The sequence below is a fragment of the Pseudomonas sp. AC211 genome (genome assembly GCF_979258055.1).
Map to the genome: position 1 here is coordinate 2,230,222 of NZ_OZ409830.1, position 115,343 is coordinate 2,345,564.

At 61.7% G+C, this 115,343-nt stretch carries 91 protein-coding genes and 9 pseudogenes (2 of these 100 only partly in view); 66 read left to right on the forward strand and 34 right to left on the reverse strand.

Annotation, left to right across the window (positions count from 1 at the left end; genetic code table 11):
• Positions 1 to 691, reverse strand: the 5' portion of a protein-coding gene (locus tag ACZZZP_RS10605) for an LLM class flavin-dependent oxidoreductase (protein ID WP_463382672.1). The gene continues 476 nt to the left of window position 1, outside the view; the window shows 691 of its 1,167 coding nt (coding positions 1-691); its start codon is at positions 689 to 691; the stop codon falls past the left edge of the window.
• A 300-nt stretch (positions 692 to 991) separates the two neighbouring features.
• Here ACZZZP_RS10605 and ACZZZP_RS10610 point away from each other — a divergent pair, with 300 nt between their 5' ends.
• On the forward strand, positions 992 to 1,729 hold the full coding sequence (locus ACZZZP_RS10610; RefSeq protein ID WP_463382673.1) for a class II aldolase/adducin family protein: 738 nt from the start codon (positions 992 to 994) through the stop codon (positions 1,727 to 1,729).
• Between the two features lie 596 nt (positions 1,730 to 2,325).
• On the opposite strand, the gene ACZZZP_RS10615 is transcribed toward ACZZZP_RS10610, so the two are convergent.
• Positions 2,326 to 3,567 carry an acyl-CoA dehydrogenase family protein gene (locus tag ACZZZP_RS10615; RefSeq protein ID WP_463382674.1) on the reverse strand — a complete coding sequence of 414 codons (1,242 nt, stop codon included), beginning with the start codon at positions 3,565 to 3,567 and terminating at the stop codon, positions 2,326 to 2,328.
• 274 nt (positions 3,568 to 3,841) lie between these two features.
• Between ACZZZP_RS10615 and ACZZZP_RS10620 the strand changes: the two genes are divergently transcribed.
• A complete protein-coding gene (locus tag ACZZZP_RS10620) occupies positions 3,842 to 4,882 on the forward strand; it encodes an ABC transporter substrate-binding protein (protein ID WP_463382675.1) in 1,041 nt (346 codons plus the stop codon).
• 132 nt (positions 4,883 to 5,014) lie between these two features.
• Here ACZZZP_RS10620 and ACZZZP_RS10625 read toward each other — a convergent pair whose 3' ends face one another.
• The 4 genes from ACZZZP_RS10625 to ACZZZP_RS10640 all read right to left on the reverse strand — a co-directional run bounded on the left by ACZZZP_RS10625 (position 5,015) and on the right by ACZZZP_RS10640 (position 10,421).
• Complete coding sequence (locus ACZZZP_RS10625) at positions 5,015 to 6,103, reverse strand: LLM class flavin-dependent oxidoreductase (RefSeq protein ID WP_463536509.1); 1,089 nt, start codon at positions 6,101 to 6,103, stop codon at positions 5,015 to 5,017.
• A 27-nt stretch (positions 6,104 to 6,130) separates the two neighbouring features.
• Positions 6,131 to 7,330, reverse strand: coding sequence for an LLM class flavin-dependent oxidoreductase (locus ACZZZP_RS10630; RefSeq protein ID WP_463382677.1), 1,200 nt, complete (start codon positions 7,328 to 7,330; stop codon positions 6,131 to 6,133).
• Between the two features lie 692 nt (positions 7,331 to 8,022).
• Positions 8,023 to 9,210 carry an alpha/beta hydrolase family protein gene (locus ACZZZP_RS10635; protein ID WP_463536510.1) on the reverse strand — a complete coding sequence of 396 codons (1,188 nt, stop codon included), beginning with the start codon at positions 9,208 to 9,210 and terminating at the stop codon, positions 8,023 to 8,025.
• Between the two features lie 137 nt (positions 9,211 to 9,347).
• A complete protein-coding gene (locus tag ACZZZP_RS10640; RefSeq protein WP_463382679.1) occupies positions 9,348 to 10,421 on the reverse strand; it encodes an ABC transporter substrate-binding protein in 1,074 nt (357 codons plus the stop codon).
• Positions 10,422 to 10,705: 284 nt separating this feature from the next.
• Between ACZZZP_RS10640 and ACZZZP_RS10645 the strand changes: the two genes are divergently transcribed.
• A complete protein-coding gene (locus ACZZZP_RS10645; RefSeq protein ID WP_463382680.1) occupies positions 10,706 to 11,806 on the forward strand; it encodes a sigma-54 interaction domain-containing protein in 1,101 nt (366 codons plus the stop codon).
• On the opposite strand, the gene ACZZZP_RS10650 is transcribed toward ACZZZP_RS10645, so the two are convergent.
• Positions 11,803 to 12,063 (reverse strand): hypothetical protein, encoded by a 261-nt coding sequence (locus ACZZZP_RS10650; protein WP_463382681.1) that lies wholly within the window; start codon positions 12,061 to 12,063, stop codon positions 11,803 to 11,805. The genes ACZZZP_RS10645 and ACZZZP_RS10650 overlap by 4 nt on opposite strands.
• Positions 12,064 to 12,232: 169 nt before the next feature.
• Here ACZZZP_RS10650 and ACZZZP_RS10655 point away from each other — a divergent pair, with 169 nt between their 5' ends.
• The 10 genes from ACZZZP_RS10655 (at position 12,233) to ACZZZP_RS10700 (ending at position 22,330) form a co-directional block, all read left to right on the forward strand.
• On the forward strand, positions 12,233 to 13,159 hold the full coding sequence (locus ACZZZP_RS10655) for a pyridoxal-phosphate dependent enzyme (RefSeq protein WP_463382682.1): 927 nt from the start codon (positions 12,233 to 12,235) through the stop codon (positions 13,157 to 13,159).
• Between the two features lie 186 nt (positions 13,160 to 13,345).
• Entirely contained in the window at positions 13,346 to 15,046 is a 1,701-nt protein-coding gene (gene kaiC / locus ACZZZP_RS10660; RefSeq protein WP_463382683.1) for a circadian clock protein KaiC, read from the forward strand.
• Entirely contained in the window at positions 15,043 to 15,417 is a 375-nt protein-coding gene (locus ACZZZP_RS10665; protein WP_463382684.1) for a circadian clock KaiB family protein, read from the forward strand. Before kaiC ends, ACZZZP_RS10665 begins: the two co-directional genes overlap by 4 nt.
• Positions 15,414 to 15,761 (forward strand): circadian clock KaiB family protein, encoded by a 348-nt coding sequence (locus ACZZZP_RS10670; protein WP_463382685.1) that lies wholly within the window; start codon positions 15,414 to 15,416, stop codon positions 15,759 to 15,761. The genes ACZZZP_RS10665 and ACZZZP_RS10670 overlap by 4 nt, the downstream gene beginning before the upstream one ends.
• A 10-nt stretch (positions 15,762 to 15,771) precedes the next feature.
• Positions 15,772 to 17,418: a response regulator gene (locus tag ACZZZP_RS10675; RefSeq protein ID WP_463382686.1), complete on the forward strand. Its 1,647-nt coding sequence runs from the start codon at positions 15,772 to 15,774 to the stop codon at positions 17,416 to 17,418.
• A gap of 51 nt (positions 17,419 to 17,469) precedes the next feature.
• Positions 17,470 to 17,598, forward strand: coding sequence for a hypothetical protein (locus ACZZZP_RS10680; RefSeq protein WP_463536511.1), 129 nt, complete (start codon positions 17,470 to 17,472; stop codon positions 17,596 to 17,598).
• A 296-nt stretch (positions 17,599 to 17,894) separates the two neighbouring features.
• On the forward strand, positions 17,895 to 19,256 hold the full coding sequence (locus ACZZZP_RS10685; protein WP_463382688.1) for a UDP-glucose dehydrogenase family protein: 1,362 nt from the start codon (positions 17,895 to 17,897) through the stop codon (positions 19,254 to 19,256).
• Positions 19,257 to 19,303: 47 nt separating this feature from the next.
• On the forward strand, positions 19,304 to 20,143 hold the full coding sequence (gene galU, locus ACZZZP_RS10690; RefSeq protein ID WP_122496359.1) for a UTP--glucose-1-phosphate uridylyltransferase GalU: 840 nt from the start codon (positions 19,304 to 19,306) through the stop codon (positions 20,141 to 20,143).
• A gap of 193 nt (positions 20,144 to 20,336) precedes the next feature.
• The gene (gorA, locus tag ACZZZP_RS10695) at positions 20,337 to 21,692 is read left to right on the forward strand and encodes a glutathione-disulfide reductase (RefSeq protein WP_122496357.1); all 1,356 of its coding nucleotides are present in this window, start codon (positions 20,337 to 20,339) and stop codon (positions 21,690 to 21,692) included.
• Positions 21,693 to 21,694: 2 nt separating this feature from the next.
• Positions 21,695 to 22,330 carry a trimeric intracellular cation channel family protein gene (locus ACZZZP_RS10700; RefSeq protein ID WP_463384693.1) on the forward strand — a complete coding sequence of 212 codons (636 nt, stop codon included), beginning with the start codon at positions 21,695 to 21,697 and terminating at the stop codon, positions 22,328 to 22,330.
• Between the two features lie 50 nt (positions 22,331 to 22,380).
• On the opposite strand, the gene ACZZZP_RS10705 is transcribed toward ACZZZP_RS10700, so the two are convergent.
• On the reverse strand, positions 22,381 to 24,741 hold the full coding sequence (locus tag ACZZZP_RS10705) for a tetratricopeptide repeat protein (protein ID WP_463536512.1): 2,361 nt from the start codon (positions 24,739 to 24,741) through the stop codon (positions 22,381 to 22,383).
• Positions 24,742 to 24,907: 166 nt separating this feature from the next.
• Here ACZZZP_RS10705 and ACZZZP_RS10710 point away from each other — a divergent pair, with 166 nt between their 5' ends.
• On the forward strand, positions 24,908 to 26,083 hold the full coding sequence (locus ACZZZP_RS10710) for an MFS transporter (protein ID WP_463382689.1): 1,176 nt from the start codon (positions 24,908 to 24,910) through the stop codon (positions 26,081 to 26,083).
• A 79-nt stretch (positions 26,084 to 26,162) separates the two neighbouring features.
• Here the strand turns inward: ACZZZP_RS10710 and ACZZZP_RS10715 are convergent, their stop codons facing one another.
• The 6 genes from ACZZZP_RS10715 to lipA form a co-directional block, all read right to left on the reverse strand.
• Positions 26,163 to 28,118, reverse strand: coding sequence for an acetoacetate--CoA ligase (locus ACZZZP_RS10715; protein WP_463382690.1), 1,956 nt, complete (start codon positions 28,116 to 28,118; stop codon positions 26,163 to 26,165).
• 123 nt (positions 28,119 to 28,241) lie between these two features.
• Complete coding sequence (locus ACZZZP_RS10720; protein ID WP_463382691.1) at positions 28,242 to 29,012, reverse strand: 3-hydroxybutyrate dehydrogenase; 771 nt, start codon at positions 29,010 to 29,012, stop codon at positions 28,242 to 28,244.
• Positions 29,013 to 29,061: 49 nt separating this feature from the next.
• Positions 29,062 to 30,453, reverse strand: coding sequence for a GntP family permease (locus ACZZZP_RS10725; RefSeq protein ID WP_122496347.1), 1,392 nt, complete (start codon positions 30,451 to 30,453; stop codon positions 29,062 to 29,064).
• Positions 30,454 to 30,590: 137 nt separating this feature from the next.
• Positions 30,591 to 31,850, reverse strand: coding sequence for an OprD family porin (locus ACZZZP_RS10730; protein ID WP_463382692.1), 1,260 nt, complete (start codon positions 31,848 to 31,850; stop codon positions 30,591 to 30,593).
• A 963-nt stretch (positions 31,851 to 32,813) separates the two neighbouring features.
• On the reverse strand, positions 32,814 to 33,842 hold the full coding sequence (locus tag ACZZZP_RS10735; RefSeq protein WP_463382693.1) for a lipase secretion chaperone: 1,029 nt from the start codon (positions 33,840 to 33,842) through the stop codon (positions 32,814 to 32,816).
• Between the two features lie 60 nt (positions 33,843 to 33,902).
• Entirely contained in the window at positions 33,903 to 34,838 is a 936-nt protein-coding gene (lipA, locus tag ACZZZP_RS10740) for a triacylglycerol lipase (RefSeq protein WP_122496341.1), read from the reverse strand.
• A gap of 518 nt (positions 34,839 to 35,356) precedes the next feature.
• Here lipA and ACZZZP_RS10745 point away from each other — a divergent pair.
• From ACZZZP_RS10745 to ACZZZP_RS10780, 8 genes are all read left to right on the forward strand, one after another.
• Positions 35,357 to 35,731 (forward strand): class I SAM-dependent methyltransferase, encoded by a 375-nt coding sequence (locus ACZZZP_RS10745; RefSeq protein WP_463382694.1) that lies wholly within the window; start codon positions 35,357 to 35,359, stop codon positions 35,729 to 35,731.
• Positions 35,732 to 35,843: 112 nt separating this feature from the next.
• Positions 35,844 to 36,983 carry an acyl-CoA dehydrogenase family protein gene (locus tag ACZZZP_RS10750; protein WP_463382695.1) on the forward strand — a complete coding sequence of 380 codons (1,140 nt, stop codon included), beginning with the start codon at positions 35,844 to 35,846 and terminating at the stop codon, positions 36,981 to 36,983.
• A gap of 55 nt (positions 36,984 to 37,038) precedes the next feature.
• A complete protein-coding gene (locus tag ACZZZP_RS10755; protein ID WP_463382696.1) occupies positions 37,039 to 38,220 on the forward strand; it encodes a CaiB/BaiF CoA transferase family protein in 1,182 nt (393 codons plus the stop codon).
• A gap of 82 nt (positions 38,221 to 38,302) precedes the next feature.
• Positions 38,303 to 38,842 (forward strand): hypothetical protein, encoded by a 540-nt coding sequence (locus ACZZZP_RS10760; protein ID WP_463382697.1) that lies wholly within the window; start codon positions 38,303 to 38,305, stop codon positions 38,840 to 38,842.
• A gap of 17 nt (positions 38,843 to 38,859) precedes the next feature.
• Entirely contained in the window at positions 38,860 to 39,165 is a 306-nt protein-coding gene (locus ACZZZP_RS10765; RefSeq protein WP_463382698.1) for an NIPSNAP family protein, read from the forward strand.
• Between the two features lie 247 nt (positions 39,166 to 39,412).
• Positions 39,413 to 39,595 (forward strand): con-10 family general stress protein, encoded by a 183-nt coding sequence (locus ACZZZP_RS10770; protein ID WP_122496331.1) that lies wholly within the window; start codon positions 39,413 to 39,415, stop codon positions 39,593 to 39,595.
• 79 nt (positions 39,596 to 39,674) lie between these two features.
• Positions 39,675 to 39,950 carry a DUF1652 domain-containing protein gene (locus ACZZZP_RS10775; protein WP_463382699.1) on the forward strand — a complete coding sequence of 92 codons (276 nt, stop codon included), beginning with the start codon at positions 39,675 to 39,677 and terminating at the stop codon, positions 39,948 to 39,950.
• 29 nt (positions 39,951 to 39,979) lie between these two features.
• Positions 39,980 to 40,201 carry a hypothetical protein gene (locus ACZZZP_RS10780; RefSeq protein ID WP_122496327.1) on the forward strand — a complete coding sequence of 74 codons (222 nt, stop codon included), beginning with the start codon at positions 39,980 to 39,982 and terminating at the stop codon, positions 40,199 to 40,201.
• Between the two features lie 26 nt (positions 40,202 to 40,227).
• Here the strand turns inward: ACZZZP_RS10780 and ACZZZP_RS10785 are convergent, their stop codons facing one another.
• Entirely contained in the window at positions 40,228 to 40,707 is a 480-nt protein-coding gene (locus ACZZZP_RS10785) for a CinA family protein (RefSeq protein ID WP_463382700.1), read from the reverse strand.
• A gap of 367 nt (positions 40,708 to 41,074) precedes the next feature.
• Between ACZZZP_RS10785 and ACZZZP_RS10790 the strand changes: the two genes are divergently transcribed.
• From ACZZZP_RS10790 to ACZZZP_RS10800, 3 genes are all read left to right on the forward strand, one after another.
• A complete protein-coding gene (locus tag ACZZZP_RS10790; protein WP_463382701.1) occupies positions 41,075 to 41,305 on the forward strand; it encodes a DUF2188 domain-containing protein in 231 nt (76 codons plus the stop codon).
• Between the two features lie 243 nt (positions 41,306 to 41,548).
• Entirely contained in the window at positions 41,549 to 45,676 is a 4,128-nt protein-coding gene (locus ACZZZP_RS10795) for a CheR family methyltransferase (protein ID WP_463536513.1), read from the forward strand.
• 114 nt (positions 45,677 to 45,790) lie between these two features.
• Positions 45,791 to 46,039 (forward strand): metallothionein, encoded by a 249-nt coding sequence (locus ACZZZP_RS10800; protein ID WP_122496319.1) that lies wholly within the window; start codon positions 45,791 to 45,793, stop codon positions 46,037 to 46,039.
• A gap of 405 nt (positions 46,040 to 46,444) precedes the next feature.
• Here the strand turns inward: ACZZZP_RS10800 and ACZZZP_RS10805 are convergent, their stop codons facing one another.
• The 4 genes and pseudogenes from ACZZZP_RS10805 to ACZZZP_RS10820 form a co-directional block, all read right to left on the reverse strand.
• Entirely contained in the window at positions 46,445 to 46,600 is a 156-nt protein-coding gene (locus tag ACZZZP_RS10805; RefSeq protein ID WP_463382702.1) for a hypothetical protein, read from the reverse strand.
• A 22-nt stretch (positions 46,601 to 46,622) separates the two neighbouring features.
• A pseudogene (locus ACZZZP_RS10810) lies at positions 46,623 to 47,604 on the reverse strand (SDR family oxidoreductase).
• Positions 47,605 to 47,701: 97 nt separating this feature from the next.
• Positions 47,702 to 48,265, reverse strand: a complete 564-nt coding sequence (locus tag ACZZZP_RS10815; RefSeq protein ID WP_122496315.1) for an ATP-dependent Clp protease proteolytic subunit — start codon at positions 48,263 to 48,265, stop codon at positions 47,702 to 47,704.
• Positions 48,266 to 48,419: 154 nt separating this feature from the next.
• Positions 48,420 to 48,593: a con-10 family general stress protein gene (locus ACZZZP_RS10820; protein WP_122496313.1), complete on the reverse strand. Its 174-nt coding sequence runs from the start codon at positions 48,591 to 48,593 to the stop codon at positions 48,420 to 48,422.
• Between the two features lie 282 nt (positions 48,594 to 48,875).
• Between ACZZZP_RS10820 and ACZZZP_RS10825 the strand changes: the two genes are divergently transcribed.
• The 3 genes from ACZZZP_RS10825 (at position 48,876) to ACZZZP_RS10835 (ending at position 52,297) form a co-directional block, all read left to right on the forward strand.
• On the forward strand, positions 48,876 to 50,642 hold the full coding sequence (locus ACZZZP_RS10825; RefSeq protein ID WP_463382704.1) for a thiamine pyrophosphate-requiring protein: 1,767 nt from the start codon (positions 48,876 to 48,878) through the stop codon (positions 50,640 to 50,642).
• Positions 50,643 to 50,729: 87 nt separating this feature from the next.
• Positions 50,730 to 50,957: a PLD nuclease N-terminal domain-containing protein gene (locus ACZZZP_RS10830; RefSeq protein WP_122496309.1), complete on the forward strand. Its 228-nt coding sequence runs from the start codon at positions 50,730 to 50,732 to the stop codon at positions 50,955 to 50,957.
• 11 nt (positions 50,958 to 50,968) lie between these two features.
• Positions 50,969 to 52,297: an erythromycin esterase family protein gene (locus ACZZZP_RS10835; RefSeq protein WP_463536514.1), complete on the forward strand. Its 1,329-nt coding sequence runs from the start codon at positions 50,969 to 50,971 to the stop codon at positions 52,295 to 52,297.
• Positions 52,298 to 52,302: 5 nt separating this feature from the next.
• Here the strand turns inward: ACZZZP_RS10835 and ACZZZP_RS10840 are convergent, their stop codons facing one another.
• From ACZZZP_RS10840 to ACZZZP_RS10850, 3 genes and pseudogenes are all read right to left on the reverse strand, one after another.
• Positions 52,303 to 52,455, reverse strand: coding sequence for a hypothetical protein (locus tag ACZZZP_RS10840; RefSeq protein ID WP_463382706.1), 153 nt, complete (start codon positions 52,453 to 52,455; stop codon positions 52,303 to 52,305).
• A 104-nt stretch (positions 52,456 to 52,559) separates the two neighbouring features.
• The gene (locus tag ACZZZP_RS10845; RefSeq protein WP_463382707.1) at positions 52,560 to 53,717 is read right to left on the reverse strand and encodes an alpha/beta hydrolase family protein; all 1,158 of its coding nucleotides are present in this window, start codon (positions 53,715 to 53,717) and stop codon (positions 52,560 to 52,562) included.
• Positions 53,718 to 54,187: 470 nt separating this feature from the next.
• A pseudogene (locus tag ACZZZP_RS10850) lies at positions 54,188 to 55,112 on the reverse strand (LysR family transcriptional regulator).
• A gap of 279 nt (positions 55,113 to 55,391) precedes the next feature.
• Between ACZZZP_RS10850 and ACZZZP_RS10855 the strand changes: the two are divergent.
• From ACZZZP_RS10855 to ACZZZP_RS10920, 14 genes and pseudogenes are all read left to right on the forward strand, one after another.
• Positions 55,392 to 56,333: a VOC family protein gene (locus tag ACZZZP_RS10855; protein WP_463382709.1), complete on the forward strand. Its 942-nt coding sequence runs from the start codon at positions 55,392 to 55,394 to the stop codon at positions 56,331 to 56,333.
• Positions 56,334 to 56,336: 3 nt separating this feature from the next.
• On the forward strand, positions 56,337 to 56,678 hold the full coding sequence (locus tag ACZZZP_RS10860; protein ID WP_463382710.1) for a Rieske (2Fe-2S) protein: 342 nt from the start codon (positions 56,337 to 56,339) through the stop codon (positions 56,676 to 56,678).
• Between the two features lie 348 nt (positions 56,679 to 57,026).
• Complete coding sequence (locus ACZZZP_RS10865; protein ID WP_463382711.1) at positions 57,027 to 58,160, forward strand: FAD-dependent oxidoreductase; 1,134 nt, start codon at positions 57,027 to 57,029, stop codon at positions 58,158 to 58,160.
• 133 nt (positions 58,161 to 58,293) lie between these two features.
• Positions 58,294 to 59,961 carry a DUF1302 domain-containing protein gene (locus ACZZZP_RS10870; protein ID WP_463382712.1) on the forward strand — a complete coding sequence of 556 codons (1,668 nt, stop codon included), beginning with the start codon at positions 58,294 to 58,296 and terminating at the stop codon, positions 59,959 to 59,961.
• 12 nt (positions 59,962 to 59,973) lie between these two features.
• A pseudogene (locus tag ACZZZP_RS10875) lies at positions 59,974 to 61,361 on the forward strand (DUF1329 domain-containing protein).
• 66 nt (positions 61,362 to 61,427) lie between these two features.
• Complete coding sequence (locus ACZZZP_RS10880) at positions 61,428 to 62,528, forward strand: WD40/YVTN/BNR-like repeat-containing protein (protein ID WP_463382714.1); 1,101 nt, start codon at positions 61,428 to 61,430, stop codon at positions 62,526 to 62,528.
• Positions 62,529 to 62,532: 4 nt separating this feature from the next.
• Positions 62,533 to 64,999, forward strand: a pseudogene (locus ACZZZP_RS10885) (efflux RND transporter permease subunit).
• A 156-nt stretch (positions 65,000 to 65,155) separates the two neighbouring features.
• A pseudogene (locus tag ACZZZP_RS10890) lies at positions 65,156 to 66,351 on the forward strand (MFS transporter).
• 17 nt (positions 66,352 to 66,368) lie between these two features.
• Entirely contained in the window at positions 66,369 to 66,941 is a 573-nt protein-coding gene (locus ACZZZP_RS10895; RefSeq protein WP_463382716.1) for a cupin domain-containing protein, read from the forward strand.
• The gene (locus tag ACZZZP_RS10900) at positions 66,938 to 67,921 is read left to right on the forward strand and encodes a fumarylacetoacetate hydrolase family protein (protein WP_463382717.1); all 984 of its coding nucleotides are present in this window, start codon (positions 66,938 to 66,940) and stop codon (positions 67,919 to 67,921) included. Before ACZZZP_RS10895 ends, ACZZZP_RS10900 begins: the two co-directional genes overlap by 4 nt.
• Positions 67,922 to 67,931: 10 nt before the next feature.
• Complete coding sequence (locus ACZZZP_RS10905; protein WP_463382718.1) at positions 67,932 to 68,906, forward strand: NAD-dependent epimerase/dehydratase family protein; 975 nt, start codon at positions 67,932 to 67,934, stop codon at positions 68,904 to 68,906.
• Positions 68,899 to 69,684, forward strand: coding sequence for a cyclase family protein (locus tag ACZZZP_RS10910; protein ID WP_463382719.1), 786 nt, complete (start codon positions 68,899 to 68,901; stop codon positions 69,682 to 69,684). Before ACZZZP_RS10905 ends, ACZZZP_RS10910 begins: the two co-directional genes overlap by 8 nt.
• 16 nt (positions 69,685 to 69,700) lie before the next feature.
• Positions 69,701 to 71,335, forward strand: coding sequence for an arylsulfatase (locus ACZZZP_RS10915; protein WP_463382720.1), 1,635 nt, complete (start codon positions 69,701 to 69,703; stop codon positions 71,333 to 71,335).
• A gap of 56 nt (positions 71,336 to 71,391) precedes the next feature.
• The gene (locus ACZZZP_RS10920; protein WP_463384694.1) at positions 71,392 to 72,237 is read left to right on the forward strand and encodes a cache domain-containing protein; all 846 of its coding nucleotides are present in this window, start codon (positions 71,392 to 71,394) and stop codon (positions 72,235 to 72,237) included.
• 3 nt (positions 72,238 to 72,240) lie between these two features.
• Here the strand turns inward: ACZZZP_RS10920 and ACZZZP_RS10925 are convergent, their stop codons facing one another.
• Positions 72,241 to 74,427, reverse strand: coding sequence for a putative bifunctional diguanylate cyclase/phosphodiesterase (locus tag ACZZZP_RS10925; RefSeq protein ID WP_463382721.1), 2,187 nt, complete (start codon positions 74,425 to 74,427; stop codon positions 72,241 to 72,243).
• Positions 74,424 to 74,969 carry a heme NO-binding domain-containing protein gene (locus ACZZZP_RS10930; RefSeq protein ID WP_463382722.1) on the reverse strand — a complete coding sequence of 182 codons (546 nt, stop codon included), beginning with the start codon at positions 74,967 to 74,969 and terminating at the stop codon, positions 74,424 to 74,426. The genes ACZZZP_RS10925 and ACZZZP_RS10930 overlap by 4 nt, the downstream gene beginning before the upstream one ends.
• Positions 74,970 to 75,232: 263 nt before the next feature.
• On the opposite strand from ACZZZP_RS10930, the gene ACZZZP_RS10935 reads away from it, so the two are divergent.
• From ACZZZP_RS10935 to ACZZZP_RS10995, 13 genes are all read left to right on the forward strand, one after another.
• Positions 75,233 to 76,570, forward strand: coding sequence for an NAD(P)/FAD-dependent oxidoreductase (locus ACZZZP_RS10935; protein WP_463382723.1), 1,338 nt, complete (start codon positions 75,233 to 75,235; stop codon positions 76,568 to 76,570).
• A 117-nt stretch (positions 76,571 to 76,687) separates the two neighbouring features.
• Complete coding sequence (locus ACZZZP_RS10940) at positions 76,688 to 77,719, forward strand: ABC transporter substrate-binding protein (protein WP_122496270.1); 1,032 nt, start codon at positions 76,688 to 76,690, stop codon at positions 77,717 to 77,719.
• A 12-nt stretch (positions 77,720 to 77,731) separates the two neighbouring features.
• Positions 77,732 to 78,766 (forward strand): ABC transporter substrate-binding protein, encoded by a 1,035-nt coding sequence (locus ACZZZP_RS10945; protein ID WP_463536515.1) that lies wholly within the window; start codon positions 77,732 to 77,734, stop codon positions 78,764 to 78,766.
• A gap of 90 nt (positions 78,767 to 78,856) precedes the next feature.
• The gene (locus ACZZZP_RS10950) at positions 78,857 to 79,939 is read left to right on the forward strand and encodes an ABC transporter ATP-binding protein (protein WP_463382724.1); all 1,083 of its coding nucleotides are present in this window, start codon (positions 78,857 to 78,859) and stop codon (positions 79,937 to 79,939) included.
• Complete coding sequence (locus ACZZZP_RS10955) at positions 79,936 to 80,814, forward strand: ABC transporter permease (RefSeq protein ID WP_122496266.1); 879 nt, start codon at positions 79,936 to 79,938, stop codon at positions 80,812 to 80,814. The genes ACZZZP_RS10950 and ACZZZP_RS10955 overlap by 4 nt, the downstream gene beginning before the upstream one ends.
• Before the next feature lie 3 nt (positions 80,815 to 80,817).
• Positions 80,818 to 81,633, forward strand: a complete 816-nt coding sequence (locus ACZZZP_RS10960) for an ABC transporter permease (protein WP_122496264.1) — start codon at positions 80,818 to 80,820, stop codon at positions 81,631 to 81,633.
• Positions 81,630 to 83,099 carry a 2Fe-2S iron-sulfur cluster-binding protein gene (locus ACZZZP_RS10965; RefSeq protein WP_463382725.1) on the forward strand — a complete coding sequence of 490 codons (1,470 nt, stop codon included), beginning with the start codon at positions 81,630 to 81,632 and terminating at the stop codon, positions 83,097 to 83,099. The genes ACZZZP_RS10960 and ACZZZP_RS10965 overlap by 4 nt, the downstream gene beginning before the upstream one ends.
• Entirely contained in the window at positions 83,096 to 84,265 is a 1,170-nt protein-coding gene (locus tag ACZZZP_RS10970) for an NAD(P)/FAD-dependent oxidoreductase (protein ID WP_463536516.1), read from the forward strand. Before ACZZZP_RS10965 ends, ACZZZP_RS10970 begins: the two co-directional genes overlap by 4 nt.
• 53 nt (positions 84,266 to 84,318) lie before the next feature.
• Positions 84,319 to 85,110: an IclR family transcriptional regulator gene (locus ACZZZP_RS10975; protein ID WP_463536517.1), complete on the forward strand. Its 792-nt coding sequence runs from the start codon at positions 84,319 to 84,321 to the stop codon at positions 85,108 to 85,110.
• A gap of 101 nt (positions 85,111 to 85,211) precedes the next feature.
• Complete coding sequence (locus ACZZZP_RS10980) at positions 85,212 to 86,246, forward strand: zinc-dependent alcohol dehydrogenase (protein ID WP_463382727.1); 1,035 nt, start codon at positions 85,212 to 85,214, stop codon at positions 86,244 to 86,246.
• Positions 86,247 to 86,270: 24 nt separating this feature from the next.
• On the forward strand, positions 86,271 to 86,630 hold the full coding sequence (locus tag ACZZZP_RS10985; RefSeq protein ID WP_463382728.1) for a RidA family protein: 360 nt from the start codon (positions 86,271 to 86,273) through the stop codon (positions 86,628 to 86,630).
• Positions 86,631 to 86,682: 52 nt separating this feature from the next.
• Complete coding sequence (locus tag ACZZZP_RS10990; RefSeq protein ID WP_463382729.1) at positions 86,683 to 88,182, forward strand: CoA-acylating methylmalonate-semialdehyde dehydrogenase; 1,500 nt, start codon at positions 86,683 to 86,685, stop codon at positions 88,180 to 88,182.
• 27 nt (positions 88,183 to 88,209) lie between these two features.
• Positions 88,210 to 89,637, forward strand: a complete 1,428-nt coding sequence (locus tag ACZZZP_RS10995; RefSeq protein ID WP_463382730.1) for an aldehyde dehydrogenase family protein — start codon at positions 88,210 to 88,212, stop codon at positions 89,635 to 89,637.
• Between the two features lie 86 nt (positions 89,638 to 89,723).
• Here ACZZZP_RS10995 and ACZZZP_RS11000 read toward each other — a convergent pair whose 3' ends face one another.
• The 4 genes and pseudogenes from ACZZZP_RS11000 to ACZZZP_RS11015 all read right to left on the reverse strand — a co-directional run bounded on the left by ACZZZP_RS11000 (position 89,724) and on the right by ACZZZP_RS11015 (position 93,314).
• Positions 89,724 to 90,491: a methyl-accepting chemotaxis protein gene (locus tag ACZZZP_RS11000; protein ID WP_463536945.1), complete on the reverse strand. Its 768-nt coding sequence runs from the start codon at positions 90,489 to 90,491 to the stop codon at positions 89,724 to 89,726.
• Positions 90,492 to 90,578: 87 nt separating this feature from the next.
• A pseudogene (locus ACZZZP_RS11005) lies at positions 90,579 to 91,664 on the reverse strand (cache domain-containing protein); the annotation flags it as partial.
• A 420-nt stretch (positions 91,665 to 92,084) separates the two neighbouring features.
• On the reverse strand, positions 92,085 to 92,849 hold the full coding sequence (locus tag ACZZZP_RS11010) for a CHAD domain-containing protein (protein WP_463382731.1): 765 nt from the start codon (positions 92,847 to 92,849) through the stop codon (positions 92,085 to 92,087).
• 45 nt (positions 92,850 to 92,894) lie between these two features.
• Positions 92,895 to 93,314, reverse strand: a complete 420-nt coding sequence (locus ACZZZP_RS11015; protein ID WP_463382732.1) for an arsenate reductase ArsC — start codon at positions 93,312 to 93,314, stop codon at positions 92,895 to 92,897.
• 182 nt (positions 93,315 to 93,496) lie between these two features.
• On the opposite strand from ACZZZP_RS11015, the gene ACZZZP_RS11020 reads away from it, so the two are divergent.
• Both ACZZZP_RS11020 and ACZZZP_RS11025 read left to right on the forward strand, forming a co-directional pair.
• Positions 93,497 to 93,982, forward strand: coding sequence for a hypothetical protein (locus tag ACZZZP_RS11020; protein ID WP_463536518.1), 486 nt, complete (start codon positions 93,497 to 93,499; stop codon positions 93,980 to 93,982).
• Entirely contained in the window at positions 93,954 to 95,375 is a 1,422-nt protein-coding gene (locus ACZZZP_RS11025) for a pyruvate kinase (RefSeq protein WP_463536946.1), read from the forward strand. Before ACZZZP_RS11020 ends, ACZZZP_RS11025 begins: the two co-directional genes overlap by 29 nt.
• 4 nt (positions 95,376 to 95,379) lie before the next feature.
• Here ACZZZP_RS11025 and ACZZZP_RS11030 read toward each other — a convergent pair whose 3' ends face one another.
• The 3 genes from ACZZZP_RS11030 to ACZZZP_RS11040 all read right to left on the reverse strand — a co-directional run bounded on the left by ACZZZP_RS11030 (position 95,380) and on the right by ACZZZP_RS11040 (position 99,235).
• Positions 95,380 to 96,249: a phosphate/phosphite/phosphonate ABC transporter substrate-binding protein gene (locus ACZZZP_RS11030; RefSeq protein ID WP_463382734.1), complete on the reverse strand. Its 870-nt coding sequence runs from the start codon at positions 96,247 to 96,249 to the stop codon at positions 95,380 to 95,382.
• Positions 96,237 to 98,498: a putative bifunctional diguanylate cyclase/phosphodiesterase gene (locus tag ACZZZP_RS11035; protein WP_463384695.1), complete on the reverse strand. Its 2,262-nt coding sequence runs from the start codon at positions 98,496 to 98,498 to the stop codon at positions 96,237 to 96,239. Before ACZZZP_RS11035 ends, ACZZZP_RS11030 begins: the two co-directional genes overlap by 13 nt.
• A gap of 149 nt (positions 98,499 to 98,647) precedes the next feature.
• Positions 98,648 to 99,235, reverse strand: coding sequence for a TetR/AcrR family transcriptional regulator (locus tag ACZZZP_RS11040; RefSeq protein WP_463382735.1), 588 nt, complete (start codon positions 99,233 to 99,235; stop codon positions 98,648 to 98,650).
• A 158-nt stretch (positions 99,236 to 99,393) separates the two neighbouring features.
• Here ACZZZP_RS11040 and ACZZZP_RS11045 point away from each other — a divergent pair, with 158 nt between their 5' ends.
• The 3 genes and pseudogenes from ACZZZP_RS11045 (at position 99,394) to ACZZZP_RS11055 (ending at position 102,245) form a co-directional block, all read left to right on the forward strand.
• Positions 99,394 to 100,476: an alkene reductase gene (locus ACZZZP_RS11045; RefSeq protein WP_463382736.1), complete on the forward strand. Its 1,083-nt coding sequence runs from the start codon at positions 99,394 to 99,396 to the stop codon at positions 100,474 to 100,476.
• A gap of 30 nt (positions 100,477 to 100,506) precedes the next feature.
• Positions 100,507 to 101,294, forward strand: a pseudogene (locus tag ACZZZP_RS11050) (SDR family NAD(P)-dependent oxidoreductase).
• 138 nt (positions 101,295 to 101,432) lie between these two features.
• The gene (locus ACZZZP_RS11055; RefSeq protein ID WP_463384696.1) at positions 101,433 to 102,245 is read left to right on the forward strand and encodes an alpha/beta fold hydrolase; all 813 of its coding nucleotides are present in this window, start codon (positions 101,433 to 101,435) and stop codon (positions 102,243 to 102,245) included.
• Between the two features lie 156 nt (positions 102,246 to 102,401).
• Here ACZZZP_RS11055 and ACZZZP_RS11060 read toward each other — a convergent pair whose 3' ends face one another.
• Both ACZZZP_RS11060 and ACZZZP_RS11065 read right to left on the reverse strand, forming a co-directional pair.
• Positions 102,402 to 103,154 (reverse strand): SGNH/GDSL hydrolase family protein, encoded by a 753-nt coding sequence (locus ACZZZP_RS11060; RefSeq protein ID WP_463382738.1) that lies wholly within the window; start codon positions 103,152 to 103,154, stop codon positions 102,402 to 102,404.
• A 5-nt stretch (positions 103,155 to 103,159) separates the two neighbouring features.
• Positions 103,160 to 103,435, reverse strand: coding sequence for a hypothetical protein (locus tag ACZZZP_RS11065; RefSeq protein WP_463382739.1), 276 nt, complete (start codon positions 103,433 to 103,435; stop codon positions 103,160 to 103,162).
• A 48-nt stretch (positions 103,436 to 103,483) separates the two neighbouring features.
• Between ACZZZP_RS11065 and ACZZZP_RS11070 the strand changes: the two genes are divergently transcribed.
• Complete coding sequence (locus ACZZZP_RS11070; RefSeq protein WP_463382740.1) at positions 103,484 to 103,663, forward strand: hypothetical protein; 180 nt, start codon at positions 103,484 to 103,486, stop codon at positions 103,661 to 103,663.
• Positions 103,664 to 103,979: 316 nt separating this feature from the next.
• Entirely contained in the window at positions 103,980 to 105,956 is a 1,977-nt protein-coding gene (locus tag ACZZZP_RS11075) for a BCCT family transporter (RefSeq protein ID WP_463536519.1), read from the forward strand.
• Positions 105,957 to 106,562: 606 nt separating this feature from the next.
• Here ACZZZP_RS11075 and ACZZZP_RS11080 read toward each other — a convergent pair.
• Positions 106,563 to 111,404 carry an NAD-glutamate dehydrogenase gene (locus ACZZZP_RS11080; RefSeq protein WP_463382741.1) on the reverse strand — a complete coding sequence of 1,614 codons (4,842 nt, stop codon included), beginning with the start codon at positions 111,402 to 111,404 and terminating at the stop codon, positions 106,563 to 106,565.
• A gap of 829 nt (positions 111,405 to 112,233) precedes the next feature.
• On the opposite strand from ACZZZP_RS11080, the gene ACZZZP_RS11085 reads away from it, so the two are divergent.
• The 4 genes and pseudogenes from ACZZZP_RS11085 to ACZZZP_RS11100 all read left to right on the forward strand — a co-directional run.
• Positions 112,234 to 113,193, forward strand: a complete 960-nt coding sequence (locus ACZZZP_RS11085) for an AAA family ATPase (RefSeq protein WP_463536520.1) — start codon at positions 112,234 to 112,236, stop codon at positions 113,191 to 113,193.
• Positions 113,194 to 113,198: 5 nt separating this feature from the next.
• A complete protein-coding gene (locus ACZZZP_RS11090; RefSeq protein WP_463382742.1) occupies positions 113,199 to 114,143 on the forward strand; it encodes a DUF58 domain-containing protein in 945 nt (314 codons plus the stop codon).
• A pseudogene (locus ACZZZP_RS11095) lies at positions 114,140 to 114,633 on the forward strand (DUF4381 domain-containing protein). Before ACZZZP_RS11090 ends, ACZZZP_RS11095 begins: the two are co-directional and overlap by 4 nt.
• Positions 114,626 to 115,343 (forward strand): annotated as a pseudogene (locus ACZZZP_RS11100) (vWA domain-containing protein) (it continues 331 nt past the right edge of the window). The pseudogenes ACZZZP_RS11095 and ACZZZP_RS11100 overlap by 8 nt, the downstream one beginning before the upstream one ends.

Genomic DNA, 115,343 nt, shown 5'->3' on the forward strand with positions numbered 1-115,343 from the left:
GCACACGCTCGATATGCGGTTTGAGTTTGTCTACCGGCTCGGCCCAGTTCAGGTACACGTCAGCGTGTTTGGCTGCCACATCCAGCGCCGCGTCGGAGAAGCCGGAAAAGTACACGCCCGGCTTGCGCTCGTTATGCAGGCCGGGCGGCAGCGAGCCGTTGTCGAGTTTGTAGATATCGCCCTCGTAGGAGAATTTGTCGTTCTCCCAGAGGCCTTGAATGATGTCCAGGAACTCGCCCGTGCGCTTGTAGCGCAGGTCATGCTCGAGGAAGTCGCCATTGGCGCGTTGGCTGGCCGGGTTGCCGCCGGTGATGATGTTCCAGTCCAGGCGGCCACGGCTGAGGTTTTGCAGAATCGCGGCCTGTTGAGCGGCGTAGGCGGGCAGCGTCCAGGTGGCCTGGAAGGCGATCAGAAACTTGATCCGGCGCGTCTCGCGGGCCAACGCGGCGGCCACGATCCATGGCTCGGGGCCGGTGGGCAGTAGCGCGCCCTCGAAGCCGGCCAGCTCGGCGGCTTTGGCCACTTGAGCGATGTAATCGATATAGGTGAAATCATCCGGCTCGCCGTTAGGCAAACGGCCGGGCGCGATATTGCCGGGGCGATGGCTGTGGGCGCCGCGGTTGTGGTTATCGGTGCTCAGCTGCGGGCCATCGGTGCCCAGTGGCAAGCGCCAGAAGAATTCAGTGCTCATGTGCTGCTCCAAGAATGTTCGCAAGGACGTCGTGCCAGCACGATTGCAACGCCCATGCCACGCCCGTCGAACAGCCGGCAGGCCCCGTGGCTCGGGCGGTGAAGGTGCGGCAAAGCGCGGCGAGGGCGGTGATTGCTGGTGGAGCAGCAGTCGAGCAGCACTGGCGTGTCTGACAGGCAACAGCGCAGCGGGGCGATGGGCTGGCAGGCCTGTAAAATCAGGGTTTTGGCCGCTGGCACAAGTTCTGCTCTGTAGGTGGTACGGCCACAGTTTGCGTGGCGTTATCGACAGGAATCGACCATGAGCCAACCTTCACTCAATGCCGGGCCGCTGGACTTCGTTGCCCAGGCCAAACGCGACTTTTCCAAAGCTTTTCGCGTGCTCCAGGAAACCCGCACGCTGACCGCCACCAACACCTTGCAAGCCTACGTGCGCTTGCCCGACACCGACCTCGTCGTCGCCTTGCGCGCGCCGAGCCCGTGGGCTGACGAACAGAAAATCGGCGTGTCGGTCGTCAGCTACGACGGTGTGGTGTATCTCGACGAATCGCTACCCGCCGGCGCGCCCCTGAGCGACAGCAAAGAAGCCGGCAGCGGCAAGCGCTACGGCCAGGTACTGCGCGAGCGCGCCGACGTAAACGTGGTGGCGCATGTACACACGCCGTACCTCGGCGGCTGGGCCGGTGCGCACCGCGTATTACCCCTGCGCTACGCCGCCTCGCAGCGCGTCACCCTGGCGCGTGAACTGCCGCTGTACCTGGACCGCACGCAGATTGAATCGGACTTTATCGTCGAAACCCTGAATCGCGACCCCAACATTCCGGCATTGCTGGAAGCCAACGGCGGGGCCACGTTCTGGGGTGAAAGCGTTATTCAGGTCGCCAAGCTGATTCTGCTGATCGAAGAGGGCGCCTACTTCCAGGCCCTGGCCGAAAACCTCGGCGGCTCGCAAGAATTCGGGCCGGGCGTGCTCGAACAACAATGGAAAATGACCGGGCTGTGGCCGCAGGGGAAAAAGCTGCTGGAGCAGGTGGCTTGAGGGGGAGGTGTGTTTGCAGGGAATCGCGCTTTTGATTTTGGGACAAGGCCATACGTAACGCGGTCGCGCTAAAAACCTCTGTCATCCTCGCGCACGCGGGGATCCGACGATTCGGGATCCAGAGTTTTGAGTCGTACGCATATGGCTCGGGCGGCGGTATTCATTACCGCGAGCGCTGAACGTTTTTGTTTCGCGCCCTACGCGCGAGTCACTTTTTCCAGTCGCCGGTATGCCGGACCATGAAAAAGTAAGCAAAAAAAGCTTGCCCCTACCTTGGCCCTCCGCTGCGCTGCGGGTCCCCTTGGACTTTTAGGGCAATGCTAAAAGTGACTCGCGCGTAAGGCGCGAAACTAAAACGTTCAGCGCGTGCGGTAATGAATACCTGCGCCGATCTATCGTGTCCGGCTTGAAATTCTGGATCCCCGCGTTCGCGAGGATGACGGATGTTTTTTTGGCGGGCTCGCGTAGGTTGGCCCTGGACCTGGCTCAATCGTTTCCAAGGAATCGCGGCTAACGCGGATCGCCGCCACGCCGTTCCCACAGGACGGCACAACCTGTGGGAGCGGCTTTAGCCGCGATGCTTTTCGAGGCAAAACCTACTTAGCCCCCTCCACCTGCTTGGCATTCAAAATCGCCGTGTATTCCCCCGGATCAACCCCGTTCAGGTAGTAATTCCCCACATGGTGCAAACGCCAGCGAATCGGGTCGTGCGTGGTGTGCACACGTGCATTGCGCCAGAAGCGGTCGAGGTTCCATTTGCTCAGCGATGAACTGGCCCCGAGCAAGGAAAAGATGTCGCTGGAAATACGCAACGAAGCGCTGTCCGAATGCGCCCGTGCGGTGGCCACCGACAGAATCAGTTCGTCTTGCAGTTCCTTGTTCTCCGGGTCCTGCTCGTGCAGGTCGAACACCCGCGCGGCGTCGCGCAGTAGCGACTCGGCTGCCCGCAGCGCCACGGCAAATTCGCCGATCTGTTTGATGATGTGCGGCTCTTCGTTGGCGCGTTCAACGCCGCTCTCCACCCACGGGCGAGCGTGGTGGTTGAGGTAGTGCACGGCCGCGTCCAGGGCGCCAGCGGCGATGCCGGTGTCGATGGCGGCGTGGAGAATTTGCGGGAAAGTCAGGCCGGTGCGTTTCATCGGGCCTTGGCGGTAGACGAGGTAGGCTTCGTCGAGCTCGATGTTGTCGAAAATCACCGTGCCGCTGACTGAGTTTTTCTGTCCGTAGGCGTCCCAGTCGTCCACCAGCGTCAGGCCCGGTGTGTTGCGGTTCAGCAGCACGCCCACGCCGCCGTCGTCGGAAGCGGCGGTGAGGGAAATCCATTCGGCCAGGTATGAGCCGGTGGAGTAGAACTTGCTGCCGTTGAGCACTAGCTTGCCGTCGGCGCGCCGTTCCACGCGGGTTTTCAACGCGAATTTATTCTTGCCGCCGACTTCTGCCAGGGCGTTGCCGAAGCGTTTGCCGGCCAGCACGTCGGCGATCAGCCGGTCGCGCACCGCGTCGCTGTAGCCGCTGAAGATGCCGCGCAGCATGACGTTATGAATTTGCAGCAATTGCCCGACGCCGCCGTCGGCAACCGAGATGATGCGCACGGTTTCGACGATGGTTTGGACCGACGCGCCCAGGCCGCCAAACTGCTTGGGCACGCCGATGGCGGTCAGGCCGCTGCTGGACAACAAGTCGGCCTGACGACGCGGTAGCTGGCCGTTCTGGCTGCTGTCCGCGGCGATGGCGGCGATTTCCTTGGCGATTTCCTTGGCCACGGCAATGGCCTGTTCCTCACTGATCAACACTGCACTCGCCTCGGGGGACGCGAACGCGCGCTCGGCCTCGCTCATAACTCACCTCATGGTTGGTCGATGCCGAATGCGGCACCGCTGTTGGCAGGGCTAGAGCAGGTTCTATGCCATGGCCCGCCGATGCAGGCGGCGGTGGTTGTGAGCAGCGCCAGGTGCTGCCCACGCAGCAGGCCGGCGCGGGCGGTTGTCTGTGCAGCAGCAGGCGCTGTTGTCGATGCAGCAGCGCCAACCGCGCATGGCCCGTGGTGCGCGGCGCACAGCGTTGGCATGGGCGCTGCACTGAAGCCTGCACAACCCATGTCAGGAGCTACCCATGTCCATTGCCGCACTGGCCGCCACACCGGCGCTTGAGAAAATCTGGTTCACCCGTTGCCCGGTGCCGACCGCATCGGGCATCGCCTACAAGCTGGGCTGGCTCAGCGAGGAATTTGCCGCTGACGGCTTGGCCGTCGATACCTTGCAGGAGGCTCGCCAGCTGGGCCGTCATCATTACGATCACGACCTGCCCGGCCTGTTTCGCGAAGGCGGCAACGTACCGGCCTTGGCGGCACGCGCCGCCGGGGCACCAAGTCGCCTGATCGGCCTGACCTGGATTGAAGAATGGCAAACCATTCTGGTCCGGCCCGACTCGGGCATTCGCAGCCCCGCCGACCTCAAGGGCAAGCGCCTGGCTTTGCCCGCTTGGGCCGACAGCCGCGCCGGCAGCATCGCGCGGGCCATGAGCCTGCACGGTTACAAAGGCGCCTTGGCATTGGCCGGCCTGGGCTTTGATGACGTGACGCTGGTGGACGTGGCGCTAACCCCGCAGGAAGGTGCGCCCACGTCGAATGAAAACCTGCAACGGCTGTGGTCGGGGCTCGATCATTTGGTACAGGGCAATGTCGACGCCGTGTATGTGAAGGGCGCTTCGGCGGCCGATGCCGCACGGCGCCTCGGGCTGGTGGTGGGCATTGATCTGGACGTGATCGCCCAGCCGCGCCAACGCATCAACAACGGCACGCCGCGGCCGATCACCGTGCACCAGGACCTGCTCGACTCGCACTTTGATGTCGTGGTGCGCTTCCTCGCGCAAACCCTGCGCGCCGCCGATTGGGCCCGCGATAACCGCGAGGCACTGTTCGACATTTTGCAGGCGGAAACCAAGGCCGGGCGCGAAGGCGTGGCGCAGGCCTATCGCGGCGACTTCCATCGCTCGCTGGCGCCGAGTCTGTCGGCTGAGCGGGTGGAGTTTCTGCGCATTCAGAAAGCCTTTCTGAACCTGCATGGATTTCTGGAAGGGGATTTTGATATTGCGCAGTGGGTGGATGAGCGGCCGCTGTTGGCGGCGCGCGAGTTGTTGAATTCGCGGGGGTAGATGGTCGTTGGGCTGGCCCTCACCCCCAGCCCCTCTCCCCGGTGGGGAGAGGGGAGCTAAACGCGATCTGCTTTTAGTCCCCTCGCCCCGCCGGGGAGAGGGTTAGGGTGAGGGGCGCTGCATCCCCAATCCTCAAGCCCGCTTTACCCGCGCCAACGCCCGCCGCTGCGCTTCTTCGCGCACGGCCGGAATAATCCAGCGGCCGTAATCCACGGTGTCGTACAACGGGTCGTAGCCGCGATTGAGAAAGGTGGTCACGCCCAGGTCCACGTAGTCGAGCAGAGCTTCGGCCACGGTTTCCGGGGTGCCGACCAGGGCCGTGGTATCGCCGTAGGCACCGACGGCGGTGGCGGTTGGCATCCACAGCGCGCGGTCGTGGCGATCACCCGCAGCGGCGGCGGCCAATAGGCGTTCGGAGCCGGTGCCTTTCAGGCGTTTGGTCCAGGGGCTGCCTTCGGCGAACTGCGGGTTCTGTTTGATCTGCGCCAGAATCTGATTGGCACGCTCCCAGGCCAGTTCTTCGGTGGCACCCAGAATCAAACGGACCGACAAACTCACCCGTGGCGAGGCCACGCCGGCGTGCTGTGCGGCGGCACGCAGCTTGGCGATTTGTTCGGCCACGCCGGTCAGCGGCTCGCCCCACAACGCGTACAAATCGGCGTGTTTCACTGCGATCTGGTAGGCGATATCGGACGAGCCGCCAAACGAAATCGGGATAACTCCGGCCGGTTTCACCGGGGAAAACGCGCCCTTGATCTGGAAGTATTTGCCGTCGAAGTCGAACGGTTCTTCGCTGGCCCAGGTGCGCCGCACAATCTCCAGGTACTCGTCGGTGCGCTGGTAGCGCTCGGTTTTATCCAGCAGAAAATCGCCTTCGCCGGGCTCGGCGGCAATACCGGTGATGGCGTGCAAACGAATGCGCCCGCCGCCGGTGGTGTGGTCGAGGGTGGCGAATGCTCGGGCCGCCACGGTGGGTGAGGTGAGGGCCGGACGGTGGGCGACCATAAAGCCCAGGCGCTCGGTTTGCGCGGCGGCGAAGGCGGCGATTTGCAAGCTGTCGGCACCGCCGGGGCCGCTGGCGATCAGCACCCGATCAAACCCCGCGTTTTCGTGGGCGCGGGCGTGGTGGCGCAGGTAGTCGAGGTCAAAGCCGGCGCTGCGCACGCCTTTGGTTTCGGACCATTGGCTGGGGAACACCATGCCGACAAATTCAATGGACATTACAAACACTCCTTGTGGGTAACAGGCTCAGGCGCCATTGACCGAATGCAGCGCGACCGGCGCGTCGGCGCCACGGCTGAGCGCGGCACGCTCGCTGCGAAAGTGCGGCAGGATGTGCTCGCCCAAGCGGTAGGTTTCTTCCAGGTGCGGGTAGCCGGCGAGAAAGAACAGGTCGATGCCAACGGCGTTGTACTCGCGAATGCGCGCCACCACGTTTTCGTAGCTGCCAACCAGCGCCACGCCCGGCGGCAGGCCGATGTAGCCAAAGCCGGACCAGACGTTGGGGTAGATAAAAAAGTCGTCGTAGGCCTGGGTTTCGCCTTTCTCGGCGTACTCATGCTCGAAGCTCAACTTGCGCGCCGAGCGCAGGCCGGAGTGGGCGGCAATGGCTTTCACCACGCCTTTGGCCAGGCCTTCGTCGAAGAAGCGTTTGGCCTCGGCGCGGGCTTCTTCTTCGGTGGGGCGGGTGATCACGTCGATAGACAGGCCAAAGCGAATGGTGTCGTTGCCGTACTGCTTGGCGCGGGCGCGCACGTCTTCGATCAGCGCGCGAATGTCTTCCGGGCGCTCGGCGCGCATCAGGTAGTAATCGGCGTGTTTGGCAGCGAGTTCACGCGCGGCTTCGGAAGAACCGGCGGTGCAAATCAACGGCAGTTCGGCCTTCTTTTGCGGGCCGCGCATGCCACCGCCTTCGGCTTGGTAGTACTTGCCCTGGTAGTGGAAGTTTTCGTTGTGCCAATAGCCTTTGACCACATCGAGAAATTCGCTGGCGCGCAGGTAACGGTCGTCGTGTTCGGTGAAGTCGCCGACCTGGCGCTGAATCACTTCCGAACCGCCATTGATGATGTTCCACACCAAGCGGTTGCGCGAAGCGCGCTGGTACGTGGCGGCCATTTGCGCCGCGGCAAAGGGCGAGAAGTGGTAGGGCTGAAAGGCGGTCACGAACTTCAGCTTGCGGGTTTCACGGACCAGCAACGAGCACACGGTCCACGGCTCTTCGCCGCCGGGCGCATTGACCATCAGCACGCCGCCGAAGCGATTGATTTCCGCCGCTTTGGCGATTTGCGCGAGGTAGTCGATGTAGGTGAAATCGTCTTCAACATCGAAGGCCGACACCGCGCCGGTGCTGGCAGGGTTGTTGGACCAATCGCCACGGTTGCGCGGGTCGCCCGGCAGGAACTGGGTTTCGCCGTGCAGCGGCAGGCGGGTGAAAAATTCGATGCTCATAGTGGGCCTCATGGAGTTGGCATCGACCTGGAATGTCGATGGCGTAAGGCGGTTGAGCAGGTTTCGCGCCAGGTGCCTGAAAGGCCCGGCTGGTCTGGGCTGGCGGGGATTGAGTGTAGAGAGGTGCTGGGCGGCGGGCAGGGGGGTGTTGCTGGAGAAGCAGTGGGGCAGCAGGTGTAGCGTGAGATCAAAAACATCGCGGCTAAAGCGGATCGCCGCCCGGCCGTTCCCACAGGACCGCACAACCTGTGGGAGCGGCTTTAGCCGCGATTTCCTGCAAACTTCGATGCCGGTTTTCACGGCGGCGAGGCCATGTTGGGCCGCAAATCCAACCGAAAACATCCGTCATCCCCGCGCACGCGGGGATCCAGAATCTAGAGTCGAACACGGTGATTGGCTCACCTTTGGCTGAAAAGCATCGCGGCTAAAGCCGCTCCCACAGGACCGCACAACCTGTGGGAGCGGCCTTAGCCGCGATTTCCTGCAAACTTCGATGCCGGTTTTCACGGCGGCGAGGCCATGTTGGGCCGCATATCTAACCAAAAACATCCGTCATCCCCGCGAAAGCGGGGATCCAGAATCTAGAGTCGAACGGTGATTGGCTCACCTCTGGCTGAAAAGCATCGCGGCTAAAGCCGCTCCCACAGGGCCAGTTTTAACCGCGAATTCCTGCAACCCTCAATGACGAGTTTTTACTGCGGCGTCGGATCACAAATCGGTGTGATTTTCTCGCCATTGAGCACCTTGCGGGCAAACGGGATGGAGTCTTTCAGCGAGGCGTTTACCGTGCCGCTGTGTTCAAGCCCGGCATACACGTGGGCCTCGATAATGCTGCCCGCTGCGCAGGCGTCTTTGGACAGTGCGCTTTGGCTGGCGGCCGTGGTGCTGGGGTCGGTTTGGCCGGCGCCGATAAAGATCGGTTGCGGCGCCTTCAGGGTGGGGAAGTCGATGGCTTGCACCCAGGGTTTCAGTTTTGCGGCCGCTTGCGGGCTTGGTTTTTTCTGGGTGTTGGCCGGCGTGCGGCCGGTGAACACGGTGTCGCCTTCCAGGGCGAACAGGCAGCTGGTACGTGCCTGTTCAACCAGCGGCAGTGCTTCGTCGGCGAAGTAGTCGGCCGGGGTGATGCTGGGGTCGTATTGTTGCTGGGCCAGCTGGGTGTAGAAGCTGTAGGCGATGGTTTCGTCGACCTTGTTAGGGTCTTTGGCGGGGCGGTTTTTGCTGTCGGTGATTTTGTAGATCACGCCGGTGGCGATGGTGCCCTTTACGCCGAGATCAGGCGTGTACGCCGGGGCGTACGTGGCGGCGGCAAACGCGCCAGCTCCGCCTTGCGATTGGCCAACAATCAGCACCTTGTTGGCCAGGCCCTGGGTGCCGTTCACCACGGCTTTGGCGGCGTCGAGAATGCCGTAGGCAGCGGCGCGGCTGTTGAGCAGCGGGTGGCCGCCCGGCACACCCAGGCCTTGGTAATCGGTGGCAACCACGGCGTAGCCTTCTTTCAACCAGGCGTTGAGGTAGTTGACGTCGCGAATCGAGCGGCCCTGCCACGAGGGTGCGCATACATCCGCTACACCCACGGTGCCGTGGCCCCACGACACCACCGGCCAACCGCCAGCCGGAGCTTTGCCTTTGGGCAGGAATAGCGCACCCGAGACCACGATCGGCGTTTTGCCGTCGATGCCGTCGGTGGAGGTGTACAGCACGCGTTGCTGGCTGGCGGCGCCAGCGAGGCTCAAGGTGGCGTCCAACGGTTCGCTGCGCAGCAGTTTGCCAGGCGTGGCCGGAATGGCTTTTTCCCAGGTGTAGAACGGCGACACACGGCCATCGCCTTGCAGCGGGTTGGGGGTCGGTGCATGGGTTTCAGCCAGGGCGGTGAACGACAAAGCGCTAAGTGCAAGGGCGAACGGGGCCCTGCGCGCGCGAGTGGGCGTGGCAGTTTCATAAGAGTTTCCTGTTTTCGAAGGGGAAAAGCGCAGCACACCACGGCAGGCACAGGTAGTGCCCGCCGTGGCCAGCCGGGTTACGGGTTGCTGCTGACTTGGGCTTTCAGGCTCGGCCAGTAGTCTTCCAGGTGCAGGTCGATGAGGGCCTGGTTGGTGAAGTGGGTGTCGAACGATTTGCTCAGGTCCACTTCCTCGCGGATCAGTCTGTTCTCGTAGGCGTAGTGCGCCAGCGCTTGGTAATGGGCGCTGAGTTGCGCGTTGCTGCGCGGCGCCCAGCGTTCCTTCCACGGCACCGGGTCGCCCTGGTCGTCGCGGCGCAGCACGCTTTCGGCGGTGCCGGCACGCGATGACAGCGCGTAGTAGGCGTCGCGGTTTTGCTCCTGGGAAATCCACCAGGCGGCTTTGATCCAGGCGGTGGCCAGCAGTTGGGTGACGTCGGGGTAGCGCTGGATAAAATCGTCGGTGCCCCACAGGTCCGAGACCAGGCGCCACGAATTGTCGCCCTGCTTGGTCGACCAAATGATTTTGCCGACGCCTTTGTCCTCCAGCGCGTAGGCCTCGCTGAGCAGAACCGCTGCATCGACCTTGCCGGCCGACACGGCGGCGGCACCTACTTGCGGGTTGAGGTTGGCGATTTTGAAGTCGTTCAGGCCGAGGTGTTTGCTGGCCAGAAAGTTGGTGAAGGCAAACTCCCAGGGCCGGCCACGGTGCAGGGCAACGCGTTTGCCTTTGAGGTCTTCGATGCTCGTTGCGGTGGAGTTGGCCGGCACCACCAGGTACACGTTATTGCCGCTGCCGCCGGGCACGATCAGTTTGCCCGGCACACCGCCTGCGCCGCCGATGACCGAGGGCAGATCGCCGCGTACCGCGAAGTCGATGCTGTTGTTGGTGAAACCTTCGTTGATTTGCGGACCGGCGCCGGCGTGGGGCAGGGCGATCCAGTCGAGTTTGATGCCCTGCTTGGCCAGTTCCTGTTCCAGCCAACCGTCTTCGATCACCCGGCCGGCGATGCCGCCGAAGGTCGGCTTGCCGCCTTGGGTAAACGCCACGATGGCGATTTTTACCGAGCTGGGTGTGTCCGCCGCCACGGCGCCCAGGCTAAACGCCAGGGTGGCCAGCGCCGCGAGGCCGTTACGCCAAAGTCTGTTCATGTCGCTCTCCTGTGGGCGGAACATCCGCGCTTTATTGGCAGAGAGCAGTTTGCATGCCAGGCGCTGCAAGCCCCGCAATACCTGGCCTGAAGCGCAAGAGCGTGGGTTGCAGCGGCGTTTGATGCTGATGCGCCCGCAACGATTGCTGCCCCGTTGCTGCTGGAGCAGCAGGGCGAAGGCATAGAAACAAAACGAATATATAAAGATGAATTAATAATTTTTTTTATCTATGCCGCCTTCGTGCATGATTGCCGCCAGCGCCCTTTGCCTGACAGGTATGTCCTATGTCGTTGCTCACCCATCCCAATGCCCGCGAACTGACCAAATCGGTCCGTGCCACCGTGCTGGTGTTCAAAGACCCGCGCTCGCAAGAACTGCTCAGCCGCATCGAACGTCTGGCGCCGAGTGAAGCCAATGCCTTGATCATTGGCGAGACCGGCACCGGCAAAGAACTGGTGGCACGGCATATCCATAACCTCAGCAACCGCAGCAAGGAACCTTTTGTGGCGGTGAACTGCGGTGCCTTCGCCGAAACCCTGGTGGAAAGCGAACTGTTCGGCCATGAAAAAGGCGCGTTCACCGGCGCCACCAGCAGCAAGGCTGGCTGGTTCGAAGCGGCGAAGGGCGGCACGCTGTTTCTCGATGAGATCGGCGACCTGCCACTGAATATGCAGGTGAAATTACTGCGCGTATTGCAGGAGCGTGAAGTGGTGCGCTTGGGCTCGCGCACCCCGATTCCCATCAACGTGCGGCTGGTGGCGGCCACCAACGTCAACCTCGCCGATGCCGTGGTGGCCGGGCATTTCCGGGAAGATTTGTTCTACCGCCTTCACGTCGCCACCATCCGCCTGCCGCCGCTGCGCGAACGCCCCGGCGACATCATGCCGTTGGCCGAATTTTTCATGGAAGAACACTGCCAACGCCTGGGCTACAAGCGCGCCAGCCTGAGCGAAGAGGCTGAACGCAAGCTGCTCAATCACAGCTGGCCGGGCAATATCCGTGAGTTGGAAAACGCCATTCACCACGCGTTGCTGGTATGCCGCAACGAGCGCGTGCAGCCCAATGATTTGCACCTAGTGGACATGCGCTCTGCCGGCATTCGCCACGAGGCAGCGCCCGCGGCTGCGCTCAACCAAAGCCCGGCACCGCTGGCCGCTGGACCGGCGGATCTGGAAGCCGCATTGATCGAACTGTTTGAGCAAAACCTGCCGGACTTGTACGAGCACATCGAAGAAACCGTGTTCCGCACCGCTTACCGCTTTTGCCATGGCAACCAGCTACAAACCGGGCGGCTGCTGAACATCAGCCGCAATATCGTGCGCGCCCGGTTGGAGAAAATCGGCGAGATCGCGCCTTCGGCACCGCGTTTGGGAAGCTTGGGTTAACTGGCGCAGCGGATTGGGGCAGGCATTGGCGACTCGGCGAGTGCCTGCTGCGCTTCTAGCTGGGCGCGTTGCGCGCCGGCTCGCCAGATTTTGAACAGGTCATGCTCGGTGAGCATCACCAGTTCGTCGCCCTTGTAGCCCAGGGTATTGATGCAGTCTTGGTCAAAGTGCTGACGTTCTGTTTCGTCTCGGTACGCGGGAAGCGGTCGAGCAGTAAAGCGTACGGCGTGACTGAGCCATTCCTTGATTCGTTTCACTTCGACGTCCTTGCTTGCCCGTATGAGATGGAGGCAAGAATATGGCATAGCGCCACTAGTGTGCACGCGCTATCTGTAGGGCGTTTGTGCCAATTGCGGGCTGAAGACTGAGGGCCGACGGAGTCGAGTAGCATGACGCGCTCTGATTTGACGCCGCTTGAGGTTCGCTATGCCGCTGCACATCCAAACGCCTTTGTTGCAATCGCGCCCATTGAGCGTGCTCACCAATAAAACCGTGTGGCTCAAGTTGGAAGCCGCGCAGCCGGTGGGCTCGTTCAAGATTCGTGGTATTGGCGCGGTGTGCGAAACCTACGCAAAGCAAGGCAAGCGTCGCTTTGTGTCGTCTTCGGGCGGCAACGCCGGCATCGCGGCGGCCTACGCTGGGCGGCAGTTGAATATTCCGGTCACCGTTGTCGTTCCTGAAACCACCACCGCACGCGCCAAAGCGCTGATCGAGCAGGAAGGCGCCGAGGTCATCGTGCACGGCGCGTCGTGGATGGAAGCCAGCGCGTTGGCGCAGTCGCTGCTGGATGAACACAGCGCGTTTATCCATCCATTCGACAACGCCGAAATGTGGGCGGGCCACGGCAGCCTGATCGACGAGGTGGTGGCAGCCGGCGTCGATTTCGACGCAGTCATCGTCGCCGTGGGCGGCGGTGGTTTGCTCTCTGGCGTGGTCGCGGGTTTGCAGCGCAACGGGCGCAGCCAGGTGCCGGTGGTGGCGGTGGAAACCCTCGGCGCGGATTCCCTGGCGCAGTCGGTCGCCGCTGGCCGGCGCGTGGAATTGCCGGCCATCACCAGCATCGCCACCTCGCTGGGCGCCAAAGCGGTGTGTGAAAACGCGTTCGCCATTACCGGACGCCACGACATCCGCTGCGCCACGGTGACCGACGCGCAAGCGTTGAGCGCCTGCGAGCAGTTTCTGCATGATCATCGCGTGTTGGTCGAACCGGCTTGCGGTGCCGCCTTGGCTACGTTGTACAACGTGCCAGGGCACGACGCGTTGGCTGATTTTCGGCGGCCATTGGTGGTCGTTTGTGGCGGGGCGACGGCCACACTCGAGCAGATTCAGCAGTGGCGGAGAACGCTCGCCTGATTGCACGGGCACGCCCAAGCGGCGGGGCTTTTACGGCGTTTAACCGGCCGCCGACGCTCCGCTGTTTGCCATCAAACTGCTATGAAATATCGATCTTTTTCGCCACACCGTAGTCTGAGTTATTAAGCCGCTTGATGCCGTGACGGGCATCCAGCACTCACTCATGACTTTAAAAGGTGACCTCAATTGGCCGAGAAGCCCCATGCCTCTTCGCACATTGCCGCACTGAAAAAATCCGCCACCGGCATTGCCGGTTTCGATGAAATTACCCTGGGCGGTCTGCCGCAGGGCCGGCCGAGCCTGGTGTGCGGTTTTGCCGGCTGCGGCAAGACGCTGTTCGCCATGAGCTTTCTGGTGAACGGCGCGCTGCAGTTCGGCGAGCCCGGTGTGTTCATGAGTTTCGAAGAACGCACGCAAGACCTGATGGAAAACGTCGGCTCGCTGGACTACGACCTGCAAGGGTTGGTGGACCAAAAGCTGATGGTCATTGATCACGTGTACGTCGACAGCAGCGAGATCGAGGAAACCGGCGAGTACGACCTCGAAGGCCTGTTTGTGCGCCTGGGCTATGCCATCGACAGCATCGGCGCCAAACGCGTGGTGCTCGACACCATCGAGGCGCTGTTTAGCAGTTTCAAAGACACCGCGGTGCTGCGCGCCGAGCTGCGCCGGTTATTTTATTGGCTCAAAGAGCGCGGCGTGACGGCGGTGGTGACCGGCGAACGCGGTGATGGCCTGCTGACCCGTTATGGCATCGAGGAATACGTGTCCGATTGCGTAATTCTGCTCGATAACCGCGTGGCCGATCAGATCACTACGCGCCGTCTGCGGGTCGTCAAATACCGCGGTTCGTCCCACGGCACCAACGAATACCCATTCTTTATCGACGCGCAGGGTCTGACGGTGATGCCCATCACCGCCGCCGGGCTGGATCACGACGCGCCGGAAGACATCGTGCCGACTGGCATCGAAGGCCTGGACCAGATGCTTGAGCGCGGTGGTTATTACCGTGGCTCCAGCGTGCTGGTGACTGGCTTGGCCGGCACGGGTAAAACCACCTTTGCTGCGAGTTTTATTCACGCCAGTTGCCTGCGCGGCGAGCGCTGCCTGCTGTTCTCCTTTGAGGAAGGGGAAAGCCAACTGCTGCGTAACCTGGGCTCGGTGAACCTGGAACTGAAGAGCTACATCGATAGCGGGCTGCTGCGCGTGGAGTCCACACGTCCGAGCCTGTTCGGCCTGGAAGTCCATTTGGCGCGCATGTACCGGGAAATCGTCGAGTTCAAACCGCACAACGTAGTAGTCGATCCGATTTCCGCGTTCCACGGGCCGCAGTCGGAAGTGCACGCGACGCTGTTGCGCCTGGTCGATCTGCTCAAGCAGCGCAACATCACCACGGTGTTCACCAGCTTGAGCGATGCGAAAACCACCCGGGCGGGCTTGGATCGCGCCATTTCCTCGCTAATGGACGCCTGGGTTTCGCTGTCCAGCGTAGAGGCCGACGGCGAGTACAACCGCTTGCTGTATGTGCTCAAGGCCCGTGGTATGGGTCACTCGAACCAAGTGCGCGAATACCACATCAACCACCGCGGCATCACGTTGGTGACGCCGTATATCAGCCCCAAAGGGGTGTTGACCGGTTCCGCGCGCATGAGTCACGAAGCCCGTGAACGCCGCGCCGTGGAGTTGCGTCAGAAACTGAACGAGCAGCGCCTGCGCGGGAAGCAGAAAAGCCGCGATGAGTTGGAACGCAAAATTGCCGAGATGCGCGCCGCCCTGGAAGCTCGAGAGGAAGAGGACTCGCTGCTAGACGACGATGAAATCAGCCAATTGCAAAGCGATGATGAGATTCGTCGGCAGTTGGCCCGAGCACGAGGAGTTCTCGAATGACCACCCCTGATTTGCACGATCCCGACTCGCACACCGTATCGGGCACCGCCACCACGCCGGCCATCGACCCCAACGCTGTCGGGCAACCGGGGCATTACGCCCTGCGCCTGTACATCGCCGGGCAAACGCCGAAGTCGGTGACCGCCTTGCGCAACTTGCAGCGCATTTGCGAGGAGTACCTGTCGGGCGTGTATTCCATTGAAGTGATCGACTTGCGCGTCACCCCACAACTGGCAGCAGGCGATCAAATTCTGGCGCTGCCGACTTTGGTGCGGCATCTGCCTACGCCGCTGGTGAAAATTATTGGTGACCTGTCCAACACCGACAAAGTGCTTGTCGGCCTGGATATCCGCCCAGAGCCAGTCAATTGAGTTTTACACCGCCACCTGAACAACCGCCGGTTGCCTCGGCGACTGCGCAACTGCCCGAAGGCTCGACGCAAGCGGGGGAGTGCTTGGAGCTGCGTTTGTATGTGTCTGGCAGCACCGCCCGTTCCACGCGAGCCATCACCAATCTGAGAGCGCTGTGCGACACCCACTTGCCTGGCGCTTATTCATTGGAGGTCGTCGATATCTACCAGAACCCGAGCGCGGCGCGCGAAGCGCAAATTATCGCGGTGCCCACGTTGCTGAAGCTCAAACCGCTGCCGGTGCGGTTGCTTATCGGCGACCTGTCCGACACCGCTACCTTGCGTAGCGCGCTCGGTATTGAGTGAGGGATTGCCGATGATCGAACGCGCCATAGGGCTGACCGACGAGCAATACATCAAGCAGCTGAGCGACAAACTGCGCGAAGCCGAGGACACCCTCGAAGCCATTCGCACCGGCGCGGTGGACGCGCTGTTTATCGACACCGGCGAAGCGGTGAGTGTGTACACCCTGGAAAGCGCCGACCGGCCGTATCGCACCCTGGTCGAGCAAATGCAGGAAGGCGCGGTGACGTTATCGCGCGACGGCTTCGTGCTGTATGGCAACGAGCGCCTCGGCGAGATGGTGCGCCGGCCGCTGGAAAAAGTAGTGGCCCACGATTTCGCTGACTTCGTCGCGCCCGCCGAGCGCGAGCGCTTCCGCCGCTTTATTGCCAACAGTGCCGAAGAAGCGGTGCGCAGCGAATTCAATTTGCTGGCCGCCGACGATCAAGTGACGCCCGCTTACCTGTCATTCCGCGCCTTGGCGCTGGACAGCAGCGAGGAGCCGATTATCTGCGGCGTGGTCACCGACCTCACCGAGCGTCGCTTGCTGGAAGCACGCCTGAGCCAAGCGCAAAAAATGGAAGCGGTGGGGCAACTCACTGGCGGCCTGGCGCATGACTTCAATAACCTGCTGCAAGGCATCAAAGGCAGCCTGGACCTGATCGCGCGCCGGCCGACTTCGGAAAAAGTCGTGCGCTGGACCGAGGCCGGACTCAAAGCCGCCGACCGTGGCGCCAAGCTCACCGCCCAGTTGCTGGCGTTCTCGCGCTCGCAAAAACTCGAACTGCAACCGCTGCGCATCAATTCGGTGATTCGCGACATGACCGACCTGCTGGTGCGCACCATCGGCACCACGGTACGCATCCGCTTGAACCTGGAACCGTGCGAGCACTACGTGCTTAGCGACCCCACGCAGCTGGAGCTGGCCATCCTCAACCTGGCGCTCAACGCCCGCGACGCCATGCCAAGCGGCGGTTCGCTGAACATCACCACCCAGCATCATCCCGAACCGGTGGAAGGCGCACCGTACGGCGTCATGCAGATTTGCGTGGCGGACACCGGCGTCGGCATGAGCGAAGACGTTCGCCTCAAAGCGTTCAACGCGTTCTTTTCCACCAAGGGCATCGGCGCCGGCACCGGGCTGGGGTTGGCGCAAGTGCAGAGCATCGTCGAGCAATCCAACGGCTGGGTGCGCCTGGTGTCGGCGCCGGGTTGTGGCACTCAGGTGTTCCTCACCTTGCCGTACACCCGCGACAGCGCGTTGATCGAAGTGCCGGCCGCTGCCGCCAACGAGCCGCTGAAACAGGGCGGCAAGCAGGTGATGCTGATCGACGATGACGACGACGTGCGTCGCGTTGTGGTCGACATGCTCGAAGCCCTCGGCCATCAGGTACGCGAAGCCAGCAGCGGCTTGGCGGGCCTGAAACTGATCGACGTGCAGATGCCTGATCTGGTGCTGCTGGACTTCGCCATGCCGCACCTTAACGGCGCGGAAGTGGCGAAACTGCTGCTGGAGAAATACCCACACTTGCCGATCATTTTCATCAGCGGCTTTTCCGACACCGCACAGCTGCAGGCGGCGGTGGGCAGCAGTGCGACCGTGTTGCGCAAACCGTTCACCATGGACCGGTTGAGCGACATGCTGGATCAGGTAGTGGGCGCAAACATCGAGCCCTCCTGACCGATGTTTTTCCGTAGGATGGACGTCCAACCCATGCGTGGAGGTTTCCACATGCACCGTTTAGTGCTCAGTGTGTTGCTGGTGGCTGGCTTGAGCGCGCAGGTGACGCTCGCTGCCGAAATCGTCGGTCAGCAGCGCACCATCACCCGCACCTACGTCAGCCCTGGCGCCAGCGGCTAGTATCAGCGAGTCCAGCCGGCAAGAGGGCAGCAGCGGCTACGGCGGTTATCAGGTGCCGGATAATCGCTACAACTCCAACAGCACCTATCAAGGCTCTGGCTCGACGCAGATTCGCGGCGATGTGCAGCAAAGCATCGAATATCCGGGAGTAGGGGAGTTCCAGCGCCAGCCCGGTAACGGTTCGGTACAGCGCGAGCGGCCGCTGAGGTTTCGCTGTCACCGGCTTGTCGCGTGATCGTCACACGCTTGCCACTGCTTTTGGTTGCAATCGCTGTAACTCATTCGGAGAAGCAGCGATGCAGCTATGTGTGATCGGCGCGGGGTATGTGGGGTTGGTGACGGCGGCGTGTTTTGCCGAAATGGGCAATCACGTGGTGTGTGTGGAAACCGATCCCACGCGCCTGGCGCAGTTGCAGGCCGGCGAAGTGCCGATTCATGAGCCCGGTTTGTCAGCGCTGTTATCCGCGCATTTGGCCAGCGGCCAGCTGAGTTTCACTCGGCGCCTGGCTGAAGGCGTAGCGCGGGCGGCGGTGGTGTTTATTGCCGTGGGCACGCCCAGCGGCGAGGACGGTTCGGCAGACCTCAGCCATGTGCTGGCCGTGGCCGAACAGCTGGGAACCACGCTGCGACAAGCCTGCCTGGTGGTGAACAAATCGACAGTGCCGGTCGGCACGGCGGAGCGGGTGCAGCACCTCATTAACCAGCGGTTGCAGCAGCGCCAGCTTGGTTTTCAGGTGAGCGTGGCGAGCAATCCGGAGTTTTTGAAAGAAGGCTCGGCCATCGACGATTTCATGCGCCCGGACCGCGTGCTGCTGGGTTGCAGCGATGCTGCCAGCGAAGCGTTGCTGCGTCGTCTGTACGCGCCCTTCGTGCGCAACAGCGAACGCGTGCTGAGCATGCCGGTGCGCGCGGCGGAGTTCAGCAAGTACGCCGCCAATGCCTTTCTGGCGACCAAGATTTCTTTTATCAACGAGATGGCCGGGTTATGCGGCCTGTTGGATGTCGACATCGAACAGGTGCGCCGTGGCATCGGCAGTGACAAGCGCATTGGCACGCACTTTATCTACGCCGGCTGCGGCTACGGCGGTTCGTGTTTCCCCAAAGATGTTAAAGCGCTGATCCACACGGCCGAGCAGAACGGTTTCGAACCGGCAATCTTGCGTGCGGTGGAGGCGCGCAACGCGGTGCAGAAAACCTTGTTGTTCGAAGCGTTGTACGACCACTTCAACGGCTATTTGCAGGGGCGGGTGGTGGCGCTGTGGGGCTTGGCATTCAAACCGGGCACCGACGATTTACGCGAGGCTCCCAGCCTGGTGTTGCTCGATGCCTTGCTGGCCGCCGGGGCGCGTGTTCAAGCCTGCGACCCGGTGGCCTGCAAAGCGGTGGCGGCGCGTTACCCGCAGGCGCTCGCCAATGGTCAGTTGCAGCTCAGCGAGTCCCCTTATTCGGCGGTGGAAGGCGCGGACGCGCTGGTGTTGGTGACGGAATGGAAGCAGTTCCGCCAGCCCGATTTCCGTCGTATTCGCGGTTTGATGCGCATGCCGGCCGTGTTCGATGGACGCAATATTTACGATTCGTTGGAACTATCTGCGCTAGGGTTTCTCTATCGTGGCATTGGCCGCCCTGTGGCGGGCCATTGTAAGGCGAGTGCCGCCTGATTAGACTGCGCGGCACTAACGGTATGACCCTTCTTTCAAGGACTCACATGATCAAGAAATGCTTGTTCCCGGCTGCTGGTTACGGTACCCGTTTCCTACCAGCAACAAAGGCCATGCCCAAGGAAATGCTGCCGGTGGTGAACAAGCCGCTGATTCAGTACGGCGTTGAAGAAGCGCTGGAAGCCGGGCTTTCGGAGATCTCCATCGTTACTGGCCGTGGCAAGCGCGCCCTGGAAGACCACTTCGACATCAGCTACGAGCTGGAACACCAGATCAAAGGCACCGACAAAGAAAAATACCTGGTCGGCATCCGCCGCCTGATCGACAACTGCAGCTTCTCTTACACCCGTCAGGTTGAAATGAAAGGCCTGGGCCACGCGATTCTGTCTGGCCGCCCGCTGATCGGTGACGAACCGTTCGCCGTGGTACTGGCAGACGACCTGTGCGTAAACGTCGATGGCGACGGCGTACTGACCCAGATGGTCAAGCTGTACAACCAGTTCCGCTGCTCGATCGTAGCGATTCAGGAAGTGCCGCAGGACGAAGTGTCCAAGTACGGCGTTATTTCCGGCGAGATGATTCGTGACGACATCTACCGTGTTAACAGCATGGTCGAGAAACCGAAACCAGAAGACGCTCCGTCGAACCTTGCCATCATCGGCCGCTACATCCTGACCCCGGACATCTTCAAGTTGATCGAAGAAACCGAGCCAGGCAAAGGCGGCGAAATCCAGATTACCGACGCGCTGATGAAGCAAGCCCAGGACGGTTGCGTTCTGGCTTACAAATTCAAAGGCCAGCGTTTCGACTGCGGCGGCGCCGAGGGTTACATCGACGCCACCAACTTCTGCTTCGAAAACTTCTACAAGACCGGCAAGGCTTATTAAGCCGAAGCTGTGTTGTAAAAAAAGGCCACCGTGAGGTGGCTTTTTTTTGTACTCGAAAATCCAGCCCGGTTTTTTGTAGGAGCGGCTTTAGCCGCGATGCTTGTGAACCCCAAAACCATCGCGGCTAAAGCCGCTCCTACAGGCGCTCGGCGGGCGCTTTGCGCTATGCTGCCCGCCAGCTAAGGAGATTTGCATGACTTACGATTTCGACCTCTTCGTGATTGGCGCCGGTTCCGGTGGCGTGCGTGCGGCGCGGTTCGCTGCAGGGTTTGGCGCGCGGGTAGCCGTCGCCGAAAGCCGTTACCTGGGCGGCACCTGTGTCAACGTCGGCTGCGTGCCGAAGAAACTGCTGGTTTACGGCGCGCATTTTTCCGATGAGTTCGAACAAGCTGATGGTTACGGCTGGACGCTCAATGGCACGCCGACCTTCGATTGGCCCACGCTGATCCGCAACAAGAACGCTGAAATCCAACGCCTCAATGGCATCTACCGCAACCTGCTGGTGAACAGCGGCGTTACGGTGCTGGAAGCCCACGCGAAAATTACCGACCCGCACCACGTCGAGGTCGACGGCAAAACCTTCAGCGCCAAACATATTCTGGTCGCCACCGGCGGCTGGCCGGTGGTTCCGCCGATTCCCGGCCACGAACATGCGATCAACTCCAACCAGGCGTTTTTCCTCAAAGAGCTGCCAAAGCGCGTGCTGGTGGTAGGCGGCGGGTATATCGCGGTCGAGTTCGCCTCGATCTTCCACGGCCTCGGCGCCGACACCTCGTTGCTGTATCGCGGTGACCTGTTCCTGCGCGGCTTCGACGGCGCGGTGCGCAAGCACCTGAAAGAGGAAATGACCAAGCACGGCGTGAATTTGCAGTTCAACGCCGACATCGATCGCATCGACAAGCAAGCCGACGGCAGCCTGCACGCCACGCTCAAAGATGGTCGCGTGCTGGAAACCGACTGCGTGTTTTACGCCACTGGCCGGAGACCGATGCTCGACAACCTCGGTCTGGAAAACACCAACGTGCAGCTCGATGAGCGCGGGTTCATCAGCGTTAACGACGAATACGAAACCGCCGAGCCGTCGATTCTCGCCCTCGGTGATGTGATCGGCCGCGTGCAGCTCACACCGGTCGCGTTGGCCGAAGGCATGGCCGTGGCGCGTCGGCTGTTCAAGCCGGAGCAGTACCGCCCCGTGGATTATCAGCAGATCGCCACGGCGGTGTTCAGCCTGCCCAATATCGGAACAGTGGGCATGACCGAGGAACAGGCGCGCGATGCCGGCCACAAGGTGGTGATTTTCCAAAGCGACTTCCGCCCGATGAAACTGGTGCTGACCTCCAACCAGGAACGCACGTTTATGAAGCTGGTGGTCGATGCCGACAGCGACAAGGTGCTGGGCTGTCACATGGTCGGCCCGGACGCCGGCGAAATCATCCAGGGCCTGGCCGTGGCGTTGAAAGCGGGCGTCACCAAGCGCCACTTCGACGACACCATGGGCGTGCACCCGACCGCCGCGGAAGAATTCGTGACCATGCGTACGCCGGCGTGAGTATCGAAACGCTGTTCTACCTCAGTGACCTGTTCGGCGTCGCCGTGTTCGCCGTCACCGGCGCGTTGATGGCCGGGCGCAATGCCATGGACCTGTTCGGCGTGCTGGTGATTGCGCTGGTGACGTCGTTAGGCGGCGGCACGCTGCGCGACCTGATCCTGGACAACCACCCGGTGAGCTGGATCGGCAACGAGCTGTACTTGCTCGTCGCCTCGCTGGGCGCCCTCGGCACGGTGCTGTGGGCGCGTTTTATCAAGCCGCTGCCGGAAAAGGCCCTGTTGATTGCCGATGCCTTTGGCTTGGCGGTGTTTACCGTGATTGGCACCGAAGTGGCCATGCGCCACGGCGTGCCGACCAGTTCGGCGGTAATCATGGGCGTGATGACCGGCGTGGCCGGCGGCGTGCTGCGCGACGTGCTGTGCAACCAGATTCCGCTGATCTTCCAAAAAGAGGTGTACGCCACCGCGTGCATCGCCGGTTCGCTGGTATTTATCGCGCTGCTGAACCTGGGCGCCGGACATTGGGCGGCAACGGGCGTGGCGATGCTCGTGGTGTTGGTGACGCGCATCGCCGCTATCTACTGGGGTTTGGCGCTACCGCGTTTCCAACTGATGGACCGGCGCAAACACCCGCGTTAATCCGCAGGCAAACCCACGACCCAGCCCAGGACCTTACGAACTCCCCACGTTCACCGATTGGGCGCCGTCTGCAGCTCCGGATCATCCGGATTCTGCTGTTCAAGCTCCGCTTGCAGCACTTGTACTTTCTGCGGCTGCCCGGCTTCGTGCCAATAACTGATCAACGCCAGACGGGCGTTGCGGTTCTCGGGCTGACGCTTGAGCAAGGCTTCGAGCTGGTTACGCGCCTGCTCCGGTTTGCCGGTGTCGTGCAGGGCGATGGCGTACACGTAGCTGAATTGCGGGTCTTGTGGGTTCAGCTCGGCGGCTTTGGCCAACGCCGCCATGGCGTTCTCACGGTCGCCTGCGCGAATCAGCGCCAGGCCAAGGCTGTGTTGCAGCAACCCGGCTTCGGGGTGCCGGGTTATGGCTTCGTTCAGCAGTAGCAACGCGGCGGCATGCTGCCCTTGAGCATCGAGCAATTGCGCCAGACTGACCACGGCGGGCAGGAAGTCCGGGTTACGTCGCAGGGCCTCGCGCAAGGCGGCTTCGGATTGCCCGCCACGGCCCGTGTTCTGATAAAGCAGCGCCAGGTTGAAATTGGCTTCGGCGCGGTCGCGCAGCGTCTGCTGAGACGCTTCATAGTCTTTGATGACCGGCTGCCAGGCGCTATCGATGGCAGCGCGTTGTGCGGCCGGCACGTTGGCCAGTTGCGACGCGGCAGCAAAGCGCACGGCGCGCACCGGGTCGCTCAAACGCGGGCTGAGCAGGCGCACTTGCTGTTCGACCGAGCCCATTCGCGCCACCGCTTCAACCGCCGCCGCGCGCACTTGCGGGTCCGCGTGGTTGAGGGCGATAACTGCCTGGTCCAGGGCGCGCTGACTCGGATAGGTGGGCAATTGGGTCAGCACGGTGGCGCGGCGAATGGCAGGGAGGTCGGAACGTGCCAGTTGCTGCATCAGCATGCGCGCCGCTCCCGGCGAGCCATGCCGCGCGGCGAAAATGGCGTCGCCATAGCCGCCGTCTTTGACCGGCGTGCTGCCATACCAAACCTTGAATTGCTCGGCGATCTTGCTGGTTGCGGTGGTGTGGCAGGCGGCACAGGCATCGGTGCTGCCGAGCCTGGCCGATTGCGCCGGGTCGGGAATGCTCAGGCTGTGGTCGTGGCGGTAGTCGTTGACCATGTAGAGCTTGCCGGGCATATGGCAATCCACGCAGTTGGAGCCTGGCTGCCCGGTTTTGTGTTTGGTGTGCTCCGGCGCTTCGTAGTTCTTCGCTTTCAAATCCGCCGCGTCGATGCCGGCCCGCGAGGCCTTGCCGGCGGTGTTGTGGCATTGCAGACACACACCGTTGCCGGGCGCTTTGAGCTGGTTGCTGTGGGGGTTGTGGCAATCGGTGCAGGTCACGCCTTTGCTGAACATTTTGCTCTGGGCAAAGGAGCCGTACTCGAACACTTCGTCTTTGATCTTGCCGTCGACCTGATACAGCTCGGCCGTCAGGTTGGCCGGCACGTAGTCATCCATGAGCCGTGTGCTCGCGGTGTCGCCATCGCCCAAGGGCGCCCGACGGGAATGACAGCGGCCGCAGGTTTCCACCTGGGCAATGGCGTCGCGGCTGCCCAGTGCTACACCAAAGCCTTTATCGGGTTGCTGCTTGTTGAGGTTTTTCCCCGCGCTCCATTCCAGATGGCGCGACGCCGGCCCATGGCAGCTCTGGCAGCCGACGCCGAGGTTGTTCCAGGTGCTGGCGAAGGTGTCCGTGGTGGGGTTGAAGTTGCGTTTGAAACCGGTGGTGTGGCAGTCCACGCACATGAAGTTGGCGTTCTGCGCCGCTTTGCTCCAGTGCAGATCGTCGCGGAAATTCATCTTCTCGCCGGGGTACAACTCGAACCACCGGTGCTTCTGCGTATCCCACGCCACGCCGGAGGCCTGAAGGCGGCCGCCGGGCATTTCCAGCAGGTATTGCTGCAACGGCTCGACGCCAAAGGTGTAGGCCACTTTGAAGTCGGCGGGCTTGCCATCGGGGCCTGGCGTGTTGATCCAGAATGCGCCGTCGCGCTGGGTAAAGCGGCTGGTTTCCGCTTCCCCGGTAAAGGTGGCGTTGTTGAAATTGCCGCGAACATGTTCGGCGCTGGCCGGCAGCATGGCCATCTGATGATGGGAACCGCTCCAGGCGTTGCTTTGTTCGCCGTGGCAGCTCTGGCATTGCCCTTCATCGACAAACGAGGCGGGCGGTAGTGCCTTTTCGCTGCTCAGCGCGGCGGGCGATACCGTGTCTGGCGCGACGGGGGCGGTGGCGTGTTGGCGATAAAGCCAGATGGGCAGTGTAACCAGCAAAATGACGGCAAAAATGATCAGCGCGAGCGGACGGGCAGGGGCATCGGGGCCTGAAGGCAGGGTAGGGGGAGGACGTTTGTTCGGGTACTTCGGCATGCAAACTTCCGTTGTTTTAACGCGCGCGTATCACAGTGGCATGCAGCTTCAGTGAGTCGGGCGGGGCTGTCAAACCCATCGATAAATAGCTTCCTAAGCAGATTTTCCGCTTGGGCAATTTCCCGTACGCTAACGCACCTTTTCCGCTGTTCTAATTGAGCCTTCCATGAGCCCCACCAACCTGACCATGACCCGTGGCATGGTGCTGCTGTTTGCCTTTTGCTGCGGCGTGATCGTGGCGAACATCTATTACTCCCAGCCGATCATCGAACTGATCGCGCCGGACATTGGTATTTCCACCACCGCCGCCAGCCTGATCGTGTCGCTGACTCAGGTCGGCTACGCACTGGGCATGTTGTTTCTGGTGCCGCTGGGCGATTTGCTTGAAAACCGCCGGCTCATGATCGTCACCGCGTTGGTTTCAGTGGGCAGTCTGTTGGCGGCGGCATTTACCACCCAGCCCCATGCGTTTTTGCTGGTGTCGCTGTTGATTGGCCTGAGCTCGGTGTCGGTGCAGATCCTTATTCCGTTGGCGGCGCACTTGGCGGCAGAGGAATCTCGCGGCCGTGTGGTGGGCGGCATCATGGGTGGTTTGCTGCTGGGCATTTTGCTGGCTCGGCCAATCTCCAGCTTGATCGCCGACCACTTTGGCTGGCGCGCGGTGTTTCTCGTCGCTGCTGCGGTCATGACGGTAATTGTGGTGATTCTGGCGACCACCATGCCGGCCCGTCAGCCCGAACATCGCGCCACTTACGGTCAATTGCTGCTGTCGTTGGGCGCGCTGTTCAAGCGCGAACCGGTGCTGCGCCAGCGCGCCTTGATGCAAGGCTGCATGTTCGGCGCGTTCAGCCTGTTCTGGACCGCCGTGCCGCTGGAACTGGCGCGTAACCATGGCCTGTCGCAAACGCAGATCGCCTTGTTTGCGCTGGTGGGGGCCATTGGTGCCATCGCCGCGCCGATTGCCGGGCGCCTGGCCGATGCCGGCCACACGCGGGTGACCACGCGGCTGGCCTTGCTGTTGGCGATGCTGTGTTTTCTGCCGGCTTTTGTGCCGCCCAGCAATACGGTGATCGCCTTGGCGGTGACCGGCGTGGTGCTGGATTTCTGCGTGCAGATGAACATGGTGCTCGGCCAACGCGCGGTTTACGCCTTGGACGCTGCCAGTCGTGGACGGCTGAACGCCTTGTACATGACGGCGATTTTTATCGGCGGCGCGCTGGGCTCGTCCTTGGCCAGCGCCTTGTTTGACCATGGCGGCTGGCTGTGGATTGTCATCGTAGGCAGCGTGTTGCCGTTGCTGGCGTTGGCGATTTTCTGGCGGGGCGAGCGGCGGGTGGCGTGATCGGGTTGTTGGAGGGGTTGGGATTGTTGGGCTTCGCTTTTGGCTCAACCCAACCTACGTAGGCCAACCCGGCCTGTGATCAGTTCTGCAATTCGTCCAACCCTTCAAACAGCGCTAACGCTTCGGGATTGGCCAGCGCATCGGTGTTTTTCACCGGCTGGCCATGCACCACATTGCGCACGGCCAATTCAACGATCTTGCCGCTGATGGTGCGCGGAATATCCGCCACGGCAATGACCTTCGCCGGCACGTGGCGGTTGGTGGTGTTGTCGCGAATCACCTGGCAGATGCGCTGTTTTAAATCCTCGTCCAGCGTTACGCCCTCGCGTAACCGCACGAACAGCACCACGCGCACGTCGCCTTGCCATTGCTGGCCGATGGCGATGGATTCCAGAACCTCTTCGATCTTTTCCACCTGACGGTAGATTTCCGCCGTGCCGATGCGCACGCCGCCGGGATTAAGCACGGCGTCGGAGCGGCCGTGAATGATCACGCTGCCGTGGGGCGTTTCTTCGGCGTAGTCGCCATGGGCCCACACGCCGGGGAAAGTGTCGAAGTAGGCGGCTTTGAATTTCTCGCCGTCCGGGTCGTTCCAGAAACCCACGGGCATGCTCGGGAAGTGCCGGCTGCACACCAGCTCGCCTTTCTCGCCAATCACCGACTGGCCGTCGTCGCTCCACACCTCGACCGCCATGCCCAGGCCTTTGCATTGCAGCTCGCCGCGGTACACCGGCAACACAGGGTTGCCCAGTACAAAGCAGGAGACGATGTCGGTGCCACCCGAAATCGAAGACAAGCACACGTCCGGTTTAATGGCCCGATACACATAGTCGAAGCTTTCATGGGACAGCGGCGAGCCCGTCGAAAGCAGTCCCTTCAGCGCGCTTAGTTGGTGACTTTTGTTGGGCTCGACGCCGGCCTTTTCCAGCGCCGCCAGGTACTTGGCACTGGTGCCGAACACGCTGATGCGCTCGGCGTCGATCAGGTCCATCAAGCGCTCCGGCCCCGGCTGGAAAGGCGAGCCGTCGTACAGCACCACCGTCGCGCCAATTGCCAAGCCGGACACCAGCCAGTTCCACATCATCCAGCCGCAGGTGGTGTAGTAGAACAGCGTGTCGTCGCGGCTGAGGTCGGTGTGCAAGCCGTGTTCTTTGAGGTGCTGCAGCAGCACGCCGCCGGTGCCATGGACGATGCATTTGGGCACGCCGGTGGTGCCGCTCGAATAGAGAATGTACAGCGGGTGATCGAACGCCACGGGGGTGAACTGCGGTTCGCCGCCCGGCGTGAAGAACTCGTTCCAGAGCGCCACCTTGGCGCTGCTCTCGTAGTCCTCACGGCGCGCGTGCGTTTGCGTGTATGGCACCACGATCAACTGCTGCAAGGTGGGCATCTGGGCGAGAATTTCGTTGAGCTTGGCGGTCTGGTCGTTGTCTTTGCCGGCGTACTGGTAACCGCCGGCGGCGATCAGCACTTTGGGCTCAATTTGGCCGAAGCGATCGATTACGCCCTGTGTGCCGAAGTCTGGCGAGCAGCACGACCACGTCGCGCCCAGGCTGGTGGTAGCCAACATGCCGACCACCGTTTGCCAGGTGTTGGGCATCATCGCCGCCACCCGATCACCCTGGCCCACGCCAGCCTTGGCCAGCGCTTGTTGCAGGCCCGCCACTTGGGCCGCCAGCTCGCGGTAACTCAGTTCCTCGTGCGTGCCATTTTCGCTCACGGCCACCAGCGCCGGGTGCGCGTCGCGGCGGCGCAGCAGGTGCTCGGCAAAGTTCAGGGTCGCGCCGGGAAACCAGCGCGCGTCCGGCATGTGCGGGCCTTCTTCCAGCACCGCCGTGGGCGCCGTGTTGAACTGCACCTCGAAGAAATCGACGATGGCCTGCCAAAAGCCTTCCCGGTCTTCCACGCTCCAGGCGTGCAGCTGCGGGTAGTCGGTCAGCGAGAGCCCGTGGCGCTGATTGATAAAGCGGCGGAACGCATCCATTCGTGTCGCGGCGATGCGGTCGGGCGAGGGCGTCCATAGCGGCTGGGTCATGGCGATGTCCTTGGCTGAGCGGTGAATCATTATGCCGATGGAAGTTGCCAACGCGTGATGCCAAAGCGTCTTCCACCAGAACCGTGGACGCCGCCACGCCGCTGCGGTTCCATCGGTTTGCGCTTAGCGGGCCAGCCAACCGCCATCCATATTCCATGCGGCACCGCGTACTTGCACCGCCGCGTCGCTGCACAGAAATAGGGCCAACTCACCCAATTGCTCTGGCGTGACGAAATCCAGCGACGGCTGCTTTTCGGCGAGCAAATCGTGGCGCGCCTGTTGCGCATCGCCCGTGGCCAGCGCGCGGTCATCGATCTGCTTTTGCACCAGGGGCGTCAACACCCAGCCGGGGCAGATGGCGTTGCAGGTCACGCCCGTGGTGGCCGTTTCCAGCGCCACGCTTTTGGTCAGGCCGACCAGGCCGTGTTTGGCGGCGACGTAGGCGCTTTTACCCGCAGAAGCAGCCAGGCCGTGGGCCGAGGCGATGTTGATGATCCGCCCCCAATTGCGCGCGCGCATACCCGGCAAGGTCAGGCGAGTGGTGTGAAACGCCGAGGTGAGGTTGATGGCAATGATCGCGTCCCAGCGTTCGACCGGGAATTCCTCAACCGGCGCCACGTGCTGAATACCGGCGTTGTTGACCAGAATGTCGATGCCGCCGAATTCGCGCTCGGCGTAGGCAACAAGGTCTTCGATGTCGGCCACCTTCGAGACATCAGCCGGGTGATGCCCAACCTTGCCACCAAAGGCCGCCACTTCATCAATGGCGGCCTTGGCGTCGCCAAAACCATTGAGCACCAGGTTGGCCCCGGCCTTGGCCAGCACCAGGGCGATACCCAGCCCGATGCCACTGGTGGAACCGGTAACCAACGCAGTTTTGCCGTGCAGACTCATACATCTCTCCTTGTCTGGCGAGCGGGGCCCGCCAGGTGGGTTCAAACGGTTAAACGATGCCCGTGGCGTAGAAGGTGCCGATGACCACGAACACAGCGAGGGTTTTGATAATGGTGATGCCGAAAATGTCTTTGTACGCCTCGCGGTGCGTCAGGCCGGTTACGGCCAGCAAGGTGATTACGGCGCCGTTGTGCGGCAGGGTGTCCATGCCGCCACTGGCCATGGCGGCGACGCGGTGCAGCACTTCCAACGGAATGTTCGCGGCATTGGCCGCTTCGATGAAGCTCTGCGACATCGCCGCCAAGGCGATGCTCATGCCGCCCGACGCCGACCCGGTAATACCCGCCAGCAAGGTCACCGTGACGGCCTCGTTCACCAGCGGATTGGGGATGGTTTTCAGCGCATCGGCCAGTACCAGAAAGCCCGGCAGCGAGGCGATAACGGCGCCAAAGCCGTATTCCGACGCGGTGTTCATCGACGCTAGCAACGCGCCGCCCACCGCCGTTTTGGTGCCCTCGGCCAGCTTGCTGCGAATGGCGCGGAAGCCGCAGATCAACACCAGCAAAATGCCCAACAGCAGCGCGGCCTGAACGGCCCAGATGCCGGTGAGCTTGGCCACCTCGCTGGTCACCGGCTGCGCCATGCCGGCCAATTGCAGGGTATGGGTTTTGCCGTACAGCTCGGGAATCCAGCGGGTGAACAGCAAGTTGGCGACGCCCACCAGAATCAGTGGCGACAGCGCCAGCCAAGGGTTGGGCAAGGCGATGTCTTCGGCGGTTTCCGGCTCATTGCGCAGCTCGGTGCCGTAGCCTTCGCCGTTGGCCTTGGCTTTGCGCAACTGGCGGCGCAGGTACAGCATGCCGACGATAAACACGAACACCGTGCCGGTCAGTCCCAGCCACGGCGCGGCCCACGAGGTGGTGCCGAAAAACGTGGTGGGGATGATGTTCTGGATTTGCGGCGTGCCGGGCAGGGCGTCCATGGTGAAACTGAACGCGCCAAGGGCGATGGTGGCCGGAATCAGGCGTTTGGGAATGTCGCTTTGGCGGAACATTTCCGCCGCAAACGGATACACCGCAAACACCACCACAAACAGCGACACACCGCCGTAAGTGAGCAAGGCGCACACCAGCACGATCACCAACATGGCCTGGCGCGTACCCAGCAAGCGAATGGCCGCGGCGACAATGGAACGCGAGAAGCCCGACAGCTCGATCAGCTTGCCGAACACCGCGCCGAGCAGAAATACCGGGAAGTACAGTTTGACGAAGCCGACCATTTTTTCCATGAACACGCCGGTAAAGGCGGGCGCCACCGCAGACGGGTCGGTGAGCAACACCGCGCCCAAGGCCGCGATGGGCGCAAACAGAATGACGCTGTAGCCGCGATAAGCCGCGAGCATCAGCAAGGCTAAAGCGGCGAGGGCGATGATCACACTCATGTAGCGATCTCCTGAAATCGGGCGGGGTGGCCGCCCGTGGGTCATTGTTGTTATTGATTGAAGCCGTGCTGTATGGAGTAGCGAAGCGGCGATTGATTCGCCGCATTTTCAGCCACGCTTATTACTGTCATCAGCCATCACCACAGCGCCAAGCTGTAGCTGAGGATCAGCCGGTTTTCGTCCAGGTCGTTGCCAAAGTTAGTCGAGCGCAGGGTTGCGTTACGCCATTTCACCCCGAGGTTTTTCAGCGGGCCGTCCTGGATCACGTAGCCGATATCGGTGTTGCGCTCCAATTCCTTGCCTTCGTTACCGCTGGCCAGGGTGATGTTGTCGCCGCTCAGGTAGCGGGTCATAAAGGTCAGGCCGGGCACGCCGAGCGCGGCAAAGTTGTAATCGTAGCGGGCCTGCCAGGAGCGTTCGTCGGCGTTGGCGAAATCGCCGATTTGCACGAAGTTGACCAAAAACGCATCGGTGCCGCCGATGTAGGCAAAGCCCGTGTCGCCGCTCATTTTCTGATACCCCAAGCCAAACGCATGGCCGCCCAGGCTGTACGTGAACAGGGCGCCGAGGGCGCGGTTGTCGACGTTGCTGCGCCCGTCATCGTCCGAACGGCCGTAGCGCAGGTCGGTTTTAAACGACTGGTTGGCGCTGATGGCCAGTACGTGGGTGAGGTTGACCAAGTGCTGGTTGTAGAGGTTGTCGAGCTTGCCGTAGTTGTAGCCGGTGGTGAGTTGGTCGTTCCACTTGTAGCTGAGGCCGGCGAAGTCGAACTCATCACTGGTGGTACTGGCAACAATGCCGCGCGCGCTGCCGGAGGTGACGGTCATGTCCTCGCTGTTGGCGGAGTCGCGCAGGCTGACCTGAGTGAAACGCCCAGCATCGACGGTCAAACCGGCGAATTCAGTGGAGTTGAGGTGCGCGCCCTGGAACGTCTGCGGCAGCAGGCGCGAGTCGTTGGCCAGGGTGGTCGGTAGTTTGGGCAGCAAGGTGCCGACCTTGAGCACGCTTTTGGACACTTTCAATTTCGCGGTCAGGCCCAGTTCGCTGTAATCGTCCGCCGCCTCACGGGGCGCGCTGCGCCCTCTGGGCAGCAAACCGGAACCGGCGCGATCAGGGCTGGAATCGAGCTTGAGGCCCAACAGGCCGATGGCATCGACGCCAACGCCAATGGTGCCGTCGGTGTAGCCCGACTCATAGCGCAGCAGAAACCCCTGCGCCCATTCGTCTTGCTTGGACTGGGCAGCATTGTCTTGGCGGAAATCACGGTTGAAATAGAAATTGCGCAGTTCGAGGGTGGCTTTGCTGTCTTTGACGAAGTCGGCGTGTGCCTGGCCTGCAAGACCTAAACCGGTGCCGAGGGCGGCGAGCGCAAAGGCGGGGCTGAGCGGATAGCTCATGGCAAATCTCCTGGCTGCACCTGCGTGATCATGGACGATGCCGAGGCGTCCTGGGGAAACTGCTCACATAGCGTGCGACGTTTTTGTTGTTGTTTTTCGGCGCGGTCATTGCCGCGGAGGGTGCTATAGCGAGATGTGTGCCAGGGTGTTTAAGGGATTGATATGTAAGGGAAAGATGATTTTTTGGTGGGGGCTTATGGGTTGCGGTGTCTCGGAAGGGAGACGGGGTGGGGTAGGTTTGCTGCGGGGTTTAGGGGGAGGAGGGTGAGTCTCTGGTTTGGGATGGTGTCTATGTTTTGAGATTGTTAGGGCGGTTTCGAGGCGGAACGTGGTGTTCGACGGGGCATTCTGGATCCCGAATCGTCGGACCGCCGCCTGCGCGAGGATGACGGTGGGGTTTTTGTACTCTCCGTTAACGCACTAATCGCTACCAAACATCCGTCATCCTCGCGAAGGCGGGGATCCAGAGTTTCGGATTTAACGCGGCAGGCGGAACACCTCACCGCTAGTACGGAACCAAGAACGGCGAAAACCGTGCTCGACGGAAGACTCTGGATCCCCGCGTGCGCGAGGATGACGGTGGTTTTTTACCGTTCTGAGTTAACACTGATCTGTAGAGGCTCCGCTGGTCGCCAACCAACCCCGTCATTCCCGCGCAGGCGGGAATCCAGAATTTCGGATTTAACGCGGCAGGCGGAACAACCTCATCGCCAGATACCGAGCCAAGAACGGCGAAAACCGTGCTCGACGCAAGATTCTGGATCCCCGCTTTCGCGAGGATGACGGTGGTTTTTTACCGTCCTGAGTTAACGCTGATCTCGCAATAACGCACTAATCGCTATCAAACATCCGTCATCCTCGCGCACGCGGCGGTCCGACGATTCGGGATCCAGGCTCGCGAAGGGGACATCGTCAGCAGCAAGAGCCTCTGCAAAGAAAGTAACGGAAAACAACCCTAACCAATCAAGACTTATCCGCCGCCATCTCCAACGCCGCATCCAACCTCAACCGCTCGTTCTCATTAAATTGCTCATCAGCCAGCCGCTGAATCGCCGTCTGTTTATCGCCATCACTCAAGCCATTCTGCCCTTCAATCTGCGCCTTGCTGGCAGCAAACGCGGCAATGCGCTGCTTCCATCCCGCACGCTGCTGATCCAGCGCTTCCAGGCGCGTGGTGGCTTCGGCGCCAACCAGTTGCTGACGCAACGCGCGGACCTGCTCGGCACTGGCGCCTTGCGCGCGCAGTTGTTCGGTTTGTGCGTGCAGCTCGCTTTGCAGCTGCGGCAGCACGCTTTCTTGCAACTCTTCGGGCAGGCCGGCGCGCAGTTGGTCCATGGCTGCGCCTTTGGCGGCGGCGTCCAGTTTGTCGTCGTGTTGAATGGCCAGGCGTTGCAGGGTGAACTGGTTGTAGGCCTCTTCGTTGCCGAAAAAGGCCTGGTGGGCTTCGGCGGTGAACAACCGGGCGCGCAAGGCTTGCACCGCGCTTTCACGGTTGCGCAGGGCGTCGAGGTTGGCCATTTGCGGCAGGTCGCGTTCGAGCAGCACCAGCTCGCGTTTGTAGTCGATGTATTGGCTGAGCAGCGCTTGCGCCTGTTCCTGCGCGGGCTGCGGCAGTTGGCTGGCGATATAGGCGCGCAGGCGTTTGACGCTGTCTTGCAGCGACTCCTCGCCATAGGCGCTGAGGAAGTAATCGAAGATGCGGCGGATGTCGGCCGTAATCAGCAGATTGCCGGCGCCATCGACCTGGAAGCTGCCATCCACCTGCGTGCCTTTGAAGGAGGGCGGCAGTGGGGCGAGCGTGGCGGGCAGGGTGGCGACTTGGGTGGTCAGCTGTTCAGCTGGCGCGTTGCCAGGGATTTTGGGCGTGGTGCTGGGCGCTTTGGCGGTGGCCGCCACCGGGCTTTCAGCCGGGGTGTCCAGCGGGTGCAGGTACAGCATGACCGCCACACAAATGGCGAAGGAGATGGGCAATAACAGCAGCAGTTTTTTCACGTTGTTCGCTCCACGCAAGGCCATAAGCCGGACCCTCAGCGGGCCCGGCTGTTTACACCGTTACAGGCCGACGTTTTTCAAGCGGTTGGCTTGCTGGCGGTACACGGTCACGGGGTCGGTCTCGAACAGGCTGGTGAGGCCGAAGGTCTGGTTAACCTCGTCGAGGTGGTTCATGCGGTAGTTGTCGCGAATCACCTGGCCCAGGTGCGAGCTGCAACGGCCGACCAAGCCGTCGTTGGCGGTGGTGCCAAAGGTCACCGACGACGCGCCGAGCAACAGGTCGCTGGGGTCGAGCACGTTGGTCAGCGGGCTGGTACCGCCCCACGAGTAGTAGCGCACGCCGTTGACGCTGTAGGCGCCTTCGCCACAGGCGCTGGTGGGAATGCCTTGCGGGTACTTGGCGTTGAAACGCGCCGCACCGGCCGAGTTCAACGATTCCAGGCTGCCCAACGCGTTTTGCGGCGTGGTGCTGGAACTGGCCGAGAGGAAGTTGATCAGTGCGCCGAGGCCGTTGACGATGCCGGCAACCACGGCTTCACCAGCAGAGCCTGGCGGAATCTGACGCAAGAAATCGGCCGTGGCCGAACCTTTGTGCGGGGCGCCAACGCTGGTTGCCGAGGCCACCAGATCCGGGCGAACGGCAGCAACGTAGCGGATGGTCGGGCCGCCGTGGCTGTGGCCGATCAGGTTCACTTTCGGCTTGCCGCTGATGGCGACAATTTCTTCCACCTGGTCGAGCAGTTGTTCACCGCGTTTTTCCGAGGTGTCGAGCTGGCTCACTTCAGTGATGTACACCTTGGCGCCGTCGCTGCGTAGCGCCGAAGGAATGCCGTACCAATAATCCACGCCAAGAATGCTGTCGAAACCGAGCATGCCGTGGGCCAGCACCACCGGGTACTTGGTCTGGGTGTAACCGGATGACGCTGCGTCGGCCTGGTTCGAAATCAGCAAACCAGAAGCAAGGCAGAGGGCGAGCAGAGTTTTATTGTTGTTCATATGCGCTCTCGCAAGGGATGAAATAGGCAAGTGTCGCCATCCAGGGCAGGCCCCCACGCCCATCCAAGGCGCGTACAGCAGCCGGAGCGGTAGTACAGGATTCATGCCACTACAGGCGAAACGGGTGAAGTCGCTCTATTTCAGCGTTTTGCCGCTTATTTGCGCGTTTTGTCCGACAATTTGCGCTGTTTCCCCTGTTACTGCCTGAAACGGCGGGCGCGGTGTTTGGCCACTTTTAACGCCACGCGTTCCCCGCCAGCGGTCCGAATGCGCCAAACGGACGGGGCACTAAAGCGCCTCACCTAACCAAAGGATGGGTTGGCAGCGCCCGCCACTCCAGGGTTGACAGCCCGCCTGCCGCTTCCCTAGGATTGCCGCCAGCGCCGATTTAAACAGCTACTTGCGGGGCGCTCCCCGAAGACCAGGTCTCAACGCCGGCTTCGAAATACCGCTAAAGCGCTGGTTCGGTGTTGCCTCTCACCGCTGCCTGCGGAGCTTCTGAGGCGAGAGACCCGTACATGAACGCCCACACCGTCCTGACTTCCCCCGATTCCCTGGCCCCTGCGCCGTCGCCCGTTGCTGCCTCGCTTACGCTTCGTCCCCTGATACGTCTGGCGCCCATCACCAGCGGCCTTGCCTTGCGCAACCCGAAAATCTTGCTCGGCGGCAGCCACCAGCCCACCTTGCTGCGCTACCTCGAAGGCTGGCCGAAACGCTGGGGCGCGCCTCGCACGTTTCTGATTCAGTTCGTGGGCGACGATGAGTCGTTGCAACGCTTTGCCCGCGACAGCTTTGACCTGGCCGTGGTGCAGGCGCCGAGTGCAGCGAACCTTGAAAGCTGTGTGCGCGAGTTAGTGCGCGTGGCGCGGCAAGGGTTGATAACCCGGCGTTGACGGTTTTGGGACGCTGACCGATTCCGTCAACCGCCCCTGAGCACTTGCGTCATTGAGGCCGTCGCCACGCGGCGCCTACCCTGCGTGACGACCAATTGCACAGGGAACCGTCATGCAACGCATCCATTTCGAAACCGAACACAATATGTTCCGCGAGGCTTTCCGCGCGTTCTTGCAAAAAGAAGTGGTGCCCCACCAGGACGCCTGGGAAGAGGCCGGCGTGGTCAGCCGCGAGGTGTGGCTAAAGGCGGGTGAGATGGGTTTTCTGCTGCCCTGGGCCGATGAGGAATACGGCGGCAGCGGTCTGAAAGATTTCCGCTACGAGCAAATCATGTGCGAGGAATTGGCCAACATTAACGAGGCCGGTTTTATGCTGCCGCTGCACTCGGCGCTCTGTGGCCCGTACATCGCCGATTACGGCAACGCCGAACAAAAAGCGCGTTTCCTGCCGGCGATCATTCGCGGCGAAAGCATTCTCGCCGTGGCCATGACCGAACCCAGCGCCGGCTCCGACCTGGCCGGTATGCGCACCACGGCCGTGGACAAGGGCGACCACTTTGAGCTCAACGGCTCGAAAGTGTTTATCTCCAACGGCCTGCTCGCGGACGTGGTGATCGTCGCGGCCAAAACCGATCCGGCCAACAAACACGCCATGGGCCTGTTCCTGGTCGAGCGCGGCATGGAAGGTTTCGAGCGCGGCCGCAATCTGAAGAAACTCGGCATGAAAAGCCAGGACACCGCCGAGCTGTTCTTCAACAACGTCAAAGTGCCGAAAGAAAACCTGCTGGGCGACGCCAAAGGCGGCTTCTTCTATCTGATGAACATGCTCGCCCAGGAACGCCTGACCAACGCCTGTGGCGCCGTCGGCGGTGCCGAAGCGGCGCTGCAAGTGACCATCGACTACGTGAAAGAACGCAAAGCCTTCGACCGACCGATTTCGCACTTTCAAAACACCCGCTTCAAACTTGCCGAAATGCGCACCCAAGTGGACGTGGCCCAGGTGTTCGTCGACCGCTGCGTGATGGACCACAACCAGAAAAAACTTACCCCGGAAGTCGCCGCCGAAGCCAAACTGTTCACCACCGAATTGCTCGGCAAAGTGGTCGACGAAGGTGTGCAGCTGCACGGCGGTTGGGGCTACATGTGGGAATACCCGATCTGCAAGATGTACGCGAACGCTCGCATTCAACGGATATTCGCCGGCACCTCGGAAATCATGAAAGAGATCATCAGCCGTGGCATGAAGTTGTAAGCGCACCGCAGCCCCACAACACGCCGACCCACAACAACAAGAATCAGGAGCCCAGATGAAAGGCCCACTGTCGTCATTGAAAGTGCTGGATTTCTCCACCTTGCTGCCAGGCCCATTTGCCTCGTTGTTGCTCGCCGACATGGGCGCCGATGTGCTGCGTGTGGAATCGCCGACGCGCATGGACCTGGTGCGCGTATTGCCGCCCCACGACGGCGGCGTGTCGGCCAGCCACGCTTACCTCAACCGCAACAAACGCGGCATCGCGCTGGACCTGAAACAGGCGGCAGCGGTGGAGGTGGTAAAGCAACTGGTGCTTGAGTACGACATCGTGCTCGAGCAATTTCGCCCCGGCGTGATGGACAAACTGGGCGTGGGCTACGCGGCGCTGAAGGCGATCAATCCCAAGCTGATTTACGTGTCGATCACCGGCTACGGCCAGACCGGCCCGTACAAAGACCGCGCCGGTCACGACATCAACTACCTCGCGCTTTCTGGCATTGCCGACCAAACCGGTCGCCTGCAAAGCGGCCCGCTGCCACTCGGCATTCAGGCCGCGGATATTGCTGGCGGCTCGTTGCACGGGGTTATGGGCTTGCTGGCAGCGGTGATTCAGCGCCAGCACAGCGGAGAAGGGCAGCACGTCGACATCAGCATGACCGACTGCATCTTCAGCCTGCACGCCATGGCCGGCGCCGGTTATCTGGCCTGCGGCGAGGCGCCGACCATGGAAAGCCAGGCGCTCAATGGCGGCAGCTTCTACGACTACTACCGCACCCGCGACGGCCGCTGGTTTTCGGTCGGCAGTCTGGAACCGCAATTTATGCAGCAGCTGTGCGCCGCCATCGGCCGGCCGGAATTGGCGGCACACGGGCTGTCGCAAAAGCCGGAGCAGCAGCGCGCGTTGAAGGCACAGATTCAGCAGGAATTCGAACAGCGTGACTTTGCCGACTGGTGCGAGCGCTTCGCTGCCCTGGATGCCTGTGTCGAGCCGATGCTGAGCCTGGCCGAAGCAGTGGAGCATCCGCAGTTGCAGGCGCGCGAGCTGGTGGTCGAGGTGCCCCGCGAGGGCAAGCCGGCGCAGCGGCAGATCGCCTGCCCGATCAAATTCTCCGGCGGCTTGCCGGCGCCGCGTCACGTGGGGGCGGCGGTGGGCGCTCATACGGCCGAGGTGCTGACGCAGTTGGGCTACGACGCTGACCAGATCGCCTCGTTGCGCGCCGCCAAAGTGATTGCCTAAGCCCAGGATGGGTCGGCTGCTTTCCGCCGGCGGCTGTGCTAAAACAGCCGCCCCGAGCCGCATCACACAAGGAGCAACACCCATGGGCAAGCCATCAGGAATCAGCCTGGCACTGGCCGCGCTATTGAGCGCCGGTATCGCCTGCGCCGAAGAGCCCGCGCCAGACAGCAGCACGCTCAAGGAATCGGCCAAAGCGGCGGTGTCGTCTGCCATCTCGGCTGGCAAGAACTTGCTCGGCGGCGCCTCGGAAGGTGTGACCGAAGGCCGTGAATCGGCGCAAGGTGCGGATGGCGCTTTTATCATCTCGCAAAGCGACCAGCTCGACGGCAAGGTCGAGGTCAAGCTGCTGAAAGTCAGCGCCGTGGACGGCAACCTTGAAGCCCTGTTCGGTTTCAAGAACCTCACCGACAAGCCCGTACGCCTGATAAACCTGTGGGATAACGGTGCGCTGCTCGCCGTCGACGGTGAGGACTACGCCAGCAACCTGGCCCCCGATTCGGCTAACCCGGAAGAAGTGACCGTTCCGGCCAAAATCGGCGTGCGCCAGGCGTTTATTTTCCAAGGCCCGGTAGAAGGTCCAAAAGCAGTGCGCCTGTGGGGCAAGGATTTCCTCGTTAAATAATCAAGGAGTCCACCGACATGGTTACCTGCTACCTGCGCTACGTGCTCGATCCGAACAAGCTCAAGGAATTCGAACATTACGGTAAGTTGTGGATTCCCCTGGTCGAGCGTTTCGGCGGCCAGCACCATGGCTACTTCCTGCCGTCTGAGGGTGCCAACAATATCGCCTTGGCATTGTTTACCTTCCCTAGCCTGGCCACGTACGAACAGTATCGCCAGGCCTCGATGAACGACGCGCAGTGCTTGGCGGCGTTCCAATATGCTCAAGACACGCAGTGCGTCCTCAGCTACGAACGAAGTTTCTTTCGCCCGGTGTTTAAGTAAAGCTCGGCGCATCCCCGTATCTCTCCATGCAAACGGCGGTTTCGCACGACCGCCGCTGGCAATCAACTGTCCCTCTGCAATCATTTTTCCTCGCCTCTGATATCTGCCCGCCATCGGCGTAATATTGCTTATTTATCAATGGGTTAAAAAAGTGAAAAACCTCTGAACCATCTTCGCAGTGAGCGGGACAGATACTCTGTGGAGGCAATACAGCCTCTAACAACTGACCGTATGTTTGGAGGAAGAAATGACTACCAACAACTCAGGCAACAACAATCCGGGCAACTTCGCCAACGACCGAGAGAAGGCGTCTGAAGCAGGCAAAAAAGGCGGCCACAACAGCGGCGGCAATTTTGCCAATGACCGTGAGAAGGCGTCCGAAGCGGGCAAGAAAGGTGGCCAGAATAGCCACGGCGGTGGACGCAGCTAATTAGCTGCTGCCACGCGGAAAAGGGGTCTGGTTTCCAGGCCCTTTTTTTATCGGTCGCATCGCAGACGGGAGCGTCCACATGGCCGGTCAACCGTTATCCTTTTTAGAAGTCAGTCGAATTATCGAGCAGGGTTTGCTGCCGCATCGCTGCCGTTGCACCAGCCGCGACGGCACATCGCTGGATCTGCACCTGACCGCTGCCGATCCGCCACACCGCACGGTGTCCATCACGGGCGTGCCGCTGGCGGAATTGAACAGCAGCCGGGCCTTATCCCGGCTGGTATTGGAATTGCGCGACGCGCTGATTCCTGAGGCGCAAGGCAACGATACCGTTGCGAATCGGAACATGGGCTGAGAACGCCTGACACTGCACGGGAGGCAGTCATGAGTAAGCATCTTTTTCTGGTCAGCTATGTGCTGAATAACCAACCGATGCATGAAGAGCTGCATTCAAGCGCTGACACCCTGTCGGTGGCTCAGGCACGCACGGAATTGGAGGCTAAGCATCAGGGCGAGTCGCCGATGAACATCACCGACATCGAGGTGAGCAAAATCACCCGAACCCACGAAAAAGGCGAAACCCCAGCGCACTACAAACAGCCCTGAGCGCGCCGGCCCAGGGCTGCCCACGTTTATTTCGGCAGATGGCGCATCACGCCTTCCAGGGCGAACCGCGCGCTGTTGAGCTGGACCTCTTGGCGGTCACCGAAGAAACGCTCTTTGTGGGTCGCTACATGAACGTCATTGCCCACTTTGTACGCCCAGGCGAACCACACGGTACCGGGCAATACGCCGTCCATGGCTTGCTCTCCGGAGACTCCGGTGGTGGCCACCGCCGTGTCGGCGCTGCTCACCTGCAAGGCACCGCGTGCCATTTCCACGGTAATTTCCTCGCTGGTCAGGCCAAAGGTGTCGATGGTCATCTGGCGCACGCCGAGCAGGCGTTTCTTGGCTTCGGGCGAATACACCACGTAACCACAATTCAAACAGCTGCCGCAGCCGGGTGCTTCAGTGAGCAGGGCGGCGACGCGCCCGCCCGTACACGACTCGGCGGTGGCCAGCGTGCGGTTTTGGGATTGAAGAAAGTCGACGACTTGTTGGGCGAGTTCCATAGGCATTTCTCCTGCGCGTGCTCGGCCGTTGTTGTGTGTGCAGGCCGTTACAAGCTAGGGCAACCGGAGCGGGAATTTTGTTTCAGCAACACGAGCGGACACCGAGAGGAAATTCCAGGCGTTTCGCTTGGTTACGCGCTTGGGTCGGGCGAAAAAAATGCTGAACTGATATGAAAATGCCGCGCTCCGAAGAGAACAATCGGTCAAATGCAGCAACAGGTTCCGCCGACAGCGAACAACGAATTAGGCCTGACAGGGCCACCCTCGCACTCGCTTTACGCGCCGTTTGGTCTTGCCCCGCGAGCCGGGCAAACGGCAAATCCTTTCACCCAGCCGGATAGCGCTGGGACACAACAGGAATACAGCGATGAACAACTATCACATCGTCCCCGTTTTGAATGGCTGGGCGCTCAAGCAAGAAAAAACCGAAACCACCATCACCACTGCCGAAACCAAAGCCAGCATCTTGCACAAAACCGCCGAGCTGCTGGACAACAAGGCCACGGCCGCCTCGGTGAAGATTCATCGCGAAGATGGCACCCTGGAAGAAGAGCGCACGTACCCGCGAAGTGCTGACCCCCGCCGCTCAGCGGGTTGAATGCCAGCGCCGCCTTCAACGGCTTTTGAATCGCCCCCTGGATTCTGCTTCAATACCGGCCACTTTTTTAAGGCGGCTGGCTAAGCCTTTTCCGTCCATTTCACGTTTATATTCTGTGCGCTTGGCAAAATGTCGGTTACGCGTTCGCAGTTCGGCAACCGTCGGTTGGTCAGCGAGGTTTTGTATTTTTTTTAGCTGCGCGATGAGTGAACTGCACTCCAGCGGGTGGCCCACGGAGAACGTATGAGCAAGGCTACCGGCTCTAGCAAGAGCGCCAAAGAGGCGTCGACTATTCAACCCAGTCACCTGCGCTTTCCCGTGGTGGGCATCGGCGCTTCGGCGGGCGGGCTGCAAGCGCTGTTGAAGCTGTTCGAGAACCTGCCCAATAACACCGGGCTAGCGTTCGTGGTGGTGATGCACCTCTCGCCTAAACACGAGAGCACCGCCGACCGCATTCTGCAGAAAGTCACCAAGATGAAGGTTCGCCAGATCACCCAGCCGGTGCCCATTGAGCAGAACTGCATCTACCTGATTTCCCCCGCCCAGCAATTGACCATGAACGATGGTTACCTGAGCGTTACACCGCTGGCCAACGACCAGCCGCGCCATATCGCCATCGACGTGTTCCTGCGCACCCTCGCCGACGCCCATAGCGAGCGCGCCATTTCGCTGATTCTCAGCGGCAGCGGCAGCGATGGCGCCGCCGGCATGTGCCGCGTGAAGGAGCAGGGCGGGGTGACCTTGTGTCAGAGCCCCGACGACGCCGAGTACGACAGCATGCCGCGCGCCGCCATCGCCACCGGCCAGGTGGATTTCGTGCTGCCGGTCGCCGACTTGCCGCAAAAAATCCTCGAATTGTGGGAGACCATGCGCAGCATTCAGCTGACCTCGGACGTGCAACTGCAGGCATCGGTGCGCCAGGAGATGGACGAGGAAGAGGCCGGCGCCGCCGAAACCGCTTTTCGCGAAATTCTCGGCATTCTGCGCACCCGTACTGGCCACGATTTCAAACACTACAAACGCGCCACCGTGATTCGCCGCATCGAGCGGCGCATGCAGGTCAACCAGTTGCGCGACCTGCCGGCCTGCCGCGCATACCTGCAAAGCACGCCCGCTGAAACCACCCAGTTGCTGGGCGACATGCTGATTGGTGTGACCAACTTCTTCCGTGACCGCGACGCCTTCGAAGCACTTGAACGCGATGTCATTCCGCGTCTGTTTGAAATGCCCACTGACGAAGAAAGCCAGGTGCGTGTGTGGTCGGCAGGCTGCTCCTCGGGTGAGGAAGCCTATTCCATGGCCATGCTGCTGGCCGACCATGCGGAGCAAAGCGAAAGCGGTCGCAAGTTCCAGGTGTTCGCCACCGACATCGACGAGCGCTCAATCGCCATCGGCCGAGGGGGGCTGTACCCCGAGGCGATTATCCCGGACATCCCGCCGCAGCGCCTGCGGCAGTACTTCAGCAAAGAGCAGTCGCGCTACCGAGTGAAAAAGGAAATTCGCGAGCGGGTGCTGTTCGCCATGCACAACTTGCTACGCGATCCGCCGTTTTCCAAAGTGCACCTGATCTCCTGCCGCAACCTGCTGATCTACCTCGACCGCGACGTGCAGGCTGAAATTCTGCGCATGTTCCACTTCGCCTTGATGCCCGGTGGCTACCTGATGCTCGGCAGTTCCGAGTCGGCAGATGCCTGTGGCGATCTGTTCGTGGCCGTAGATAAGAAGAACCGTATTTTCCGCACCAAGTCGGTGACAACCGCCAGTCGCTCCAGTGCGCAACTAGCCGTTAATGTGTACCCCGGCGTTACGGTGGAACCGAGCAGGAAAGTAGCGCAGAGCGCGCGTATTTCCTTTGCCGAAGTGCATCGCCGTGTATTGGAGCAGTACGCGCCGCCCAGCGTGATCGTCAATCACGACTCACAGATCGTGCACATGTCCGAGCAGGTTGGGCGTTACCTTCGCCACGCCGGTGGCGAGCCCTCCCACAGCCTGTTGTCGTTGATTCATCCCTCGTTGCGCCTGGAATTGCGTACGGCGTTGTTTCAGGCTTTCCAGTCGCGCAAGAGCGTGGAGGCACGGCGGGTTAAACACGAGCGCGACGGCGTTAGCAGGTTCATCAATATGGTGGTGCGCCCGTTCCGCGACCTGGACACCGACTTCGCCCTGGTGATTTTCGATGAAGTCGAAGAAACCATGAGCGAGGACCCCAAGCCCGCCCATGCCGACGCCAAAGACAATGTGCTGGCCCAGCTGGAAAGCGAACTGCAACGCACCAAAGAGCAGCTGCAAGGCACCATCGAACAATCGGAAACCTCGACCGAAGAGCTCAAGGCCTCAAACGAAGAACTGCAGGCCATCAACGAAGAACTGCGCTCGACCACCGAAGAGCTGGAAACCAGCAAGGAAGAATTGCAGTCGATCAACGAAGAGCTGATCACCGTTAACCTGGAGCTGAAAACCAAGGTAGAAGAAACCGGCAAGATCAACGACGACCTGCAAAACCTGATCGCCTCGACGGACATCGCCACGGTGTTCGTTGACCACCAGATGCGGATCAAATCCTTCACCCCGCGCGCCACCGAAATTTTCAACATCATTGCCAGCGACCATGGCCGTTCGCTGCTGGATATCACCCACCGTCTCGACTACCCGGACATGGCCATTGATGCCAGCAAAACCTTTGAATCGCTGCGCTCCATGGAACGCGAAGTGGCCGGCGTTAATGGCCGTTGGTACATCGCGCGGATTCTGCCGTACCGCACCACCGACAACCTGATCGACGGCGCGGTGCTGACCTTTATCGACATCACCCAACGGCGCGCAGCCGAGGAAAAGGCACGGCAAAGCGAGGAGCGCTTGCGCCTGGTGGCCGAGAGCACGCAGGACTACATCATCATCACGCTCGACCATCAGGGCTGCATCACCGGCTGGAACAAAGGCGCCGAGCAAGCCTATGGCTACAGCGAAGAGACCGTGATGGGCAAGCACGCCGAACTGATTTACGGCGACGAAGAACAACGCACGCAAATGATCAATCGGCAGTTGCAAGGCGCCGCCCAAACCGGCCGAGTGGAAGACGACTGCTGGCACGCGCGCCGCGACGGCAGCCGTTTTTTCTGCAACAGCGTAGTCACCGCCTTGCCCAACGGCGGCCCCAACGGGTACGCCATGATCGGCCGCGACATCACCGGCAAAAAACGCGTGGAAGCCGAGCAGGAAAACCGGCTGGAACAGAACCAGCGCAACATCCGCATGCGCGACGAGTTCTTCGCCATGATGTCCCACGAGCTCAAACACCCGCTGAACCTGATTCAACTCAACGCCGAGCTGGTGGCGCGTTTGTCCGTGGTGAAATCCCAGGCGGTGGCGGCCCGTGCGGTGGAAACCATCCTCAATGCCGTGTCCAGCCAGGCACGCATCATCGACGACTTGCTCGACCTGTCGCGCATCAACACCGGCAAGCTCAAACTCAACGTCGGCCCGGTGATCGTGCAGAACATTCTCGAAGAAATCACTAGCGTGTTGAGCGCCGAAACCTGGGAAAAAGACATCAGCATCGAAGTCGATCTGCCGTCGCCTGGTTGCGATCCCTTGGTGGCTGAAGCCGACCCGGTGCGCGTGGAACAGATTCTCTGGAACCTGCTCAACAACGCCGTGAAATTCACCCCGGACGGCGGCGCTATTCGTGTGGGTCTGAGCGAGGAAGACGACTTCCTGAAAGTTACCGTGCACGACGATGGCCAAGGCATTGCTGCCGAATCGCTGCCGAAAATATTCGACCTGTTCGGCCAGGCCCCCGAAGCCCATCGCGCGCCCCGCAAACCCGGATTAGGCATCGGCCTGGCCCTGGTGCGTGAATTGATTGAAGCCCAGGGCGGGCGCATTGAAGCGCAGTCGCCGGGCCTGGGGCAGGGCTCAACCTTTACCGTGTGGCTGCCGCTGTACCAGAGCCTTACCGACCTGGACTTCTCCGAACAGCCGGCCGAGGGCCAATTCACCGGCGTGCGCGTGCTGCTGGTGGATGACTCCGACGACATTCGCGAAGTGATGCAAGCCTTGCTCGAACTCGAAGGCGCGCTGGTCGACACCGCTGGCGAGGGGGAGGGCGCACTGGCGTTGCTGGAAGGCAATCAGTACGACCTGATTCTCTCGGACATCAGCATGCCCGGTATGGACGGTCACGAGCTGATGCGGCGAGTCCGTCAACTCAGCGGTTGGGAGAAAACACCGGCCATTGCTCTGACTGGATTCGGCGCTGTCACCGATGTGGAACAAGCCTACCAAGCCGGCTTCAACGCCCATGTAAGCAAGCCAGTGTCACTGGAAATCTTGCAACGCACGGCCCTGGAACTGGGCGCGCTGAAAGGGTGAAACCATTGGTCGCCGACATGGGTTGAACAGCGGCGCCCCACGGTCAGTTAAAAGACACACCCGACGCGCAAGACTGCGGCGTCGGGCTGTTTGATAACTGATGTGGAGGTGGCTATGAAACCCAACCAATGTGGCTGTCCAGGCTGCGTATGCGAAGTCAGCGAAGGCACCGTGTACAACCACGACGGCGAGCTGTACTGCAGCGAAGCGTGCGCGACCCATCACCAACACGGCGAGAAATGCCCGTCGGCGGACTGCCACTGCGAAAGCAGCAGCAAGGAAGACGACCGCGACGTGAATGAAGGGGATTTGGATAGCGCGCTGGAAGAGACGTTTCCGGCGAGTGATCCGATTTCGCCGTGAGGGGAGGAGCATGGATGGCGGGTTATTTTTACTGGGTCAGGTAATGACCATCAAATCCCCAACCCCACCCCGTCATCCTCGCGAAGGCGGCGGTCCGACGATTCGGGATCCAGGGTCGTTCAGCAGATAAACACCTTAAGGGAGTCGTAGGATGGGTTGAGCGCAGCGAAGCCTGACGTAGAGACCTTGAGTTTTTCAAGATAGCGCCCCGGCGCACCACTCTGGATTCCCGCCTGCGCGGGAATGACGGGTGTCTTTATGGGGTCATGGAATAATCATCAACTCCCCAACCCCACACCGTCATCTCCGCGAAGGCGGCGGTCCGACGATTCGGGATCCAGAATCCTTCAGCGCATAAAAATCAGAAGGACAGCGCACGCCGGGCCACCCGCATACCCCAACCCTCTACTCCGCATCATCCTGCTCATAAACCTCCTCAGCCTCATCAATCTGCGGCTTGGGCGTTTGCTCCTGCTGAACCGGCCAAACCGAGCCCGGATCTTCATTCCCCGGGTCGTTAATTTCGTCCGCAATTGGCGTGTTGTCGTTACCTGCACTCATGGTCATTTCCTCGTGTGGGTTGTTATCGATTGCTACGTTTAGCCAGGCACCACAACAGCCCGGACCCAATAATCACCGCCGCCGCCGAGTACATCAGTTTTTCATTGCCATAGCCGGCCGCGCGCCAGCCGCCGTCGATACGGCGCTCGCCACTGGGTGTGCCGAACAGGTTGCCGGAGGAAGTAGCGCTGCGTCGGCCGCGCTTTAATGCCAGGCCAGTCAGCAAGCCGGACAGCTGGGCAAATCCCGGCATCAGGAAATGCCCCAAACGCAATGCGACAGCGGTGGCGCCAACGGTTTTGCTGGGCTTTGGATTGAGCGCTAGTTTCACCATCGCTTCGGCCACCAGGCGTGGGTCGTAAACGGGCGGTGGCGGCTTCAATGCGCTGCCGGAAAAGTTGCCGCCATCGCGAAAACCGGGGGTGTCGATGACGGCGGGGTACACGTCGCAAATGTGAATATCTGCCCATTGGGTCAGCTCGCCGCGCAAGGCTTCGGTCAAGCCGCGCAAGCCGTATTTGCTCGCTGAATAAGCGGCGGCGTATGGCTGCGCGACCCAACTGCCGACAGAACAAGGTGTTGATCAACACGCCCGCATGCTGCTTCTTGAAGTACGGCAACACCACATAGGCGCCGCGCAGGTAGCCAAGCAAGTCGGTCTGCACGATTTGTTCATGGGCCGCCAGCGGCGTGTCGTCAAAGCTGCCGACGGCGCCGACGCCGGCGTTGTTGATCCACACATCGATGCGGCCTTCGCCAAACACCGCCGCGCTGCTGGCGAGGTTTTCCATGTCGGCATTCTGGGTGACGTCCGTGGGCACCGCGATGGCCTGCGCGCCCAAGGCTTTGCATTCTTCTACCACGTGCTCCAGCGCCTCAGCGTCGCGCGCGGCCAACACTAAGCGCGCGCCTTCACGGGCGAACGCCTGGGCGGCGGCGCGGCCGATGCCGCTGGAGGCACCGGTGATGACGACCGTGGCGAGTTTCAATGAACGGGTATGCATAAAGTCAGCCTCCAGTTTTAACGTTGGGGTGTAAGGGGCTGACTCGAACAAGCGCGACACAATTCAGCTTGGCCGACGGAGTGCAGGCGCGCGGCACTCATCCTTGGCCACCTCGCACTTTCCAGTGTTTAACGTCGTCGCCAAACACGGTTTGCTTCATCTCGTGCGCCAAGCCATAGGCCAGCGATTCATGGGCCGCGATGACTTTTTCTTCCGCCGACAAACTTTTGAAAATATCCAGCTTGGTGGCGGCCGTAGCGGTTTCCACTTCGAAAATCTTTACGTACCGCGCCAGGTCGTTATCGAGGCTGGAAAGGTATTCGCGCAGACGCTGGTGATCGACCGAGCTCTGGTTGAAATACCAATTCATCGGGTGAATCAGAAACCGCGAATGGGGCGCCGTAATGCGGTGCTGAGCCGCTAGGTACATGATGATGCCCATCGACTCGATGTTGCCGGCGTTAATCGCCATGACCGGAATCGGCAAGGATTTGAGAAAGGTGTACAGGCTAAAACCAAAGTTGGTGCTGCCGCCGGTGGTGGACAAGTTCAGCAGCAAGGAGGTGGCACCTTGTTCCATGGCTTCCAGGCAGCAATCACGAAAATGCTCGGTGGTGCCTTGATCGATTTGGCAGTGAAAGTGAACGATATGTTCGGTCATCGGCTCGCCTCGTTAGCTGCAGGTCGTCTTAGCCGTTGAGCCAGAATGGGGCGGGAAAGTTGCACTGTTCCGACGAGGGAAGGGCTGCTCGTCAGGCTAAGTAGGGGTGAGGGTCTGACAGCGCAGACCCTCGTTTGCATGGGCTCGTTTTCACTTACCCGCGGCCGCCGCCGTGGCTGTTCTGACCACCTTTGCGGCCGGCTTCAGAGGCTTTCTGACGATCGTTGGCGAAGTTACCGCCGCTGGCTTGGCCGCCTTTTTTGCCGGCTTCGGAAGCTTTTTGACGGTCGTTAGCGAAGTTGCCTGGGTTCTTATTGCTAGTAGTCATGATCTGTCTCCTAAACAATTTGGTGACCGGCGAAATTGCCCGCCACAGAAAATAGGGCCGGTGCAAATCACGCTTGGTTCAGGATTTTTTTAAACGATAAATGATTGATATATAAGAGATATTACGGTGATGCCAAGGATCGGTATTATGGCTATGCCGGAACCATCGTTACGCAATCACCACGCCATTAAGGGCGCAACGGGCACCCATCGAATCGGCGGAACCTCCCGCCTTAGCAGGCAGTCGTCCTTACCAGTCCTGGTAAACAACGGAGCCCTGCCCATGAGCGATACCGTCGCTGATTTCTTACTCGAACGCCTCAGCCAGTGGGGCGTAAAACGCATCTTTGGTTACCCCGGCGATGGCATCAACGGCATCATGGGCGCGATGGGGCGCCACGCTGAACAGTTCGATTACATCCGCGTGCGTCACGAGGAAATGGCCGCATTCATGGCCTGTGCCCATGCGAAATTTACCGGCGAGATCGGCGTGTGCATGGCCACCTCAGGGCCGGGCGCGATTCACCTGTTGAACGGCCTGTACGACGCCAAACTCGATCACCAACCGGTGCTCGCCATTGTCGGCCAGCAGGCGCAAACCTCTCTGGGCAGCGACTATCAGCAAGAAGTCGACCTGCACACGCTGTTCAAAGACGTCAGCGCCTATGTGGAAACCGTCGGCAGCCCCGTGCAGCTTCGTCATGTGCTGGACCGCGCGTTGCGCATCGCCGTGGCCGAGCGGCAGGTGACCACCGTAATCCTGCCCAACGACGTTCAGCAGATGAAAGCCGTGGCCACGCCGCCGCAAAAACACGGCGTGGTGCAATCGGGCTTCGGTTTTATTCCACCGCGCCCTTACGCCCGTGACGAAGATTTAACCGCCGCCGCTGAACTGCTCAACGCCGGCCGGCGCGTGGCGATTCTGGTGGGCGCGGGCGCCATCGGTGCGCACCTGGAAGTGGAAGCGGTAGCCAACGCGTTGGGCGCCGGCGTAGCCAAGGCGCTGCTGGGGAAGGCGGTGCTCAGCGATGACTTGCCATATGTCACCGGCTCCATCGGTTTGCTCGGCACCCGCGCCAGCGATGAGTTGATGCGCCGTTGCGACACGCTGCTGATGATCGGCACCACGTTTCCCTATGCCGAATTCTTACCGAAACCCGGCCAGGCCAAGGCGGTGCAAATCGACCTGTTCGCCCGCAACATCAGCATGCGTTATCCCATCGACCAACCGTTGCTCGGCGATGCCAAGGAAACGCTGCAGCGCCTGCTTCCCTTGCTTAAACCTAAACGCAGCAAAGCCTGGCGCCAGGGCATTGAAAAGCAGGTGCAGCGTAGCCGCGAAGAACTGCACAGCCGCGCAATGAAAAGCGCCGAGCCGGTCAATCCGCAGCGCGTGTTTACCGAGCTGAGCGCGCAATTGCCGGCGGATGCCATCTTGTGCGGCGACAGCGGATCGCACACCAACTGGTACGCGCGCGACGTCAACCTGCAGCCCAGCATGCTCGCCTCGTTGTCGGGCAAGTTGGCCTCCATGGGCAGTGGCGTGCCCTATGCCATCGCCGCGAAACTGGCGCACCCGCAGCGGCCTGTCATCGCCATGGTGGGTGATGGCGCCATGCAAATGAACGGCAACAGCGAGCTGCTTACGGTGCAGCAGTATTGGCAACGCTGGCAGACGCCGACCTTTATCGTGCTGGTGCTCAACAACCACGACCTCAATCAGGTGACGTGGGAGCAGCGCACCAAAGCCGGCGACCCGGAGTTCACCCCGGCGCAACATGTGATCGAATTTCCCTACGCCCGCTATGCCGAACTGTTGGGCTTTGAAGGCATTCGCGTGGACGCGCCGGAGCAATTAGCCGACGCCTGGAAGCGCGCGCTAACGGCCACGCGGCCGGTGTTGTTGGAAGTGGTCACCGACCCCAGCGTGCCGCCGTTGCCGCCGCATATCAGCTTCGAAAAAGCCAAGGCCCTGGGCGGCGCTTTACTGAGCAACGACCCCAAAGCCTGGAGCGTGATCAAACAAAGCGCCAAGCAACTGCTGTCGTAAGCCAATGCGCGCCATGGAAAAAATGCCTGAACCTGACGGCGCTTGCCGTGGCCGAAATTAAGACAGTCAATGCCGGAGGAAACCGTCATGCCCGAGTTAAACGCCTACATCTGGATAGGCTTGTGCGCCATTCTGGTGGTCCTGGATATCTGGGCCATCATCAGCGTGTTCCGTAGCAGCAAGAGCGTTTCGACGAAGTCGCTGTGGGCCCTGGCCATCGCCATCTTCCCCGTGCTGGGCCTGATTTACTGGGCCATCGCCGGGCCGCGCGGCATGGGCGGTGGGCCCAGCTCGGCCGAACACAGTAAAGGCTAGGGCGCTGCGCGATGGGGGTGAGAAAGCGCGAACGCGACGTGAGGGATTTGCCCGCGCTGCTGCGCGCCAATGCCGAGTCATTGCCGGCCGTGGATGACCCGGCGTTCGGCGCGCTCTTCAGCCGTTACGCGGACGCCAAGGTGGTGCTGATCGGCGAAGCCAGCCACGGCACCGCCGAGTTTTATCGCGCGCGAGCGGCCATCACCCGCCACCTCATCGAGCACCACGGCTTCAACATTGTGGCCATCGAAGGCGACTGGCCCGACGCCGCGCGCATCGATGCCCATGTGCGTCATCTTCCGCAAACCGAGCACAGCGAACCGCTGTTCGGCCGCTTTCCGACCTGGATGTGGCGCAACCGCGAAGTGCTGGCGTTCGTGCGTTGGCTGCACCGTCATAACCAGCCATTAGCGGCCGAGCAGCGCGTCGAGTTTCGCGGGCTCGACCTGTACAGCCTGCGCTCCTCGATGGAGTCGGTGCTCACCTACCTCGACGCCAACGATCCGACCCGCGCCGCCGAAGCGCGCAAGCGCTACGAATGCCTGACGCCCTGGCAAGACAACCCCGCGGCCTATGGCGAACGGGTGGAGTGGGGCGGTCGCGACTCGTGCGAGCAAGCCGTGCTCGACCAGTTGCACGAATTACTCTGGGCGCGCCTGGAAAGCCTCGAAGGCAGCGAGGCGATGTTCAACGCCGCGCAGAACGCCCGCGTGGTGCGTGCCGCCGAGCAGTATTACCGGCTGATGTACCGAGGCTCGGCGCTGTCGTGGAACCTGCGCGACAACCACATGTTCGACACCCTCAAGCAGTTGCTCAAACACCGAGGCCCGAAGGCCAAAGCGGTGGTATGGGCGCATAACTCGCACATCGGCGATGCCGCCGCCACAGCTATGGGCTGGCAAGGGGAATTCAATCTCGGGCAGCTCAGTCGTGTGGCCTGGGGCGACGATGCGGTGCTGATCGGCATGGGCACCGACCGTGGCGAAGTGGCCGCCGCCGACGACTGGGGTTCGCCCATGCGCTTTAAGCGCGTGCAGCCTTCGCGGCCCGACAGTTGGGAACAGCAGTTTGTGCAGGCCGGCGTGCCGCAATCGCTTACCGACTGGCGCGGCGCCGACAAACAGGGCCTGCGCGACGCCCTCAGCGAAACCTTGCTACAACGCGCCATCGGTGTGATTTACCGGCCGCAAAGCGAGCGTCAGAGTCACTATTTTGAAAGCGTACTGGGCGAGCAGTACGACGCCTACCTATGGTTCGAAACCACCACGCCAGTCACGCCGCTCGTCGCGCCTGCCGGTGAGGCCAGCCACGAAACCGACACCTATCCGTTTGGCCTGTAGCGCGATTAAGGGGAGGGCGGGTCGTACTCGTTCACGTAGGCAACCTTGCTTTGCATACGGCTGAGCAGGTTGACCAGGGTGTCGACTTCCTGCGCCGAGAAGTCACTCAGCAAACGCCGCTCACGTTCCAGCACCACTTTCAACACGCGATCATGCAACGCGCGCCCTTGTTCGGTGAGGCTGACGGTATAGCGGCGCGCACGCCGGCTTGGCCCATAAAAAAACGCCGGACGAACCGGCGTTTTTTTATTCAGCGGAACAATCAGGCGGTACGTCCACCCAAGGTTTCCGCCACCCAATCGGCAATGTAATGGCCGGCGTTAATGCTGTTATCGAAACTCGAATGCTGCACACCGCCTTCACGCTCGGTGAAGATTTTCAGCTCGCGTTTCGGGCTGTTGACCAATTGCTCGTAGGTGCGATGCGCCCATTTCAGCGGGATCTGCGAATCTTTTTCGCCGTGGGTCACCAGGAACGGCACCTTGATGCGGTCGAGCACGCCGTCCAGGTGCACGTTTTCGGCGATGGCCATAAAGTCGTCCTGATCCTTCGCGCCCCACACCCAGCGCACGTGCGCCCAGTAATGCGGTACCGGGAAGCTGCCTTCTTTTTCCAGACGACGTTTCTGCACATCGCGCCAATCGTGGTTGGCACCCCACACCACGCCGCAGGCAAAACGCGGCTCAAACGCCACCGCGCGCGGGCAGTAATAACCGCCGAGGGACACGCCTTCCAGCCCAATGCGTTTGGCATCGAACTCGCTGCGGGTTTCCAGCCAATCCACCACGCGGCTGGCCCAGTGCTCGCTGTCGTAACGCGCCGTGAGGTTGTGCAACCGCAGCGCTTCGCCAGTGCCCGGCTGGTCGATGATCAACGAGGCGACGCCGCGCTTGGCCAGCCAGGCGGGCAGGCCGACGCGGTATTTCATTTCCTTGGTGGAATCCAGGCCATTGACCTGCACCAGAATCGGCTGCGGGCCGCTCACGCCTTCGGCACGCACCAGCAAGCCGGAAATGTGCGCGCCTTCGTATGGAATTTCGACCCGCTCACAGTTCTCCTGCGACAGTTCGATGCCTCGGGCGAAGGTGTGCAGAAAGGTTTGATACAGCGCTGTGCGGCCTTCGGCGCCGTGCGCTTGCAGGCGTTCGCAGGTGAGGTAGTAGGTGGCGGCGCGGTTGTATTTTTCGCCGGCCGACAGCAAGCGGCCGTGCTGTTCGTCTTCTTCGGCAAGGCCGCAGAGTTTGTCGGCCATCTTCTGCCAGGTTTCGCGGAAGGCCTTGGTGCCAGCGGCGTCGGGTTGCTTGGCGGCCTCTTGCAACGGCGCGCACATTTCCTCGATCTCGCCGAGGCGGGCGCCCATTTCGATGGCCAGGTCGACGGAGAGGTTCCAGACGTAGTTGGTAGGGAAGTAGCGGAACATGGTTGTTGTTGTCCTTATTCGTGCCAGGCGGAAGTGGGCCAGGCAGGCCCGTGCTAGTGGGCACGGTAAGGAGCGGCGAGGTAGTTGGCCAATCGTGAGTGGGGATGTGAGGTATCGGGTGGGGCGATACCTGGGTGGGGTTGGATTTGGGTCGAAGGCATCGTGGCTAAAGTGGAATGGCGGCACAGCCGATCCCACAAAGTTACTGTGGTTCTGTGGGAGCGGCTTTAGCCGCGAGATTTTGATTTGCGCGTGATCTGTCTATACCGCGCCTGTTATCAAAACCTGCGTCACATCCAAGATTCTGGATCCCCGCGTTCGCGAGGATGACGGGTGTCTTGAACAAAACCTCCGTCACCACCGCACGCGCCGAGCTTTATACCGCGCCCGTCATCAAAACCTCCGTCATCCTCGCGCACGCGGGGATCCAGTATTTCAAGCCGTACACGCTAGCTCGGCAAAGGTATTCATCACGCCGCCTTAGCCTGATCCACGCTCTGAATAAACGCACTGATGCGTTCCCTCAACCACCGAGTGCATCGGGTCGCCGTCCACGCTGCGGTGCCACAACATCACTTCACGCATCAGCGGAATTTTGACCGGCGGCGGCAAAATCCGTAGCGGCAAATGCGCGGCGTATAAGCGCGCCAAACGCTGGTGCATGGTGGCGATGCGCTGCGTGCCAACCACCAACTGGGGCAGGGTGTTGAAGTCGTTGGTGATCACTTCCAGGCGCCGGTTAAAGCCGTATTGGGTGATAAACCATTCCTCGATGCTCATGTGTCGCGAGCGGCCGAAACCCACCGAGACATGGCCCATCTCCATGTACTTTTCCAGGGTCAGGTGCTCGCCCACTTGGGTGTTGCCGTTCCACACCACGCACACGTGTTCTTCCTCGAACAGCAGTTGCGAAGGGTGACCTTCGAGGGTGTAGCGGTCGGGCACGATCATCAGGTCGACTTCGCCGCGTATCAGCAGTTCGCCGGAGTTGTCGCTGGGGCCGATCATTTCGAACGTGATGTGCGGCGCCTCTTGGTGGATGCGTTCGATCACCTGGGCAAACAGCACGCTGATCAGGTAGTCGGACGTCACCAGGCGGAAGTGGCGCTTGCTGGTACTGGGGTCGAACACCGGCTTGGCGGTGATCGACGATTGAATGGTCAGCAGCACTTCGCGCACAGGTTTGGTCAGCTCCAGCGCGTAGGGCGTGGGCTGCATTCGGCGGCCGACTTGCACCAGCAAGTCGTCTTCGAAGTAGGTGCGCAGGCGACCCAACACGCCGCTGGTGGCGGACTGAGTCATGTGCAGACGTTCAGCGGCGCGGGTGATGTTCTGCTCTTCAAGCAACACATCCAGCGCCACCAGGAGGTTGAGGTCCAGGTGGTTGAAACGCATGGCGGTCAATCTCGTTCTTGTATTTATTTTGGCGATACATTCGAGTCAAACCATCGCTTCGTCAACCCTGCCTCGGAATTCTCCTGCTCCGTTTTCGGCTATCCGCCAGGCGCTATGGGTGTGCGCGCTGGTATCGCGATTGCCGATAGGTCACATCCCAACTCGCGATTAGTCAGCTGCCCACACCGACGGCACAGTTCGCCGCAGTCGGCCGTGACCGACACCACCACCGGCGTCGTTCTCCTCGCGCCGGATCATAATTTCAATGGAGTGGTAGCCATGAACATCATTGGCCTTGACGCCCTGATCTTTGGTGTCGATGACATCCAAGCCTGTACCGATTGCCTGCGTGACTACGGCCTGCACCCTGTGGGCGTTGACGCCAACGGCGGGCGCTTTGAGGCATTGGACGGCACCGCTGTCGTCATTCGCCGCGCCGACGACCCAACCCTGCCAGCCGCTATCGGCCCGGCTCCCTCGATTCGCGAAACCATTTATGGCGTCGCCAGCGCCGCTGACCTCGATGCCATCGAAGACGAACTGGGTCGCGACCGCCTGGTAACCCGCGACGAGCAGGGCGTGCTGCACAGTGTCGACGACCTCGGTTTCGCCATCGGCTTCCAGCTCACCGTACGCAAAACCTTCACCGCACCGGCAGATCTCAGCAACGCTCCCGGCCATGAGCCGCAGCGCCCGCTGAACCAGCCGGGCATCACCCTCGACATGGCCGCTGTGCCGCGCACTTTGTCGCACGTGGTGTATTTCGTGCCAGACGCGGCCAAAGGCGAGGCGTTCTATGCCAACCGCCTGGGCTTTAAAACCACTGACACTTTTGTCGGCGCCGGCCCGTTTATGCGCCCGGCAGGCTCGGACGATCACCACTGCCTGTTCATGATCCAGACCCCGCCACACATGAAAGGCTGCGAGCACTTCACCTTCCACATGGGCAGCGGCACCGAAGTGCTGTTGGCCGGTCGGCGTTTTGAGCAAAAGGGCTGGACCAGTTTCTGGGGCCCGGGCCGTCACCTGTTTGGCTCCAACTGGTTCTGGTACTTCAACAGCCCGCTGGGCTGCCACATCGAGTACGACGCCGACATGGACAAACACGACGACGCCTGGGAAGCCCGCGTTGCGCCCCTGACCGCCGATAACTCGCAGCTGTTCCTGTTCACCTCGAAAGAGAAATGGGCGCCGGGTGGTCCGCCACCGAAGCAGGGTTAAGCGGTGGCCGCAGGTGAAATTGCCCTGTGCCGCAGCGAGGACATTGCCGAAGGCCAAGCCCGGGGTTTCGACCCTGAGCAACGCGGCAAAGACAGCCTCTTTGTGCTGCGCCACAACGGTGAAATTCGCATGTACCGCAACAGCTGCCCGCACTTGGACGTACGCCTGGAATACCGCAAGGACCGATTCATGTCGGCCGATGGCCAACTGATCATGTGCTACGCCCACGGCGCGCAGTTTCTTCCGGCGACGGGGGAGTGTGTGTACGGGCCGTGTTTGGGGGAGCGGTTGCAGGCGGTGAATTGGCGGGAAGAGGAAGGGTGGTTGGTGGTGCAAGCGCCATGAATTTTGTTCCTCGCCGCTGCTAGCAGGCGACACACAATTCCAGTCCCCTCGCCCCTTTGGGGAGAGGGTTAGGGTGAGGGGAGCGGTGTTGGATGGGGCGTTTGATTGTGCGCGCAGTGGCCCTCACCCCCGGCCCCTCTCCCGCGTGCGGGAGAGGGGTGCAAAGCCGTTGAGTTTGTTTTGGGAGAGGGGTGAACAGCCGTTGAATTTGTTCGGGACGTATCTCCCCACGCGATACATCCCATCCCTATAAGCGATTAGTCATCTTCCTGCTTTGCCGGGAAAGTGGCCCACAACGAAGCGGCGCGTGCGCCGTTCGGCGAACAAAAATAAGAAGTGAGACATGCCATGAATGCAGTCAACGCGGTTAAAAAAGTCTTGGTGGTGGGCGGTGGTATTGGTGGGTTGTGCGCCGCCATCGCACTACGGCGTAAGGGCATTGCGGTTGACCTGATCGAGCTGAAAGCCGAATGGACCGTGTACGGCGTCGGCATCATTCAGCAAAGCAACGTAGTGCGCGAGATGGCCAAGCTGGGCGTACTCGACGGTTACCTCGACGCCGCCTACGCCTTCGAAGACGTCGCCATTTATGGCCCAGCCGGGCAACTGCTCGCACGCATTCCAGGCCAGCGTCTCGCTGGGCCGGAGTATCCCGCCAACGTCGGCATCTCACGCCTGGCGTTGCACAAGGTGCTGAGCGAAACCGCGATGGAGCTGGGCGCTGCCGTGCGCTTGGGCCTGAGCGTTGAAACCCTTACCGAGCACGCCGACAGCGTCAACGTGCTGTTCACCGACGGCAGCAGCGGCGACTACGACCTGGTGGTCGGCGCCGATGGCCTCTACTCGAAAGTGCGCAGTCTGCTGTTTGGCGACACCTACACGCCCCGTTTCACCGGGCAGTCGGTGTGGCGCTACAACTTTCCCCGCGCTGAGCAAATCGATCACCTGGCCAACTTCCAGAGCGCCGACGGCAATGCCGGCTTGGTGCCGCTGGCAGGCGATCTGATGTACCTGTTTCTCACCTCGCACGAACCCAACAACCCCTGGATGGACACCGCCACCCTCGCCGAAAAAATGCGCGAGCGGATGCAAGGTTTTACCGGGTTGGTGGGTGAACTGCGCGAGCAAATCACCGACAGCAGCCAGGTCGTTTACAAGCCCATGGAAGTGGTGTTCGTCGACGAGCCTTGGTACCGCGGCCGCGTGCTGATTATTGGCGACGCCGCCCACGCCACCACGCCGCACCTGGGGCAGGGTGCCGGCATGGCGATTGAAGATGCGGTGGTGCTTGGTGAGGAACTCACCGCCGGCGGCAGCGTGGAGGAGCAGTTGCAGCGCTTCATGAAGCGCCGCTTCGAACGCTGCAAATACATCAGCGAGAAGTCGGTGCTGGCCGGCGACAAAGAAATGCAGCACGACCGCGAGTTCGACCGCATCGGCCTGGTCAAGCAAATGCTCGCGCTGACGGCCGAGCCCATCTGATTTCACCCCGCGAATGCCCGTCGGGCGTTCGCGGCATGTACCAACAGCAGCAGTTACCACACCAAAACAAAAACAAGAGGTTAACGCGATGGTTAGGTCCTCGACTGCGGTGCTCGCGCGCCGCTCGGTCTGCATGTCTGCGCCCTTTACACCGAGTTTGCTTACCCGAAGTCTCGCTGCCGCCCTGGTGCTGTGCAGCGGTGCGGCCCATGCCTTTCAAGTGGATACCGGCAGCAGCGATTTCAGTCTGCGCTGGGACAACACCGCCAAGTACAGTGCCGCCTGGCGCACTCAAGACCCGAGCCACAAGCTCAGCGAGAGCACGGTTGCCCGCAACCAGGACGATGGCGATCGCAATTTTGAAAAAGGCTTGATCTCCAACCGCCTGGACATCCTCTCCGAACTGGATATGTCGTATCAAAACGTCGGCGCTCGCCTGAGCGGCGCGGCGTGGTACGACACGGAGTACCAGGGCAGCAACGACAACGACAATCCGGCCCGCAGCAACCAGCGCTCGGTGGCGTATGACGAATTCACCGACGACACCCGCCACTTGCACGGCGGCGATGGCGAATTGCTGGATGCCTTCGTGTACTGGAACGGCGACCTGGCCGACCGCTCGCTGTCACTGCGCGCGGGGCGTCACGGCCTGATCTGGGGCGAAAGCCTGTTCTTCGGTGCCAACGGCATTGCCGGCGGCATGGCGCCGGTTGATGTGGTGAAAGCGCAGTCGGTGCCTAACACCCAATTCAAAGAAATCACCCGGCCGGTCAATCAGCTCTCTGGTACTTACCAACTCACTGATGACGTGTCGGTTGGCGCTTTCTACCAGTTGCAATGGGAAGAAACCCGGCTGCCGGCGTCCGGTAGCTATTTCTCCACCAGCGACATCATCGGTGAAGGCAACGAGCGCCTCGTGGTCGGGGCGCCATTCCCGGCATTTCTCGGCGGCAACCCAGACAGCCCGGCGGCGTTTTATCACGGCAAAGACAAAGACGCGAAAGACTCGGGGCAGGGCGGCTTGCAGCTGAAATACAGCGCCGAAACCGTCGACTACGGCCTGTACGCGATTCAGTACCACGACAAAACGCCCAAGCTCTATCTCAAGCCCGGCACCGGTGCGCCGGACTTCGCCAGCGGCAAGATTGGCGAGTTCTACTGGGTGTACCCGGAAGACATTCGTGCGCTGGGCGCCAGCTTCTCGACCACCGTGGACGAGTACAGCTTTGCCGGCGAAGCCTCGCTGCGCTGGAACATGCCGCTGGTGTCCAACGGCGTCACGATTCTGCCGGGCGTGGAAGCCGACAACGATGACGACGCCCAGTACGCCGTTGGCCGCACCGCCCATATCAACCTCAACGTGCTGGCCTCGTTCGGCCCGAACTTCGTTGCGCGTGAGTCGAGCTTTGTCGGTGAGATCGCCTGGAATCGCCTGCTCAGCGTCACTAAAAACCGCGCCGCGCTCGACCCGGATGCCACCGACGACGGCCTGGGTTTCAAGGTGGTGTACACGCCGACTTACCGCCAGTTGTTCTCCGGCGTGGATATCTCGATTCCCGTCGGCTTGAGCTACTTCCCGCTGGGCAAGTCGGCGGTGGTCAGCTCGTTCGGCCCCAACCGTGGCGGCGACATGAACATCGGCATCACCGCCACCTACCTGGACCGTGTGACCGCCGGGCTCACGTACACCCATTTCTACGGCGCCGACGACACCAACCTCGACGCCCAGAGCCAGTTCAACTTCAAGCAATCGTTGAAAGACCGGGATTACCTGGCCTTCTCCGTCAAGACCACGTTCTAACAGGACCTGCCCATGACATCGCTGAAAAAGACACCAGCCTTCACGCTCAAAGCCCTGTGTTTTGCCGTGCTCGGCACCCTGGCCCTGAACAGCCAGCCGCTACTCGCCGCCTCCGCCGAAGACGCGGCCAAGCTCGGCACCACCCTGACGCCGTTCGGGGCTGAACGCGCCGGCAACGCTGACGGCAGCATTCCGGCTTGGGATGGCGGCTACACCAAAGTGGACCCGGCTTATAAGCCCGGCGGCAAGCGTTCCGATCCCTTTGCAGCAGACAAACCGCTGTTCAGCATCACCTCGAAAACCTGGCGCAGTACGCCGGTCAGCTCACCGATGGCACCAAGGAGATGTTCAAGCGTTTCCCTGAAACCTATCGCATCGACGTGTACCCAACCCGTCGCTCGGCTGCCGCGCCGCAGTGGGTATACGACAACACCCTGAAGAACGCCACCCGCGCCAAGCTGGTGGAAAGCAGCGCCGGGCCGGTGCCCGAAGGCGCGTTTGGCGGCATTCCGTTTCCGGTTCCGCAAAACGGTGCCGAAGCGATGTGGAACCACATCCTCAACTGGCGCGGCACCTCCATTGCCATGCACTTTCGTCACTACCTGATGACCGCTGACGGCAACCAGGTGCTGACGACCGACGGCACGGCCATTCAGGAAATGCCCTACTACTACCAGGACGGTTCGCCGGAAACCTTCGCCGGTGACTACTGGCTGTTCCGCTTGCTCAACGTCGGCCCGCCCATTCGTGCCGGCGAGCAGATCATGGGCCGTACCAATATCAACGGCGACAAATCCCAAGCCCACGTTTACCTGAGCGGCCAGCGCCGAGTGCGCAAGCTGCCCAATGCCTGCTGCGACACGCCAACGCCGGCCACCGCCGGGGTGATGTCGTTTGACGAACTCAGCGTGTTCCAGGGCCGCATGGACCGTTTCAACTGGAAGCTGGTGGGCAAGCAGGAGATGTACATCCCGTACAACACCAACAAGGTGCAGGCCGCCGCCAAGCCTGAAGACCTGTTCCTGGCCCATCACCTAAACCCCGACTACGTGCGCTGGGAAAAGCATCGCGTATGGGTCGTGGAAGCCGAACTGGCTCCGGGCAAACGCCACCAGTTGCCGAAGGGCCGTTACTACCTCGACGAAGACACCTGGCAAGCCATGCTGGGCGACCGCTGGGATGCCAATGGCCAACTGGCGAAAACCTTGTGGTCGCTGCCGGCCGTGCTGCCTGACCTGCCTGCCCAGGCGCAATTGTCGTCCGGCTTCTACGACCTGACGTCCGGCGCCTGGTTTGTCCAGAACCTCTACACCGGTCTGGCCGAGCAATACGGCATCGTCGATCGCTACAAAGCATCCGAGTTCTCGCCAGCGGCCATGGCTGGCGCGGGCGTGCGGTAACAACGCGTGGTTTTGCGGTGGATCGCCTGCGGTCCACCGGCTTTTTTCGAATTGAAGGGGCAGGGCATGAACAGAATCTGTCAGGTGGGGCGCGTGTGCATGGCGGCGCTGTTGCCGCTAGCCGCTGCGTTCAGCCACGCCGATGGCGTAGCAGTCGGTAGCGCCTTGGCCACGCCAGCTATGCACGTGGCGGCAGAACAGAAAGCCGTGGTCATTGACCTGGCGCGCGCCGGCGACCGGCTGGTGGCGGTGGGCGAGCGCGGTTTGGTGCTGCTGTCCGACGACAACGGTCAACAGTGGCGCCAAGCCTCGGTGCCGGTGTCGGTCAGCCTCAGTGCGGTGCAGTTTGTCGATGGCCAACACGGTTGGGCCGTTGGCCATGCCGGCGTGGTGCTCGCCACGGCAGACGGTGGCGAACACTGGACGAAGCAACTGGACGGCGTGCGCGCAGCGCAACTGGAACTGGACGCGGCCAACGCCGAGCTGGCCCAGGCCGCGGATGCCGGCGATGCCGAAGCGCGCGTGCAAAGCGCCGAGCGGCTGGTTGCAGATGGCCCGGACAAACCGTTTCTGGCCCTGCACTTTGTCGATGCCAAACGCGGCCTGATCGTCGGCGCGTACGGCCTGGTACTGGAAACCCTCGACGGTGGCGCCACCTGGCGTTCACGCGTGGGCCACATCGACAACCCCACCGGCATGCACCTGTACGCCATCGGCCGTCAGGGCAGTCAGTGGTTCCTCGCTGGCGAGCAGGGTTTTCTGGCCCGGTCCAGCGATGACGGCGCTTCGTTTCAGCAGCTGGAAAGTCCCTATGCCGGCACGTTCTTCACCCTGCAAACCCGCGCCGACGGGGCGCTGCTGGTGGGCGGCCTGAAGGGCAACGCCTTTATCAGCACCGATGCCGGCGACAGCTTCCAGCCACTGCCCGTGCCCATGCCGGTGTCCTTCAGCGACGCCACCGCCCTGGCCGACGGCCAGGTGCTGCTGGCCAATCAGGCCGGCGGGCTGTTTCGCACCGTTGGCAACGGCGCGGCCTTGGTGCCGTTTACCAAGCCCTTGGGCAAACCCGTTTCCAGCGTCATCCAGGCAGCCGATGGCAGCGTGGTGGTGGCTGGTTTCACTGGCTTGTTGCGCGTACCGCAACCGGCCCTCGCTGTATCGGAGTGAGGTTATGAAGTCTCCTAACGCTTCCTTGCCAGGCGTGTCTGGCGAACTGGCGGATTTCAATCCGCGTTCCGGCTCGGTGCTGGAGCGCGCGCTGTTCAACCATCGCCTGTGGGTGTTGCTGGTGTGTCTGCTGACCACCGTGTTTCTGGGCTGGCAATCCACCCGCGTCGAGCTGAACGCCAGCTTTGAAAAGATGATTCCCACCCACCATCCGTACATCGCCAACTACCTCGACCACCAGAAAGAACTGACCGGCCTGGGTAACTCGCTGCGCATTGCCGTGGTGAATAAGCAGGGCGACATCTACAACGCCGAGTACCTGAAAACGCTGCAGGCGCTGAGCGACAAGATTTATCTGCTGCCGGGCGTGGACCGCGCCTTTATGAAGTCGCTGTGGACACCGGCCACACGCTGGGTGGCGGTGACCGAAGACGGCCTGGACGGCGGCCCGGTGATTCCCGATGACTACGATGGCAGCGCCGACAGCCTTAACGCGCTGCGGCGCAACGTGCAGCTGTCGAACGAGATCGGCCAGCTGGTTGGTTTCGAGCAAAGCTCGAGCATCATTTACGTGCCATTGCTGGCGAACGGCGCCGATGGCAAGCCGCTGAACTATGCCGTGCTCTCCGAACAACTGGAGGCGCTGCGCACACAGTTCCAGAGCGACAGTATCGAAATTCGCATTACCGGTTTCGCCAAAAAAGTCGGCGATCTGATCGCCGGCCTCAAGCAGATTCTGCTGTTCTTTGCCGTGGCCATTTTCATCACCACGGTGGTGCTGTTCTGGTACACCCGCTGTGTGCGCAGCACGCTGTTGGTGGTGGCCTGTTCGCTGGTGGCGGTGGTCTGGCAAATGGGCCTGCTGCCATTGCTCGGCTATCAGTTGGATCCGTATTCGGTACTGGTGCCGTTTCTGGTGTTTGCCATTGGCATGAGCCATGGCGCGCAGAAAATGAACGGCATCATGCAAGACATCGGGCGCGGCATGCACCGCGTGGTAGCCGCGCGGTTTACCTTCCGCCGCCTGTTCCTCGCCGGGCTCACCGCGCTGCTTTGCGACGCGGTGGGTTTTGCCGTGCTGATGATCATCGACATCCAGGTGATTCAGGACCTCGCCGTAATCGCCAGCATTGGCGTGGCGGTGCTGATTTTCACCAACCTGATCTTGCTGCCGGTGCTGCTTTCCTATGTCGGCGTCAGTCCAAGCGGCGGCGCAGCTCAGCCTGAAAAGCGAACAAGCGGAAAACGCCGGCCAGCGCCGTCATGGCTTCTGGCGGTTTCTCGATTTGTTCACGCAAAAGCGCTGGGCCAGCCTGTGCATCGCCATCAGCTTGGCACTTGCGGCGCTGGGTTTCATGGTCAGCCTGCACTTGCAGATTGGCGACCTCGATGCCGGCGCGCCGGAGCTGCGCGCCGACTCCCGCTATAACCAGGACGACGCCTACCTGACCCGCCATTACGGCGCCAGCAGCGACCTGTTTGCGGTGATGGTGAAAACCCCGCCGGGCGCCTGCGCGCGTTACGACATTCTGGCCAAGGTCGATGCCCTGGACTGGCAATTGCGCGCCTTGCCGGGCGTGGATTCCACCAACTCCCTGGCGCTGCTCAACCGCCGCATGCTGGTGGGTCTGAGCGAAGGCAGCCCGAAATGGTACGAGCTGCAAAACAACCAGGCGATGCTCAACATGATCACCGCCAGCGCCCCACGCGGGTTGTACAACGAAGACTGCAGTTTGCTCACGCTGTATGCCTACCTCACCGACCACAAGGCCGAAACCCTCACGCGGCTGGTGGAACATGTTGAACAATTCGCCGCCGCCAATAACACCGCCGACGCGCAATTTTTGCTGGCAGCCGGCAACGCCGGTATCGAGGCAGCGACCAATATCGTGGTCCGCCAAGCCAACCGCGAAATGCTGTTCTGGGTGTATGGCGCGGTCATCGTGTTGTGCTTGATCACCTTCCGCTCCTGGCGCGCCACGGTGTGCGCGGTGATTCCGCTGATGCTCACCTCGGTGCTATGCGAAGCGCTGATGGTGGGGCTGAACATTGGCGTGAAGGTCGCCACCTTGCCGGTAATCGCCCTGGGCGTGGGCATTGGCGTGGACTACGCGCTGTATGTGATGAGCATTCTGCTCGGCCATTTGCGCCAGGGCGCGAGCCTGTCCGAGGCGTATTACCGGGCGCTGGTGTCCACCGGCAAAGTGGTGATGCTCACCGGCGTGACCCTGGCGATCGGCGTCGGCACCTGGATGATTTCGCCCATCAAATTCCAGGCCGACATGGGCGTGCTGCTGGCCTTCATGTTTGTCTGGAACATGGTTGGCGCGCTGATTCTGCTGCCGGCCTTGGCGTACTTCCTGTTGCCGCAAAAACAACCCTCAAGCCGTGCCGATGCCGCAGTGGCAAGTTCCGCGCAAGAGCCGCCGAAACCGGTGGCGAACCGTTCTGCGCGCGCCGCCATTCATTGACTCAACAGCCCTCAGAACAACAAGAAGAGTGAATTGCCATGCGTCCTGAGCTTGAAAAAATCGAGGCTAAAGCCTCTCCCACAGGTGATCAGCGGTCAGTGTGGGAGCGGCTTCAGCTGCGATTCCTGCGCACCCCGACAATCGCAGGAGCCCGCTATGTCCACTAACCGTCAAGCCGGCTTGCCGCAATCGCTGTTGCTGCTGTTGGGCAGTTGCCTGCCCGTACTCGGTGCGGTGCTGTTGGCACCCGTACTGCCGCGTATGCAGGAACATTTCGCCAGCACACCCGGCGCCACCGTTCTAGTGCCCATCGCCTTGACCTTGCCCGCGTTGGTGATCGCCCTGGTGGCACCATTCGCCGGTTTGCTGGCCGACAAGGTCGGGCGCAAGCCGCTGCTGCTGGTTGCCATGTTGCTGTACAGCGTGTGCGGTCTGTTGCCGTTATGGCTGGATTCGTTGCACGCCATTGTTGCCAGCCGCGCCGGTATCGGCCTGGCGGAAGCGGCGATCATGACCGGCTGTACCACGCTGATGGGCGACTACTACAACGGCGCCCGCCGCGAGCGTTTGTTCGCCATGCAGATGGTTGCGACCTCGCTTTCCGCTGCGGTGTTCATGGCCGTTGGCGGCCTGCTGGGCGAGAACGGCTGGCGCACGCCGTTTGCCTTGTATGCGGTGGGCCTGCTGTTTCTGCCACTGATGGCGAGCTTGTTGTGGGAACCCAAGGGCGACGCCGAACACGCCGGCCCGGTCGAGCACACTGGCCCGTTTCCGCTGCGCCGCCTGGCGCCGCTGTATGTGCTTACGGTGTTGGCCGGCGTCAGCCTGTTTGTGGTGCCGGTGCAGGCCGGTTACCTGCTGAGCTTGCTGCACGTGGATGCGCCGCAGCAGATCGGCATGACCATGGGCGCCAACCAGCTCGGTGTGCTGGCCGGGGCTATCGGCTTTCGCATGCTCAGCGGCCTGGCACCGCACAAACAGATGCTGCTGGCGTTTTTTCTGGCCGGCATCGGCGGGCTGATGATGGCCGTGGCAGGCAACCATGCACTGGTGGTGATCGCCGTGCTGGTCAACGGCCTGGGCATCGGTCTGATGCTGCCCACGCTGATCACCTGGATCATGAGCCAGGTCGATTTCCCCAACGCGGCCGCGCTGCGGGTGGTTTTACCGCAGCCATCTTTGCCGGCGAATTTGTCAGCCCGCTGGTGGTGCTGGCGATCACCCACGGTGAAAACACGCTGCTGCCCACGGCGCTGGGCATCGTCGCCGCCTTGCAATTGTTGATCGCACTGGCCTGTTTGGGCTTGCCGAAAAACGCCAACCGGGCCGCCGTGATCGGCACCCCGTTGTAAGCGCACGAGGACTCTTCATGTCAGCACTTCCCAGCTTCAAACGTGTGGTCACCGGCCACAACGCCCAGGGCCGCGCGGTGGTCGCCAGCAGCGGCGCCACGCCGAACGTGTTCCCGTTGGCTGCCGTGCCCGGCACGGTGTTTTACGAAATCTGGAACAGCACCTGCAGCCCGGCCGTGCTGGATAACGCTGACGACCCGACCGCCAAGCCCTTGCAACTGAGCCCCGAAGCGTCGGGCAGCGTGATTCGCGTGGTGGATATTCCGCCAGACAGCGTGCAGAACCCGATCAGCGCAGAAGACGCCGCCGCTGCGTTCGCCGAAATCGGCCAGGCCCATGCCGGCACCGGCACGGCCGACTCCAAACACAAGCTGATGCACCGCACCGAAACCCTGGACTACGGCATCGTCACCGAAGGCGAGGTGTGGCTGGTTCTGGACGACGAAGAAGTGCGCTTGGCCCGAGGTGATGTGGTGGTGCAACGCGGCACCAACCACGCCTGGAGCAACCGCACCGAACACATGGCACGCATGGTGTTCGTGCTGCTGGACGGGCGCTTTGCGCCGCCATTGAAGGAGAACGCGCAATGAAACTGGCCACCCTGAAAAACGGTGCACGGGATGGGCAACTGGTAGTGGTGTCCCGCGACAACGCCTGGGCGCTGCAAGCCGACTCCGTCGCTAAAACCTTGCAGCAGGCCCTGGAAAACTGGGCCAGCGCCGAGCCGCGCTTGCGCCTGCTGGCCGATGAACTGAACGCCGGGCGAGCCGTGGGCGCCTTTGCCTTCGACGCCGAACACGCCATGGCGCCGTTGCCGCGCGCCTACCAATGGTGCGACGGCTCGGCCTTCATGAGCCACGGCGCGCTGATGCAAAAAGCCTTCAACCTGGCGCCCATTGAAGGCGCGGACCTTACGCCGCTGATGTACCAGGGCGCAGGTGATGATTTTATCGGCGGCCGCGACGACGTCCCGCTGCCCAGCGAAAGCCAGGGCATCGATTTCGAAGGCGAGTTCGGTGTGCTGGTCGACGAAGTGCCCATGGGCTGCAGCGCCGAAGACGCTCTGGCGCACATCAAGCTGATCGTGCAAATCAACGACGTCAGCCTGCGCGCCCTGGCCCCACGGGAAATGACCACCGGCTTTGGCTTTCTTCAGGCCAAGCCGTCTTCCAGTTTTGCGCCGTTGGCGATCACGCCCGATGAACTGGGCGAAGCCTGGCGGGCAGGGCGCGTGAATTTGCCGTTGCAGGTGCAGTGGAACGGCGAGTGGTTCGGCCATCCCCATGGCAGCGAAATGAATTTCCACTTCGGCCAGCTGATCGCCCATGCGGCGCTAACTCGGCGCTTGCGTGCCGGCACGGTGATCGGTTCGGGCACGGTCTCCAACAGCGATCGCAGCGTTGGCTCAGCCTGCATTGCCGAACGCCGGGCGATTGAAATGATTGCCCACGGCGCGCCGCAGACCGGCTTTATGCGCTTCGGCGACCGGGTGCACATGGAGGTGCTGGGCGCAGACGGTCAGTCGCTGTTTGGCGGTATCGATCAGCGCGTCGTTCAGGCCCAGGGCTAAGGAGTCGCCGATGCGTGTGCTCATTACCGGCGCCAATGGCTTCGTCGGCCGTGAACTGCTGCGCTGCCTGCTGGCGCGCGGCACGGTGTGCGGCAAGCCGATCACCACGTTGTTGGCGCTGGATAAAAACCTCGACGGTTTACCCGACGACCCGCGCGTGCGTCGCCACGACGGCAGCGTTACCGATGCCGCGCTGCTGCGCCGCGTGCTGGCCGATGGTGTGGACGTGGTCTTTCACCTGGTGAGCATTGCCGGTGGGCTGGCCGAGGAGCAGTACGAGCTGGGTTACCAAGTAAACCTGCTCGCCAGCCTTGAGCTGCTCAACCAACTGCGTAACCGAGCGCGGCCGCCGGTGCTGGTGTACGCCAGCAGCGTGGCGGTGTACGGCGGTAATCTGCCGGCGCGCATGAATGAACAGGCGCCGCTCAAACCCGAGCTGTCGTACGCCACCCACAAAGCCATGCTGGAAGCCATGGTGCTCGACCTGGCCCGGCGCGGCGAAGTGGATGGCCGCGCCGTGCGCCTGCCCGGCATCGTCGCAAGGCAGCGTGAACCCAACGGCTTGCGCTCGGCATTCATGAGCGACCTGATGCGCGCGTTCGCCGAGGGCGAAGCCTATTGCTGCCCGGTATCGCCGCAGGCCACCTGCTGGTGGATGTCTGCACGCCATTGCGTCACCAACCTGATTCACGCCGCCGAACTGCCGCCACGGCAAGTCGTTGACCAGCGGGTATGGCAGCTGCCGGTGCTGCAGTTGTCCATCGCCCAGGTGGTCGATGCCCTGGCCGCCGTCTACGGCGAAGCGCGCCGCGCCCTGATTACCTACGCGCCCGTGCCGGCACTCGAAAGCCTGTTCGGCCAACTGCCGCCGCTGAAAACACCGCTGGCCCGCGCGGCCGGTTTCAGCCATGACGGCAGCGTGGCCGCGCTGGTCCGCAATTCCCTTAATCCACCCGCACTTCGTGGAGCGCCTGCCCATGTTTAAACCCAGCCGACGTCTGGTCGACCTGTCCGTCACCCTCGACAACAACCCCTACACCGACCCGCCACCCTTGCTGCCGAAAATCGATTACATGGACCACCAGCAAGGCTGGCCGGAAATGGCTGCCATGTTTCCGGGCCTTGAGCTTGAGCAGATGCCCGGCAATGAGTCGTGGGCGGCCGAGCGTTTACAGATCACCACCCACAGCGGCACCCACATGGACGCGCCGTGGCATTACGCATCGACCACCGACGGTGGCAAGCCGGCGTTTGGCATCGATGAGCTGCCGCTGGACTGGTGCCTGCAACCCGGCGTGAAGCTGGATTTTCGCCATCTGCCCGATGGCCATGTGGTAACGGCCAACGAAGTGGAAGCCGAGCTGGCGCGCATCGGCCATGCCTTGCAGCCGCTGGACATCGTGTTGATAAACACCCGCGCCGGCACCTTGTTCGGCCAACCGGGTTACCTGGAAGCCGGCATCGGCATGGGCCGGGAAGCGACGATGTATCTGCTCGAACGCGGAGTGCGCGTGGTGGGCACCGATGCCTGGAGCTGGGACGCACCGTTCAAATACACCCGCGAGCGCTTTGCCGAGAGCGGCGACGCCTCGATTATTTGGGAAGGGCACAAGGCCGGGCGCGACATCGGTTACGGCCAGATGGAAAAACTCGCCAACCTGGAAACCCTGCCAGCCCACGGCTTTGTGGTGTCGTGCTTCCCCTACAAAATCAAACACGCGTCGGCGGGGTTCGTTCGCGCTGTGGCCATTTTCAACGACTAAAACAAGAGAGAGCTGTATGCCGTTTTCGCCTGCCGTTTCTGCCGGATTGTTCAGTGCCGCGCTGCTGCTGTGCAGCTCGGCGTTTGCCGCCACGCCACCCAACATTTTGCTGATTGTCGCCGATGACCTGGGCTACTCGGACCTGGGCAGCTATGGCGGCGAAATCAATACGCCAAGCCTGGATCAATTGGCGAAAAACGGTGTGCAGATGACCAGCATGTACGCCGCGCCGACCTGCTCGATCACCCGGTCGATGCTGATGTCCGGCACCGACAATCACCTGGTCGGGCTCGGCACCATGGCCGAAGCCATGCAGCCGTTTCAGCGCGGCAAACCGGGCTACGAGGGCTACCTGAACGGGCGCGCTTACTCGATTGCCGAACTGCTCGCAGCGGGTGGTTACCGGACCGCCATGGTGGGCAAATGGCATCTGGGCCTGGACGCCGATCAGGGCCCGGACAAGCGCGGGTTCCAGCAGTCGTTCAGCCTGCTGGAAGGGGGCGCACCGCACTTCAAGCCCGCCAGCGAGCAGCCGGCGAAAATCGAGCAGGTGCACTACCGCGAGAACGGCCAGCCAGTCGAGCTGCCGGAGAATTTCTATTCCACCGATTTCTACACCGACAAATTGCTCAGCTACCTGAAAGCGAACAAGGCAGACGGTAAACCGTTTTTCGCCTACGCCGCTTACACGGCGCCGCACTGGCCCTTGCAGGCGCCAAAGGAGTATCTGGACAAATACAAAGGCCGTTTCGATCAAGGTTACGACAGCGTCCGCGCCAGCCGGATCGAGCGCATGAAGGCACTCGGCATTTTGTCACCCGAAGCCGTCGCAGCCAGGCCGCTTCCGGTTAACCCGAAGCTGCCTGGCTGGGACCAGCTCACGCCTGAGCAGAAACGCAGCGAAGCGCGAAAGATGGAGATCTACGCGGCCATGGTCGACAACCTCGACCATAACATTGGCCGGCTGGTGAGCTACCTGCGCGAGAGCGGGCAGTACGACAACACGCTGATTGTGTTTATGTCTGACAACGGTGCCGCTGGCGAAAACCACACCCAGTTCTACCCGGCCGGCGCGCACACCGACAACGCTTACGCCAACCTCGGCCAGCGCGGTTCACAAATCGACTATGGCCTGCGCTGGGCAGAAGTCAGCGCCGCGCCGTTTCACCTGTTCAAAGGCACCACCGCAGAAGGCGGCATCAGCGTGCCGGCCATCATCAATCTGCCCAAAAGCCTTCATCGCCAAGGCATAGAGCGCGGCATCGCGCGGGTCGACGACCTGGCGCCGACGTTTCTCGCTGTCGCCGGACTGCCCGTCCCCAACGACGCCAACAAACAGCCAATCACGGGCAAGTCGATGGTGCCGCTGTTAACCGGGCAGGGCAGTGCCCATGAAAACCCGGCGCTGGCCGGCGAGCTGTTCGGCAACGCCTATTACCGCGAAGGCAACCTGAAGCTGCTGGGCATGCGCCCGCAAACCGGCTTTGGCGAAGCACCGCAGCCACCGCAATGGCAATTGTTCGACCTGAGCAAAGACCGTGGCGAAACCACCGACCTGGCGTCATCCCAGCCGGAAACCGTGCAGCGACTCAAAGCCGCGTGGATGGAATACGCCAAGCAGGTGGGCGTGGTTTTTCCGCCGCGTCCATAGCCTTTCCTGATACCGAACAGGCGGCTGCACCGGCCGCCAGGAGCTGAACCTTGGGCATTATTCGAACGATTGGTTGCGCCGTACTGGCCTTGCTTTCGATTACTCAAACCTGCCGTGCCGAAACCGGCGTGGAGCCGTCCGCCGCGACGCGCAAGCTGCTCGACAGCGCCGTGGACTACTACCGCACCCAGGGCGACGCCGCGCTTGCCGCCTTTAGCCGCCAGGGCGAATTCATTGACGGTGAGCGCTACGTGTTCGTCGTCGACACCCACGGCACCATGCTCGCCAGCGGCGGGCCGTCGGCAGTGCTGATCGGCCGTAACGTCAACAAGGTGCTACCGCCCGAACTGCGCACAGCGTTTGCCGAGGCACTGAACACCAAAGAAGAAGAGGGCGTGCAAAACGCCGAATACCCGTGGAGGAACTGGGCAGACGGCCGGGTAGAGCGCAAACGCGTGTTCTTCCGCCGCGTGGGCGAACGCATTATTGCCGTCGGCCATTACCTGCCACGGGCCACACCCGAACAAGCCGCGCAACTGCTAAGCAAAAGCGCCCAGGCCATCGAGCGAAATCCGGCGGCGAGCTTCAAAGCCATCAACGAACTCTCCGCCGACTTTCGCGAAGATGACCTCTACGTCTTCGTCATCGACCTCACCACCCGCCGATACGTCGCCCACGGCTACAACCTGCGCCTGCTCGGGGTGGACTTCGCCACCATCCACGACCCGCAAGGCAAACCCGTCGGCGCACCGATACTGGCGCTGATGGCAAAGCAGGAGCAGGGCGGCTACGACTATCGCTGGAAAAACCCAGTGACCGGCAAGGTGGAAGACAAACACGCGTTGCTGCGCAAGGCGGGCAATTACGTGGTGGCGGTGGGGTATTACCGCAATCCGAAATAGGCGTTAGCGCGGCAGCCCCGGATGTACCGGTGCGCCATTGAGGGTGTCCAGCAGCCGGTTGAAGGCCTCGATGCTGAGCGGGGGGTAGTAGAAATAACCCTGAACCTCGTCGATCCCCTCGGCCTGCACCAGTTGCAGCTGCGCCGCCGTTTCCACACCTTCGGCCGTGGTTTGCAGCGACAAGGCGCGGCACAGCCCGGCAATGGACGACAACAGCGCGCGGCCACGCGGCGACTGTTCCAGGTCGGAGATAAAGCTGCGGTCTATTTTCACCCGGTCCAGGGGTAGTTCTTTCAGGTAACTGAGGGAGGAATAGCCGGTGCCGAAATCATCCAGGGCGATGCGAAAGCCGGCGTCGCGCAGCGCTTGCAAGCGTTGACGGGCGAACGCCGAGTCTTCCAGCAGGATGGACTCGGTAACCTCCAGTTCCAGCGCCTCGGGCGGCGCATCACAGTGCGCCATGCTGTCGGTGAGTACCGGCAGCAATTGTTCATCACGCAACTGGCGCGCCGACAGGTTGATCGCCAGCGATAACGACCAGCCGCGCGCCTGCCAGTCGTTGAGTAACACCGCGGCCTCGCGAACCAGCCAATGGCCGATGGGCACGATCAAGCCAAGTTCTTCTGCCAGTGGAATAAACGTGTCGGGCGCTACGCGTCCGTACTCGGTGGTGTCCCAGCGCAGCAAGGCCTCGGCGCCGACAATGCGCTGGTCGCTCATGCGAATTTTTGGTTGCAGCGCCAGGCTCAGTTCGTTTTGCGCTTGTGCCCGGCGAAGCAGGTTGGCGAGTTTGATGCGATGCACCAGTTGCTCGTTCAGCTCCGGGCGGTACAAGGCGTATCGATTGCGGCCTTCGCGCTTGGCGACATACATGGCGGCGTCGGCATGGCGCAGCAGATCGCCGGCTTCCTCGCCGTGCTCCGGCGCCAAGGCGATGCCGATGCTCGGGGTGGCAGTGAGAATATGGCCGGCCAGGTCCATGGGTTCGTTGAGCACGCGAATCAGCTTGTCGGCAACCACCAGCACTTCGGTGTGACTGCGCAATTCCAGCAGTACCACGAACTCGTCGCCGCCCCAGCGCGCCACCAGATCGCCCTGGCGCAGCGCCTGCTGAAGTCGCTTGGCCACTTGTTGCAGCAGGCTGTCGCCGATGTCATGGCCGAAGGCGTCGTTCACCTGTTTGAAGTCGTCCAGATCGACAAACAGCAGCGCCAGGTAACAGCCGCTGCGCTGATGCTGCAAGGCGCGCTGCAAATGCTCCTGAAACTGCAGGCGGTTGGGCAGCTGCGTGAGCACGTCGAGGCGAGCCAGGTGCTGCAGATGATCCGCCGCACGGCGGCGCTCGCTGATGTCGCGCAGCGACAACACCAGATGACCGGCGTGCTGATCGCGGCCTCGCACCAGTGTGCTGGTCAGCTCCACGGGCATGCGCAGGCCGCTGTGGCGCACGCAGGTGAGTTCGCCTTGCCAGTGATCGGCGCTGCTCAGCGCCGGCCATGGGCTGTTGTCGTCGGCATCGAGTAGTAGCGTGTCGAACTGCAGGTCGGGCAGTTGCGCGGCGCTGATGCCTATCAGTTCGAGAAACGCGGCGTTCGCTTGCAGCACGCGCCGGTCTGCCGTCAGCACCGCATTGGCGTCGCGGTTATTGGCAAACGCCGCGGCCAGCAGGCGCAGATGCTCTTCGGCTTCGCGCTGGCGGGTGATGTCTTTGCAGGTGCCGGTGATGCGTTGTGCCAGGCCATCGCTGCCGCGCTCGATGGCACGTCCCTGCGTGCGTAACCAAAGCCAGGCTTCGGCCGGCGTATTGCGCACTCTGAATTCCAGATCGTAGTAATCGCAGGTGCCGCACAGGTGCTCGTTCCAAGCCAGCAGCGCGGGGCCTTGGTCGTCGGGGTGCAAGCGCTGCACCCAGTCGGCCCAGGGCAGCGTTTCACTCAGGGTTTCGTCGGGATTGTTGGAGAAATAATGCAGGCGCATCTGATTGTCCTGCGCCTGCCATTCCCAGATCAGCTCGCCGCTTCCCCACAGCGCCAACTGCAGGCGGCGCTGAGCTTCCGACGCACTGAGCGCGCGCTTGAGCTCGACCGTGCTGAGGTACAACTCGCGGGATTTTTCAGTGAGCAATTGCTCGGCGGTCTTGCGCGCCTGACGCTCGCGATCCAGGCGACGCTGCCAGAGTTCTTCGTTCACTGGCGGGTCATGTCGAAGCGAGTGGCGCTGCTGCCGGCCGCGCTGGGCAAGTCCTGGCGGCGCACGCGGATGGCTTCGCCGTAGTGGTAAATGCAGCCACGAATCAGACCTTCGGCCAAGTCAGCCAGCCCGCGGCTGGACCGGTAGATAAGCACCAGATGCTGCGGCGTGTGCTCGGCGGTTTCGAACGACGGTAATTGCGCATGCGGGTAGAGCTTGTGCACCTCTTGATGCACATGGCCATCCACGCTGGCGAGCAGGCTGAACGCGTCATGGCAGTGCGCGAGCATCTGCGGGTAGGTTTCAACGAAGCGCTCGAACAGGAACTCGCCGTAGACCTTGATCAGCATCGACACACTGCTGCCGGTCAACCTCGCCAGCGTGGCGACCAGCGCCTGCATTTCTTCATGGGAGTAATAGCCGACAGCCGTATAGGCACCGTCGTTGGGCAGGGAAGTTTCGTTCAGCATCTGGTCCGCCAGCGCGGGCGAATAGCGCTGCTCGACCATTTCCAGGAACTCGGTGAATACCATACCCAGCATCATCGATTCCTTCGACTGATCGGCTGTAGTGGGTATAGATGGCGCGGAGCGGGGCGGCAAGTTTTGTAGCGCGCGGGACGCGACGGCAGGTGACGCGCCGCCTGCGCCTGCCGTGTATCTGGGGTCGGCGCTGCTTTTCCGCTATGCCACGCCTTGATCGCACGTGCCACCGAAACACAATTCTCGATTGACATACGTCAATATCTGCTCAAGTATATCGTTTAAGTGATATTCATCAATCGCACAGCGATACGGAGCATAAATTGTACGATCCACTTGTCCATGCTCATCCTGGCGTTGGCGCGCCGCATACACCCTCTTATTGGGTGGACACGGCCGGTGCCGCGCCGCAGGACGACGGCCCGCTGAGCGGTGCTGTAGACGTTGACGTGGCGATTATTGGCGCCGGCTATACCGGCCTCAGCTGCGCCTTGCACCTAGCACGCCAGCATGGCGTTCGTGCACTGGTGCTCGAAGCCAATCAGGTGGCCTGGGGTTGCAGCGGCCGCAACGGCAGTTTCGCCCGTATCTCCGGTGGGCGAGTGGCACTGTCGGAGCTGATTCAACGTTACGGCGCGACCACGGCAAAAGCCTATTTCGATGAGATGTCTGAGGGATTGAACACCGTGCGCGGCCTGATTCGCGACGGCCAGATCAGCTGCGACGCGCAGCCCGATGGCGTGTTCAAGGTGGCCAGCCATGCCAAGCATGTCGAAGCGCTGAAGCGTGAAGTGGGGTTGTACAACGACGTGCTGAAATACGGCGCCAAACTGGTCAGTGCGGCCGACGTTCAACGCGTGCACACCGGCGCCGAGTCGTTTGGTGCGCTGTATATGCCCGACGGCTTTTCCATGCAGCCGCTGAAGCTGGCGTGGGGGCTGCACCGCATGGCGCGCCAAGCTGGCGCCACGGTGCATGTGGGCTCGCCCGTGGTGGGCTGGACCAGCGCCAACGGCGTGCACCGTCTGCAGACACCCGGCGGCGTAGTGACGGCGCGCAAGGTGGTGGTGGCCACCAATGGCTACACCTCGCCGACCCTAAACCCGGCAACTGCCGGGCGCGTTTTGCCGGTGCACTCGCAAATCATCGTGACCCGGCCGCTGACCGCCGCCGAGAAAAGCCACAGCCTGCCGGGCAGCGAATGCATGTTCGACACGCGAAATCTGCTCTCTTACTACCGCCGCCTGCCGGACGACCGCATTCTGTTCGGCGGACGCAGCGCCATCACCGGCAAAGACGCCGAGAACCCCCAGCACCGGCAGAATCTGCACGATGCGCTGTGCCGCAAGTTCCCGGTGCTGGCCGGCATTGAGGTGGATTACAACTGGGGCGGTTGGGTGGCCGTCAGCGAAAACTCGCTGCCTTTTATTTGCCGTGTGCCAGGGACCGACACTGTGTTTTCCGCCGGTGGCTACGCGGGCAGCGGCGTGTCGTTCTCGGTGCAGGCCGGCAAGCGTCTGGCGCAAATGGTCAGCGGCGAACAGCACCCGACCCGGGTCGATTTTCTGCACCAAATTCCAAAGCGTTTCCCCTTTCAGCCGTTCCTGCGCGTCGGGCAGCGGTTGGCATACGCGTGGTACCGATTCAAAGACGCGCAATAAGCGCAGCAGCACGCGAAGGGTGCTTGCCACCCCGCGACTACAACAAGAGTGATGTGGGCACTGTCGCCCAGGGCGTTCGATTCAACTGTCTAATTACAACAAGCTCAGGAGTTGAAAATGCGATCAATCAATACACGTATGGCGGGCTTGGCTGCGGCCATTTCCCTGTGTTCCATGGCCCAGGTGCAGGCTGCTGGAACCGTCACATTTGCAGGCTGGGGCGGCGCGCTGCAAGACGCTGAGCGCACGGCTTATTTGAAGCCGGCAGAGAAGGCGCTGGGCATCACCATCAAAGAAGACAACATGGACGGCCTGGCCGCTGTGCGTGCGCAGGTGATGTCCGGCAAGCCGAAGTGGGACGTTGTCGAATTGGCCTCCAACGACTGTGTCATGGCGCAGGAACAAGGGCTGACCGAGCCGCTGGATTATTCGGTAATCAGCACCGACGGCGTTGCCGAGAATTTCTACGGTAAGAATTGGATCGCCAGTAACGCCTATTCCACGGTGCTGGCCTGGGCCAATGACGCCGGGCCGAATACACCGAAAACCTGGAAAGCGTTTTTCGACCCCGAAGTAAAAGCGTCGCGCTCGATGTACCGCCAGCCGTACACCACGCTGGAACTGGCGCTGATCGCCGATGGCGTGTCGCCCAAAGCGCTGTATCCGCTGGATGTTGATCGCGCTTTCAAAGTGCTCGAGCGCATCAAACCGCAGGTGGTCAACTGGTGGCGCAGCGGCACCGATTCGGCGCAACTGCTGCGCAGCCGTGAAGTGGATGCGCTGTCGATCTGGGCCTCGCGGGTTGAAGACCTGAAAAAATCCGGCGACGACGTCGACTTCACCTACCAGCACGCGCTGGTGGATTACGACTGCGTCGTGGTGCCCAAAGGCGCGCCGAACAAAGAACTGGCGATGAAGCTGGTGGCCGAAATCATGAAGCCCCACAGCCAGGCGACGCTGGTGACGTTGATCCCCAATCCGCCAATCAATACCAAGGCGTACGACACCGGCATCATTCCGGCGGATATGGCAGCGACCTTGCCAACTGCACCGGCCAACCTCGACAAGGTGGTGTTCTTCGATCCGGTCTGGTGGCAAGCCAACCAAGCTGAAGTGCAGCGTCGTTTCGACCTGTTTATCCAAAACTAAAAGGGCGCTGGCATGAAACGCATACACAAAACCATGATGCACACGGCCATCGTTGCGGCCTTGGCAGTGGGCGCAAGTTTTTCGGCCGTGGCCGACAGCCTGACGTTCTCCGGCTGGGGCGGCGCCTTGCAAGACGCTGAGCGCAAAGCCTATCTGGAGCCGGCAGCCAAAGCCCTGGGCGTGACCATCAAGGAAGACAACATGGACGGCCTGGCGGCCGTGCGTGCCCAGGTTATGTCGGGCAAACCGAAGTGGGATGTGGTGGAACTGGGCAGCACCGAATGCGCCCAGGCCCAGCAGGAAGGCCTGGCCGAGCCGCTGGATTACTCGGTGATCAATGCCAAGGATGTCGACAAGAGCGTGGTCTCCAGCCACTGGATTGCCAGCCACGCTTACGCCACCGTGGTGGCTTGGGCCGATGACACCGGCGCGCCGGTGGCGAAGAACTGGCAGCAGTTTTTCGACCCGAACGTGAAGGGCGCCCGTGCCTTGTATCGCCAGCCATGGCTGACCATGGAAGCGGCGCTGCTGGGTGATGGTGTGGCGCCCAAAGACCTGTATCCGCTGGACGTGGAACGGGCGATCAAGGTGCTGGAGCGCATCAAGCCGCAGGTGGTGAACTGGTGGAGCGCCGGTGCCGATTCGGCGCAACTGCTGCGCAGCCGTGAAGTGGATTTCCTGGCGATCTGGAATGGTCGCGTCAGCGATGTGAAAGCCAGCGGCGAACCGGTGGACTACAGCTTCGACGGCGCTTTGTTGAGCCATGACTGCCTGATCGTGCCCAAGGGCGCGGCTAACAAGGAATTGGCGATGAAACTCATCGCCCAGATCATGCTGCCGCAAAGCCAGGCCAAACTGGCGACGTTGATTCCGTACTCGCCAGTGAACGCCAAGGCGTATGAGCTGCCGATCATCACCGAAGAGCTGGCGGCGCGCCTGCCCACTTCACCGCAGAACATCGACAAAGTGGTCGCCGTTTCGCCTGAGTGGTGGGTGAAAAACCAGGAGGCGGTGCGTCAACGGTTCGCCCTGTTTGTGGCCAGGTAAGCTGTGCGTTGATCTGTTGAACGGGGTGGGGCGCCCAGGCGCCTCCTCTACGAAAAAGGGCGCAAGACGTCCACTGTGCCGAGTGTGAGCATGTCCCAAGAACATAAACTTTCGATGTCCATCGACATCGAGAACCTGACCAAGACCTACGACAGCTTTGCTGCGTTGGATGATGTTTCGCTGAATATCAAAAGCGGCGAATTCCTGTCTTTGCTCGGTTCCTCCGGTTCCGGCAAAACCACGCTGCTGATGGCACTGGCCGGGTTTGTGCGCCCGGATGCCGGCAGCATTCGCTTTGCTGGCCGCGAGATGGTGTTCGAGCCGCCGCACAAGCGCGACGTGGGCATGATGTTTCAGAGCTACGCGCTGTTCCCGCATATGAACGTGTTCCAGAACGTGGCCTATCCGCTGAAGCTGCGCGGTTTCAAGCGCGCTGACATTCGCAAGCGCGTGGAAGCGGCGCTGGCGACCGTTGAGCTGGATCACTTGATCGAACGCGGCATTACCGAAATGTCGGGCGGGCAGCGCCAGCGTATCGCCCTGGCCCGCGCCATTGTCTTTGAACCGAAAATTCTGTTGATGGACGAACCGCTTTCGGCCCTCGACAAACGTCTGCGCGAAACCATGCAACTGGAGTTGCGCCGGTTGCATGAACGCCTGGGCATGACGGTGGTTTACGTCACCCACGACCAGCGCGAAGCGCTGACCATGTCCGACCGCATTGCTGTGATGAGCCAGGGCCGCATTCGCCAGATCGATACGCCGGTGAACCTGTACGAGCGTCCGGCCAACCGCTTTATCGCCGAGTTCGTCGGCGAATCGTCCTGCCTGCCGATCACCCTGCAAGACGGCCAGCCGCTGTTTCAGGGCCGCCCGGTGCGCGGTGCCGGCGTGGCCGCCAGCGTGAAGAATCCGAGCCTGGTGGTGCGCCCCGAGAAGCTGCAATTCGTCACGGCCGATGCCAGCGACTACAACCTGCTGCATGGCCGCGTGACCGATGTGATTTTCCAGGGCGAAAGCCAGTTGGTGCAGATCGACCTGGGCGAGGGCATGGCCGTGGCCATTCGCCGGCCTACCCGCAGCTCGGAAAGCAACCGTTTGCCTGAGCGTGGCGAAGCCGTGGTGCTCGGCCTGCACCTGCAAGACACGCTGGTGGTGGGAGACGACCAATGAGCGCCGGCGCCAACGCGCTGAACGCGCGCGAACTGCGCGGCGCCGGCCGGCGTGAGCGCTGGTTTCTGTTCGGCACCGGGCTGCCCGCACTGCTGCTGGTGTTGCTGACGTTTGTGCTGCCGATTGGCTGGCTGTTCTGGCTGTCACTGTTCGACGCCGAAGGCCAGTTGACCATCGAAAACTACACGCGCTTGCTGGAGCCGATTTACGTTCTGACCTTTGTGCAGACCTTCAAGATCAGCATCATCGTCACGCTGGTTTGCGTGCTGATCGGGTACCCCTACGCCTATTTCATGATCAAAGGCTCGCGCTGGCTGGCCAATTTGGCCATGGCGCTGCTGCTGGTGTCGCTATGGACGTCGCTGCTGGTGCGCACCTATGCCTGGCTGATCATTCTGCAGCGCCGTGGCATCGCCAACGATCTGTTGATGAGCCTGGGCCTGACCGATGCGCCGCTGTCGCTGGTGCATAACCTCACCGGCACGGTGATCGGCATGGTGCACATCATGTTGCCGTTCATGATTCTGCCGCTGTTTGCGGCGATGAAAAGCATCGACCCGATTTACAACCAGGCAGCCGCCACCTTTGGCGCGTCGCCGTCGCGGGCCTTTCGTGATGTGTTTCTGCCGCTGTCACTGCCGGGCCTGGCGGCCGGCGCCACGCTGGTGTTCGTGATTACCCTGGGCTTCTACGTGACGCCGGCGCTGTTGGGCGGAGGCAAGGTGCAGATGATCTCGATGCGCATCGAAAGCGACGTGTCGATGTATGCCAACTGGGGCGCCGCCTCTTCGCTGGGCGTGGTGCTGCTGGTGGCCACCTTGCTTATGTTGTTTATCGTCAAGAAGAGCGTCGGCCTCAGCCGGCGCAGCGAGTAAATCATGGCCCGACTCAAACAAAACCTGCTGGCGGCGGTGACCGGCGCATGGCTCTACGTGTTGGTACTGGCGACCATGGCGTTTCTGGTGTTGCCGACGCTGATCGTGATTCCCATGTCGCTGTCGGATGCGCGCTACCTGAGCTTTCCACCGAAGTCGTTCAGCCTGGAGCCGTTCTTCAGCTATTTCGCCTCGCTGGAATGGCGCAGCGCCACCGGTGTGTCGCTGCTGACCGCAACGCTGACCATGTTGCTGGCGACCACGCTGGGCACGGCGGCGGCGTATTCGCTGCATGTTACCCAGTCGCGGGTAACCGGCGTGCTGCGTGGTCTGATGATGGCGCCGATGATCGTGCCGACCATTTTTATCGCCATCGGCCTGTTCTTCGTCTACGCCCGCTTTGACCTGAACAACACGATTCCCGGTCTGGTGCTGGCGCATACGCTGCTGGCCTTGCCCTATGTGGTGATCAACGTCAGCGCCGGCCTGCGCAGTTACGACATGACCCAGGAGCAGGCGGCCTGCATTCTGGGCGCCACGCGACTGCGCGCGTTCTTCGACGTGACGCTGCCGCAGATTCGTTTTTCGGTCATTGCAGCGGCCATGTTTGCCTTCGCCATTTCCCTGGATGAAGCGGTGGTGTCGCTGTTTATCAGCGGCGGCGACAGCTCCACCCTGACCAAGAAAATGTTCAGCTCGCTGCGCTCGGAAATCGATCCGCTGATTGCCGTGGTCGCCACGCTGATGACCCTGCTGTCGATCATCATGCTGTGCATCAGCATCATGGCCCAGCGCAAAGCCAAAAGGGCCGCGGCATGATCCGGCTGGCCCACGCCAACCCGCAGGTGCTCGAGTTCTTCTGGAACGGCCGCCGCGTGCAAGGCCGCCAGGGCGAAAGCCTGGCAACCGCGCTGCTGGCCAATGGCATTCGCACCCTGGCCTGGACGCGCAAATCACACCGGCCGCTGGGCTACTCCGGCAGCTACGTGGCCGGCGTTCTGGCGCGTGTGAATGGCGTGCCGAATGTGCGCCTGGACCTGCTGCCGGTCACAGCCGGGGCCAAGGTGGACATGCAGAACTGCTGGCCGACGCCGGCCCTCGATGTGCTGCGTTTGTCGCGCCTGATTCCGGCCAGCTGGATCCAGGGCGGCTTCGAACACACCAACCTGGTGCCCAGCGGCAGCGCCTTGTTTCAGCGCTGGGAAGCGCTGCTGGCGTTTCTCGCCGGTTCGGCGAAACCGCCTGAGCGTATCGGGCAGATAGCGGTGCCGATGGCCCGGCGCCTGAGTGCCGATGTGCTGGTAATCGGCGCGGGCCCATCCGGCTGCGGCGCTGCCAACAGAGCCGCAGCGGCGGGGCGCAGCGTGGTGCTGGTAACCCGAGGCCATGGCGTGGCGCGCTATGCGCAAAGTTTCGGTACGCCGGGTCCGCAACTGGATGAACGCGTACAACTGGTGACTGGCGTCGAGGTGTTTGGCGCCTACCGCGAGGGCGAACTGCTGCTTGGCGCCCCGCATGACGCAACACTCGGTGCCGTGGCGTTGGAAGCCGACGAGATCATTCTGGCCACTGGCCGCCGCGCCTGCCCGCCGGTGGTGCCGGGCATCTGGCTGCCTGGGGTAATGGATGCGCGAACCGCATTGCTTATGGCCCACGAACAGGCCGTGGCAACGGGTGCGCGCGTGGTGGTGGTTGGTACGGGGGATGAACACGCCGTCGCCGCGCGCCTGACCGAACTGGGCGTCAACGTGGTCGCCGTGCGCCCGGTAGCGCAGCTGCACCGTGTGGAAGGACGCCATCGCGTAAAGGCTGCGCGGTTCGCTGACCGTGTGGCCTGTGATGCCGTTGTGCACGCGGGGCCGTGGTTGGCTGACGCGAGCCTGAGTTTCCAAAGTCGCGCCGATGGCTTGCTGCAACTGCGCGAAGTGCGCGACAGCCGCCTGCGTACCGTCGGCTCGGCCGCATTGGCGGATGAGCCGTTGCCGGTAGCCGCCGCCTCGCGCCATGCCGCGCTGCTGTGCCCGTGTTTCGATGTGTCGTGCCATGAGGTGCAGGCGCTGGTGGAGCAGGGCATTACTGACCTGGAAGTGATCAAGCGCCTGACCTCATGCGGCATGGGCCCCTGTCAGGGCCAGCCGTGCTGGGATTCGCTGCGCGCACTGGTCAGCGCCCGCAGCGGCCTGGCCTTGTCGGCATTGCCACGGCCAACGCTGCGTCCGCCACGTCGGGCGCTGAGCGTGGCGCAGGCGGCGGGGCTGGTCGATTGTGTGGAGCCGCTGCAATGACGGCCGCTCATGCACTGCCAAGCCAGGCCTCGATCATCATCGTCGGCGCCGGCATTCAAGGTTTGTCGCTGGCCTTCAACCTCACTGAATTGGGCGTGCGCGACATTCTCGTGCTGGATGCCGGTTACTGGCAGAGCGGGGCGTCCGGGCGCAACGGCACGCTGATTCGCGGCGCCTTCAGCTCGCCAGAGTGGACGCGCTTTTTCGCCCATTCGTGCCACCTGTGGCAGGGCCTTTCGAAGCGCCTTGGCGAGAACGTGATGTACTCGCGGCGCGGCTACACCATGGTCGGCGAGCGCAGCAGCACGGCCGCCATGCTCGACCGCACGCTGCAGGTGCACCGCGAGTGCGGCATCAATTCCAGCCTGCTGACTGCCACCGGGCTGCGCGAGGTGTTGCCGGCCCTGGCCCATGAGCGTGTGAGTGCGGCCGTGCACCTGCCGGACAGCGGCGTGGCGCCCCATCATGCGGCCATGTATGCCTATCGTCAGGCTTGCGAAGCGCGCGGCGTGAAGATTTTTTACCGCACTGAAGTCACCGCCATCGACCAGAGCGCCGGGCGCATTAGCGGGGTGAGGGTGGGTGAGCAGCGCATCGCCACCGACACCCTGGTGCTGGCCGGCGGCGCTGAAAGCAACCGCTTGGCGCAACTGGCCGGCGTGCCGCTGGATGGTTATCCGATGCGCCTGGAAGCCATGGCGCTGGAACCGATGCGCCCGCTGATTGGCCCGGCCGTGGCACTGCTGGATCGGCTCTGCTACATGCACCAGACTGCGCGCGGCGAAGTGGTGGGCGGGGCCGAAGTGGCGGAACGTCCGCAGCACACGCTCAATGCCGATGTGCCGGTGATGGCGGCCACTGCCAAAGCGTATCTGGAGATGTTTCCGCAACTGGGCCACGCGCGGATCTTGCGCCAATGGGCCGGCTTGGTGCATATCTCCAAAGATTTTGGCCCGCTGCTGGGCGCGCATCAGCAGTTGCCGGGCCTGTTTATCAGCGCGGGCTGGTGTTACGGCCATGCCGGCGCCCCGGCTGCGGGTGAATTGCTGGCCAAAGTTATCGTCAGCGGCGAGGTGGACGAGCGCATGCGGCCGTTTGCCGTCGACCGCTTTGAACGCAATCAGCCGGTGGTGGAGCCGGGCATTGTGTTGAGCCATTTTGAATAATTGAAACGCACCGTGATTGATGTGCCGTTATCGGCAAAACAAGGATAAAACCCATGAGCTCTCTGGAAGACTCGCCACTGTTCATCACTGCCTTGTCGAAGGGCTTGGCACTGCTGACTGCCTTTCGCGCCGGGCGCCCGAGCATGAGCCTGGTCGAAATGGCTGAAGCCACCGGGCTGAACAAGAGCACCGTGCAGCGTTCGGCATTTACCCTCGAAGCACTTGGGTATCTGTACAAGGAACCGGTGACCAAGCGCTTTCGCCTGGCGCCCAAATCCCTCGATCTGGGCACCGAGTTGTTGCAAACCAGCGAGCTGATCGAGCGCGCCAATCCCTACCTGCATGAGCTCAACCGCGACGTGGAAGAAAGCTGCAACCTGCTCGAACCGTGCGGGCTGGACATGCTCTATGTGGCGCGCTTTCCCAGCCACAAGCAGATTTCCATTCATATGCCGCTGGGCCGGCATTTGCCGATGTACTGCACAGCAGCGGGGCGCGCCTACCTGGCCGCGCTGCCGGCCGCCGAAGCCGACGCCATTCTTCAGGCCTCGGACCGCCAGAGCTACACGGCCACCACCGTGACCGACCTGGAGCAACTGCGCGCCATCGTTGCCGAATCGCGCAGCGAGGGTTACGCCTTCGCGCAGGAAGAGTATTTCGCCGGTGACATCAGCGTGGCGGCTGCGGTGGTCAACGCCGATGGTTATCCCTTGGGCGCGGTGGGTATTTCCGTGCCGTTCAGCCGATGGACCCTCGACGATGCGCGCAAGCAACTGGCGCCAAAAGTGATCAACGCCGCGCGCACCATCGCCAGCGCATCGCGCAGTTTGCGTCCCGTGGGCTAACGCGCAGGCTCCCTTTCACAGCTACTCCTGCTGCGGGCTCCGGCCCGCGGTATAGGCGCCGAATTGCCCGAATCTGCGGGCGGAACATTGAGGACAACGCAATGAGCCAAACCATGAAAGCCGCCGTTTTGCATGCCGTTGGCGAGCCGCTGCGCATCGAGCAGGTGCCGATTCCGCAACCCGGCCCCGGCGAGATTCTGATCCGCATCGTCGCCTGCGGCGTGTGCCACAGCGACCTGCACGCCATGGACGGTGACTGGTCCGACCTGCCCACACTGCCGCTGATTCCTGGCCATGAAATTACCGGCCACGTTGCCGCCCTCGGCGCTGGCGTAACCGAGCTGGCCATCGGCACCGCCGTCGGCATGCCGTGGATGTACAGCGCCTGCGGCACCTGCGAATTCTGCCTGGGCGGCATGGAAACCATCTGTGCGCGGCGCGAGTCGACCGGCTACAGCAAGCAGGGCGGCTATGCCGAATACATGATCGCGCCGGCGACCTTTGTCGCCAGCATTCCGGCAGGCACCGACCTGTATGCGCTGGCGCCGATACTGTGCGCCGGCGTGACCACCTACCGTGGCCTGATGCGCTCTGGCGCACGGCCCGGGCAGTGGGTGGCGGTGATGGGCATCGGCGGGCTTGGCCATGTGGCCGTGCAATACGCCATCGCCATGGGCCTGCGGGTTGCGGCCATCGACGTCGGCGCCGACAAGCTGGAACTGGCGCGCAGCTATGGCGCCGAGGTGCTGGTCAACGCCCTCGACAACCCGGTGCAAACCCTCAAGGACAACATTCCCGGCGGCGTGCATGCAGTGCTGGTAACGGCCACCGCCAATGCAGCCTTCGAGCAGTCGGTAAAAATGCTGCGCCCAGGCGGCACAGCGGTGTTTATCGGCTTGCCCGGCGGCGACGCCGACGCCGTGCGTGCCTCGATCTCCAGCATCAGCGGCTGGGAGCTGACCATCACCGGCTCCAACATCGGCACCCGCCAAGACCTGCACGAAGCCGTCGCGTTTGCCGCCCGTGGGCAAGTGAAAGCGCAGATCAGCCTGGAACGCCTCGACGACATCAACGACATCTTCGACCGCATGCGCAAAGGCCAACTGGTTGGCCGTACCGTGCTGAAAATTTCCTGACCAACCCACTACGGAGCCTCGTCCATGACCATTAACCGTCTGCAACCCAACCCCGGTCTGCTCAGTCACGCACTGGTGCATAACGGCATCGTTTACATCACCGGCCAGGTGCCCGCCGACCGCACCCAGGATGTGGCCGGGCAAACCGCCCAGGTGCTGGCGCGAATCGATGCGCTGCTGGCCGAGGCCGGCTCGGACAAGTCGCACATTCTGTTCGCACAAATCTGGCTCAAGCATGCCGTGCAGGACTTCGCCGCGATGAACGCGGTCTGGCGCGAGTGGGTGCCGCAGGACGCGCTGCCGGCACGTGCCACCGTGGAAGCCAATATGGCCGCCGACAACATTTTGGTGGAAATCGCCCTGCAGGCCGCCGTCAAAGCCTGAACCCTTTATGACAGGCCCGGCGCAGCCGAGCGCTGCGGCCCTGGAGAGCGTTATGAGCAGCACTGTTCCACACCTTATCAACGGCGCGCGCGTGCCCGGCACCGGCCGCACCGCCGACGTTTACAACCCCTCTACCGGCGCGGTGATTCGCCAGGTGGCGCTGGCCGATCGCGCCACCTTGCAACAGGCCATCGACGTCGCCAAAGCGGCCTTCCCGGCCTGGCGCAACACGCCACCCGCCAAACGCGCGCAGGTGATGTTTCGCTTCAAACAATTGCTGGAACAGCACGAAGCGACCATCGCCCAGATGATCAGCGAAGAGCACGGCAAAACCCTGGAAGATGCGGCGGGCGAACTGAAACGCGGCATCGAAAACGTCGAATTCGCCTGTGGCGCGCCGCAGTTGCTCAAGGGTGACTACAGCCGCAATGTCGGCCCGCATATCGACGCCTGGACCGACCTGCAACCGGTAGGCGTGGTTGCCGGCATCACGCCGTTCAACTTCCCGGCAATGGTGCCGCTGTGGATGTACCCGATCGCCATTGTTTGCGGCAACTGCTTCATTCTCAAACCGTCGGAACGCGACCCCAGCTCGACCTTGTATATCGCCGAACTGCTCATCGTAGCCGGCCTGCCTAAAGGCGTAATGAGCGTGGTGCACGGCGACAAGGAAGCCGTGGATGGCCTGATCGAGTCGCCGGATGTGAAAGCCCTGAGCTTTGTCGGCTCTACGCCAATTGCCGAATACATCTACAGCGAAGGCACCAAGCGCGGCAAACGCGTGCAGGCCCTTGGCGGGGCGAAAAACCACGCCGTGCTGATGCCCGACGCCGACCTGGATAACGCCGTCGGCGCACTGATGGGCGCGGCCTACGGCTCCTGCGGCGAACGCTGCATGGCGTTGTCGGTGGCGGTGTGCGTGGGCGAGCAGATTGCCGATGCCCTGATCGCCAAACTGGTGCCGCAAGTGCGTGCCTTGAAGATCGGTGCCGGCACGAGCTGCGGCCTGGACATGGGCCCACTGGTTACCGGCGCGGCGCGCGACAAGGTCAAAGGCTACATCGATGCCGGCGTTGCCCAGGGTGCAGAACTGGTGGTGGACGGCCGCGACTTGCAGGTGGCCGGCAATGAAAACGGCTTCTTCGTCGGCGGCACCTTGTTTGACCGCGTGACCCGCGACATGAGCATCTACACCGACGAAATCTTCGGCCCGGTACTGTGCGTAGTGAGGGTCGGCAGCCTGGAGGAGGCCATGCAATTGATCAACGATCACGAATATGGCAACGGCACCTGCATCTTTACCCGCGACGGGGAAGCAGCGCGGCTGTTCTGCGATGAAATCGAGGTGGGCATGGTCGGCGTCAACGTGCCGCTGCCGGTGCCCGTGAGCTACCACAGCTTCGGCGGCTGGAAGCGCTCGCTATTCGGCGACCTGCATGCGTATGGTCCTGACGGTGTGCGGTTCTACACCCGCAAGAAAGCCATCACCCAGCGCTGGCCGCGCCGTGCCAGTCACGAAGCGGCGCAGTTCGCTTTCCCAAGCAACAGCTAAGTCGGCCAATTCTCAAGCGAGGGCACCATGAACAACGCACAACAGTTTTACATCGACGGCCAGTGGGTTGCCGCTGAATCCGGCCAGACGCTCGACGTCATCAATCCGGCCACCGAACAAGCCTTTATCAAGATTGCCGTGGGCAACGCCGCCGACGTCGACAAGGCCGTGAACGCCGCTGCCAAAGCCTTTCCGGCGTTTTCGATCACCAGCGTCGAACAGCGCCTGGCACTGCTGAAAGAGATTCTGCGCGTCTACAACCTGCGCTACGAAGACTTGGTCCGCGCCGTCAGCCAGGAGATGGGCGCACCGCTGCACTTTGCCCGTGACGCGCAAATCTGGAGCGGTCGCGCGCACCTGGAAAGCACCATCAGCGCATTGGAAAAATTTGAATTCAGCGAGCAGCACGGCAGCACCCGCGTAGTGCGTGAAGCGATTGGCGTATGCGCGTTGATAACCCCGTGGAACTGGCCGCTGAACCAGATCGTCTGCAAGGTGGCGCCGGCCATTGCCGCCGGTTGCACCGTGGTGCTCAAGCCTAGTGAAATCGCGCCGTTGACCGGCATTATCTTCGCCGAAATTCTGCACCAAGCGGGCGTTCCTGCTGGCGTTTTCAACCTGGTCAACGGCAACGGCCCGGATGTTGGCGCGCCGCTGACGGCGCACCCGAAAGTGGACATGGTGTCGTTCACCGGCTCAACCCGCGCCGGCATTCTTGTGGCCAAAGCCGCCGCCGATACGGTGAAACGCGTTGCGCAGGAACTGGGCGGCAAATCGGCAAATATCGTGCTTGCCGATGCCGATCTGGAAGTGGCCGTGAGCAAAGGCGTGCAAGGCTGCTTCTCCAACTCCGGCCAGAGCTGCGACGCACCGACCCGCATGTTGGTGCCCGCCACCCACCACGCCCGCGCCCTGGAAATTGCCAAAGCCACCGCTGAAGCCATGGTCACCGGCAGCCCGAATGAGGAAACCACCACCCTCGGCCCGGTGATCAGCGAAGCGCAATTCAACAAGATTCAGGGCCTGATTTCTGCAGGCATAGAGGAGGGCGCCACCCTGGTAACCGGCGGCCTGGGCCGACCCGAAGGCCTGAGCAGTGGTTACTACGTGCGGCCAACCGTATTCGGCAACGTCACACCGCAGATGACCATTTCACGCGAAGAAATCTTCGGCCCGGTGCTGTCGATCCTTCCGTACGAAACCGAAGAGCAGGCCATCGAAATGGCCAACGACACCGTTTACGGGCTGGCCGCTTATATCCAATCCGGCGACATCGAACATGCCCGCAAGGTAGCGGGGCGCATGCGCGCTGGTTCCGTGTACCTCAACTACCCGGACTGGGACACCTTCGCCCCGTTCGGCGGCTACAAACAATCCGGCAACGGGCGTGAATATGCCGGCTGGGGCATTCACGACTTTCTGGAAATCAAAGGCGTGGTTGGCTGGGGTAACTGAGCAATGAATGCGTTCGGCCTGGGTTGTTGACGGGCCGAACGCATTTTTTTGGGGGTGGCGAAAACCGTTAAGGCCGAGGCCCGTAGTTACGCTTTGAACCGTCCAACCAAGCCTTGTAGTTGCTCTGAAAGCCCGGCCAATTCTTGCGAGTCGCTGTGCGCAGACTGCGCCAGCTTCTCTACCAGCAACGCGTCATGCTGGATTTGTGCGATGTGTTGGTTGATGTCTTCGGCGACGTGGTGCTGCTCTTCGGCGGCTGTGGCGATTTGGGTGTTCTGGTCACGTATGTGGTCCACCGCGCCGCGAATGTGTTCGAAGCTGACGCTGGCCTCGCCAATTCTTTCCACGCTATTGCGCGACATCTCCAAGCTGCTTTGCATTTGCTTGGTCACTTCTTGAGTGCGACGCGCCAAGCCGCCGAGCAGCGTGTCGATCTCGCCGGTAGACACCGCAGTGCGCTGCGCCAGAGCGCGTACTTCATCGGCAACCACTGCAAAGCCTCGACCTTGTTCGCCGGCGCGTGCGGCCTCGATGGCAGCGTTCAGCGCCAGTAGATTGGTTTGCTCGGCAATGGAGCGAATGGTGTCGAGAATTTTGTTGATGTTGTGGCTGTCCTGCTCCAGCTCTTTCAGCGAGTCAGCCGACTGCCTGAGGTTTTCGCTTAGACGCTGAACACTTTGTGTGGCGCCTTCAATCTGTGTTTGTCCGGTGTGCACTTGGCGCTGACCGTCATCGGCGGAGTTGGCGGCGGCGCTGCACGAACGAGCGACTTCGTTGGCGGTGGCGACCATTTCATTGAACGCGGTGGAAACCATCTCGACAGCACTTCGCTGGCGCTCGGCAACATCGTTCATTTCTTGCGCCACCCGCGTAGATCCGTCAGAGGTGTGACGCAACGCGGTGGAGGCCTCGATAATCCGTTGCACCAGTTGGCGGATGGCACCGAGGAACTGATTGAACCACCTCGCCAGCGACGCCGTCTCGTCGTTGCCAGTTACCGCCAGGTTGCGCGTGAGATCGCCGTCACCTTGGGCGATATCTTGCAGCCCGCTTGCCACCCCATGAATCGGGTTGACGATCACGTTGGCGAACACCGCGCCCAGCAGCGCGAACACGGTGGCCAACACCGCCACGATGATGCCGATCTGCCAAGCAAGCGCGTTGGCTTTAGCCATGACTTCGTCATTCTCGATAAGCCCGATGAAGTTCCAGCCAAGCGTAGGGGAGGGCCAGACATGAGCCATGTAGTGCTTGCCGTTGAGCTCAACCTGAACGAAGCCCTTGACCCCAGCCAGTTTCGAATAACCGTCGCCCAGGTCGGCCAAGGACTTGAAGTTATGGCTGGCATCTTTCGGATCGACCAGCACGTTGCCGCTTTCCTCGACGAGCATGAGGTAACCGGTTTCGCCAAGGCGAATCTGCTTAATGAGGTCGGTCAGTTGCTTGACCGAAACATCCAGGCCAACGACGCCCGCTAGAGCGCCTTGCTCATCGTTCACCGTGCGGACGGTACCAATAAGCACCGCGTCGTCCGGGGCCCAGTAGTAAGCGGCGGTGCGCACCGTTTTGCCCGGATTGGCCACAGCCGTTTTGTACCAGGGACGTACGCGCGGATCGTACTTGCTCAGTGTCGTGTCGGCGGGCCAGGTGGCATAGCCACCGTCGATACGCCCGTAAGAGAGATACGCCGTAGTGGGGTGCGCCTTGGCGAAGCGGCCAAACTCGACCTCCAGTTCTTTACTGGAAGGTGTCAGCGGCGTGTTGCTCGCATCACTATTGGTGTAATTGCTCAGCTCGGTAGCCGACGCCACCAGCGGTAGCGACGCGACATACTCGACGTTCTCACTGATGCCGCGGAAAAACATGTCCATGGCGTTGTCTATCTGGCGAATTTCGCGCCCGCTGCCTTCGATGAAATCGGCCTGCGCCTGAGAGCGCAGATTGAAAATTACCACGGCGGCCACCAACAGAATGGGGACACTGGCGATGGCGCCGAAGGCCCAGGTCAGCTTTTGCTTAATGTTCATTGCCGGTGTCCCCAAGGTAAGTGACGACCTCAGGCTAGAGGCCGCTTGTGCAGGCGATATTGGGCTATCGGCACATTTCTGTTGTGCTTAAGCCTGACGGTGAGCGAGGCCACCAGATTAGGCTGACAATCAGGGATCGACGGCAGATTTTTCGACGACTACTGCCGGCGCGGGCTTGGCTTCTCCCTGGCGGGCAATGCTGATCGAAGTGTTCCAAGCGGAAGAAGAGGACGTCTGAAAGTGCGTTTCCTTAAATCGAACCCTAAATTGCTGCAGCGGTTAAATGAAGGGCTGGTTAAGCTTCGATGTGTATAGCGGATTTAACATAATATACATTATGCGAATACTCCTATACGGATCTGCGAACGCGACTACAGACTTTTTCAGCGCGCTCGTTCCCTGACCGCGCTGTCTTCGCAGTCAATCCTTTTTCAGACTGGCCTGCAAGTTACGCAGTTTGGCCTCTGTGGTTTTGAGCATGGCGGCACCTTCGCGCCGCCATGCGTCTTCCAAGCGCAACAGATCCGATTCCTGCTCGGCTTTTAGGCTCCACTGATGTCGATCGTGCCAGGCGCCCAAGCCGCTCTGTGTAGCTTTCAGCAGTTTGCGTGACTCGGCCGACAGTGGACTCTGTTTCGGATACGCCTCGGCGGCATAACGGTTGCGTTTGATCAACAAACGCAGGCGATGCGGATCGTCGCCACTGTTGCTCAGGGCTTTCAGCAATTTGACCTGCTGTTTATGCAGGCGCTTTTGCAATTGCGCCGGCCAATTTTCCAGCTCCCCGGCGCGCTCGGCGGCGCGTATGGCGTGTGGCCACAGATCCAAACCAACGAACAAATCACGCAACTCGCTGCTGCGCACCACCTGGCGGTAATGCTCGGCCAGGCGCTGCTCACGAACCTGCGCCTGCGCCTCAAGCCCCCGCTCGCGCAACTCACCGGCGAGCACTTCAAGGTCTCGAATCGGCGTGGTCAATGCGCCCACGCGTTTCGCTGCATCTTCCAATGCCTCAACGCCTCGGCTCCCGCGCAGTGGGCGCAATACGCTGCGCAAGCGCCGTACCGAGGTACGTATGTCATGCAGCGCTTCGCTGTCGGTGCTGCTTTCCAAGCGTGCGACTGCATTAAAAAGTGCCACTTCCAATTGCAGAACATGGGCCACGATGTTGTTCACCAACGACATGCACTTCCCCCTAAAGCCAACAAAGCATCCAGCAGCGTTGCGCTGCTACTCGATGTCACGGTTTTTAACCAAGGTAAACATCCGCACCCGGTCGCTCAATTCCTGAAACGCATGGCGAAACGGGTCGTGCTGGTCGCTGGTGGTGGGGTCCACGAAGTTCCAGACCAGCACCTGCGCCGAGCGCGGCAGCACCTGTTCTTCGTTAGACGACTTGTCGCAAAGATCGATCAAATAATCGAACTCGTGATCCTGAAATTCTTCCAGGGCTTTGCTGCGCAGGCCTTCAGTTGAAATGCCGGCGTGTTCCAGCGTTTCCAGGGCGCGCGGGTCGATTTCGGTTGGCTCGATGCCGGCGCTGTAGGCTTCAAAATGGTCGTGTTCAAGATGGCGTAATAGCGCTTCGGCCATCGGCGAACGGGCGTCGTTGGCGATGCAAACGAACAGAACTCGTAGTTTCTGGCTCATGGGTCTCTCCAGTGGCGAAAGTCGCGGGCAGGCTTGAGCCTAAGGCTTGCGTATGACACTTGTGCTTACGGCCATACGTCGCTTGGCGCGATAAAGCGGACGAGCAGCCGCACCAGGTAGAAAAACTGTCATGTGCGGCTTCTAGCGTGAACGCTTCCCCGTGCTGACGATGGTGATGCCCGATGAGCCGCAACGAACCCCTGCCCTCGCCCTTGCCGTCTGATGGTTATGTCGAGAACGCTGACGTTTCCTTAGCCGAGGTGCTCGGTGCGTTGTCGGTGCTGCGCGACGACATGCGCGAGGCGATCAATAGCCGCGTTGACCTCGCTGCGATTCATCCTGATTACCTGCCTGGCGCCATCAATCTTCTTCACTACCTGGCGCTAAGACGTCAGGACATCCGCCAGCTGCAAAAGCAATTATCCGCCCTCGGTCTCTCGTCGCTGGGGCGCTGCGAAGCCGATGCATTGGGTTCGGTTGAGCGTGTAATAGACGTGTTGAAAACCCTCGGTGCCAGCCAGGAACCGAGCGCGCCCAGTGCAGCGTCGCCGCTCGCCAATTCCTTGCAAACCAACCCGTTGCTGGATCATGGCGCCGCGCTGTTTGGTGAGGCGCCGCAGGCCCGGTTCGGTGCGCATTATGGTGACCATGCCCAGCGAAGCCGCTGACGACTATGAACTGGTCGAAAGCCTGCTGGCCGCTGGCATGAACTGTCAGCGCATCAATTGCGCCCATGACGATGCGCCGGCTTGGCTGAATATGATCAAACACCTGCGCAAAGCCAGCAAAAAGCTCGGCAAGCCCTGTCAGGTGGCCATGGACCTGGCGGGCCCGAAACTGCGCACCGGCCCCGTGGCGCTGGGGCCGGCGGTGTTGAAAGTGAAACCGCTGCGTGACGCATTTGGCCGGGTTCAGGTACCCGCCGAGGTGTTCTTAACCGGCGACCCTGCCCGTTTGGTCGACAACAGTGTGCTGTTGCCCGAGCCATGGCTGCGCCGGCTGAAGGTGGGCGACCGCCTGGCCTTTCGCGACGCCCGCGATGCCAAACGCGCGCTTGTTATCAGTGCTGTGGAAGAAGCCGGCTGCACGGCGCAGCTGGAGAAAACCGCTTATTTCGTGCCCGGCATGATGCTGGCGTTGGACGAATCGGCTAGCCGAAAATCCTCCGCCAAGGTGCAGGCGGTTCCGCCCTGCCCTCAGATCATCACAGTCAATGAAGGCGATGTATTGCTGTTGGGCCTTGAAGGCGAAGGTGTCGCCGCGCGGTTCGATGCAGACGGCAAACCGCTTGCGCCCGCGCGCATCAGTTGCACCTCGTCGGCGGTACTGGAAGCGGCCATGCCAGGCGACCCGATATGGTTCGACGACGGCAAAATCGGCGGCGTAATCACTGCCCGGCGTGACGGCGAACTGGAAATTCATATTCACCACGCGCCCGACGGCGCCAAGTTGAAAGCCGACAAAGGCATCAATTTGCCGGACACCGATTTGCAGCTGGGTGCACTCTCGGACGACGATCTCGAAGCTTTAGCGTTCGCCTGCAAACACGCCGACATTGTGCAGCTGTCATTCGTCAACCAAGTGGCCGACGTGCATGCCTTGCTTGAGCACATTGAACGCCTGAACGCGCCGGATCTGGGCGTGGTGCTGAAAATCGAAACCCGCCGTGGCTTCGAGCAGCTTCCGGAACTGCTGCTCGCCGGCATGCGCCGCCCTCGATTGGGCGTGATGATTGCGCGCGGTGATCTTGCCGTGGAAACCGGCTTCGAGCGCTCGGCCGAGTTGCAGGAAGAAATGCTGTGCCTGTGCGAAGCCGCCCATGTTCCGGTGATCTGGGCGACGCAGGTGCTTGAGAGTCTGGCCAAAACCGGCGCCCCTACCCGCGCCGAAATAACCGACGCCGCCATGGGCGTGCGGGCCGAGTGCGTGATGCTGAACAAGGGTCCGTACATTCTCAAGGCCATCGCCACGCTCGACGACCTGTTGCAGCGCATGCAAAACCATCGTGACAAGAAACGCGACCTGCTCAGAAAACTAAACGTGGCAATGCTGCACAGCTGATCCGCTAAGGCGCAGTTTTCTCCATGATCTTCAGCAGCGGCGCATAGTCAGCATGCCTGACCGGCATGATGCCGGACGCATGTTGCGAGGCGAGAAACTCGGCGAGCGCCTGCGGGTCGCTGAGCATGGCGGTGCGAATACGCGCTTTTAACGGCGCGCACACGTTGGCGCTGAACACGTACGGGTCGTAGAAAATCGGCGCCGAACGCCACAGCACGCGCAGGGTGTCTTGTTTGATTTTGCCGCTGTTGAGGTACCCATCGGCCTGCACGCTGGACACAAACGCCGCGCCAACGCGCCCGTCGAGCAAGGCGTCCAGCGATTTGTCATGGGCGCCGGTGTACACCAGCGAGGCGAAATAACGGGACAGCGGCTGGCCGATTTCTGCGGCGAACTCGCCATTGGGAACAATGCCGCCGGAGGTGCTGGCCGGATCGCTCAAGGCCACTTTTTCACCGCGTACGGCATTGACGTCTGCGGGGCCGTCGCGGCGAACCATCAGCAGTGACTGGTAATGGTGGCCGGCCGGCGTGAAAAAACCTTCGTTGATGGTGAGACTGGCGAAGGGCTCGATTCGCGGCTCGCGCTGGTACGCCAAAATGTACGAGGCCGGGCCCAGCCAGGCGATATCGACGCCGCCAGAAACAATGGCATCCACCACGCTTTCATACGAAGACGCCGCGACGATTTCCACCGGCATATGCAAGGTGTTGGTGAGGCGTTGCAACAGCGGCTGAAATTCCACCATCAGCGCCTCCATGCTTTTCTTCGGAATCACCGCCACGCGCAGGCTTTGTTGGGTGCACTGAGCATTGGCGCCAGTGCTCAATAGCGCCGACAGCAACAGCGCCGCCAGGGCTGTTACTGCGCGCACGCGTTTTCCATGGCGCTAACGAACGGCGCATATTCGCGCAGCTTTTGCGCAGAGAGCGGTCGGCTGAAGTGGTAGCCCTGGGCGATGTCGCAGCCTGCGAGTTTGAGGCACACCACCTGGTCCACGGTTTCGACGCCCTCGGCCACTACTTCCAACCCGAGGCGTTTGGCCAGAATGATGGTGGACGAAACAATCGGGCTGTCGTCGTAGCTGTTGGATAACGGCGCAATCAGCGCCCGGTCGATTTTCAGTTTGCTCAGTGGCAGTGATTGCAGATGCGCAAAGCCGGCGTAGCCTTGGCCGAAGTCGTCCAGACTGACGCCTATGCCATTGGCGCGCAGGCGATGTAAATGCTCAATGGCGATGCCGTCCTGGTCGAGCACGGTGGTTTCGGTAATCTCCAGTTCCAGGCGCGATTTGTCGATGCCGTGCCGGGCCAGCTTGTTCAGTAGGCGCTCGCTAAAATCGCCCTGGCGCAACTGAATGGCCGACACGTTTACCGCCAGCCGCGTGGTGATGCCCTGCCCTTGCCAGTCGGCCAGTTCCTCACAGGCCAGGCGCAACACTTCCCAGCCCAGCGCGACGATAAAACCACTGCGCTCGGCCAAGGCGATAAAGCGGTCCGGGTACACCAGACCAAACTCGGGATGCTCCCAGCGCACGAGTGCCTCGTAAGCCACCACCGTCATCGAATCCAGCCGCAGCAATGGCTGGTAATGCAGCACAAACTGCCGCTCGCTCAAGGCGTGGCCGAACGCCTGCTCCAGGGTGAACTCCTCGATATCGGACACATTCAACGACGGGTCAAAAAATCGGAACTGCCCCCTGCCCGCTCGCTTGGCCGAATACATGGCAGCGTCGGCGTGGCGAATCAGGCTGTCGACATCCTGCCCATCGCGCGGGCAAATGCTCACGCCCACGCTGGGGCTGGTGTTGAGCTCGTGCTCGTCCAGCGAATACACCGCCGTGAGCTTGGCTACCAACGCGCGTACCCAGGCATTGATTTGCTCTTCCGTGCGCTCGCCGGCCAACAGCACCACAAACTCGTCGCCACCAAAACGCGCGGCCTCGTCGCCCGGTTCGAGCAAACGGCTGATGCGCCCGGCCACAGCCTGCAAGAGCAAATCGCCGGTTTTGTGGCCGAGGGAATCGTTGATCGATTTGAAGCGGTCCATGTCGATAAAACAGATCGCCAGCAAACGCCGCTTACTGCGCTGCTCGGTCAGCACGCGCTTGGCTACTTCGATAAAGCGCCGGCGATTGTGCAAACCACTGAGATGGTCGGTGGCGGCGGCATGGCTGCTGCGCTTGTGCTCTTCCTCCAGGCGACCGATCAATTCCTGGTTCACCGCTTGCGCCTGTTCCAAGGCGCTGAACGCTAACTGCCGGTTGTTCAGGGCACGCAGCGTCCAGAGCAGGCCACTGAGAATCAGCAGTGTCATGCCCAGGTTGAGCCAGCGTTGGCGGCCAAACGCCAGTTGCGGCGATGCCAGAATTTCATCGGTGCGCTCGCTGACCATCACACTGAAGCCACGGTCGGCGACCCGGCGGTACAGGCTTTGATACGCCTCGCCATTCAGGTAAACGCTGAGTTTGCCCACCTCGTCGGTGCTGGCGTTCAACGTCGAATGCAGCGGCACGGCGGAAATCACCACCCCGCTGTTGTTGATGCGCAAACGTTCTTGCCCGTCGCTGTCGAGCAGGCTCATAAGCCCGCTGTTGCCCAGATTGATGTGCTGGAACAGCGTCGCCAGGTAGCCAATATCGAGCTGTACCAACAGCACGCCGTCGAGCTTGCGTGTGGTGGCGTCGGCGAGCGGCAGCAGAAACGGCAGGCGCCAGTTAGGCAAAGAGGAGGTTTGCTCGCGCTCGCTAAGCCGAGGCAAAAACGCTTTGAAGCCGTAGCGCGCGGTATGCGCCTGCAGTTGCTCGAGCCAGGCGGCTGGAAGCGTTTGCGCTTCATCGTTGTGGCTGGCAGACAACAGCTTGCCGCTGCTGTCGTAAAGACTCATGCGTTTGAGCACCGGGTCTTCGGCCAACATGCGCACCAGCCCCTGATGGCTTTGCTCACGACTTTCCGGCGTGCTTTGCGTCACTCGGCCAATGGCCTGCGCACGGTCGACCAGTTGCTGCAGGTTCTGCGCAACGATACTGGCGAGATTGAGATGCTCCGATGCTTTGGCCGCCAAGGCTTCCTGGCGCGACGCCGCTTTTTGCTGGAAATACAAACCCCACAGCAACACCAGCATCGCGACGCACAAGGTCAGCCACAGCACCTGCAAAAATCGGGGAGACGAGAAAAACTGACGGTTCACTGCACCATCATCCGGCCACGTTGAATGGCCAGCATACGGCGCCCACATGACGGCACAATGACATCATCTGAGCGCAGACGGGTTTACTCCGGCTGATGCGCAGGTGGCGTATATGACGCGCTGATTTGCCGGTGGCACGCCTGCAATATTTCGTCGGCCAACGACGAATCATCCGGGCAAGCGCGTGACAACACCACGGCGCCCACCACCTGCGCCAACAGGCTGATCATTTTTTCGCGCACTTGATCGTCCGCCGCGTTGCCGTCGGCGATGTGCTTGTGCTGCAGCCCGCTGACCGCCTGCTCAATGCCCTCGGCAAACGTGGCTTTGATGTCGGCCGGTTGCCGCGCCGCGTCGCCGCACAGGGCCGACATGGTGCAACCGCTACCGGGCGAGTCACGGTGTTGGCGCGACAGGAACAGGTCGATAAAGCCGGCGAAGTCCAATTCTTTGCTGGAAGCGCGCGACTGGGCCAGGCTGCACGCAGCGGCCTCGGCCATCAGATCGGCCTTGGAACCGAAGTGTTTGTAAAAGCCGCCTTGGGTAAAGCCAGCCGCCGCCATCAGGTCGGCGACGCCGATGCCGTCGTAGCCGCGTTCGCGGAAAAGCACCGACGCCGTGTCGACGATGTGGGCTCGATTGGCCAGCGATTGGGCTTTTGTCACTTTCATAGCAAGCGCCTCTGTTTCGTTCACATACGCAGTGAATACTACTCTGATGTCGACCATAATCAAAACCATTGACAGGTTAGATTATGCTCGACATCATAAAACCGCCGCTTCGTTACTGCGTGTCGGCATGCCCTCACCTCAAAGACTGTGGAACAGACATGAACGCCAAGACGCTATTTGAACCCTACACGCTCGGCTCGCTAACGCTTTCCAACCGCGTCGTCATGGCGCCGCTGACGCGCAACCGCGCCGGCATTGGCTTTGTGCCCAGTGAATATGCCGCCGAGTACTACGCCCAGCGCGCATCGGCCGGTCTGCTGATTTCCGAAGCCACGCAGATTTCGCAACAAGGCCAGGGCTATCAAGACACACCCGGCATCTACACCCAGGCCCAAATCGATGGCTGGAAAGCCGTCACCGCTGCGGTACACGCCAAAGGCGGGAAAATTTTCCTACAGCTGTGGCACGTCGGCCGCGTTTCCCACGTCGACCTGCAAGAAAACGGCGCGGCGCCAGTAGCGCCATCGGCCATTCGCGCCGCCACCAAGGTATTCGTCAACAACGGTTTCCATGACGTCTCCGAGCCACGCGCCCTGGAAATCAGCGAGCTGCCAGGCATCGTCGAAGACTTCCGCAAAGCCGCTGCCAACGCCATTGCGGCTGGTTTTGATGGCGTGGAAATTCACGGCGCTAACGGCTACTTGCTCGATCAGTTCTTGCAAGACGGCGCGAATGTGCGCACCGACGCGTACGGCGGTTCCATCGAAAACCGTGCGCGGCTCGTGCTCGAAATCGCTGCGGCCGTGGTGAGCGAGATTGGCGCCGAGCGCACCGGCATTCGTATTTCCCCGGTGTCGCCTGCCAATGGCGTGTCCAGCAGCGACCCACAAGGGCAGTTCGACTATCTGGTGGAAAAACTCAGCGCGCTCGGCCTCGTTTACCTGCACGTGGTTGAAGGCGCCACTGGCGGCCCGCGCAACGTCGCGCCGTTTGATTTCGACTCCCTGCGCAGTCGCTTCAGCGGCACCTACATTGGCAACAACGGTTACCACCTCGACCTGGCCAACGCGCGCCTGGCCGACAACCAGATCGACCTGGCGGCGTTTGGCCGTCCATTTATTGCCAACCCGGATCTTGTCGAGCGCCTGAAAGGCGATGCACCGCTGGCTGCACTCGACCCCGCCACGCTCTATGGCGGCGGCGCGAAAGGCTATACCGATTACCCGACGTACACCGCGTAAACCACCCTCTTCTCTTAAGGAATGACCGCCATGACCGCATTGAAATCTGTACTGATTACCGGCGCTTCGTCCGGTATCGGCGCCGTGTACGCCGAACGCTTCGCCGCCCGTGGCCACAACCTGGTTCTGGTAGCCCGCGACAAAGCCCGCCTCGACACCCTGGCCGCACAACTGCGTGCCGCCCACGGTGTTTCCGTAGACGTGCTGCCCGCCGACCTGACCGAACTGCGCGACATCGAAGCCGTAGAAGCGCGCCTGCGTGAAGACGCCAACATCGGCATTCTGGTTAACAACGCCGGCGCGGCGCAGTCTGGCGGGTTTATCCAGCAAAGCACCGAAAGCGTCGCCCGCCTCGTGGCGCTGAACACCACCGCCCTGGTGCGCCTGGCCAGCGCCATCGCTCCGCGTCTGGTGGCGGCCGGTGAAGGCTCAATCATCAACATTGGTTCGGTCGTGGGCCTGGCCCTGAACTGAACATGACCGTGTACGGCGCCACCAAGGCATTCGTGCAGTTCTTGTCGCAAGGCTTGACCCTGGAACTGGGGCCAAAAGGCGTGTACGTGCAGGCCGTGTTGCCCGCCGCCACCCGCACCGAAATCTGGGACCGTGCCGGCATCGACATCAATCAACTGCCGGAAATTATGGAAGTTGGTGACATGGTCGACGCCGCACTGCTGGGCTTCGACCGCCGCGAAAACGTGACCATTCCGCCTCTGCAAGACGCGGCGTACTGGGACACCTTGCAAGGCGCGCGTCAGGCGTTTCTTGGCAACCTGAAGCAATCCACCGTCGCCCCACGCTATCGCAACGAAGCGTAATCGCTGGCCCGCCGCGCCTTGTTCAGGGTGCGGCGCGCCCTTCCCCGCTCGTAGCGTTCGCTTGCGAACCGAGGCACGGTCACCGTGACAATTCATATTTCCCCTACCCGTGGTCCTGATGCGCAGTTCGCCACCGCCATCAATCGCACCATTACCGTGGCCGGCACGCCCATCGCCTACCGCACCATCGGCGAAGAAAACGCCATGCCGCTGGTGATGCTCAACCACTGGGGCGCGGTGCTCGACAACTTCGACCCGCGCATTGTCGATGGTCTGGCACAAACCCGCCGAGTCTTCGCCACCGATTACCCCGGCATTGGCGGCTCGGGCGGCACGGCCCGATTGACCGTCGAGGAAATGGCCGACGATGCGATCGCCCTGATTCGCGCGCTGGGTTTTAGCCAGGTCGACTTGCTCGGCTTTTCCCTTGGCGGTTTTGTCGCACAGGCCGTCGTGCTCAAAGCGCCTGAACTGGTGCGCAAACTGATTCTGACCGGAACCGGGCCTGCCGGTGGCGCAGGCATCGACCGCGTCTGGTCGATGTCATGGCCGCTGATGATCAAAGGTCTGTTGACCCTGCGCGACCCCAAGTTCTACCTGTTCTTCACCTCCAGCACGCAAGGCAAACAGGCAGCGAAAGCCTTCCTGAAACGCCTGAAAGAACGCAAACACCAGCGCGATAAAGCGCCGTCGCCGGCTGCGTTTATGCGCCAATTGAAAGCGATTCAGGCATGGGGCAAACAGCCGCCACACGACCTGCGCCCCATCAAAAGCCCAACTCTGATCGCCAACGGCGACAACGACATCATGGTGCCGTCGCTGAACTCGGCCGACCTGGCGCGGCGCATCCCCAATGCCCAACTGGTCATTTACGACGATGCTGGGCATGGCGGGATATTTCAGAATCACCAAGATTTCGTAGAACGAGCGGCGATGTTTTTAGAGGATTGAACCGGAATGGCCGCCACTCTTTCAAAAAACACACCCCCACCTGTAGGAGCGGCTTTAGCCGCGATTCCTGAAAAAGATAATGCTGCGTTTGGGCGCGATTTGGCGGTTACAGGTCCGGCCAATCGCGGCTAAAGCCGCTCCTACAGGGAATGGCTGTTAACCCGCGCGCTCGGGTACTACCACTCGCCCGCTCAACATCTGCGGATCGGCAAAACAGTCGCGCAAAATCGCCGCGCTTTCGCTGGCCCACAGCGCGTACGCCGCAGCGCCGGGATGGAAGCCGTCGGCGGCCAGCGAATCTCGCTGCATGGGGAAGTCGCACGTTTGCAGGTGGCAGTCCATGCGCCGGTTCGTCAGCCATTTCAACCCGGCGTTGAAGTACCTGGCACGGCGCCCCAGGTACCAGCGCAGCGGTTGCGGCAACGCCGGGAAGGCGTGCATGGGCGGTATCGGTGCGATCAACAGGTGTCGAGTGCTGTATTTCCATTGCAGCAAATCCAACAGCCGGTTCATGGTCGGCGTCCACTCGGCCACCGAGGCGCCGCCGGTCACATCGTTCAAGCCAATAGACACCACCACCGCATCAAACGGCTCGGTCACACTGCGTTCAACCAATGCCTGCAATTGCGCGGTGTTCAAGCCCGACTGCGCGATCAGCTTCCACGACACTCTGAACTCGCTGGCCAGGTTGCCGACCAATTGCCCGCTCAGCGCCTCAGCCTGACTGTTTACCCCCACGCCAGCCGCCGCCGAGTCCCCCAACAGCAGCAGGCGCAGATGCGGGCCACTTCCTGTCGTGCCCACGCGCTCGCCTTCGGGCTCAGGCAGTCGCGGCGTTACCCGGCGCACGTACAGGCCTTGCAGCAACAGCAACGGTGCGAGGACAAGTTTGATCAGCGTTTCGCGCATAGACCTCAGCCTTGTTGCTTCAAGTGCAGGTTCAAGCGGCGAGTCAGTTTGGCTACCAATTGCGGGTCTTCCATGGCTAACAGTTGCTGGCACACCCAGTCGCGCCAGCCGGCTTTCTTTTCTTCCCGCGCGCTCATCAAACGGCCGAATTCCCATGCCGCTTCCAGCGCCAGTTGCGCGTCCATCTCTTGTTGGCGCTGATAGCTTTCGAAGCAGTATTGACGATGGTGCTGAATCGCGGTGCGTTCGGCGGCTGGAAGCTGGCTGAGGTTGAACGACATATCCGAATCCCTGTAAGCTGGTTATGCATACAGTATTTGGAGCAAGTGATGAACTGTCAACACGAGTCTGAACACGACGGCAAAAAACACGCCGCAGGCACCGAACAGCAACCCATGGAAATGCTCGATTACCTGCGGCTGGCCAACTTCATTCACTACCTTGCGAACGACGTGAGCGAGGCGCCAGGCAACGGTAGCCTGGCGTATGGCGAAACCGGCCTGGCGTAGTGGGCTAAAAGCTGCTCAAAGCCCCTCACCTGCAAGCGGCCGAGGCGGCTGATGGACGCGCGCTTTCTGTAGGAGCGAGCTTGCTCGCGAACTCCTGCAACCGCCAGTTTTGGGATTTCCTTCGCCATCATTCGCGAGCAAGCTCGCTCCCACGGGTGTGCACGTTCCTGTTCGGCAGAAGGGCTGGATGCCAATAAAAATTGAACCCCAGCGGCATAGTGCCCTCCCATAGGCTCCGCGAACCGGCACCGACCGGCGCAGCCGTGGTCATACACTACGATTGCTGCAGCGCACCCGCCTAGAAGGAATATCCGCCATGGAAACGCCGGCGAAGCCGCGTAATACCCTCAACCCACCGGTGTTCTACACCGCCGCCATACTGATTCTGCTGTTGGTGTCGTACACCGTGCTGTTCCAGGAACAGTCGCAAACGCTGTTCGACCATATCCAGCACTGGATCATCGTCAACGTCAGCTGGTTCTACATTCTCACCGTCGCGCTGATTCTGATTGGCGTAGTGTTCCTCGCCGTCAGCCGCTACGGCGACATCAAACTCGGCCCGGACCACAGCGAGCCCGACTACCGCAATGCCAGCTGGTTTGCCATGTTGTTCTCCGCTGGCATGGGCATTGGCCTGATGTTCTTCGGCGTGGCCGAACCGGTGATGCACTTCACCACGCCGCCCGTTGGCGACCCCGGCACCGTGCAAGCCGCCAAAGAAGCCATGAAGCTGACGTTCTTCCACTGGGGCCTGCATGCCTGGGCGATTTACGCCATCGTGGCGCTGATCCTCGCGTACTTCAGCTTCCGCCACGACCTGCCGCTGACCCTGCGCTCGGCGCTGTACCCGCTGATTGGTGAACGCATCTACGGGCCCATCGGCCATGCCGTGGATATTTTCGCCATTCTCGGCACCGTATTCGGCGTCGCGACATCCCTTGGTTATGGTGTGCTGCAAATCAACAGCGGCTTCCACATGATGTTCGGCCTGCCGGTCAACACCACCGTGCAGTTGGGCCTTATTGTCGTGACGTGCGCGTTGGCGACCTTGTCGGTTGCTACCGGCCTGGACCGTGGCATTCGCATCCTCTCGGAACTGAACCTGAGCCTCGCCGTTATCCTCATGCTGTTTGTGTTGGTGCTCGGCCCGACCGTGTTCTTGCTGCAAACCTACGTACAGAACACAGGTAGTTACCTGTCAGAAATCGTCAGCAAAACCTTTAACCTTTACGCCTACGAACCCACCGACTGGATCGGCGGCTGGACCCTGCTTTACTGGGGCTGGTGGCTGTCGTGGTCGCCCTTTGTCGGCCTGTTTATCGCGCGCATTTCCCGTGGCCGCACCATTCGCCAATTCGTCTGCGGCGTGCTGTTCGTGCCGGCCGGTTTCACCTTGCTGTGGATGACCGTATTCGGCGACACCGCCATTCATATGATCCTCAACGAGGGCAACACCGAACTGGCGCGAATCGTCGGCGAGGACAGCTCATTGGCCTTATTCGCCTTCCTTCAGCACTTCCCCTGGTCCACGGTGGTGTCGAGCATTGCCGTGCTGATGGTGGTGGTGTTCTTCGTCACCTCTGCCGACTCTGGCGCGCTGGTCGTCGACATGCTCGCCTCTTCCGGCAGCACCCATTCACCGGTGTGGCAGCGCATTTTCTGGTCGGTGCTAATTGGCGTGGTGGCCATTGCGCTGTTGCTGTCCAACGGCCTCAAAGCCCTGCAAACCGCGACCATCGCCAGCGCCCTGCCCTTCGCCGTGATCCTGCTGGCCTCAATGTGGGGCCTGTTCAAAGCGCTGGACAAAGACTCCACCAAACAAGGCATGCGCTACCACGCCCTCGCCCGTCCTCGGCAAACCGCGCGCACCCACGGTGGCTGGCAGCGTCGCCTGCGCGGCATCGCCATGTTTCCGCGTCGCGCCCACGTGAGCCGGTTCATCAGCGAAGTGGTGCGCCCGGCGTGTGAATCGGTGGCCGAAGAGCTGAAAAAACAGGGCTACGTAGCCGAAGTCACCACCGGCAGCGACGGCCGCACCGCGCTTGCCGTAAGCCTGACCGGGCAGCCCGACTTTCTTTACGAAGTACGCCCGCGCGCGTTCACCCTGCCGAGCTTCGTGCTGAGCGGCGAGGAAGACACCGCCAGCGAAACCCGCAAATACTTCCGCGCCGAAGTGCACCTCAAAGAAGGGGGGCAAGACTACGACCTGATGGGCTGGAACCGCGACGACGTGATCGGCGACATACTCGACCAGTATGAAAAGCACATGCATTACTTGCATGTGGTGCGCTGATAGCCTTGTAAAAATCAACGGCCCCTCACCCCAACCCTCTCCCGCAGGCGGGAGAGGGAGCTGATTGCCGATCGCTTTTGTAGGAGCGACCTTGGTCGCGAACCCTGCAAACCCCAGTTCTGAAATTCCCTGCGATCATTCGCGAGCAAGCTCGCGCCTATGGACCTGCACCCACGTAGCCATACGTCACTCCTCGCCCGCCTGCGGGAGAGGGAGCTGGTTTCCGATTGCCTTTGTAGGAGCGACCTTGGTCGCGAACCCTGCAAACGCCAGATCTGAAATTCCTGCGATCATTCGCGAGCAAGCTCGCTCCTACGGACGTGCACCGACGTCGCCATACGTCACCCCTCGCCCGCTCGCGGGAGAGGGGCTGGGGGTGAGGGCCGCTTTTGACGCTCAATCAAAAGCGAGGCTAAGCCCCAGTTCTGCACGAAACGACTCCTCTGTAAGAGCGGCTTTAGCCGCGATTTCCTGCGCAAGAAAGATCAAAAGCATCGCGGCTAAAGCGGAGTGCCGCCCAGCCGCTCCCACGGACGACGGTGGTGTTTCGCAAGCATAAAAAAAGCCCCGCACTAGGCGGGGCTTTTCTTTATTGCTTCAAAGCCTTCAACCGCGCTGCGAAAGGTCCATCAACTCCCGATTCGCCACGGCATACATGGCGTAGTCGGTGCCCGTGGCGGCGCGCAGTTCGCCGAGCATGGCTTTCCAGCGGTCGACCATTGGCCGGTGCTGTTCGATCCACACTTGGGTGCGCTCTTCCATGTCCGCCGGGGCGTCGGTCATTTGCAGCACCGATACCGTGATGGCCCGCTGTTGCCAGTCGAGGTCGTCGCGGAAGGCTTCACGCGCCAGGGCTTGCCAGTTGTTTTCCACGGGCAGGTTGGTGATTTGCTGCAAGTACCACGACAGTTCCAGCGCACCACCGACGGCGAAGTAGGCAGCGCCTACCTGTGCGGGGTCCTGACCGGTGATGTCGGCCGCTTCGATAATCGGCAGCAAGGTGTACAGATGACTTGTGCCGGCAACCGCACGGGCCAGTTCTTCCGGCACGCCTTGTTCCACGTAGTCCTGCACGCGCGCTTGCCATTGTTCACGCGCCGGCCCTTCGAGCAGGCCGTCGAGTTGTTTGGCCAATGCTTCCAGGCGTGGGGCGAAGTGGCCGACGTCACGGGCGGCGTCCAGTTCGTTGCGACGGCTGCGCAGGAACCAGCGCGTGGCGCGGCGGCCCAGGCGCATCAGTTCGTCCATCAGTTGCAGTTGCAGGTCGGCCGGCACTTTGTAGTCCAGTGCCTCGATCTGCGACCACCAGTACGGCAGACGGAAAACGTCGCGCACAATCACATAAGCGCCCGCCACGTTGGCCGCGCTCATGCCGGTGGATTCCTTCAGGCGCTGAACGAAGGTGATGCCCATGTGGTTGACCAGGTCGTTGGCGATCTGGGTGCTGATGATTTCGCGTTTCAGGCGGTGGCGGCGCATGGCGTCACCGAACTTCTCGGCCAGCAGCGGCGGGAAGGCGGTTTCCATTTCGCGGGCGAGGTAGTCGTCGTCCGGCACCAAGGATTTGAGCAGCGATTCCTTGAGGTCGATTTTGCTGTACGAAATCAGCACCGACAGCTCCGGCCGCGTCAGGCCGTGACCATTGGCGGTGCGTTCGGCCAGTTGCTCGTCGTTGGGCAGGAATTCCATGGCGCGGTCGAGTTTGCCGCTGCTTTCCAGGGCGGAAATCAGGCGTTTGTACTCGCCAATACGTTCACGGGCGCGGCGCTGGGCCAGCGACAGTGCCTGGGTTTGCTTGTAGTTGTTGCCCAACACCAGGCTGCCCACGGCGTCGGTCATTTCGGCGAGCAAGGTGTTGCGCTGCTTGCCGGTCATGTCGCCGGCCGCAACGATTTCGTTGAGCAGGATCTTGATGTTCACTTCGTGGTCGGAGCAGTCCACACCACCGGCGTTGTCGATAAAGTCGGTGTTGCTGGCGCCGCCATTGAGGCCGTATTCCACGCGGCCGAGCTGGGTCATGCCGAGGTTACCGCCCTCGCCCACCACTTTCGCGCGCAGTTCGCGTCCGTCGACGCGCAAGGCGTCGTTGGCTTTGTCGCCGACGTCGGTGTGGCTTTCGCTGCTGGCTTTCACGTAGGTGCCGATGCCGCCGTTCCAGAGCAGATCAACCGGTGCTTTGAGCAAGGCGTTGAGCAGTTCGGTGGGCGGCAGTTTGTCGGCCTTGATGTCGAAGCGTTCTTTCATTTCCGGGCTGATGGCGATGCTTTTCGCGCTGCGCAGGAACAAGCCACCGCCTTTGGAGATCAGCGAGGCGTCGTAGTCGGCCCAGCTGGAACGCGGCAGGTCGAACAGACGTTTGCGTTCCACGAAGCTTTTCGCCGCGTCAGGGTTAGGGTCGATAAAGATGTGCTGGTGGTTGAACGCCGCCACCAGTTGCAGCTTGTCGGACAGCAGCAGGCCGTTGCCGAACACGTCGCCGGCCATGTCGCCGATGCCGATGACGGTGGAGAGGTCTTTCTGCACGTCGATGCCGCGCTCGCGGAAGTGACGCTGCACCGACACCCAGCCGCCTTTGGCGGTGATGCCCATGCCTTTGTGGTCGTAACCGGCCGAGCCACCGGAGGCGAACGCATCGCCCAGCCAGAAGCCGTATTCGCCGGCAATGCCGTTGGCGATGTCGGAGAACGTGGCGGTGCCTTTGTCGGCGGCAACGACCAGGTACGGGTCGTCTTCGTCATGGCGCACGACGTTTTGCGGCGGCACCACTTCGCCTTCTTTCAGGTTGTCGGTGATGTCCAGCAAGCCGGAAATGAAGATGCGGTAGCAGGCGATGCCCTCGGCCAGCACTTCGTCGCGGGTGCCGCCAATGGGCATGCGGCGTGGCACGAAGCCACCCTTGGCGCCGACCGGCACGATCACGGCGTTTTTCACTTGCTGCGCCTTCACCAGGCCCAGCACTTCGGTGCGGTAGTCTTCTTCGCGATCAGACCAGCGCAAACCGCCGCGGGCCACTTTGCCGCCGCGCAGGTGCACGCCTTCGACCCGTGGCGAGTACACGAAAATCTCGAACATCGGCACCGGCTTGGGCAAGTCGGCGATGGCGCGCGGGTTGAATTTGAAGCTGAAGTACGACTTGGCCTGACCGTTCGCATCGCTTTGATAGAAGTTGGTGCGCAGCGTGGCTTTGATCAGGTCCAGGTAGCGACGCAGGATGCGGTCTTCGTTAAGCACGGCCACGTCGTCGAGGGCGGTGAGAATCGCTTGTTCCAGACGTTGCTGCTTGTCGGCCAGGTCGTCGGCGGTGAGTTTGCGCGCCAGGTAGAAGCGGGTTTTGAACAGGCGCACCAGTTCCTTGGCTATGTCGACGTGGTTGAGCAAGGCGCTGGCGATGTAGCTCAGGTCGAAGCCCAGGCGAATCTGTTTCAGGTAACGGGCGTAGGCGCGCAGCAAGGCCACGTCGCGCCATGGCATGGCGGCGGTGAGCACCAGCCGGTTGAAGGCGTCGTTCTCGGCAGCGCCACCAACGATCTGCACGAAGGCATCTTGCAAGGTGTCGTTGAGTTGCTGAATGTCCAGGTCCAGGCCTTCGGCGTAGGTAAACGCGAAGTCGTGAATCCAGAACTCGCGGCCGTTCTGGTGGCGCAGGCGGTACGGGAATTCACCTAGCACGCGCAGGCCGAGGTTTTCCAGAATGGGCAACACGTCCGAAAGCGCCAACGGCGTGTCGGCGTGGTAGAGCTTGCAGTGCAGCTGCTGGCCGTCGGCGCTCAGCGGCTGGTAGAAGCTCATCACCAGCGGGCGTTCGTCCGAGAGGCTGAGCAAATGCTGCATGTCGACCACAGCCGAGTGCGGCGCAAAGCGTTCGCGGTAGCCGGCGGGGAAGCTTTTCGGGAAGTCGGCCAGCACGCGGGTGCCTTTGGCTTCGCCCAGGCTTTCAACCACCAGACCGGCGTAGTCGTCTTTCCACGAACGGCAGGCCTGAATGACTTCGCGCTCGATTTGCGCGTGGTCGATGTTCAGTTTGGTTTTCGGGTCGATGCGCAGAATGAACTGCACGCGGGCCAGCACCGATTCGGAGAAGTAGGTCCAGAACTCGCAGTCGGTGGCTTGCAGGCGGTCTACCAGCACTTGCTGGATGCGCACGCGACTTTCGGTGGAATAGATGTCGCGCGGGACGTAGGCCAGTGCATAGACAAAACGACCGTACGGGTCGGCACGCAGGAACAGGCGCACTTTGTTGCGTTCCTGAATCTGCACGATGGCCAGCGAAGTGTTGTACAGCTCGTCCACCGGGGTCTGGAACAGGTCGTCGCGCGGCAGCACTTCCAGCACTTTCACCAGCTCTTTGCCGAGGTGACCTTGGGCGTTGAAGCCTGAACGCTGCTCCACTTCCGCCACTTTGCGGCGAATGTACGGAATGCTGCGTACGCTTTCGCTGTAGGCGATGGAGGTGTAAATGCCCATGAAGCGGCATTCCTTGACCACGCGACCTTTGGCATCCAGTTCGCGAATGGAAACGAAGTCCGGGTAGGCCGGACGGTGCACGCGGCTTGGCTGGGCGGCCTTGGCGAACGACAGCAACACGGGCTCACGCAGGTAGTTCACGGCGTAGGCTTCGATGTGCAGGTCTTCGTTGCTCAAACCGGTACGCAGGCGTTTGGAGAGGCCCAGCAGGGTCGATTCGTCATAGGTGATATGACCGCCTTCAGCTTCATCGGCCACGGTGAATTCTTCGTAGCCGAGGAAGGTGAAGCGGTTGTCGAGCAGCCATTGCAGGAACACTTTGATTTCCGCCAGTTCGGCGGCTTCGACGTTGAGCTTGGCTTTGCTCAGCCAGTCCAGCAGTTCGCCGACTTTGGCGCGCATGGGTTGGAAGTCGGCGACGGTGATGCGCACTTCTTCCAGCACTTCAAGAATGGCGGCTTCGAGCGTGCGCATGTCCGTGGCGTTGGCGCTGCGGTCGATCTCAAGAAAAATCAGCGACTCTTGCGCCACGTCCGGGCCGGTGGTGCCTTTGGGCAACACTTCCACCAGCTCGCCTTTGGCGTCGCGGCGCACACTGAGCACGCTGTTTTGCAGGGTATGAATGCTGTAACCGCGACGGTTCAGCTCCATGCGCACCGAGTCGACGAGGAAGGGAACGTCCGGGTGCAGCACTTCGACGGCGGTGTGGGTCGACTGCCAGCCGTGCTTTTCGTAATCGGGGTTGAAAACGCGTACCTGCGGTTTGCTGCTGTCGAAGCGTTCTAACAGACGCCACGCGGACAAGGTGCAACCGACGAGGTCGGAGAGGCGACGCTGGGTCAGTTCCTCGAGGGCGGTGATACCGAAATACTGCTCGGCGAACAGGGCTACTTGTGACAACGCCTGTTCACTAACGTGCTGCGCCAGTGCCGCTTGCAGTTGATGCTGAAAGTCGGCTTTGCTGGCCGCCGTAAAGAACGCCATGTGTGTGCTCCGCTGGGCTTGTTGTTCGTGAGAGAGCTCGCTGAATTCATACCTGACCGATTACGCCGTGTGCCGGTGCCGAAAGTTACCTGGGCAGGGCACCCTGTTAATCGGGTTGCACAACAGTCTAGGCCATTGTTGAAACCCGCCAGTGCACGCGACGACCATCAAGTCACGCGTAGCTTAACGAGAGGCTGTGACCGAGGGATTGCGATGGGGCGACATATTCGGTCAACAGATGCAGTGCTCTAGTGCGCTGGTTGTACGGGAGTCTCGGAACAAACGACGTCATTACCGTGTAGGCGACGGCCCGACGATTTGGCGCGCGTGCGCTGTTTCTCACAAACCACCGTCATTCCCGCGAAAGCGGCGGTCCGACGATTCGGAATCCAGAGTCTTTCAGGAGAACGGTGATCGCTCCGAAAAACTGGGTCCCCGCGTGCGCGAGGACGACGGTATGGGGTGTGGAACCGTCGCCGGTCAGACGATTCGCCGCGCAGGCGCCACCTTCTGCAAATACCCCGTCATTCCCGGGAAGGCGGCGGTCCGACGATTCGGAATCCAGAGTCTTTCAGGAGAGCGGCGATCTTTCCGACACTCTGGATTCCCGCCTGCGCGGGAATGACGGTGGAAAATTCAAACCCATGGCCATCCATGAACGAATGTCAGAACGCAGTGGGGTGACCCACCACTCAATCCCCCAGCCCCCCAATAGCCGCCGCTTTGTGTTTTGCATTAAAGTGTCACGCCATTCGCAGCCACCCCCGCGCGCCTTGTCGCCTGGCTGCGAGCCGTTGCATCTCGTCAATCCGCCAGGAAACTCTCCACGATGGAACACCGCGAAGCGCTCGTCGCCCTGCGTCAATTTCTCTCCACGCAGATTCTGGGTCAGGAAAAACTCATTGAGCGGCTGCTGATCGCCCTCCTCGCCGACGGCCATATGCTGGTGGAAGGCGCTCCCGGCCTGGCCAAGACCAAGGCGATCAAGGAACTGGCCGAAGGCATCGAGGCGGAGTTCCACCGCATTCAGTTCACCCCCGACTTGCTGCCTGCCGACATCACCGGCACGGAAATCTATCGCCCGGAAACCGGCAGCTTTGTGTTCCAGCAAGGGCCGATTTTCCACAACCTGGTGCTGGCGGACGAAATCAACCGCGCCCCGGCCAAGGTGCAGTCGGCCTTGCTGGAAGCCATGGCCGAGCGCCAGGTCGGTGTGGGGCGCAGCACCTACGATTTGTCGCCGCTGTTTCTGGTAATGGCCACGCAAAACCCGATTGAGCAGGAAGGCACCTATCCCCTGCCCGAGGCCCAGCTCGACCGCTTCCTTATGTACGTGAAAATCGGCTTCCCCGACGCCTCGGTCGAACGCAAGATTCTTCAGCAAGCCCGCGGCGAAGCCCTGAACGGCGAAACCAAACCCGAACATAAAGTCAGCCAGCAGGCGATTTTCGCCGCGCGCAAAGAAGTGCTGGGTTTGTACATGGCCGACGCCGTGGAGGAATACCTCGTGCAGTTGGTGATGGCGACGCGCACCCCGGCCAAGTTCGACCCGGAATTGGCCGAGTGGATTTCCTATGGCGCCAGCCCACGCGGTTCCATTTCCCTCGACCGCTGCGCCCGCGCCCACGCCTGGCTGGCTGGCCGCGATTTCGTGTCGCCGGAAGATATTCAGGCGGTGCTGTTCGACGTACTGCGTCACCGCATTATTTTGTCGTTCGAGGCCGAAGCGGCCGGCATTGATCAGGACCGGGTGCTGCAACGCATCCTCGATGTGGTTGCCGTGGCCTGATTGCCATGCAACCGCTTGCCGCCAGCGAACCCGGTATTCGCGTCAGCCTTGCTGAGCTGATCGAGATGCGCCACCGCATCCGCGAGGTGCAGTTGTTTTCCACGCCGGCGCGACGCAGTCCGCTGGTGGGTTTGCACCACTCCAAATTGCGTGGCCGTGGCGTCGACTTCGATCAGGTGCGCGTGTATCAGCCCGGCGATGACGTGCGCACCATCGACTGGCGCGTGACGGCCCGAACCCAGGAACCACACACCAAACTGTTCCATGAAGAACGCGAGCGGCCGATTTTTATTCTGGTGGAACAGAGCCAACGCCTGTTTTTCGGTTCAGGGCTGGCGTTTAAATCGGTACTGGCCGCGCAAGTGGCGGCGCTGATTGGCTGGGCCGCGCTGGGCCACAACGACCGCGTTGGCGGCTTGGTGTTTGGCGACAACGAGCACCACGAAATCAAACCCCGACGCAGCAAGATGAGCCTGCTGCAACTGCTCAACCGTCTGGTGCGTGCCAACCAGAACCTCAACAGTGAAATTCCCGCCGGCCGCGACACCTTTGGCCTGGCGCTGCGCCGTGCGCGCGAAGTGCTGCGCCCCGGCAGCCTGGCGGTGGTGCTGTGTGATGAGCGCGCGCTGAACGACAGCGCCGAGCAACAACTCACCCTGCTCGCTCGTCACACCGACTTATTGCTGCTGCCGTTATCCGACCCGCTGGACCACGCTCTGCCCGCCGCCGGCTTGTTGCAATTCACCGAGCGTGGCGCCCTGTTGGAACTTGACACCCATAACGCCGAACTGCGCGAGACCTATCACGCCCTCGGCGAAGCGCGGCAGGCGCGCTGGCAATTGTTGGCGCAAAAACTCGGCGTGCCGCTGTTTCCGCTCACCACCTTGAACGACCCGATTGAACAGCTGCGCGATCACTTGCAAGGGCAGCGGCCGAGGAAGAAGCAATGAATCCTCTCGACCAGTTGCAGCCTTTGATCGCCCCGCCGCCAATTTCCTGGTGGCCGCCAGCGCCGGGCTGGTGGCTGCTCGGTTTGCTGGTTCCAGTGGCGCTGTGGGGCTTGTGGCGCTTGCGCAAACGTCTGCCGCAGCGGGGCAAAAAACCGGTACCGACGTGCCGCTCGATCCCCTTCGCCTGGCGGCGTTGCAGGAACTCGGGCAATTGAAAAAACCGTATGACGGCATCAACGCCGGACCGTGGTTGCAGCAACTCAATGCCCTGCTCAAGCGCCTGTGCCGAAGCCATTACCCCAATAGCCAGAGCCACACCATGAGCGGCCGCGCCTGGTTGGCGTACCTCGACAACCGCTGCCCGGCCGCTGGTTTGACGCGCTGGATGATTCTGGTGGAAGGCGCGTATCGCCCCGAATGCAAACTCGACGACAAAGCGGTGGATGGCCTCTACCAAGCCGTCGATACCTGGATTCGCAAACATGTTTGAGTTCACCTGGCCCTGGCTGTTCGTGCTGCTGCCGCTGCCGTGGCTGTTGCGCCTGGTGTTGCCCGCCGCCGATAGCGGCGAGGCGGCGCTGAAGGTCAGTTTCCTGCCGGAGCTCGAAGGTCTGGCCGGGCGCCGCGCGCGGGCCAACTTGCCCGCGTGGCGGCAGCAAGCGCCTTTCGCCCTGCTGTGGTTGCTGTTGTTGAGTGCAGCGGCGCGGCCGGCGTGGGTCGGCGAGCCGTTGCCGGTGTCGGCCAGCGGGCGTGATCTGCTGCTGGCCGTGGATGTGTCCGGCTCCATGGACTACGCCGACATGCAGTGGAACGGCAACGACGTCAGCCGCCTGACCTTGGTAAAAATCTGCTCGGCGACTTTATTGAGGGCCGCAAAGGTGATCGCGTCGGGCTGATTTTGTTCGGCAGCCAGGCGTATTTGCAGGCACCGCTGACCTTTGACCGCCGCACCGTGCGCATCTGGCTCGACGAAGCCCTTATCGGCATCGCCGGCAAAAACACCGCCATTGGCGACGCCATCGGCCTGGCCGTAAAACGCCTGCGCCAACGGCCGGCCAATAGCCGCGTGCTGGTATTGGTCACCGACGGCGCCAGCAATGGCGGGCAGATTGATCCGATCACGGCGGCGCGGCTGGCCGTCGAGGAAAAGGTGAAGGTGTACACCATCGGCATCGGCGCCGACCCGGAGCGCGGCGCGTT

Excerpts from the sequence above, each read along its gene's own strand:
- ACZZZP_RS11085 (WP_463536520.1), top strand. The coding sequence starts at position 112,234 with ATGGAACACCGCGAAGCGCTCGTCGCCCTGCGTCAATTTCTCTCCACG.
- ACZZZP_RS10980 (WP_463382727.1), top strand. The coding sequence starts at position 85,212 with ATGAGCCAAACCATGAAAGCCGCCGTTTTGCATGCCGTTGGCGAGCCG.
- ACZZZP_RS11010 (WP_463382731.1), bottom strand. The coding sequence starts at position 92,849 with ATGTCGTTGGTGAACAACATCGTGGCCCATGTTCTGCAATTGGAAGTG.
- ACZZZP_RS10615 (WP_463382674.1), bottom strand. The coding sequence starts at position 3,567 with ATGAGCGAGGCCGAGCGCGCGTTCGCGTCCCCCGAGGCGAGTGCAGTG.
- ACZZZP_RS10870 (WP_463382712.1), top strand. The coding sequence starts at position 58,294 with ATGTCTGCGCCCTTTACACCGAGTTTGCTTACCCGAAGTCTCGCTGCC.
- ACZZZP_RS10630 (WP_463382677.1), bottom strand. The coding sequence starts at position 7,330 with ATGAGCATCGAATTTTTCACCCGCCTGCCGCTGCACGGCGAAACCCAG.
- ACZZZP_RS10845 (WP_463382707.1), bottom strand. The coding sequence starts at position 53,717 with ATGTTCCGCTACTTCCCTACCAACTACGTCTGGAACCTCTCCGTCGAC.
- ACZZZP_RS10995 (WP_463382730.1), top strand. The coding sequence starts at position 88,210 with ATGAACAACGCACAACAGTTTTACATCGACGGCCAGTGGGTTGCCGCT.
- ACZZZP_RS10960 (WP_122496264.1), top strand. The coding sequence starts at position 80,818 with ATGGCCCGACTCAAACAAAACCTGCTGGCGGCGGTGACCGGCGCATGG.
- ACZZZP_RS10705 (WP_463536512.1), bottom strand. The coding sequence starts at position 24,741 with ATGCCGAAGTACCCGAACAAACGTCCTCCCCCTACCCTGCCTTCAGGC.
- ACZZZP_RS10950 (WP_463382724.1), top strand. The coding sequence starts at position 78,857 with ATGTCCCAAGAACATAAACTTTCGATGTCCATCGACATCGAGAACCTG.
- ACZZZP_RS10680 (WP_463536511.1), top strand. The coding sequence starts at position 17,470 with ATGCACCGTTTAGTGCTCAGTGTGTTGCTGGTGGCTGGCTTGAGCGCG.
- ACZZZP_RS10640 (WP_463382679.1), bottom strand. The coding sequence starts at position 10,421 with ATGAACAGACTTTGGCGTAACGGCCTCGCGGCGCTGGCCACCCTGGCG.
- ACZZZP_RS11000 (WP_463536945.1), bottom strand. The coding sequence starts at position 90,491 with ATGAACGATGTTGCCGAGCGCCAGCGAAGTGCTGTCGAGATGGTTTCC.
- ACZZZP_RS10965 (WP_463382725.1), top strand. The coding sequence starts at position 81,630 with ATGATCCGGCTGGCCCACGCCAACCCGCAGGTGCTCGAGTTCTTCTGG.
- ACZZZP_RS10855 (WP_463382709.1), top strand. The coding sequence starts at position 55,392 with ATGAACATCATTGGCCTTGACGCCCTGATCTTTGGTGTCGATGACATC.
- ACZZZP_RS10625 (WP_463536509.1), bottom strand. The coding sequence starts at position 6,103 with ATGTCCATTGAATTTGTCGGCATGGTGTTCCCCAGCCAATGGTCCGAA.
- ACZZZP_RS10880 (WP_463382714.1), top strand. The coding sequence starts at position 61,428 with ATGAACAGAATCTGTCAGGTGGGGCGCGTGTGCATGGCGGCGCTGTTG.
- ACZZZP_RS10800 (WP_122496319.1), top strand. The coding sequence starts at position 45,791 with ATGAAACCCAACCAATGTGGCTGTCCAGGCTGCGTATGCGAAGTCAGC.
- ACZZZP_RS10900 (WP_463382717.1), top strand. The coding sequence starts at position 66,938 with ATGAAACTGGCCACCCTGAAAAACGGTGCACGGGATGGGCAACTGGTA.
- gorA (WP_122496357.1), top strand. The coding sequence starts at position 20,337 with ATGACTTACGATTTCGACCTCTTCGTGATTGGCGCCGGTTCCGGTGGC.
- ACZZZP_RS10830 (WP_122496309.1), top strand. The coding sequence starts at position 50,730 with ATGCCCGAGTTAAACGCCTACATCTGGATAGGCTTGTGCGCCATTCTG.
- ACZZZP_RS10915 (WP_463382720.1), top strand. The coding sequence starts at position 69,701 with ATGCCGTTTTCGCCTGCCGTTTCTGCCGGATTGTTCAGTGCCGCGCTG.
- ACZZZP_RS10685 (WP_463382688.1), top strand. The coding sequence starts at position 17,895 with ATGCAGCTATGTGTGATCGGCGCGGGGTATGTGGGGTTGGTGACGGCG.
- ACZZZP_RS10730 (WP_463382692.1), bottom strand. The coding sequence starts at position 31,850 with ATGAGCTATCCGCTCAGCCCCGCCTTTGCGCTCGCCGCCCTCGGCACC.
- ACZZZP_RS11080 (WP_463382741.1), bottom strand. The coding sequence starts at position 111,404 with ATGGCGTTCTTTACGGCGGCCAGCAAAGCCGACTTTCAGCATCAACTG.
- ACZZZP_RS11075 (WP_463536519.1), top strand. The coding sequence starts at position 103,980 with ATGGAAACGCCGGCGAAGCCGCGTAATACCCTCAACCCACCGGTGTTC.
- ACZZZP_RS10975 (WP_463536517.1), top strand. The coding sequence starts at position 84,319 with ATGAGCTCTCTGGAAGACTCGCCACTGTTCATCACTGCCTTGTCGAAG.
- ACZZZP_RS10815 (WP_122496315.1), bottom strand. The coding sequence starts at position 48,265 with ATGACCGAACATATCGTTCACTTTCACTGCCAAATCGATCAAGGCACC.
- galU (WP_122496359.1), top strand. The coding sequence starts at position 19,304 with ATGATCAAGAAATGCTTGTTCCCGGCTGCTGGTTACGGTACCCGTTTC.
- ACZZZP_RS10820 (WP_122496313.1), bottom strand. The coding sequence starts at position 48,593 with ATGACTACTAGCAATAAGAACCCAGGCAACTTCGCTAACGACCGTCAA.
- ACZZZP_RS11025 (WP_463536946.1), top strand. The coding sequence starts at position 93,954 with ATGGTGACCATGCCCAGCGAAGCCGCTGACGACTATGAACTGGTCGAA.
- ACZZZP_RS10930 (WP_463382722.1), bottom strand. The coding sequence starts at position 74,969 with ATGCTGGGTATGGTATTCACCGAGTTCCTGGAAATGGTCGAGCAGCGC.
- ACZZZP_RS11065 (WP_463382739.1), bottom strand. The coding sequence starts at position 103,435 with ATGTCGTTCAACCTCAGCCAGCTTCCAGCCGCCGAACGCACCGCGATT.
- ACZZZP_RS10710 (WP_463382689.1), top strand. The coding sequence starts at position 24,908 with ATGAGCCCCACCAACCTGACCATGACCCGTGGCATGGTGCTGCTGTTT.
- lipA (WP_122496341.1), bottom strand. The coding sequence starts at position 34,838 with ATGAACAACAATAAAACTCTGCTCGCCCTCTGCCTTGCTTCTGGTTTG.
- ACZZZP_RS10665 (WP_463382684.1), top strand. The coding sequence starts at position 15,043 with ATGACCACCCCTGATTTGCACGATCCCGACTCGCACACCGTATCGGGC.
- ACZZZP_RS10940 (WP_122496270.1), top strand. The coding sequence starts at position 76,688 with ATGCGATCAATCAATACACGTATGGCGGGCTTGGCTGCGGCCATTTCC.
- ACZZZP_RS10645 (WP_463382680.1), top strand. The coding sequence starts at position 10,706 with ATGTCGTTGCTCACCCATCCCAATGCCCGCGAACTGACCAAATCGGTC.
- ACZZZP_RS10675 (WP_463382686.1), top strand. The coding sequence starts at position 15,772 with ATGATCGAACGCGCCATAGGGCTGACCGACGAGCAATACATCAAGCAG.
- ACZZZP_RS10795 (WP_463536513.1), top strand. The coding sequence starts at position 41,549 with ATGAGCAAGGCTACCGGCTCTAGCAAGAGCGCCAAAGAGGCGTCGACT.
- ACZZZP_RS10760 (WP_463382697.1), top strand. The coding sequence starts at position 38,303 with ATGGGCAAGCCATCAGGAATCAGCCTGGCACTGGCCGCGCTATTGAGC.
- ACZZZP_RS10945 (WP_463536515.1), top strand. The coding sequence starts at position 77,732 with ATGAAACGCATACACAAAACCATGATGCACACGGCCATCGTTGCGGCC.
- ACZZZP_RS11035 (WP_463384695.1), bottom strand. The coding sequence starts at position 98,498 with ATGCTGGTGTTGCTGTGGGGTTTGTATTTCCAGCAAAAAGCGGCGTCG.
- ACZZZP_RS10620 (WP_463382675.1), top strand. The coding sequence starts at position 3,842 with ATGTCCATTGCCGCACTGGCCGCCACACCGGCGCTTGAGAAAATCTGG.
- ACZZZP_RS10865 (WP_463382711.1), top strand. The coding sequence starts at position 57,027 with ATGAATGCAGTCAACGCGGTTAAAAAAGTCTTGGTGGTGGGCGGTGGT.
- ACZZZP_RS10725 (WP_122496347.1), bottom strand. The coding sequence starts at position 30,453 with ATGAGTGTGATCATCGCCCTCGCCGCTTTAGCCTTGCTGATGCTCGCG.
- ACZZZP_RS10765 (WP_463382698.1), top strand. The coding sequence starts at position 38,860 with ATGGTTACCTGCTACCTGCGCTACGTGCTCGATCCGAACAAGCTCAAG.
- ACZZZP_RS10955 (WP_122496266.1), top strand. The coding sequence starts at position 79,936 with ATGAGCGCCGGCGCCAACGCGCTGAACGCGCGCGAACTGCGCGGCGCC.
- ACZZZP_RS10770 (WP_122496331.1), top strand. The coding sequence starts at position 39,413 with ATGACTACCAACAACTCAGGCAACAACAATCCGGGCAACTTCGCCAAC.
- ACZZZP_RS10610 (WP_463382673.1), top strand. The coding sequence starts at position 992 with ATGAGCCAACCTTCACTCAATGCCGGGCCGCTGGACTTCGTTGCCCAG.
- ACZZZP_RS10775 (WP_463382699.1), top strand. The coding sequence starts at position 39,675 with ATGGCCGGTCAACCGTTATCCTTTTTAGAAGTCAGTCGAATTATCGAG.
- ACZZZP_RS10655 (WP_463382682.1), top strand. The coding sequence starts at position 12,233 with ATGCCGCTGCACATCCAAACGCCTTTGTTGCAATCGCGCCCATTGAGC.
- ACZZZP_RS10970 (WP_463536516.1), top strand. The coding sequence starts at position 83,096 with ATGACGGCCGCTCATGCACTGCCAAGCCAGGCCTCGATCATCATCGTC.
- ACZZZP_RS11040 (WP_463382735.1), bottom strand. The coding sequence starts at position 99,235 with ATGAAAGTGACAAAAGCCCAATCGCTGGCCAATCGAGCCCACATCGTC.
- ACZZZP_RS10780 (WP_122496327.1), top strand. The coding sequence starts at position 39,980 with ATGAGTAAGCATCTTTTTCTGGTCAGCTATGTGCTGAATAACCAACCG.
- ACZZZP_RS11070 (WP_463382740.1), top strand. The coding sequence starts at position 103,484 with ATGAACTGTCAACACGAGTCTGAACACGACGGCAAAAAACACGCCGCA.
- ACZZZP_RS11045 (WP_463382736.1), top strand. The coding sequence starts at position 99,394 with ATGAACGCCAAGACGCTATTTGAACCCTACACGCTCGGCTCGCTAACG.
- ACZZZP_RS10825 (WP_463382704.1), top strand. The coding sequence starts at position 48,876 with ATGAGCGATACCGTCGCTGATTTCTTACTCGAACGCCTCAGCCAGTGG.
- ACZZZP_RS11015 (WP_463382732.1), bottom strand. The coding sequence starts at position 93,314 with ATGAGCCAGAAACTACGAGTTCTGTTCGTTTGCATCGCCAACGACGCC.
- ACZZZP_RS11090 (WP_463382742.1), top strand. The coding sequence starts at position 113,199 with ATGCAACCGCTTGCCGCCAGCGAACCCGGTATTCGCGTCAGCCTTGCT.
- ACZZZP_RS10755 (WP_463382696.1), top strand. The coding sequence starts at position 37,039 with ATGAAAGGCCCACTGTCGTCATTGAAAGTGCTGGATTTCTCCACCTTG.
- ACZZZP_RS10720 (WP_463382691.1), bottom strand. The coding sequence starts at position 29,012 with ATGAGTCTGCACGGCAAAACTGCGTTGGTTACCGGTTCCACCAGTGGC.
- ACZZZP_RS10785 (WP_463382700.1), bottom strand. The coding sequence starts at position 40,707 with ATGGAACTCGCCCAACAAGTCGTCGACTTTCTTCAATCCCAAAACCGC.
- ACZZZP_RS10835 (WP_463536514.1), top strand. The coding sequence starts at position 50,969 with ATGGGGGTGAGAAAGCGCGAACGCGACGTGAGGGATTTGCCCGCGCTG.
- ACZZZP_RS10910 (WP_463382719.1), top strand. The coding sequence starts at position 68,899 with ATGTTTAAACCCAGCCGACGTCTGGTCGACCTGTCCGTCACCCTCGAC.
- ACZZZP_RS10990 (WP_463382729.1), top strand. The coding sequence starts at position 86,683 with ATGAGCAGCACTGTTCCACACCTTATCAACGGCGCGCGCGTGCCCGGC.
- ACZZZP_RS10745 (WP_463382694.1), top strand. The coding sequence starts at position 35,357 with ATGAACGCCCACACCGTCCTGACTTCCCCCGATTCCCTGGCCCCTGCG.
- ACZZZP_RS10750 (WP_463382695.1), top strand. The coding sequence starts at position 35,844 with ATGCAACGCATCCATTTCGAAACCGAACACAATATGTTCCGCGAGGCT.
- ACZZZP_RS10905 (WP_463382718.1), top strand. The coding sequence starts at position 67,932 with ATGCGTGTGCTCATTACCGGCGCCAATGGCTTCGTCGGCCGTGAACTG.
- ACZZZP_RS10805 (WP_463382702.1), bottom strand. The coding sequence starts at position 46,600 with ATGAGTGCAGGTAACGACAACACGCCAATTGCGGACGAAATTAACGAC.
- ACZZZP_RS11020 (WP_463536518.1), top strand. The coding sequence starts at position 93,497 with ATGAGCCGCAACGAACCCCTGCCCTCGCCCTTGCCGTCTGATGGTTAT.
- ACZZZP_RS10895 (WP_463382716.1), top strand. The coding sequence starts at position 66,369 with ATGTCAGCACTTCCCAGCTTCAAACGTGTGGTCACCGGCCACAACGCC.
- ACZZZP_RS10715 (WP_463382690.1), bottom strand. The coding sequence starts at position 28,118 with ATGACCCAGCCGCTATGGACGCCCTCGCCCGACCGCATCGCCGCGACA.
- ACZZZP_RS10790 (WP_463382701.1), top strand. The coding sequence starts at position 41,075 with ATGAACAACTATCACATCGTCCCCGTTTTGAATGGCTGGGCGCTCAAG.
- ACZZZP_RS10985 (WP_463382728.1), top strand. The coding sequence starts at position 86,271 with ATGACCATTAACCGTCTGCAACCCAACCCCGGTCTGCTCAGTCACGCA.
- ACZZZP_RS11060 (WP_463382738.1), bottom strand. The coding sequence starts at position 103,154 with ATGCGCGAAACGCTGATCAAACTTGTCCTCGCACCGTTGCTGTTGCTG.